A 115,343-nucleotide genomic window follows, 5' to 3' on the forward strand; every position below is an offset into this window, starting at 1 on the left:
ACATACCATGGGGACTCAAGTCCCAAGGCCATCTGAAAAAGGGTAAGGTCGTTCATGAGCGTACTGGTTACTGGCTTAGTTGGTTACACCACAATATACGCTTCTGATATCATCACCCACTTGAAACAGCGAGGAGCCTTAATACTATTACAGAAAAATCAATCAATCCTTCAGGCACCGAACGGAAAACCCGATACTTTTATTGACGCTGACCCGCCGAACGGCGTCGTTCCGGCCGGTGAATTCGCGGTTCCACGCCTCGAAATCGCCGGAAGGAGTAGCCGACCAGAAAAAGGCGTCGCGACCGAGAGCGAAAAAGCCCCCCAGGCAGTTCCGGCTGCCCGCAGGCAGGGCACGGAAGCCGCTGCTCCCCTCGTCGCCCGCCGGACTCCCCCACCCCTTCGGGCTCTTCAATGCGCGGCCAGCCGCCGGGTCCTTGCCCAGAAAATCGACAAGCTCCTGCCACTCCCGGTCCGAAGGAATGTGCCACCCCTTGGGAGCAAGCCCTCGCGGATCGGCCAGTGCGTACCAGTTGTAGAGCCTGCCGTACACCCTCCCGTTTTCGCGTTCACCCCCATACCAGCACCAGGCACCCTCCTCTTTCGAGGCCGCATCGTGCCACTCCGCCTCGCTCGCCGCGTGACGCACCGGATCACCATTGCGGTACCGGTCGGTATCGAGATTCCGGCTCATCCAGACCTGCCGCCCGACGGCGACCCTTTCGCTATCAAGACGGGAGGAACAGCCAGAAACACACATTGCAAGGAGCAGCGTAAAAAGAAGTGGCAGGGCGCTGCCTGAACGTATCTGATACATGGCGGTCGGTCTTTGGTTTTACATTACGGCGAAGGAAACGCGGCATTGGTTTTTCAGCCGCCGGACTTTACCTTTACAGTTACAGAACACCTCTCCACAACACCATCCTCGAAAACCAATGAAAAAAATCGGCGTCATCCTCTCGGGCTGCGGGTTCCTCGACGGAGCCGAAATACAGGAAGCCGTGCTGACCCTCCTTGCCATCGAACGGGCCGGAGCCGAAGCGGTCTGCCTGGCCCCCGACATCGTGCAGCACCATGTCGTCAACCATCTTACCGGCGAAATCGCGGCCGGCGAAACCCGCAACGTACTTGTCGAATCGGCCCGCATAGCCCGCGGAACCATTACCGACCTCAAGCTGGCGTGCATCGACGAGCTCGACGCCCTTGTGCTTCCCGGAGGATACGGGGCGGCAAAAAACCTCAGCGATTTCGCCTTCAGGGGCGCCGACTGCAAAGTCAACCCCGACGTCAAGGCCGCCGTGCAGGCCTGCTTCGTAGCCGGCAAACCGCTCGGCTTCATCTGCATCGCGCCGGTTATAGCCGCAAGGGTGCTGGGCAGCAAAGCCGGCGAGCTCACCATCGGCAACGACCCAGAAACCGCCCGAACGCTCGAAGCGATGGGCGCGCACCACATCGACTGTCCGGTATGGAACACCGTCGTCAGTTCAGAGGGTGCCATAGTCAGCACCCCGGCCTGGATGCTCGGCCCCTCGGTTGGCGAAGTCTCCAGAGGTATCGAGAAGCTTGTCGGCGATATCGTCGCCCTACTCTGAGCGGAGCCCCTTGTCGTAAGGCACTCCGAGATCGCGCGGTGCGACGGCCTTGCCCACAAAGCCGGCGAGCACCAGAAGCGTAATCACATAGGGCAGCGACTGCACCAGCTGAGTCGGCAGAAATCCGCTCTGCAGCCACATCTCGGCAGCCTCGGCGGAAGCGAACATCAGGCTTGCCAGGGCTGCGCCCGCCGGGGTCCATTTGCCGATGATCATGGCTGCCAGGGCGATATAACCGCGACCGGCCGACATCCCTTCGGTAAACGAGTGCTGCTGAAAAACGAGAAATGCACCGGCAAGCGCGGCAAGCGCTCCTGAAACCAAAACGCCGCTGTAGCGCATCCCGCTCACCCCGATGCCCGCGGAATCAGCGGTTTCGGCGCTCTCGCCGACCGCGCGCAATCGCAGACCATAAGGGGTACTGAACAGCACGAACTGCCCGGCGACCACCGAAAACACCGCCGCGAGAAAGAGCGGATCCAGAAACACCGATACCGGCTCGACGCCATGGATTCTCGGCGAATTCATGGCACTACCGAAAAAAACACTCAGACCGAAACGGGTCGCGCCCATAACCAGAATGTTGATAGCGATGCCGGAGACGATCTGGTCGGCTCTCATGCTGACGGTCACAAACGCATGCAGAAGAGCCACCACAAGACCCGAAGCGAGAGCACAAAGAACACCCGCCACAGCCGAACCGGTATAGTACTCCCCCATGGCAGCGCCGAACGCACCGGCAAGCATCATCCCTTCAAGCGCAAGGTTCACCACCCCGCCCCGTTCCGAAAACGATGCACCAACCGAGGTCAGCACATAGGGTACGGCAATGCGCACGATCTGCTGAAGCATCACAGGAAACTCTATACCCATTGGCAGGAAACCTTCCGACATATCGAAAATTTATTTGTCGTTTTTTTATATTAACGATTAATTATTTTTTTACGGACAGCTTCGGTCTTGTCAGTAAGTGCTTACTTGCGGTCTGTTGTAATCTCTCTTTTAATAAAACAAATTCACAACCAGAAATCCATGTCCGAATCAGACAATGCCAAAGCGGCAGGCGGCGCAAAAAAATACCTCTACAGCTTTGCCGGCGGCTCCGCCGAAGGGGATGCATCCATGAAGAACCTGCTCGGGGGCAAGGGAGCCAATCTGGCGGAAATGGCCAACATCGGCCTCCCGGTTCCTCCCGGCTTCACCATCTCGACCGAAGTCTGTACCTGGTATTACGATCACCAGAAAACCTATCCCGAAAATCTCTTCGAACAGGGCATTCCCGATTCGCTCCGCAAGGTTGAAGGGGAGCTCGGCAAAAAATTCGGCGATCCGGAAAATCCCCTGCTTGTTTCGGTGCGATCGGGCTCCAGAGCCTCGATGCCCGGCATGATGGACACCATTCTGAACCTCGGCCTCAACTCCGCAACCGTGGAGGGTCTGGCACGCAAATCGGGCAACCCTCGTTTCGCCTGGGACTGCTACCGCCGCTTCGTGCAGATGTACGGCGACGTGGTGCTTGAACTGAAGCCGACCGACAAAAAACAGATCGACCCCTTCGAAGCCATTCTCGAAGCCAAAAAGCACGAGCTCGGCATCCAGCTCGACACGGAGTTCTCCGTGGAGGACCTGAAGGATATCGTCGCGAAATACAAGGCGGCAATCCTTGAAAAAACCGGAAAAACCTTCCCCGAAGATCCCTACGAGCAGCTCAGGGGCGCCATCGGGGCGGTATTCAACAGCTGGAACAACGAACGCGCGGTCATCTACCGCAAGCTGAACCACATCCCCGGCTACTGGGGCACCGCCTGCAACGTGCAGGCCATGGTGTTCGGCAACATGGGTCTCGACTGCGGCACCGGCGTCGCCTTCACCCGCGACGCGGCCACCGGCGACGACATTTTCTACGGCGAGTTCCTCATGAACGCCCAGGGCGAAGATGTGGTGGCCGGCACCAGAACTCCGCTGAAAATCGAACAGCTCAAGGCCGAAAACCCCGATATCTACCAGCAGCTCGAAGATATCCGCTCGATTCTCGAAAAGCACTACCGCGACATGATGGACATCGAGTTCACCATCGAGAGCAACAAGCTCTTCATGCTGCAGTGCCGTGTAGGCAAACGCACGGGAGTGGCGGCCATAAAAATCGCCGTCGACATGTTCAACGAAGGGCTCATCAGCGAAAAGGAAGCGATTCTGCGCATCGAACCCGAACAGCTCAACCAGCTGCTCCGCCCGGTCTTCGACCTCAAGGAAAAACAGCGGGCCATCGGGGAGGGACGCCTTCTGGCAACCGGCCTCAATGCAGGCCCCGGAGCCGCGACAGGCAAAATCTACTTCAACGCCTCCGACGCAGCAGACGCCAGCAAACGCAACGAGCCGGTCATTCTGGTGCGTATCGAAACCTCCCCCGAAGACATCAAGGGCATGGCGGTCTCCGAAGGCATTCTTACCGAACGCGGCGGCATGACCTCGCACGCGGCCCTGGTCGCCCGCCAGATGGGCAAGGTGTGCGTGGCCGGCTGCGGCGCGCTCGCCATCGACTACCAGAAAGGTGAAATGCGCGTCAACGGCAGCGACACGGTGCTGCGCGAAGGCGACTATCTCTCCATCGACGGCAGTACCGGAGAGGTTATCGCAGGAAAGGTCTCCACCAAAAACTCGGAGATCATCGAGGTGCTGATCGACAAGACCCTCAAACCCGAAGAGGCTCCGACCTGGGCAATCTACAACCAGCTCATGGAGTGGGCCGACCGCTACCGCAAACTCAACATCCGCACCAACGCCGACCAGCCCGACCAGGCCGAAACCGCCATTACCTTCGGAGCCGAAGGCATCGGGCTCTGCCGCACCGAACACATGTTCTTCGGCGGCGAACGGATCGACGCCATGCGCGAGATGATTCTGGCCGACAGCATCGAAGGACGCAAAACCGCGCTCGACAAACTGCTCCCCTACCAGCGCGACGACTTTTACGGCCTCTTCAGGGCCATGGGCTCACGGCCGGTCACCATCAGGCTCCTCGATCCGCCGCTCCACGAGTTCCTGCCGCACACCGAGAGCGAAATAAGCGAGCTCGCCGGAAAAATCGGCAAGAGCGTCGAAACCGTCAGGGAGCGCATTTCCGATCTGCACGAGTTCAACCCAATGCTTGGTCTGCGCGGCTGCCGTCTTGGCATCCTGCACCCGGAAATCCCCGTCATGCAGGTGAGAGCGATCATAGAAGCCGCCTGCCGGCTGAAAAAAGAGGGGCACGAAGTGGTGCCCGAAATCATGGTGCCGCTGGTCTCGACGGTCAAGGAGCTTGAAATCACCGCCGAAATTATCCACAAGACCGCAAGAAGCGTCATTGCCGAACAGGGTACCGGCGTCAGATACCTGGTCGGCACCATGATCGAGGTGCCCCGCGCGGCGGTAACCTCCGCAGAGATCGCCACGGCTGCGGACTTCTTCAGCTATGGCACCAACGACCTCACCCAGATGGGTCTCGGCATGAGCCGCGACGACTCCGGCCAGTTCCTGCCGGCCTACCAGCAACAGGACATCTTCGCTCGCAACCCGTTTGAATCCATCGACGTCGACGGTGTCGGGCGCCTCATGAGCATGTCGGCAAAGGAAGGTCGCTCGGTAAAATCTGACCTCAAGCTCGGCATCTGCGGCGAACACGGCGGCGATCCGGAAACCGTGGAGTTCTGCCACAAGACCGGACTGAACTACGTCTCCTGCAGCCCATACCGCGTGCCCATCGCAAGGCTTGCCGCAGCAAGAGCCGCGCTGCAGCACTGAATGATACCTGCAGCGTGCAGATAAAACAGAGAAGGCGGCCTTTCGAGCCCTCCTTCTCTGTTACCGGATGAAACCTGCGGGGGGTGCCCCCGGCATCCTTACTACCGTCAGTCCTTCTTCTTGAAAAACATGCAGCCGCCCCGGCAAGCACCTCCTTGCCGTTGCAATGTCCTTCGGCCGCGTTGTCAGGTTTCACCACATAGCTCTGGCACTCCCGGCACTGCTTGCCTTTTTCCGCCTGGTTCTGATATATGAAGTCCATGGTTATTCATGTTTTCAGGTAATATGTTCATAGCTATTGGATTGTTAACGCCGGTTAACACCGGCTGCCGGGAATGTAGATATCAAGACGGGTTTTCGAAAATTCTTACCGTCGGAGAAACATTGCTTTCAGAGGCTGCGACCGGTGAAACTTGGGCTTCCCGAACAGGGAATTAGCCGCCAAATCACTATAATGAGGTACACTCATTTTTTTTTTGTTAGAAGCGCCTTACACCATGCAATTCAGCCATATCAGCATCAGAGGAGCACGTGTCCACAACCTGAAGAATATTTCTCTCGATATCCCGCGCAACCGTTTTGTCGTCATTACCGGCATATCCGGATCTGGAAAATCGAGCCTTGCCTTCGATACCATCTTCGCGGAAGGCCAGAGACGTTTCATGGAAACGCTCTCTCCCTATGCACGACAGTATATCGGCAACATCGAACGGCCCGACGTAGATTTCATCGAAGGGCTCTCTCCGGTCATCGCCATTGACCAGAAAAGCACCAGCCGCTCGCCCCGTTCGACGGTGGGCACCATTACGGAAATCCACGACTTCATCCGCCTGCTCTATGCGAAAGCTGGCCGCCGCTACGATCCCGTAACGGGTCGGATGCTGCAGAAGCAGTCGCCCGAAGGTATCGTCGAGACCATTCTGGGACTTCCCGAAGGCACAAAAGTACAGATACTCTCACCGCTCGTCACCGGACGCAAGGGACACTACCGAGAGCTCTTCGAGCGGCTGCTGCTCAAGGGATTTCTGCGCGTGCGCATCGACGGCCGCGAACAGGAGATGGAAAAAAACATGCAGATCGAACGCTACAGAAACCACGACATCGAGCTGGTGGTCGACCGTCTCGCTATCGGCCCCGAAAGCGCCGACCGGTTAAAACATGCTGTGGAACTCGCCATTGGCATGTCGGAACACCGCTCTTCGGTCATCTGCGCTCCGCTTGGTGACGAGCTGAAGGAGATGTTTTTCAGCACGCACTACGCCTACTCCGACGGTTCCGTGCCGCTCGATACCCTCGCCCCGAACCAGTTCAGCTTCAACTCGCCTTACGGGGCCTGTCCGGAGTGCAACGGCCTTGGCGAGCTCATGCAGCTCTCCGGAGAGCTCATGATTCCCGACCATTCGCTATCGCTCAACCAGGGGGGCATCGAACCATTTGGCAAACCCGGCAAGCGCAACCTCTGGCAAATCATCAAGGCCATAGCAAAACACTACCGTTTCACGCTCGACACGCCCCTTGGCGACATCCCCCGCGAAGCGATCGACACTCTGCTTCTCGGATCCGGCAGCCGGACCTTCGAGGTCACCTATGCATACGCCGGCAAGGAGCACAGCTATCCGCAGATCTTCCAGGGTGCCCTGCCCTACGTCGAGGAGCTGCGCCGGAACAGCAGCTCCTCGAGAATGCGTGAATGGGCCGAAAGCTTCATGGTGCACCAGCCCTGCCCGGTCTGCAAAGGCGCCCGTCTGCGCAAGGAAAGCCTCGGAGTGAAGGTCAACGGCCTCAACATCGCTGAAGCCGAATCGCTTCCGCTTCCCGATGCGCTCGAATTTTTCAGGGAGCTTCCGTCCGTCCTCACCGACCGCGAGCGGCTTGTAGCCACACCGGTGCTGCACGAAATCACCAAACGGCTCGAATTTCTGCTCGACGTAGGTCTCAGCTATCTCACACTTGCACGCAACGCACGCACACTCTCGGGCGGCGAAGCGCAGCGCATCCGCCTTGCCTCGCAACTCGGCTCGCGCCTCAGCGGAGTACTCTACGTGCTCGATGAGCCGAGCATCGGTCTGCACCAGCGCGACAACCACAAACTCATCGCCTCGTTGCAGCAGCTCCGAGACATCGGCAACACGGTGCTCGTTGTCGAACACGACAAGGACACCATGCTCATGGCCGACGAGATCATCGACCTTGGTCCCGGAGCCGGAGAGTATGGCGGAGAGATCGTGGCCAAAGGCACAGCCTCACAACTCGGCGAGGACTCGCTTACCGCAGCATACCTCACCGGCAGGAAAACCGTTTTCTTCGAACCTGAAACGAAAGAGAAAACAGGGGTGCAGCAGTACATAACCATCAGGGGGTGCCAAGGCAACAACCTCAGGAACATAGACGTCCGCCTGCCGCTCGGCTCGCTTATCAGCATTACCGGAGTGAGCGGCTCCGGCAAATCGACGCTCGTCAACGAAACCCTTTACCCGGTGCTCGCCCGTCACTTCTACCGCTCCAAGCTCATCAGCCAGCCCTGCTCGGGAGTCGAAGGCATAGAGCTGATCGACAAGGTGGTCAACGTCGACCAGACATCGATCGGCCGCACACCGCGCTCCAATCCCGCAACCTACACCGGAGCCTTCACCTTCATCCGCGACTTCTTCACCCGGCTGCCCGAAGCGCAGATCCGCGGCTACAAGGCGGGACGCTTCAGCTTCAACGTCAAGGGGGGGAGGTGCGAGGCATGCCAGGGCGCTGGCACCATGAAAATCGAAATGAACTTCCTGCCGGACGTTTATGTCCCTTGCGAAAACTGCAAGGGACAGCGCTACAACCGCGAGACCCTCCAGGTGAAATACAAGGGGAAATCCATCGCCGATGTGCTTGAAATGCCTATCGAGGAGGCATCCGGATTTTTCGAGGACTTCCCGCGCATCCGCCGCATCCTCTCAACAATGGAAAGCGTCGGGCTCGGCTATCTCAAGCTTGGCCAGTCCTCCCCGCTGCTCTCGGGCGGCGAAGCGCAGCGCATCAAGCTATCGGCCGAACTGGCCAAAATCCAGACCGGCAAAACCCTCTACATTCTCGATGAACCCACCACCGGCCTGCACTTCCAGGACATCCAGCACCTGCTTGAAGTGCTGCGCAAACTGGTCGACAAGGGCAACACGGTCATCATCATCGAGCACAACCTCGACATCATCAAAAACAGCGACTGGGTCATCGACCTCGGCCCCGAAGGGGGCAGCGGCGGCGGCCGGCTCATCGCCGAAGGAACCCCCGCAGAGATCGCAGGAATGGAGCACTCCCATACCGGACGCTTCCTGAAAATCGAGATGCAAAGCCATGAAAACAGCAGCCTCTGAACCCACACGTCCGGCACACCCCGCGTCATGCCAGATATGCGGAACCATGCACCACCCGAAGCTTCGCCGGGCCTTCGCCGTGAGACCGGCAATCTCCGAACTGATCCGTCAGGAAACCGGTTCGTGGGATGAAAACGGGTGGATATGCCTCGACGACCTGCAGATGTACCAGCACCGCTACATCCAGAAGCTGCTCGAGGCAGAAAAGGGCGAGCTCTCGCAGCTCGACCACGACGTGCTCAAGGCAATGAAGGAGCAGGAGGTGCTCTCCAAAAATCCCGATATCGATTTCGATGCCGAACTCACCTTCGGCCAGAGGTTGGCCGACAGAATCGCCACGTTCGGCGGAAGCTGGCACTTCATCATCATCTTCGGGCTCTTCCTTTTCATCTGGATGGGCCTTAATTCATGGCTGCTCATCGCCCGGCCGTTCGATCCCTATCCCTTCATTCTGCTCAACCTCGTGCTCTCCTCGCTGGCCGCCATCCAGGCGCCGCTCATCATGATGAGCCAGAACCGGCAGGAAGCACGCGACCGCGCCAGGGAAATCCATGACTATCAGGTAAACCTCAAGGCCGAGCTTGAAATCCGTCAGCTCCACCAGAAAATAGACCATCTTCTCTCCCGCCAGTGGGAACGGCTCGTCGAAATTCAGGAGATCCAGATGGAGCTTATCAACGACATCCGGAACCGGAAATAGCCTAAGACTCCCTGGTTACAGCTTGACCATGGGCAGCGGGCTTAAGGGATGCGACCTGAGGCGCTCAAGGGCAAGCACAAGCAGCTTTTTATGGAATCCGGCATTCGGATAAGCGTCAAGAACCTCCGCAACGAAATCGTCCGGCAGCCGGAATTTGATCAATCCTGCCGACATATCGATCCAGTCAGCCTTTCTGAACGGTTCCACCAGCCATGAAGTGTTCTGAGGGTTCTGCTTGACCTTGGTGAGCTTGTGATGCTCGGCGATCATGGCAGCGATCTCCTCCTGCCATTCGTTTTTGCCGATACGTTCAAGATAATCCAGGGCAAGCTTTCCGGAAGGTACCAGGTAATCAAAGGTGTGGGCGGTCCAGATACCGAGATCGTGAAAAACCGCAGCAACAGCGATCTTTTGCTCCAGTTCCGGCCGGCTCCCGGCAAGCGCGAAACAGAAGTTGAACACACGGAGGCAGTGGTTGCGATAGGCCTCATAATCCTCACCGAGAGCATCCCGCCATAATGCCATCAATTCGTCGGGCATCCGCGATTCAAGAATGAATGCCGGGGCGATCTTGCCGGACCCGGGATGTTTTTTTCTCACGACCTTTCAATTACTGTGGTGGACACCCAGGCAGCTCAAATATTGAGCATCTTCTGTATTTCGAGCAACTCGCCGTCGATACTGTGATTCAGCTTCACGGCCTTGTTGAACGGCACCTGTACTATTTTCCCATTGTCGAGCCCGATCATGATGCTTTTCTGGTCGTCGAGCAGGGCGTCTACAGCCGCAACGCCCATCCTCGTGGCATTGACCCTGTCGTTGGCCGTTGGACTCCCCCCGCGCTGGATATGACCCAGAATGGAAACACGCACATCCAGATCGGGATGCTCCCTACGCACTTTTTCGGCAATTTTCAGCGCCCCTCCGGGTTCATCCCCTTCGGCAACCATAATGATCCCGCTCCTCTCCTTGTCTTTATAGCCCTTGTCGAGAAACCGCTTCAACTCTTCATGCTGTTCTTTCGATTCGGGAATCAGAATCACCTCGGCGCCGCAGGCAATACCGCTGTTCAGGGCAAGCAGTCCCGCTTCGCGGCCCATAACTTCGATAATGAAAATCCTCCCGTGAGATACCGCCGTATCCCTGATTTTATCGACAGCGCACACCACGGAGTTCAATGCCGTTTCATAACCGATGGTATAATCCGTTCCGTACATGTCATTGTCGATGGTACCCGGAATGCCCACAAACGAAATGTTGTACTCCTGAGACATCGTCAGTGCACCGGTAAAGGAACCATCGCCCCCTATTACCACTACCGCATCGATGCCGGCCTTCTGCAACTGCAACCAGGCTTTTCCGCGGCCTTCTGCAGTTCTGAATTCATTGCTGCGGGCGGTTCTGAGAATCGTTCCCCCCAACTGGATAATACCGCTGACATCGGCCGACCTTAGCGGTATGAAATCGCCCTCTATCATCCCCTGATAGCCACGGCGAATACCCACCACCTTCAGTTTGTTTGCAATTGCCGCTCGGGTCACCGCCCGTATGGCGGCATTCATGCCCGGTGCGTCGCCCCCCGAGGTGAACACGCCGATCTTCCGCAATCCTGACTTCTTTGGCGAATCTTCCCTTATGTTATGTTTATCTTTCATTTGAATCGGTATCGTTGCTGATATGGGCAGCTGCCGCAGTGCCCCCTTTATTCCGGCAGAACCATGTTACGAAAATATTGACCACCCGCAAATCTGTAGGCAATAGGCAAAATATCCAATCCGGAATGCAAAATCACTCCTCCCCCCTTATCCAACAGGCAGAAGGAGTTCGGGAAAAATGCTGATTTCAACGCCCTGCATGATGGTATCGAAAAACACCACCACCCTTGCTTCACGTCCATGCTTAACCACCGTGCCTTCAAGATCCTTGAAAGGACCGGCCAGAACCCTGACCTTCTGGCCGGAAGGAATTGCAGCTACCGTCCTGCCTATATGATCGGGCTCTCTCACCAGCATCCGAAGCCACTCGATATCCTTTTCGCCAATAACCGAAGGAGTTTTGCCGACCCCCACAAATTTCACGACACCCTCTGTGTCAAGCACCTTGAGGTGCTCTTTGCGCATATCAATACGCACAAAAACATACCCTCTGAACAAAGGCTCCTGCACCTTCTTCTTGCGATCTTTCCACTGCTTAAGCGTTTCAAGCAGAGGCAGAAAACTGGTCAATCCGTTCTCGAGAAACAACCGGTGCACCTTCTTTTCATGCCGCGAACACACATAAACCGCATACCAATTCTGACAGTGAGCTTCAGCCATACGAATAAAAAATCTTTGGTTATAACGGGAAGAGATCATACGGAGCATCAAACTCGTAAAGTATATTACAAAAAAAACATCAACGACACTCCCGCCACTCATCTGTAAAGCACTGTCGCAGGAAAAATCAGGCATTGTTACCAATGGATAATTTCCCATCGGGTTTAACAGCTCACCGGGTATGCTGCATATGGTTCAGACAGCAACGGTATTCTTATGCTCCTTGATGAAGTTTTAATGAACTCGGCAGAGAGCGTTTTTCAGGGATCTCGCTCCACAGTGAAAAGTCTCAGTTCACGCTGATGCTTTCGGATTCTTCCAGCTTCAGAGTCCTTGTGAGATTTCCTGTACAGGGAAACGCATCCTCTCGGTCGGTGAAATAATCATATCTCGAACGATAGAGCAGATCAGCATAGAGTCTGCGATCTCTTTGGTTGTTTTATCGCCTTTCAGTTCATTTCAACGGTATCCGGCTTGTATTATTTGCCTGACTGACGGCTTGGTTGGCTGATGTCACATAATTCATCCCTCCTTTTTGCCGTAAGCTATGACTTCTCGATATGCCCAGGAAAAGATTGCAGATTCAAAACCTGTATCGGCGGGAAATATAAATTCGAGATGCCTGAGGAGGCTCAACGGATCTTTGCCCGGTTTATGAACTGCGTCAATCGGAAAAAAAACATGAATGAACAGGCAAGATAAGTCTGAAAAGGTTTCTTTGCGGCTTGGGAGCCAAACAACAAACCAAGCTATTCCCCGGCCCAAACGTTGACGCTGATAAATGCCTATGATTTAAACAAATCACCCCATGAGTTCCTTTACTGACAATAGAGAATCAGAGCAGAATCACACATTCATGTAAAGAAAAACACACGTCAAAGAAGGTATATCGGTATTTACGGGTACTAAAACCTGTATCCGGTAAAGGTCAGCGCGATGAGATAGTTGCGGGCGAAACCCGCTATGAGATTGGCTTTGTCGAGGTGGTTGACGATGCGACGGGCGTTGATCCAGTCGGTTTTTTCCGTATTGAAGTAGTCGGCAAATCCTTTGCCTGTGAAGGTACCGAGGCGCATGCCTTCGAAAAGGATCGTTGCTGCAATGGAACCTTCGAGCGCAAGATCGGGGTTGCCGGCAAGGTCGATATCGAGCCTGGCAGACCAATCCTCGTAGTTGCGCCGCCCGGTGAGCTGCACGAAACCGCGCCCGCAGAATCGCGCTCCGTCACCGGGGTGGATGTTACCGAGCAGGCGTGCTTTGCGGGGGTTGTCGCCCTCGATATCGTACATCTTTCTGAAATAGGCCTCCGAACCGTGCTCCCTGATGGGCTGCATGGTGCGGTCAACCTCATAGTGCACGGTTGCCAGGGCGTAGGCAAGCCAGCGCATGTCGTCCTGCGGAAAATACCGATCCCAGTAATCGAGCAACAGGTTCAAGCCGTCGACCTGACGTTGCCGGAATTTTCCGTCGAACAGAACACGCCTTGCGTAATCGAAAAAGAAATTGCGCTCAAGTGCCATTGTTATTGTCACAAACAGTTCTTCATGAGTTGCGGAGGAGTCGGCATACCGTATACAACACACTTCATGGGACCTCTGTTATTGTCACGAGAGGCTCTTTCATGCGATCCGGAGGAACCGGTATTCCGGTAGCACACGACAACAGCCCTTTACTTGGCCTTCCATTCCGACGGGTCTATCCCCATAAGCCAGTCGAGCGTACGCCGGAACCCGTCGTCGAGCGAAACCTTCGGCTGCCAGCCAAGAAGATTGCGGGCTTTCGATGAGTCGATCAGCGCACGTGAGGAGAGAAGGTTGACGGCCTGGGAGGTCAAAAGCGGACGTTTTTCGCTGCCGGAGATGTGGGCATACCCTTCCATCATCGCAGCGATCAGAAGAGTCAGGCCATAGGGAAGATAGATGAAAGGCGGCGGCGAACCGATTCCGGACGCCAGGCGCCTGCAAAACCCTTCGAAGGTCAGGTCGTAGCCGTCGCAGCCAAGGAAAGCCTCACCAGCGGCAGCAGGGTGCGTTGCGGCAAGCATGAGAAGATCGACGAGGTTGTCGATGTAGACCAGGCTCATGCGGGCGTGAAATGCCCAGTAGAAAAGCTGCCCCTTGCGAATTCCGTCGGCAAGCAGGGGAAACAGGGTGCGATCATCGGGGCCGTAGACCCATACAGGATAGACCACGGACGCTGAAAGCCCTTTGGCAGCGAACTCGCGCACCACTTTGGTAGCCCTGATTTTCGTATCGGGGTAGAGCTGGCCGCGAAGGGAAAAGGGCATCGACTCGTCGAGGCGTTCGAGTCCGACATGGTCAAATACTTCGAAGCTGCTTACATAGACAAGCCGCTTCACTCCGCTTTCAAGTGAAGCTATGGCAACGTTGCGCGTACCGCCGACGTTGATGTCGGCGAAATCCTGAGGGGTCCCCCAGTCGGAGGTGAGCGCCGCGGCATGAAATACCAGATCGCACCCTTTTACCGCACGAGCGACGGCCCGTGGATCGCGGATATCGCCTTCGACGATTTCTGCCCCCAGCTGCTGCAGCATCCAGTTCCGGGCATTGCCTTTACGAACAAGCGCCCTGACCTGGTATCCATCGCCGAGAGAGCGACGGACGAGATGCGAACCGATAAATCCCGATGCTCCGGTAACGAGAACTACCTTTGACATTGTCTTTCCTTTTTTTCTGCCTCCGTTGCTGTACTTCCCTTCCAATACGCATTCGCATTCTGCCGATACTGCGTTGCTACTCCTGATCGCCGATCCTGTGCATGCAGTCTCTTGAAATATTCACGACACTCCACACTACCGACTGTTCGAAATCCTCCTGACGTACCGTGCAGGAGTGCTTCATGCAGATGCAGCAGGAAAAACGGAGACAGGCATCAGTGTGCACAAAAAGCTCCACGCTCTCCGCGAAGTTCTGCCTTATAAGATGCTGAAGCTTGTTGATCTCCTTCTGGGCCTCTCGAACCGTGAGGTACCATGGAATGGTGAGATGACAATCAAGATGCAACACACTGCCGTATTTGATGATGCGGAGGTTGTGCAGATCAATCCAGTTTTCGCGACGATTCAGCTGCAGAAGTGCCACGATTTTCTCGAGCATTTCGGTGTCGGCCTCATCCATGATGCCGCCGAGCGAACTGCGCAGTATGCGGTAACCCGTAAACAGAATGACTCCGGCAAAGATAAGCGCCACAGCGCTGTCGAGCCAGGCCATGCCCGTCAGTGCCAGCAGACCGAGACCGGCTATGATGCCTATGGTAGACCAGGTGTCGGACTGGAGGTGTCGGCCGCTTGCAATAAGGGCAAGCGAGCTGTTCTTCCTGCCGTTATGCACGGCAAGCGAACCGACAAGCCAGTTGACGGCCGCAGTTATGCCGACCAGCAGAATGCCGGAGTCGAGCCTGCCGACAATCCTTGGATGAAGCAGATTGCCCACCGCTTCGTTGATGATGAGCAGCCCCGCCACAGAGATGAGGGTTCCTTCGATCGCTGCCGAAATGAACTCCACCTTGCCATGCCCGTAAGGATGACTGCTGTCTCGGGGCTTTGCTGAAATGTAGAGGCTGTAGAGGCCAATGAAGCCGCTGGTGACATTGACGATACTTTCAAGGGCATCGGTAAGAACGGCTACCGAATGGGTCAGATACCAGGCAATGAATTTGACTACCAGCAGAAGAACTCCCGTAACGGCGATGATCTTCTGAAAATTATAGCTTTCGCTGGCTGTTGACATGATGCACAAAAGTAGATCGCTGAAAAAAAAACGAGATCATGAACGAAGGCGGAAGTGCGCCTGCTTCGGCATGCTCAGAGAAACTCCTCATAGTAATCGAGGTCCTTGTGGAAGGTCTCCTCAAGGGCAGCAAGCGAAAGAAAAGCTGCGATGCTGCAGATTGCGCCGACAAGAAGCGCCCCGTAACGAAGCCCGAGAAAACCTCTGCTGAACTGGAAGAGCATGGTGATGGGCACTACCATACCTCGCACGAGGTTGGGAACTGTGGTAGCGACCGTCGCACGAAGGTTGGTGCCGAACTGCTCGGCGGCAACGGTAATGAAAATAGCCCAGTAGCCACCTGCAAAGCCCAGGAACATACAGACACCGTAAAAGAACGATGCGGAACTGTTGCCCTGCAGGAAATAGAGGGCGACGGCGGCAACGGTGAGCACCATAAAAAGCAGAACGGCTTTTTTCCGGCTCTGAAAGAGTTGGCTCAAAAGACCGCTCGACAGGTCGCCAAACACCAGGCCAAGATAGCAGAACATCACGGCATTGCCGGCCGAAACAGGGTCCTCGATACCAAGATCGAGGGCAAATTCGGGTGAAAAGGTGATCAGCACGCCGACGATGAACCAGATGGGTACCCCGATAAGAATGGAGTTCAGGTAGCGGAAAAACCGGCTGCGGTCGGTAAAAAGCGCCAGCATGTTGCCGCGGCTGACGGCAGCCTTCTGTTCCATGGTCTTGAACATGCCGGATTCGGCGACCCTGAATCGGGCCAGGAGCAGCAGCAGGCCGAGCCCACCCCCGATAAAGAAGGCCGTGCGCCAGTTATAGCTGTTGGCAACGATATTGGCGAGAATTGCCCCGGAAACGCCTATGGAGGCTACAAGCATGGTGCCATAACCCCGTATGCGGGTATGAAGCACCTCGGAGACCAGTGTGATGCCGGCGCCGAGTTCGCCTGCGAGCCCCACTCCGGCAATCAGGCGAAGGATACCATAGGCTGGAAGCGTGGTGACGAACCCGTTGGCGATATTGGCAAGCGAGTACATGATGATGGAGGCGAACATGATTTTCAGGCGACCTTTTTTGTCACCGAGCCACCCCCAGAGGATACCCCCCAGCAGCATGCCGATCATCTGCATGTTCAGGAGATAGACCCCGTTGTCAATGAGCGCATGCCCTTCGACGCCGAGTTCCTTGAGACTGGGAACCCTCACAATACTGAAAAGCACAAGATCGTAGATATCGACAAAGTAACCGAGCGCGGCCACGATGACCGGCATACTGAAAACGGCACGAATCGACGGATGCTCTGAACTTGCCACAAAAACCTCCGGATAGACGATTTCCGCACAAAGGGCGGAAAACTTTTTTCGTTGATGCAACTGATTGAAAACAGAAGAGATAAACTATAATATGCAAAAAAATGAATAAATGAATATTTAAACCCGGCGATAAAAACTTCCACTCACGGCATTGATGCTGCGTGTATAATGCGGTACTCATCGAGCACCGGAAGGTCGGCTTCGGGAAAGTCGTAGGCATCGATCGCTGCTGGCGAGATCCAGGCAAGCGCACGATGTTCATAAAGCACAGGCTCACCCGAAAGGAGGGTGCAGAGAAAGGGAATGAGACGAAGCGAAAAATCCTCGTAGGCATGAATCACCGGCGTAAGCTGCCGGGTGATGGCGACCTTCACACCGAGCTCTTCGCGAAGCTCCCGGTGCAGGGCTTCGGCATGGCTCTCTCCCTTTTCAACCTTGCCGCCGGGAAATTCCCACTTGAGGGCGAGCCGGCGACCCTCGGCACGCTGCGTTATGAGAAAAGCGCCATCGCGCTCGATGATGGCGCAGACCACGTCGCCGATATGGGGAAGCGGATTCATGGGGCGAATATGCGTACAAAAGGGTTGCGGAACCGGGTGCGTTTCGTGTACAAAAACGGATTCCGGAAAAAAGCCTGTTTTTTTTACCTTGTTCTGACGAATATAACTAAATAACCGGCGCTCCGGCTCCGGAACATCTTTTCCCTGCAGGCGCCACTGGACAAATATGGACGAACACTCGACAACCGAGGCAACCGCATTCGCCCTGAAACTGCTCTCCTTGCGGAACCACAGCCGGTTCGAGCTTGCCGGAAAGCTGCGGAAAAAAGGGTACAGCCACGAGACCGGCGAAGCAGCGCTGGACTACCTGAGCAAAAAAAAACTGATAGACGACGAGGCTTTCGCTCGCGAGCTGATCGAGAGCCGACAGAGACGCAAGCCGAGCGGACGCGGCAAACTGCGCTGCGATCTGCTGAAGAAGGGGGTTCCGGAAAGCGTGGCTTCGGAGCTGCTGAAGGATTACGACAGTCTTGAGGTGGCCCTGCGGGCTGGCCGCAAAAAACTTGCCGCGCTGAAAGGGCGCGACAAGAATGAAAAGAAAAAAAAGATCGAGGTATTTTTGCGAAACAGGGGATTCGAATGGCCGGTCATAAAGGAGACTCTTGAAAGCCTTTTCAAGACCGGCCAGGAATACGAAGTGGATCAGACCCCGTCGGCATGAACAAGCGAGCCCACCTCTTCACCGCGAAGCAGGCGGGTGAAGTTCCCCTCTTCGTTAATATTCATCACCACGATCGGCAGGACGTTTTCCCTGCACAGGGTTATGGCCGTCATGTCCATGACCCGAAGGTTCTTGCGGATGACGTCGAGGTAGGAGATTTTCGGGAAGAATTCGGCATGCGGATTCTTTTCGGGATCGGAGTCGTAAACCCCCTCTACCCTGGTGCCTTTGACGATGACGTCAGCCTGGATTTCGATAGCCCTGAGCGAAGCCGCCGTATCTGTGGTAAAATAGGGATTGCCGGTACCCGCACCGAAAATCACCACACGACCTTTTTCAAGGTGGCGGATCGCCCGGCGACGGATGAAGGGCTCGGCCATCTGCTCCATTTTAATGGCGGTCTGAAGGCGTGTAAAAATCCCCTTACGTTCCAGCGCATCCTGAAAGGCAATGGAATTGATGACCGTGGCCAGCATGCCCATGTAGTCGGCCTGAACACGATCCATTTTGGCCGCAGCCTCCGAAACACCCCTGAAAATATTGCCGCCACCGATTACCAGAGCGATCTCGGCCCCCATCTCGCGCGCTTTGCGGATCTCTTCTGCATAGCGGTCGAGCATGGCGGCATTGATACCGTAACCCTCATCACCGGCAAGCGATTCACCGCTTAGTTTCAGCAGGATGCGCTTGTATTTCAGCATTGTCTCCCCTCCGTGGCAATGGTTTTGATGGAACTCTACCCTCTTGAATATGGTCAAAAAAAAAGCCTCGTACAACGAGGCTTTTTTTCTTTTCTACTGACCTAACTGATAACGTACAAATGCCTTAACATCAACCTGAGCCTGATGCTTCTTTCTGAAGTCGGCAAGCACTTCCGATACCCTGGCATTGGCGTCCTTGATGAAGGACTGCTCGGTAAGCACAACCTCCTGGTAGTACTTCTCGAGCCTTCCGGTAACGATCTTGTCGACAAACTGTTCAGGCTTGCCCTGTCCAAGAGCCTGCTGTCGATAGATATCCATCTCCTTTTCAATGTAGTCGGCCGGAACCGCGGAACGATCGGTGACGATAGGAGATGAAGCCGCTACCTGCATGGCAAGGTCTTTGGCAAGCGCCTTAGCCTCCTCAGGCTTGTCAGTGGACAGCTGGACGAGGGCTCCGAGCTGTGAGCCGGGATGAACATACGATTCGACGACACCGTCAGGAGCCGTAAGAAACGCAAGACGTTTCAATTCGAGTTTTTCGCCGAGCCGTCCTGTCATGGTTTTCATGGCATCGTCAACCGACTCTCCGCCGTATGCTTCATCAAGCGTGAGAGCAAGCAGCGCTTCGGGCGAAGCTGCACCTTTTTCAAGGGCGAGCGAAGCAAGCGCACCGGCAAAACCGGAGAACACGTCGCCCCGAGCCACGAAGTCGGTTTCGCAGTTGAGTTCGAGAATGACGCCGGCCTTGCGGTCGTCGGCAATCTTGATTATAACCATACCCTCACGTGCTTCCTTGTCGGCTCTTTTGGCCGCAAGGGCTGCACCTTTCTTGCGCAGGTATTCTATGGCTTTCTGCATGTCGCCGCCGGTCTCTTCGAGGGCTTTCTTGCAGTCCATCATACCTACACCGGTAGTATCTCTGAGGTCTTTGACGTCTTTAGCTGAAATCTGGCTCATTGGATTAAATTCGATCCTGTTATTTATATGATGCTGATGCAATAGTTGACTGACCTTCGCCCTTATTCGGCGATCTCTTCGGTCTCGATTTCAGGCCCCGCATCTTCTTCGTCCATGCCGGCAAGCACTTCCTGCTCGACCTTCAGCGCCCGTGCGTTGACGACGGTTTCGGCTGCGGCCTTGACCATCAGCTGAATCGAACGGATGGCATCGTCGTTGGCCGGAATCACGTAATCGACGGTTTCGGGATCGCAGTTGGTATCGACCATTGCGAAAATCGGGATGCCGAGCGAACGGGCTTCCTTGATGGCGATATGCTCCTTGCGGATATCTACGACAAAGAGCGCTGCGGGCAATCTGGTCATGTTGGCGATGCCGCCGAGAATCCTCATCAGCTTTTCGCGCTCGCGGGCCAGCATGAGGCGCTCTTTCTTGGTGATCATGTCGAAAGTGCCGTCGGTTTCCATTCGGTCAATGGCGTTCATGCGGCGGATGCTCTGGCGGATGGTCGAGAAGTTGGTCAGCATGCCACCGAGCCAGCGCTCGCAGACGTAGGGCATGCCTGCACGCTCGGCCTCTTCGGAGATGATGTGCTTGGCCTGTTTTTTGGTACCGACGAACATGATCTCCCTTCCTGTGGAGGCGATGGCCTCGAGGGCCTTGAGTGCGTCGTTGGCCAGTACGAGGGTCTTCTGCAGATCGATGATGTGAACACCGTTCTTCTCCATGAAGATGTACGGCTTCATTTTCGGACACCAGCGGCGTGCGAGGTGCCCGAAGTGTACTCCTGCGCGGAGCATCTCTTCAAGCTGGAACTCTTGTGACATTGGAACTTTTCCTGTTGTGTTTAGTTGGAACCTCTACCGTGCTGCTGCTTTTCGGGATCCGGCGCCCCAGGGCGCCGGACACTTCCGTCAGGCTTCATCCGGAACTGCTCCGGAATGGCACGATATGCGGGATGTTTGCTGAAAAAGAAAAATGGAACCCACGACAATCAACGTTTGGAGAACTGGAAACGTTTGCGGGCTTTTTTGCGGCCGAATTTTTTGCGCTCGACCATACGGGGATCCCTGGTCAGGAGCTTTTCGGTTTTCAGTACCGGGCGTACCGTTTCGTCGAATTCGGTGAGTGCGCGGGCAATGCCGAGGCTGACTGCCCCGATCTGGCCGCTGACGCCTCCACCCTGAACGTTGACCTTGATATCGAACTCTTCGGTTCTTTCGGTGAGAGCAAGCGGCCTGAGCGCCTTGCTGCGTTTGACTTCGTCCTTGAAATACTCTTCGATCGGAAGTTTGTTGATGATGACCCGGCCCTTGCCCGGAGTCATGAACACTCTTGCAACCGAGGTTTTACGGCGTCCTACGGTATCGATAACCTCTTTCATTCCCTCTTTGCTTATGGTTTATTTAACTTTCATTTCAACGGGGCACTGCGCTGCATGCGGATGCTCCGTGCCGGCGTAGACCTTGAGTTTCCTGAACAGCTGGCGTCCGAGATTGTTGTGCGGAAGCATTCCCCACACCGCATGTTCGATGACCTTTTCGGGTTTTTTCTTCAGGACGTCCTTGACGTGGTCGAACTTGCCGCCACCAGGATAGTTCGAGTGGTGGAAGTAGGTTTTGTACTCGATCTTCTTGCCGCTCAAGGCAACCTTCTCGGCGTTGGTGACCACGATGAAGTCGCCGGTGTCGATGTGAGGAGTGAACTGCGCCTTGTGCTTGCCTCTGAGCACCCTGGCGATCTCTGCCGCCATTCTCCCCAAAATCTGGCCTTCGGCATCAACGATATACCACTTACGCTCGACTTCCGCAGGCTTTGCCGAATATGTCTTGAAACTTAACGTCTTGCTCATGCTGTACAATAGGATTAACTGGACTTTTCCGAAAAATAAAGTTTAGCAATGTAAATTATTTCATTTAATTCTACAAATTATACCTGTACTCTCTTCCTGAATTTGAGGCGGCCGCAGGTGCCGCCATGCCTTATAATACCCTATTGCCTTATGAAGCCTTTAATTGCTCTGGTGGGCCGACCGAATGTCGGCAAATCGACCCTGTTCAACAGAATCCTCCGCCAGAAAAGCGCCATCGTCGACAGCATGCCGGGCGTTACGCGCGACCGTCACATCATGCCGGGCGAGTGGCAGGGAAAACAGTTCCTTCTGATGGATACCGGCGGCTACTGTTCGGCCAACGACGTCATCAGCTCCTCGATGATCGAGCAGACGCTGACGGCCATCAGGGAGGCCGACTGCGTGATCTTTCTGACCGACGTGCGCTCCGGCCTGACCTACGACGACCTGGAGATCGGCAAGCTCCTGCAGCGCACCTGCCAGGACAAGCTGATATTCTTTGCCGTCAACAAGGTGGAGAGCCCTCAGCTGGCCATCGACGCGGAATCGTTTGTCAGTACCGGCTTCACCCGCCCCTATTTCCTTTCGGCCAAGGACGGCAGCGGCGTGGCCGACATGCTCGACGACATTCTGGACTCCCTGCCCTCGTCGGAAGGCGCTCACGAAGAGGAGGATGACACCGTCAAGCTCGCCGTGGTTGGAAGGCCGAACGTCGGCAAGTCGAGCTTCGTCAACGCCCTGCTCGGCGTGAACCGCCACATCGTTTCGGACATTCCGGGCACCACGCGGGACGCCATCGACAGCCGCTTCACGCGCAAGAAGCAGGAGTTCCTGCTGATCGACACGGCGGGGCTGAGAAAACGCACGAAAATCGACGCCGGCGTGGAGTTCTACAGCTCGCTGCGCACCGAGCGGGCCATCGAGCGCTGCCAGGTGGCCATGGTGCTGCTCGACGCGAGGGCGGGACTCGAAAAGCAGGATCTTAAGATCATCAACATGGCCGAGGAGCGCAAGAAAGGAGTGCTGCTTCTGGTCAACAAGTGGGATCTCATCGAGAAGGATTCGAAAACCAGCAAGCTCTACGAGGACAACCTCCGCTCCCATATGGGAAACCTCTCGTGGATACCGGTGGTGTTCATTTCGGCCCTGACGAAAAAGAACCTCTACCGTGCTGTAGACACCGCCGAGGAGATCAGCCGGAACCGGTCGCGCAAGATCACCACCAGCGCCCTGAACCGCTTTCTCGAAGAGGCGCTCGCAGCAAAGCACCCCTCGACGAAATCGGGCCGGGAGCTGAAAATCAAGTATATGACGCAGATCGATTCGCACTGGCCGGTATTTGCTTTTTTCTGCAATAATCCTGAGCTTGTGCAGAACAATTTCAGGAAGTTCCTCGAAAAGAAGCTCCGCGAAGAGTTCAGTCTCGACGGCGTGCCGATTTCGCTCCGCTTCATGGAGAAGTAGCACCGCTTTCCGACGACCGACGGCAACCAGGTAAATCTCACGATCACTCAAAGACAATCCATTCCATGCACCACGTACAAGAAGCACAGATTTTAGCCGCCCTGCAGACCGTTATGGAGCCGGACCTGAAAAAGGATCTGGTGACGCTCGGCATGATCGAGGATATCCGCATCGACGAAAGGAACCGGGTATCGTTCAGCGTAGTGCTGACCACGCCGGCCTGCCCGATGAAAAACCAGATACGCCAGGCATGCATCGACGCCGTAAGAACCTGTGTGCCGCTTGCCGACGAGATCGAGGTGAACATGACCTCGAAAGTGACCTCCGGCTGCAGCCACCACCAGGGTGAGGAGGAGCGTCCGCTGAAAGGGGTGAAGAACATCATCGCCGTGGCCTCCGGCAAGGGCGGGGTCGGCAAGTCCACCGTGGCCGTCAACCTGGCCGTGAGCCTGGCTGCTACCGGCGCGAAAGTTGGCCTGATCGACGCCGACCTCTACGGCCCGAGCATACCGACCATGTTCGGCATGAACGACGCGAAACCGGAGGTGGTCGACAAAAACCTCGTGCCGGTCGAAAAATACGGTATCAAGCTGATGTCGATAGGTTTTCTCATCGAAACCGACACCGCCATCATCTGGCGCGGGCCTATGGCTTCGAGCGCCATCAAGCAGTTCATCTCCGAGGTTGCGTGGGGAGAGCTCGACTACCTGATTTTCGACCTGCCTCCGGGAACCGGCGACATTCAGCTCACCCTGGTGCAGACCATCCCGCTTACCGGAGCGGTTATCGTCACCACGCCGCAGGATCTCGCGCTGGCCGACGTATCGAAAGCGGTGAGCATGTTCCGCAAGGTGCATGTGCCGATTCTCGGACTTGTGGAAAACATGTGCTACTACGAACTGCCCGACGGCACGAAAGACTACATTTTCGGCAAAGCCGGCGGAGAGCGGTTCGCCAAAGCGCAGGGCATCGCCTTTCTTGGGGCCATACCGATCGGACGCGAGGTTCGCGAGGGGGGCGACAGCGGCATCCCCTTCGTGATGGCCGAAAAGGCTTCGGCCACCGCAACGGCGATGACCCGAGCGGCGCAGGAGGTCGCCCGTCAGATATCCATCACCAACGCCTGCAACGGCCGGGAACCATCATGATTTTTGTATTGTTTTTTTGGGTCGGGAAGTGATATTATATCACCTTGTATTTCCAGAGAAAACATCAGTATTTCAATCATCATAACAGCATTCCATCATGAGCACCAGCAAGGATTATCTGCCGAACAGCGACGGACTTTACGACCGGGTTATCGCCGCACTTGAAACCGTGCGCCCCTATCTGCAGGTTGACGGCGGCGACTGCCAGCTTGTCGGCATCACCAAGGATATGGTTGTGGACGTGAAACTTCTCGGCGCTTGCGGCTCATGCCCGATGAGCACCCTCACGCTCCGTGCAGGCGTTGAACAGGCTATCAAGAAAGCCATTCCCGAAATCGCCCGCGTCGAATCCGTATAAATCACCCCAGATTTCTCAGCAACAGCTCCAGGGAGTCCTCGTTATTGACGAGGACCTCTCTCGGCTTGCTGCCGTCGGCTTCACTGACGATCCCGTTGTATTCGAGCTGATCCATCACCCTTGCCGCACGGCTGAATCCGAGACGCAGACGCCTCTGCAGGAGCGATACGCTTGCCTGCTGGTGCATGACCACAAGCCGGGCCGCATCCTCGAACATGCTGTCGCGCCCATCGCGATCCTGCATGCCGCCGATTGCCGAGCCGTTGCCTTTCTGCTGCTGGTCGGGCACGGGGAGCACGAACATGTTTTTAAGGGCGTGCTGCGCACCGATGAAGGTGGTTATCGCCTCGACTTCGCCCGAGGAGACGAAAGGGCCCTGGATACGCAGGGCTTTGGGCTGGTCGGAGGGCTGGAAAAGCATATCGCCGTTTCCCAGAAGCTGTTCGGCTCCCGATCCGTCGAGAATGGTACGCGAATCGACCCGGCTTGCCACCTGGAAAGCGATCCGCGAGGGGAAGTTTGCCTTGATGATGCCGGTGATGACATCGACCGAGGGGCGCTGGGTGGCGACGATGAGGTGAATGCCGACGGCACGGGCGAGCTGGGCGATCCTTATGATGGGCTCTTCGACCTCCCTGCCGGCAGTAATCATGAGATCGGCGAGTTCATCGATCACCACGACGAGATAGGGCATGGCCTCCTCCGGCAGACGGCGGTTGTAGTCGCCGATATTGCGCACACCGGCCTTTTCGAGACATTCGTAGCGAAGCTCCATCTCCTTGACGACGCATTTGAGTGCATAGACCGCTTTCTGCGGGTCGGTGATGATCTGCTCGTCGATACCGGGAAAACGCACGAGGAAGTGGTTCCTGAGCTGCTGGTAGTGGAATAGCTCGACGCGTTTCGGGTCGATCATGACGAATTTGACCTTGTCGGGGCTGCAGGCGTAGAGCAGGCTGGAGATGATGACGTTGATGCAGACCGATTTGCCCGCTCCGGTCGCTCCGGCGATCAGCAGGTGGGGCATGGTGGCCAGATCGGCGATGAAGACCTCGTTGGCGATGGTTTTGCCTAGCACGATAGGCAGCGTCAGGGTGCTGTTCTTGAACTTCTCGACCTGCAGCACCGAGCGGAGCCAGACGGTTTTGGGTTTGCCGTTGGGAATTTCGACGCCGACGGCGTTCTTGCCGGGAATGGGGGCGATGATGCGGATGCCCCTTGCGGCAAGCGCCATGGCAAGATCGTTCTCGAGCGATTTGACCCGGCTGACCTTCACATCGGGAGCAAGCTCCATTTCAAAGAGGGTCACGCGGGGACCGACCGTGGTTGAAATCCTCACCACGTCGATCTTGTAGATGTTGAGCTTTTCAAGCAACTTGCGCTTGCTTTCAGTAAGGTGGTGTTCGTCGATGCGATTGTCGTCGTCGGGAACCCGCTCAAGCAGATCGATCGAAGGAAAGCGGTAGGGCTCGCGATCCTTGGTCTTCACTTTCAGACGACGCTCGTCGAGGTCGGCCTCTTTTTCGTGAATACCCGCGCTGATGGTCATTTCCGGTTCACCGGCAACACCCTCCTGCCTCACCGAAGCAGCAGAGGGTAGCGGAGTGCTCTCCCCCGGGAAAGGCTCGTCCAACCGTACGGCTTCGTCCCGGAATGCCGGATAGGGGTCGGAATAGAAGGGAGCACTCCCTTCAGGATCGGAGCTTTGGGAAGGAGCGACCTGGGGATCGCGCTTCAGCCGTTTTTTTTCCTCCCGCTGCAGCCGGCGATCCTCTTTCAGCCGGGCGCTTTCGGATCTCTTTTTACGCCTCGCCTCCCTCCACGCGCTCAGGACGCCCAGTGGTTTGCGAAGCTCCTCCAATACAGAGCGGGAGGTATCGGAAAACATGGCGCCGAGCCCCCGGCTCATGTAAAAACTGGTGATGACTCCGGCTGCAGCGAGCAGCACCCAGGCGCCGGTGTAGCCAATGAGGGTGGAAAGCATTGCTGCAAGCATCCGCCCTATGGTACCCGCCATGTAATCGCTGAACTCCATAGAGGTCAAACCGAACATGGCAGCGACATCGACAGCCATGAAGAGCATGTAGAGAAAGAAAAGCAGCGCCGGCTTGAGGCTTTTCTGACGGAAAAGCGACCAGCCCCAGAAAAGCAGGGCGATGCCGGGCAGAATTGCCGGATAGCCGAAAAACGATCTGATGAAAAAGGCCGAAAGCCTTGCGCCAAGCAGGCCGAAAGGATTGCCGATACTGCCGGCAGCATCCTTTGCTGCGGAACTGGAAATGTCGTTCCATGCCAGATGGGCGAGCAAGGACTCGTCTTCGGAGTGAAAACTCAGCAGCGCCCCGATAAAGAAAAGGGCCGCAAGCATCAGCACAATACCGGCTATCTCCCTTTTCTGCTCCTCATTGCCGGCTGTTGTAACGGTCCGTCCGTTTTTTGTATTTTTTTTCAATGCCACGCAGATCTTTCTCCCTGAACATGATTCCTTGTATCCATAGCTTAAAGCGCAGGACGCTGCACGAAGGGAAGCGCCCGGACGACTCCCGGCTGGAGTGACCCGCGGATTTCAACGAAAAGAGGAGTTCCCGGCCGGCTGTACTCCCTTAGAATCGAACAGGTTCCTATGGGTTCCTGCAGCGTTGGCGAAAGCGTACCACTGCACACCGTGCCGATCTCCTGCCTGTCCGAGTTGAAAATCCTGAAATGCTGGCGCGCAAGCGCCCGCCCCTCGAGACTGAATCCGACAACGGCGCGCCTGGGAGCCAACTCCGCCTGCTGACATGCCTCCCTGCCGATGAAATGCCCCTTGCCGGATTTAACCACCCATTTGAGACGGGCTTCGAGAGGGTTGACGGTACTGTCGATCTCATGCCCGTAAAGAGAATAACCCATTTCAAGGCGAAGGGTGTCGCGCGCGCCGAGACCGACAGGCAGAATACCGTACTCATTCCCTGCCGCCATAAGCGCACTCCAGAGATCCAGTGCTGCTTCATTGGGGATGCAAATCTCCACGCCCTCTTCTCCGGTATAGCCTGTACGGGCTATCATGATCTCTCTGCCCTTCCAGGAAATCTTCAGGAACCGGAAGGGGCGGAGCGAGGCGAGGTCGTGATCGGGAAATACCTTCCGAAGCACCTCCCGGGAGCGGGGCCCCTGAAGGGCCACAAGGGAGAGCGTTCCGGTAAGGTCTTCGAGTCCGACACCCTCGAAGGCACCGATATGCTGACCAATCCATGCAAGGTCTTTCTCAGCATTGCTGGCGTTGACGATCAGAAAAAAGCTTCCGGCATCGATGCGGTAGATGATAAGATCGTCGACGATGCCTCCATCGGGGTAGAGCATGAGGTTGTACTGCGCCTCGCCATCGGAAACCTTCGATAGATCGTTGGTGGTGAGATACTGCAGAAACTCCCCGGCCCGGGCTCCCGTGATGGCAAAATTCCCCATGTGGGATACGTCGAACAGTCCTGCAGCTTCACGTACCGCCTTGTGTTCGGCGATGATGCCGCTGTACTGTACCGGCATGAGATAGCCGCCGAAATCGATAATTTTTGCCCCGGCCTTCTCGTGCCAGGAGTAAAGTGCTGTTTTTTTCATAACCACCTGTTACTGAATAGTATTGACGTGAATGGCAATTGACTGTAAAAAAGCATTTTACAGGGAAGTTCAAAGCATTTTCCCCGATACGCTTCCGTTTTTTCAGGCATCCGGAGAACAAGCCCCTCTTTCCGAACAGAAATATAAGCATCCGGAGGATAAGAACGTACATTGAGCGAATTGCGCCTGCAGGAGCCGGATGGATGATGCTGGGGGCCACCGGTTCGGGAATCATGTATGATTCCGCCGATTTTTCACGCGAATTTTCAGGGGCTTGCAGAGGCGGCCTCGCTTTCGGGAAGCGCGACCGCATGCCGTACAGACATATTTGGGCATTCGGCCTTCGCCGGCAAGGAGCATGGTATGATCAAGCAGCTCCTGGCGGTCGAGTTTGCAAAGCTTTTTCACAAACGATCCCCTCGTCCCAAGACGATTGCGTCCGAAAGTTCGTTCCGGTCACCGGACTGGCGCGGAAAGTAACGGGCAAGAATCACCCCGCAGCGTTTTACGGCTTCGGCTATCGCCCGTCCCTGTTCTTTGCCGCGGATTCCGGCAATGATGGTATCGACGATCTCCTGCCAGAGCTGCTGCTCGACTCTGGAGCTGATACCCTGATCGGCAATAACACGCACCCGGTGCTCGAACATCGATATGTAGATGAGGATGCCTGTACGATCGCGGGTTTCGTATATTGCACGGCGGAAAAAGGCGCCTGCCGCTGCCTCCGCGACCTCTTCCTGCATGTCCCGGGCGGAAACAAAGGGGCGTTTCAGAGTGGGGATCCTCCTGAAAAGCTCGTTGAGCAGAATGAAGCATGCCGCGAAAATACCAAGAAAGGACCACATGTCCCGGTTTCCGGCAGCAACCATGACGAGCAGGGCGCCAAAAAGCGAAAGCATGGAACTGCCGAGCAGTCCCGCCGCCGCATAGCTGTCGCTGGAGGAGACGACCTTGACGACGATTTCGCCGGAAGTGGTGCGCTCCGCCTCACGGATACGTTCCTCGATGAGCTGTTTGTCCTGTTCCGTCAGGAACCTGTTGACCGGATCTTTCATGGCAGTAGGCCCTGTGGCCGTATATTGTTTTTCTTACCAGTTGCCCGACGCGCCGCCGCCGCCGAAACCGCCCCCGCCACCGCTGAAACCTCCGCCTCCGCCGCCGAAGCTGCCCCCGCCGAACGAACCGCCGCCGTAATAGCCGCCGCCGGGTCCGCCACCGAAGATCATCGGGCCGCCTCCCCCGCTGCCTCGTGTAATCTGGATGAAAAAGTAGATGAAAAGGATGATGAGCAGAATGAGGCCAAGCGAGGGAGTGCCTCCTTTTTCTTTTGCCGGGGCCGCCTTGTACTCACCACGAACCGCGAGCATAATAGACTCGACGCCCCGCTGAAAACCGGCGTCGAACTTACCGTCCCTGAAAGCGGGAGTCACCTCGTTCTGGACGATCCGTCCCGCGAGCAGATCGGTCAAACGGCCTTCGAGACCGTAACCCACCTCGATACGTACCTTCCGGTCATCGCGGGAGACCAGAAAAAGCACGCCGTTGTCTACCCCTTTCTGGCCAATCTTCCAGGCTTCGGCTACCTTGATGGAGAAATCCTCAACAGGTTCCCCTTCGAGTGAGGGAACCGTAAGAATGACGATCTGCGTGGATTCGTTCTTTTCAAGATCTGCGAGTTTCGCTTCGAGAACCACCTCCATCCCGGGGGAAATCATTGCCGCGCCGTCGTTCACCCGGCTCCGGAGCGGAGGTACGTCGAGAGCCTGTGCGATCGCAACAGGAATCATCTGCAACATGAGGATACAGATGAGGAAATGCGCTTTGAACTGTTTTTGCATGAATCGAGTCACTCGTCAGAACTTCACTTCCGGTACGGTTTTCGCAGCGGCATCGGCCTTGAAGTACTCCTTGGCCTTCAGCTTGAGCAGCAGGCTGTTAGTCATGGAGTTGGGGAACTGCCGTATCGAGAAATTGAAGGTTTCCACTGTGGCGTTGTAACGCTGGCGGGCAACGCTGATGCGGTTTTCGGTACCTTCAAGCTGGTTCTGCAGATCCCTGAAATTCTGATTGGCCTTGAGATCGGGATAGCGCTCGACAGCTACAAGGAGACGCGAAAGGCTCGATGAGAGTGATCCCTGGGCACTCTGAAACTTGTTCATCGCTTCCGGGTCACTGAGCATTTCGGGTGTGAGTTGCACGGCGGTGGCCTTCGCTCTGGCTTCGACGACCGCAGTAAGGGTCTCCTGTTCGAAGTTCGCCGCTCCCTTGACGGTGGCCACCAGGTTTGGCACGAGGTCAGCCCTGCGCTGGAGTTGCGATTCGAGATCGCCCCAGGCCTTGTTGACGGCCTCGTCGTTCTGCTGGATGGAGTTGTAGCCGCAGCCGGAGAGCGAGCCGAGCAGCAGCAGAAAAGCGAAGAGTCTCGACAGTATCGGTTTCATGGCGTTCATGTTCTGGTTAATGGACATTGTCTGGTTGTATTGCATAATATACGCTCTGTTTCAAGTTACAGAAATTCACTGAAGTCCGGACGCCGGGTTCCGCCCTCTTTTTCCGTCAGCTTATGAGACGTTCGACGGTAAAGATGCCCTGAACCTTCTTGAGCTTCTCCATAAGGGTGCCGAGTTTTTCGATGTTGCGGACATAGACCATCAGCGTACCGACGAACATGCCATCCCTTGCGTGCAGGGAGATGCTCCGGATATTGGTATCGAATTTGGAGATGACGGTGGTAATCTGGTTGGTGATGCCAAGCCGGTCCTCGCCGACGATTTTTATGCCGGCAAGGAAATCTGTTTCAACCTTCCTGTTCCAGGAAACCGATACAATCCGCTCGCTTTTCAGGAAGTTTTCGTTGCTGACGTTCAGACAGTTCTTCCGGTGGATCTTCACCACGCCGTCGGCCGTGACGAAACCGATAACGTCGTCGCCGGGAACCGGCTGGCAGCATTTGGCATAGGCGTAGGCGATGTTGCTCATTCCGGCGATGATCACATCATCCTTTTTCGATACAGGCGCATCCTGGTCCTGGCGAGCCTGCTCGAGAAAGGTTTCAACCTGGCGGGCCTGACTCGACGGCTGTTTGACCGCTGATTCGGGCGGCTCTTTGTGCGCGCTGCTGACGCGTTCGAAAATCTCCTCGCCGTTGATCTGCTGACTGGCCAGAGCGCTGAAAAAGTCGGCAGGCGTCTTGATGCCATACTTTTTGGCGTGCCGGATAATGTCGTTGTCGGAAAAGAGCTTTTTTCCTCCTGAAAGCAGTTTGTCCCACATGCTGCGGCCTTTTTCGATCTGCATGCGGCGCTCTTCGTTGATGGCCGAGCGGATTTTGAGGCGTGCTCGGTGGGTAACGACGAACTTGAGCCAGTCGGCCTTGGGCTTCTGGTTTTTCGAGGTAATGATCTCCACCCGATCGCCCGATTTGAGCTGCGCGTTGAGCCGAACGATCTTGCCGTTCACCTTGGCTCCGATGCAGCCGTTGCCGATTTCGGAGTGAATGGCGTAGGCAAAGTCGATGGGAGTGGCGTCGGCCGGCATGGTTTTCATGTCGCCCTTGGGAGTGAAAACGTAGATCTCGTCGTGGTAGAGATTGAGCTTGAACCCCTCCATGAACGAAGCGGCGGAGTCGGCATCCTTGATGAGCTCCCTGGCCCATTTCAGGAAGGAGTCAATCGTGGCGTCGTCCCTGGATATCTTCTCCTTGTAGCGCCAGTGAGCGGCCACGCCAAGTTCGGCAAATTCGTGCATGCGCTTGGTGCGGATCTGCAGTTCCACAACATACCCTTTGGGGCCGATGATGGCCGAGTGCAGCGACTGATAGCCGTTGTGCTTGGGAATGGAGATGTAGTCCTTGAAGTGCTGCGGTATGGGCGGATACTTCTGGGTGATGAAGCCGTAGACCGCGAAACAGTCGGCAACCCGTTCGGTATCGACGATAACCCGAATGCCGTAAAGATCGTGGATATCCTCGAAGTTCTTGTTCTTGTTTCGCATCTTGTTGTAGATGGAGAAGAGGTGTTTTGCCCTGCCCTGAACCTCGATACTGAAGCCCTGTTTTTCAAGATCGTCCCTGATGGGGTCGATCATGCGGTTGAGGTAATTGATACGCTCAGCCCGGCTCAGACGTACCTTCTGCTGCAGAAAATCGTACATCTCGGGATCGATGTATTTCAGCGCGAGGTTTTCGAACTCGACCTTCATCTTGCCGAGACCGAAACGGTGCGCCAGGGGGGCGTAGATATCCCTCGTTTCAAGGGCAATCTTCAGGCGACGGTGTTCGGGCAGCGATTCGAGCGTCCTCATGTTGTGCAGGCGGTCGCAAAACTTGATGAGAATGACCCTGATATCCTTGACCATCGAGAGCAGCATCTTGCGAAAACCTTCGGCCTGGGTGGTTTCGCGATTGATCGTGATGCCGGATATCTTGGTCAGCCCTTCAACAATATCGGCAACCTCGACGCCGAGTTCGGCGACAAGATCGTCGTAGGTGTAGCCGCTGTCTTCGATCACGTCATGCAGAAGCGCCGCGGCGACGGAAACATCGTCGAGAGGCAGCTCTTCGAGCATGATTGTGGCAACTTCTACCGGATGGTAAAAGTAGGGTTCTCCGGAGGCTCGTTTTTCGCCTTCGTGAGCCCGGTAGGACATGAAGAACGCGCGCTGAACCAGCGATTCGTCGCATTGCTTGAGATTGTCGCGGCAGAGCCGGAGAATTTCGTGCAATTTCGCATAATGCTTTTTATCGATCTGTGCCAGCATAGAACCCGGTGCTCCCTCCTTGTGCTCCCTGAAAAAGGCTTTAAACGGTAACCATCCTGCTTGCGGGGGAAAGGCGCTCCTTATCGCCAGTGCGTTCCGGAGAGACCCTCGCCCCGTATATATTATTCTTATATGATTTTATTTTCCTATAACAAAGCGCTGCGGCAAGAAAAACCGCTACCCGCCCTTCACACTCCCCCTTGCCCGCTGCTCGAATTTCGATATTTCGTCGCGCAGGTATGCTGCTTTTTCGTACTCCATGTGCTCTGCGGCCTCCTCCATTTCAAGACGAAGTTCTGCGGCCATGGAGTAACATTCGTCGGCCGAGAGCGTTTCGACAAGCGAGCTGAACAGCCTCTCCGGCTTGGGCTCGAGCCCGAAACGCTTTCGGCGGTATCGTTCCTCGGAATCGGCGACGCTGGTGGTATTGAGCACCTGCTCCATCGACTTGACGATCGAGTGCGGCTCGATACCGTGCTCCTCGTTGTAGCGCTGCTGTATTGCCCGCCGGCGTGCGGTTTCGTCGAGTACCTCACGGATGGAACGGGTTATCACATCGGCGTAGAGTACCACAAACCCTTCGAGGTTGCGAGCCGCCCGTCCGGCGATCTGCATGAGTGACCGTGTATTACGCAGGAATCCCTCTTTATCGGCATCAAGGATGGCGACCAGCGATACTTCGGGAAGATCGAGACCTTCGCGGAGCAGATTGACACCGACCAGCACGTCGATGTCGCCGGTTCTGAGCTCCCGGAGAATCTGGATGCGTTCGAGGCTCTTTATCTCCGAATGCAGATAGCGCGAGCGAATTGCCGCCTTGCGAAAATAACCGTCGAGGTCTTCGGCCATGCGCTTGGTGAGCGTCATGACCAGCACCTTGAACCCTTTTTCGGTGTGGCGGCGGATCTCTTCGAGCAGATCGTCGATCTGCCCCTTGACGGGCCGCACCTCCACCGGGGGATCAAGCAAACCGGTCGGACGGACAAGCTGCTCGACGATAACTCCTCCGGAAAACTCGAGTTCGAGATCGCCGGGGGTGGCGCTGACGCAGATCACCTGCGGCACAAGTTCCGTATATTCCTCGAAACGGAGTGGACGGTTGTCGAGCGCGGAAGGAAGACGGAAGCCGTGTTCGACCAGTATGGTCTTGCGCGAACGGTCTCCGCCGTACATGCCCCTGATCTGCGGCAGCGTTACATGTGATTCGTCGACCACGACGAGGTAGTCTTCGGGAAAATAGTCGAGCAGGCAGTGCGGCCTCTGACCGGGCTCTCTTCCGGAGAGGTGGCGGGAGTAGTTTTCGATGCCCGAGCAGTACCCCAGCTCTTTCATCATTTCAAGGTCGTATCGGGTGCGCTCTTCGAGTCGGCGCGCCTCGATGAGACGGTTGTCGCCACGGAGCTGGTTGAGCCTTCCGGCCAGTTCGTTTTCGATTTCCAGCATGGAGCGGCGCATCTGTTCCTCCCCGGCCACGAACTGGCGCGCGGGATAGATGAAGGCGTAGTCGTCCCTTCCAAGCACCTCGCCGCTCTGCATGTCGAAGGTCTGTAGGCTTTCGATCTCCGGCCCGAAAAACTCCACCCGTACGGCAAGCTCTTCGTGTGCAGGCACCAGATCGATGATATCTCCGCGGACCCGGAACTTGCCGGGGCCGGTAGCGATATCGTCCCTGACGTAGTGCAGCGAAACGAGCTCCTGGAGAAACTGGTCTCGGTCTTTTTCCATGCCGGGCCGCAGCTCGAGGATCTGGGCCTTCCACTCTTCGGGAGATCCGAGGCCATAGATGCAGCTTACCGAACTCACCACAATAACGTCACGTCGTCCGCTGAGCAGCGAACTGGTGGCCCTGAGCCGGAGCCGCTCGATTTCGTCGTTGATACGCAGGTCCTTTGCTATATATTTATCGAGCGCGGGAAGATAGGCTTCGGGCTGATAGAAATCGTAATAACTGATGAAGTATTCGACAGCGTTGTCGGGAAAAAACTGCCGGAGCTCACCGTAAAGCTGTGCGGCAAGCGTCTTGTTGTGACTCATCACCAGCACCGGCTTGCCGACCTGGGCGATGACATTCGAAATGGTGAAGGTTTTGCCGGAGCCGGTGACGCCGAGCAGCGTCTGCCACCGGTCGCCGCGCTGTACCCCTTCGACAAGCTGTTCGATGGCTTTCGGCTGATCGCCTTTCGGTACGTACGGGCTGACAAGCCGGTACTCGTTTCCTGTTATGCCGTACATTGCGTGATGCATCCCGCTCTTGATTGTTTCTGGTAACTGCAGCAGAAAGAACTATTAATGCCGCCTGTTCGTTCTCGAACCCTGAGAAAGGATTTGCCAGGGAACCGGCAGAGTTATGTTTTTTTGTCAGTTATCCCCGAGCAGTTGCAATAGTTCGCCGGAAATCCCATTATTATGTTTTTTGTGATGACCGTTTTTCCATATTCAACACCGGGAAAGTGCCGTATCCTGGCGGGTATTGCCATTTTCCTTCTTTTGCATGTACTATCATCCTGCAGTCCAATGATAAATGAAGTCAAAACCTATCCGTATACCACCATACCCGGCGACTCCCTCCATACGCGCATCTATACGCTTGGCAACGGGCTGACCGTTTTCATGAGCCCCTACCACGACGAACCGAGAATATACACCTCGATCGCCGTTCGTGCCGGAAGCAAGAACGATCCGGCCGAAACTACCGGACTTGCTCACTACCTTGAACACATGCTCTTCAAGGGAACCGACTCCATCGGCTCGCTCAACTATGAAAAAGAGCATGCCGAACTGGAAAAAATCATCACGCTCTATGAAGAGTACCGTTCGACGGCCGATCCCGACAGGCGGGCGGCAATATACCGGGATATCGACAGCATTTCGAACGTCGCCGCGCAGTTCACAGTGCCGAACGAGTACGACAAGCTGCTGAACTCTATCGGCGCACAGGGAACCAACGCCTACACCTGGGTCGAACAGACCGTCTATATCAACGACATTCCCTCCAACAAGCTCGACCAGTGGCTCTCGATAGAGGCGGAACGGTTCCGTAATCCGGTCATGCGGCTCTTCCACACCGAGCTGGAAACCGTCTATGAAGAAAAAAACATGACCATGGACAGCGACAGCCGGAAAATATGGGAAAACCTTTTTTCCGGGCTTTTCAGCCTGCACACCTACGGCACCCAGACCACCATCGGCAAGGCGGAACACCTGAAGAACCCGTCGATCAGAAACGTGATCAACTACTATCGCTCCTACTACGTACCGAACAACATGGCACTCTGCCTTGCCGGAGATTTCGATCCGGAGGAGACCATCAGGATGATCGACAGGAAATTCTCGGTGTTGCAGCAGAAGGAGATCCCGCCGTTTACTCCCGCCGTCGAGGAGCCACTGAAGAAACCGGTCGTCAAAAAGGTGAAGGGTCCTGAAGCCGAAGAGCTGGTTATCGGGTTCCGCTTCAGCGGCGTCAACACCAGGGAAGCCGACTACCTCACGCTGATCGACAAGGTGCTTTACAACCAGACCGCCGGACTGATAGACCTGAACCTCAACCAGCAGCAAAAAACGCTTGATGCTGGTTCGATGCTGGTGCTGATGAAGGACTACTCGGCACACCTGCTGAGTGCCAAGCCGCGTGAAGGCCAGAGCCTTGAAGAGGTGAGAGATCTGCTGCTCGAACAGCTCCGGCAGCTCAAGGAGGGGAACTTCCCCGACTGGCTGCTCGAAGCTGCCATCAACGACCTGAAAATTGAACAGCTGAAACTCTACGAGAGCAATCGGGGACGGGTAGAGGCCTATGTGGACGCTTTCGTCTGGGGAATGGACTGGAAGGAGTACATCCATCAGACCGAACGCCTCGAAAAGATCACCAAGGAGGATCTGGTGGCTTTCGCAAAGAAGCACTACGGATCAAACTATGTTGCCGTCTTCAAGGAGCACGGCAGCGAGAAGAGCAGCCCGAAAATCCAGAAGCCGCCGATCACGCCGATCAAGGTCAACCGCGACAGCTCGTCGAAGTTCGCCGGCGATATCCTTGCCAAACCTTCAGACGAAATCGAGCCATCCTTTCTCGATTACCGGAAGGATATCGGCTTTTACGCGGTAACCCCCGAGATCGACCTGCACTACCTGCACAACAACGAAAACGAACTGTTTTCTATATACTACGTGTTCGATATCGGCAAAAACCACAGCCGGAAAGTCGATCTCGCGCTCGACTACCTCTCCTATCTGGGAACTTCGGCCCTGACTCCCGCACAGTTCAGCCAGGAACTGTACAGGAACGGAGCGAGCTTCTCTGCGTTCACATCGGAGGACTATGTCTATCTGAAGCTTTCAGGGCTGCAGAAGAACTTTCCAGCCTCAATACGCCTGCTCGAACAGCTCCTGACCGATGCCAGGCCAGACGATGCGGCCCTGGAAAAGCTCAAGGCCGGCACCATGAAGGAAAGAGCCGACGACAAACTCTCGAAAAGAAAAATCCTGTTCGAGGCCATGTCGAGCTACGGCAAATACGGCCCCTCCTCGCCCTTTACCAACGTGCTTTCCAATGCGAAGCTCGAAAGCATATCCTCCGGGGAGCTGCTCGAGGAGATCGGAAACCTCCTGCAGTACCGCCACCGTGTGCTCTATTACGGACCAACCTCCGCCGAAAACCTGCTCGCCGAACTCCATGCCGTGCGCAGCTACCCCGACACGCTGCGTGAACCGCCATCGGCGAGCCTCTACCCGGAGCTGGAACAGAAAAACAACCTTGTCTATGTGGTCGATTACGACATGACCCAGGCCGAGGTGATCATGCTCACCAGAGACGAACTGTACAATGCGGCAATAAGTCCGATGGTGACACTCTTCAACGAATATTACGGAGGCGGCATGTCTTCAGTAGTCTTTCAGGAGCTTCGCGAAGCCAAGGCACTGGCCTACTCGGTTTTTTCGGTTTACAGAACCCCGAAACTGCGCGACCGGTACAACTATATTTTCAGTTATATCGGCACGCAGGCCGACAAACTGCCTGAAGCGCTGGAAGGAATCCGAAGCCTGATGCAGGAGCTGCCGGAATCACCGGAGCTGTTCGCTTCGGCAAAAAACGGTATCATGCAGAAAATAGCCTCTGAAAGGCTCACAAGAACCGAGGTGCTCTTCAATTACGAAGACGCCCGCCGGCTCGGCCTTGATGAGGATGTCAGAAAGGAGATTTTCAGGAGGGTGCCAGCAATGGGGCTCAACGATATCCAGGACTTTCACCGGAAACATTTCCGCAACAGAAACCATGTGATGCTCGTTCTCGGAGACACTGCAAGACTCGACATGCAGACACTCCGCAAATACGGAGAGGTACGTGAACTGAAGCTGGAAGAACTTTTCGGATACTGAACAACCAGAGAGCCATAACGATAACGAATGCCGCAGACATGCAAAGGAGAGAAAAACATCCATGAAACTCCTGGACCGCTATATTTTCAGGCAGTTTGCCGTCTCGTTTCTCTTTGCATCCCTGACTTTCGCCGCGCTCTTCACCCTGATCGACATGGTGGAGAACCTCGACGGGTTTTTTGACCGCAAGGCAGGGCCTGCGGGCATAGCCTGGTACTATCTGGTCTCTCTGCCGGGAATCTTTCAGGTTACCGCTCCGGTATCGGCCCTTCTTGCCTCGATTCTCACTGCCGGCAGGCTTTCGGCATCGAGTGAGCTTGCCGCGATCCGCTCGTCGGGCATAAGCCTGGATCAGCTTATGCGCCCATTTCTGCTCGGAGGCATCATCATCGCACTCGCCAATCTCACCAATGCCTCGCTCTTCGAGCCGGTCGCCGCTTCGGCGAAAATCGCCTTTCAGCGAGATGCGCTCAACAAAACACGGCCAGGCCTGCACGAGGGCACGAATATCCATATCCTCGAACCGGACAGCAGGGTGGTTACCATCGGCTCTTTCGATCCGGAAGGCTCCAGAGCCCTGAACGTCACCATCGAGAGGTTCGACGGGCCTCACCTCCTTTCGAGAACAGACGGACCGGTAATGGTTTTCGACGGCGGGTTGAAAAAATGGGTCATGCCAAAGGCTGCGGTGCGCATCTTCGGTGGCGCTGACGGCCGGATCGCCTTCAGAGCGGAACGGGACACCCTTGATCTGGCCCTGACAGTTGAATCCCTGAAGGAGTTGAACGTGCTTCCCGAAGAGATGAACCTGGTGCAGCACTACCGGTACATAAAAGAGAAAATGCAGGCTGGCTTTCCAGGACTGGAACGTGCGCAGGTGAAGCTGCACGCAAAGCTGGCCATGCCGCTGTCTTCGCTTATCGTAATTCTGATCGGCGTGCCGCTCTCGGCCGTGAAAAAACGCAGCGGACTTGCTGGGGAAATAGCCTTGGCGCTTTTTATCGGCTTTCTGTTTCTTGGCATGCAGAGAACGGTTGCAACCATGGGATACAACGCCGTAATCGAACCATGGGTGGCCGCATGGCTTCCGCTGCTGCTCTTTCTCGGAGCAGGCGTGTTCCTGTACCGGAAGGCATTGGCGTGAAGAGCTTCGGCGAAAACCCTGACCCGGTGGTGGTGCTGATGACGGATTTCGGCGTCAAGGACACCTATGTGGGACAGATGAAGGCGGTTATCCTCTCGATCTGCCCGAAGGTACACATCGTCGATCTCACACATGCCGTCACTCCGCAGCATGTCGTACTTGGGGCTTTTTTCCTCGAACGCTCACTCCCCTTCCTGCCACCACATTCGATTGTGGTCTGTGTAGTCGATCCCGGAGTGGGCACAGCCAGAAAACCTCTCGCCCTTTCAACCGGATGCCATACCTTTCTTGGCCCGGACAACGGCCTCTTGACCCCGGTACTTGAGATGACCGGCCTCAGGGGGTGCGTGAGCATCACCAATCCTGACATCATGCTTCCGGAGCGTAGCTCCACCTTTCACGGACGGGATATTTTTTCACCCGCAGCAGCGCATCTGGCAGGCGGGTTTCCATTCTGGAAGCTGGGAGAACCGGAGGATCCATCATCATGTGTGAGGCTTCCCTCCCGAGGGTGCCGGGTGAAGGCTGATGGCACGATAGAGGGCAACGTGCTCTTCACCGACCATTTCGGAAACCTTGTCACCACCATCGACACATCCCTCTGCCTGAACCACCGGGAGTGGTTCACAGAAGCCGAAGGAATCCCTCCCCTGCCGCTCGTGGAAACATACGGAAACGCGCAGGAGGGAGAGCTGCTGGCTTATGGAGGAAGTTTCGGAACCGTAGAGATCGCAGTGCGCAACGGCAGTGCCGCTGATCGTACCGGAATACAGAATGGCTCGCAGGTCCGTCTCGTCAGAAGATCCAAAACTGTAACCGGCAATGGAGAAACAAAAGCCTGACGGGACTTTTCAGCTACCGATATACTCCTTGAGAATCTTGCTGTAGGCCGACTGACGAAGCCTTCTGATGGCTTTTTCCTTGATCTGGCGAACCCGTTCACGGGTAAGCTTGAACTTCTCGCCGATCTCTTCGAGGGTAAGCGGATTGTCCATGCCAATACCGAAGTAGGAGCGGATGACATCGGCTTCGCGCGGCGCCAGCACCGAGAGTGAACGTTCAACCTCGAGGGTGAGAGAGTCTCGGTTCAGGCCGTGATCGGGCAGGTGTCCGTCGTTCTGCAGCACGTCGAGCAGGCGGTTGTCGTCTCCCTGGGCGAACGGGGCGTCAACCGATACATGACGTCCGGCGATTTTCAGGGTGTCGGCGACATCCTGAGAGTCCATATCGAGCAGGTTTGCCAGCTCCCGCGTATTGGGGTCGCGCTCGAACTCCTGTTCGAGCTGACTGTATGCCTTGCTGATCTTGTTGAGCGTGCCGACCCGGTTGAGCGGCAGACGTACGATGCGGGACTGTTCAGCCAGAGCCTGGAGAATGGACTGGCGAATCCACCAGACCGCGTATGAGATGAACTTGAACCCTCTGGTTTCGTCAAAGCGCTTTGCCGCCTTGATGAGACCGAGGTTGCCTTCGTTGATGAGATCGCCGAGCGTCAGTCCCTGGTTCTGGTACTGTTTGGCTACGGAAACCACAAAACGCAGGTTGCCTTTGATGAGCTTGTCAAGTGCACGCTTGGCGCGTTTGTACTCCACGGTATCGACAGGCATGTCGTAACCTTCCTTGATAGCCATGGTCAATTTGACCTCGTCGTCGGCTGTAAGAAGATCGTACTTGCCGATCTCCTGAAGATAGCGGTCGAGCGAAAGGCTCTCCCTGTTGGTGATTTGCTTGCTGATTTTCAACTGCCTCATTGTCTAATAAACTCCTTGCGAACTCATAGGTATATCTCCTGACCTGATGGTTCGGATTAACCTGAACCGGTAAAATATCATTTCAGGACAAAATGAAAAAATCCGTTTTAATGCCATGACATCCGGCGCTCTCCGGAAACCGTCCGACCCGGTGCGTTCCCGGCGCCTGAAAAGTCTCAACCTGCAAGCACATCAAGGTTGCAGGACAGTTTTTCAAGGTTGCGCCGGGCCTCGGAAAGTTTCGAACGCTCTTTTTCGATAACATCTTCAGGCGCATTGGCAACGAATCCCTGATTGGACAGCTTTTTCTCAAGCGAAACAACGTATGATGAGATGGTGGCGATCTCTTTCTGCAGGCGCGCACGCTCTTTTTCGAAGGAAATCAAACCCTCGAGCTGTACAAAAAGTTCATTGCCTTCGACCACCGAGGCCGCGGCATGCGGCGGACGGACGGCGACGACCGATACCGTTACGCTGCACCTGGTGGCTGCAGCGATAATGTGCGTATTTTCGGAAAGCACCCTGAAGGCGGCTTCATCCGCCGGCTTGAGAGTGAGGGGAGCGGTGCCGGAAGCGGGCACGGCGAAAAGCGAGCGCAGGCTGCGAACTTCGGAGATGACGGCACGGGGGAGCACATGGATTGCCGCGTCCACGCCCGTCCACTCCGCCGAAGCCTCGGGCATCGGGGAGAGCGCGACGGTACGTCCGTGCGGACGCTTGAGGATACAGTGCCATATCTCGTCGGTGATGAAGGGCATGACCGGGTGCAGCGACTTGACGATGCCTTCGAGCACATGCACGGAGAGCAGCACGGCCCTGCGGGCCGCTTCGGTGTCGGAAGAGCCGGAAAGGCTCGTCTTGAGAGCTTCGAGATACCAGTCGCAGTAATCGCCCCAGAAAAAGTCGTAGAGGTTCCTGACGATGTCGTTCACCCTGAACTGGTCGAATGCCGTGTGGTAGCGTTCGATCATGGCGTGGTATCTGGCCATGAGCAGATGCTCTTCGGCAAAGGTGAAATCGTTCCGGTCGGGCAGGAAGGCTCCGTAGGCCGCCTCGAAATCCTCCGGTGAATCGAAATATTTTTCGCGCTGCATGAAAACCAGCCTGGAGGCGTTCCAGAGCTTGGTGGCGAAGTTCCTGCCGAGCTCGCACTTCTCTTCGCCGAACAGCACGTCCTGGCCGAGAGGCGCGATGTAGATGATGGTGAAGCGCAGGGCGTCGGTGCCGTAGGTGTCGATAACCTTGAGCGGATCGGGAGAGTTGCCGAGCGACTTGGAGAGCTTGCGCCCTTTCATGTCCCTGATGATGCTGGTGAAGTAGACGTCGCGGAACGGCACCCCGCCCCTGAAGTAGAGGCCGGCCATGATCATGCGCGCCACCCAGAAGAAGATGATATCGGGGCCTGTGACCAGCGTATCGGTGGGATAGAAGGCCCTGAGATCGTCGTTGTCGCTCTGCGGTCCGGTCCAGCCGAGTGTGGTGAGCGGCCAGAGCCACGACGAGAACCAGGTATCGAGCACGTCCTCGTCCTGCACCAGTTTGTCGGTTCCGGCCAGATGGCAGGCTTCCTCATACGACGAAGCGACCCATATGCGGCCGTCGGAATCGTACCAGGCGGGAATGCGGTGCCCCCACCAGAGCTGGCGTGAAATGCACCAGTCCTGGATGTTCTCCATCCAGTGGCGGTAGGTGTTGACCCAGTGAGGCGGATGAAAACGGATTTCGTTGTCGTTGACCACCTGCAGGGCTTTTTCGGCCAGCGGTTTCATGCGCACGAACCACTGTTCGGAAAGATAGGGCTCGACGACCACGTCGGCGCGTTCGGAGTAGCCGACATTGTGCTCGTACTCCTCTACCCGTTCGAGATTTCCGAGCTCCTCGAGATCGAGGAGAATTTTCTCGCGGGCGTCGAACCGGTCCATGCCGCCGTAACCGTAGGTGTCGGTCATTTTTCCGTCGCGGCCGACAACCGAGAGAACCGGGAGATTGTGACGGCGCGCGACCTCGTAGTCGTTGGGATCGTGTGCGGGCGTGATTTTCAGTGCGCCGGTACCGAACTCGATATCGACGTAGTCGTCGGCGATAACCGGTATATGGCGTCCCGCCACCGGAACAGCCACCAGTTGACCGACAAGGTCGTGGTAGCGGGGATCGTCCGGATTGACGGCGATGGCCACATCGGCAAGAATGGTTTCGGGACGGACCGTGGCTATGGTGATATGGTGGCCCGGACGCCCGACCAGCGGGTAGCGGACGTAAACAAGCTTGTCGCGCCGGGGTTTCATGATCACCTCTTCGTCGGAGAGGGCGGTCTGCGATACCGGGCACCAGTTGATGATGCGCGTTCCCCGGTAGATGAGGCCGTCGCGGTAGAGCGCGATGAAGGCGTTGACGACCGCTTCGGAAGCGCGGTCGTCCATGGTGAAGAGGTTGCGCCGCCAGTCGCAGGATATGCCGAGCCTGCGAAGCTGGCGGAGAATAAGACCGCCGTACTCTTCACGCCACTCCCACACCTGGTCGAGAAAGGCCTTGCGCCCGAGATCGTGGCGGGTCACCCCCTCTTTTTTCAGCTTCTTTTCGACCACCGTCTGGGTCGCGATGCCTGCATGATCGGTACCGGGAAGCCAGAGGGCCTCCTTGCCGCGCATGCGGCTGTAGCGGATGAAGATATCCTGCAGGGTGTGGTTGAGCACATGGCCGAGCGTGAGGCTTCCGGTAACGTTCGGAGGCGGCATCAGCACGCTGTAGGGGGTTCTGCCTTCGGAGAGCACGCGGCCGCTTTCGGCGTGAAAACTGCCGAGAGCCTCCCAGTGGGCGCTTCTCCAGCGGTCTTCGACCTCCTGATGATTATAGGTTTTATCGAGATTGAACGGCGTTATCTCTTCACTCATGGCGACCTGGGTTACAACTGTGGGAATTAGGAAATCTGACTGTTCACTCGGCCTTTTCAGGTGCCGGACGCTTCTCGAAAACCTGGTCGATAATGCCGTATTCGAGGGCCTCCTGGGCGTTCATCCAGCGGTCGCGCTCGGAATCCTCCCTGATCTGCTGAACGTCACGGCCGGTATGTTTGGCAAGAAGCTCTTCGAGCAGCTTGCGGATCTTCTCTATCTCGCGGGCCTGGATGATGATGTCGGTCTCCTGTCCCTGGGCGCCGCCGGAGGGCTGGTGGATCATGATGCGGGAGTGAGGCAGCGATGCCCTTTTGCCTTTGGTGCCGCTGGCCAGAAGAAAGGCACCCATGCTTGCCGCCATGCCTACGCAGACCGTGGCGATATCGGGCCGGATGTACTGCATGGTGTCGTATATGCCCAGACCGGCCGAAACGCTCCCGCCGGGGGAGTTGATGTAGATGTAGATATCCCGTTCGGGATCTTCGGATTCAAGAAAAATCAGCTGGGCCATGACAAGGCCGGCCACATGCTCGTCTATGCCGCTGCCGAGAAAGATGATGCGCTCACGCAGAAGGCGCGAAAAAATATCGAATGCACGCTCTCCCCTGCCGGAGGTTTCGATAACCATGGGAACGAGCGTATTCCGAATACCCTCTTCTATAGCGCCCGAGTAAAGTTTACGGGCATGGTGGTCGAAACCGAAATTGATATTTGCCATAACTGGATCGATGGGTTGAGTGGGTGTAAGAGAAACACGTAAAATACATAGAGCTAACAACAATTCAATCGTTCCGGTTCCAATAAGTAAAAAAGAAGACGATAAAACAAGCCGGGCGCTGCAGGATAAACCTCGACGGATGCTTATATTTAAAGCCATTAGAACCAAACCACAGATGACTATGCAGGTCCGTCTCATATCGGTAACCACTCCGTGTTTCGCCATTGAAGACCGGCCCCTCACCGCTGAAGGCCTCATGGCTTACTGCGCAAGGGTTTCGAGCCCCCATCAGGAAAACCTCGATTTCGGGAAACTGCTGGCTTACTGTATCGCCAACCGGCACTGGAGCATTTTCGAAATGGCCGACATGACCGTCGAAATCGTTACGTCGAGAGCCATCGCCCCGCAGATTCTGCGCCACAGAAGCTTCCAGTTCCAGGAGTTCAGCCAGCGTTACGCCAAAGCGCAGGCCATCGAGAAATACCGTCCGCGAAGGCAGGACAGCAAGAACCGGCAGAACTCGCTGGACGATCTCGACGAGGGGACTGCGGCCTGGTTCGACGAGGCTCAGGAGAACATTTCCCGCATATCGATGGAGGTGTACAACGAGGCCCTCGAAAAGGGCATCGCCAAGGAGTGCGCAAGGGTGCTGCTGCCTCTGGGCACCCGGACAAAGCTGTATATGAAGGGGTCGGTGCGGAGCTGGATTCACTACATCGAGGTGCGCACAGACATCAGTACGCAGAAAGAGCACCGCGATATCGCCGAAGAGATCAAAACCATTTTCTCCGCCCAGTTTCCGGTTACGGCCGAAGCGCTTGGATGGAGCGTACCTGAGACCTCAGGCGGAGAGCATGCCTGAAAGGCGCACGATCTGATTTTTCAGCTCCTTGCGGTGAACGATGGCGTCGAGGAAACCGTGATCGAGAAGAAACTCTGCGCGCTGGAAGCCTTCAGGCAGATCCCTTTTGATGGTGTCCCTGATGACCCTCGGCCCGGCAAAGCCGATCAGCGCCTTGGGCTCACTCAGGTTGATATCGCCGAGCATGGCGAAGGATGCCGTAATGCCGCCCATGGTTGGGTCGGTCATCAGCGAAATGTAGGGCAACCTTTTTTCGCCGAGCAGGGTCAGGCGTGCAGCAGTCTTGGCCATCTGCATGAGACTGAAGGCGCCCTCCATCATGCGCGCCCCTCCCGATTGTGAAATCACCAGCAGCGGAGCCTTCAGCTCGATGGCCTTGTCGACGGCACGGGCAATCTTCTCGCCCACAACCGAGCCCATCGAACCCCCGATGAATCCGAAGTCCATGGCCGATATCACCAGTGGCTTCCCTCCGGAATCCCCCCAGGCGTTCCGGCAAGCTTCGGTCTTGCCGGTCTTTTCAATGATGTCGTGAACCCGGTCTGTGTATTTCTTGGTATCGGTAAAACCAAGAGGATCGGCCGAGCGCAGGCCATCACCGAACTCCTGATAGTTCTCATTGTCGAAAAGAATGGAAAAATAGCGGTATGGCGAAATCCTGAAATGGTATCCGCATTCCGAACAGGTGTAGACATGGTCTTCGAGCTGTTTTTTATGAATCATCGCACCGCAATCCTCGCACTTCCACCAGAGCCCCTCGGGCATGTCGAGTTTGTCGGTCGTACGTATCGAAGGCTTTACCCGTTTGAACCAGACCATCTTTCTTAATTAGTACTAAAGGTTATACATTAGACCTAAAGATATGAAGTCACTGGCAGAACTCAAAAATAACCCGGAAAGAGTGACCGGGAACCGCGCCATGAAGAGGAAGAAACGACCATCGCTCTTATCCGGAGTATGCAGGGCCGCAGGAATTTTGCTGGCGGGACTCATGCTGCTTCCACTCCAGTATGCCCCACTGGCAGCGGTTCCGACCTCCGTAGTCTACCCTGATACGCTCTCCATGCCTTTAAGGCGCTACGCCATCATGCCGTTTATGAGACCGGCACGCAAAACCGTGGGCATAGCCTTTTCAGGCGGTGGCGCAAACGGCATAGCTCAAATCGGCATACTCAAGGCCCTCGAAGAGGAGGACGTTCCGGTGGATTATATTGCGGGAACGAGCATGGGCGCCATTATCGGCGGCCTCTACAGCTGCGGCTACAGTCCTGACGAGCTCGAAGAAATTGCCGGCACCCTGCCCTGGCAGTCCATTCTTGCCATCAGGGAGGAGTCGCCGCGCTCCGGATCCTTTCTCGAACAGCAGAGAATTCGCGACCGTTCGACCATAGCAATCCGGTTCGAGAAGCTGAAACTGCTGGTGCCGAAATCGCTGAGTTCCGCGCAGGCGCTCACAGGAACACTCGACCTGCTGGTACTCAACGCCCTATATCATGGCTGGGAGGATTTCAGCACCCTGCCCGTGCAGTTCAGGGCCGTCTCCACCGATCTGCTTTCGGGAAAACGTATTTCACTGGTTTCAGGCTCCCTCTCGGAAGCCATGAGAGCAAGCAGCACAGTACCTGTGCTTTTCGAACCGATTGAACGCGACGGCTATCAGCTTGTCGACGGGGGACTTGTGGCCAACCTGCCTGTCGATGAACTTGATTATTTCAACGCATCCTATAAAATCGCTGTAGATACCCACGGTAGTATGTATTCGAAAAGTGGCGACCTGGATATGCCATGGAAAGCAGCAGATCAGGCCATAACCATTCTGACAGGGCTACAGTACCCCGCACAGCTCGAAAAGGCCGATATCGTCATCGCTCCGGATCTGAGCGAGCACAGCGCCACCGATTTTTCCGATATCTCTGAACTTGTCCGTACCGGTTACTCCAAAGGCAAGGTGCTGGCCGGAACGATCCGAAGAGGCATCGAAACCACTCCGAAGCGGGAGATCCGAATCGGCGGTTTCTCGAAATCGTTCAGAATCGATACAAACAGAGCAATGAGCCCGGAACACCGAGGAATCGTATCCGGAATCGTGCGCAACGGGCAGTCGCTGCCGCGAACACTCCGGGAACTGCTTGAAACCGATCTGTTCACCTCGGTATATGCAACCATCGACGCCGGCAGGAAAACCGTGGTCTTTCATCTCTCTCCGCTTCCCCGGATAGGGCATTTGGTGGTATCGGGCGGCCCTGATGAAAAGCTCCAGTCAGGAGAGATCGAAAGCTGTTTCAGACCAGTCATCAACAGCCTGTACACCAACAGCGCGGGAACGGCGGCTATCGAGGATCTGGTTCGCCTCTACCGGAGCAGAGGGTACAGCCTGGTGGAACCGGAAACCATCGCCGTTTCCGGAGATACCCTCTTCATCGGTATGTCTTCCGGCAAAGTAAAAAACATCGAAATCGTCCAGAACAGGAACGTGACGGGCCTGACCCCCATCAGAAGGGAGATCAAAATCGATACGACAAAAACCGTACGGCTTGAAAAAGCCGAAGAATCAGCCGAAAATCTCTATGAAACCGGCATTTTCAACCGGGTGTCTGTGGCTGCCGAAAAACCCTCCTCTCTGGAAAACAACCGGGAAAAAACCCTGACCTTCTCGCTTGTCGAAAAGCCATCGTCGGTACTCAGGCTCGGAGTCCGCTACGACGAAACCAGCAATGCCCAGTTTCTGCTCGACTTCAGAAACGAAAATCTCGGAGGAACCACGGCTTCTCTCGGAGGGTGGATCAAAGCCGGCCAGAACAACAGCGTAGCGAATATCGAGTACACCATACCCCGCATCGGTTCGTCGCACTTCACCCTTTTCTCGAAACTCTTTTTCGACCAGCACGAATTCGATGCAAGGGAGCTGCTTTTTTCAAAAGAACTCAGCGGTTACTCTTATGAAAATGTCTCGACGTATGGCATCCAGCGATACGGCATTACTGGGGCGTTCGGCACAAGAATCAGAAAAAACGGACGATTCTCGCTGGACGTCACCCTGCAGAATGCGCAGTCTTATCACGAAACCGGACCGGAACAGGCTGCGCTTGCCACCGATAACAGAAACCTCCTCTCCGTGGGAACGTCGCTGACCATCGACTCACGCAACAGCGCGCAGATCCCCACTTCAGGCCGCTATTCCCATCTCAGCTACATGGCAACTCCGGCTGTGCTCGACAACGATGCACTTTTCTGGCAAATTACCGGACTGCATGAAGAGAACATACCGCTTGGAAAACATACGACCCTGCAGCTCTCGGCTGCTGCAGGCATAAGCAGCAACTACCTGCCCCTTTCCGAGCAGTTCTTTCTGGGCGGCACAGGGAACAGCTACAGCAGAAGATTCGTCGGCCTGAAAGAGAACGATCTTATCGGCAGCAATATGGCGCTGGCTGGTGTGCAGTTCAGCTACAAGCCTCCATTCGAGGTAATCTTTCCCGCGTCATTCCTGCTCTTCTACAATACCGGCAATGCATGGAGGCAGAGAAGCGACATGTCGCTTGCAAGACTCATTCACGGCATCGGGACAGGACTGGTCTGGGATACGCCCGTCGGACCAGCCAGACTGATCGTATCGAAAGCGTTTGCTTTTCTCCAGGAGGAGGAGGACACTGAACCATCCTCGCTGAGATTTTTGGACACCGTGTGGTATTTCAGTCTTGGACATGATTTTTAGGCGAACTTTCTTAATTTTACGCCAGCCCTGCGAAAGGGGCTTTTGTGAACAAACCGGATCAGTTTTGTGAATGAGCTGAAAAAACCGCATATCCTGGTCTGCAATGACGACGGCATTGAAGGCGAAGGCCTTCATGTGCTGGCTGCTTCGATGAAAAAAATAGGGCGGGTCACGGTCGTTGCACCCGCCGAACCACACAGCGGCAAGAGTCACGCCATGACTCTGGGCATCCCGCTCCGGATAAAAAAGTATGCGAAAAACAACCGGTTTTTCGGTTATACGGTATCGGGAACCCCGGTGGACTGCATCAAGGTCGCTCTCAGCCACATTCTCGACGGAAAACCCGATCTGATCGTTTCGGGCATCAACTACGGCAGCAACACGGCAACCAACACGCTCTATTCGGGAACCGTCGCCGCCGCGCGCGAAGGTGCCATACAGGGCATCGCCTCGCTGGCGTTTTCGCTGACCACCTACGAGCATGCCGATTTCACCTATGCTGGAAAGTTCGCCCGGAAACTTGCCCGAAAAGTGCTGCAGGAGGGGCTGCCTCCGGATACCATTCTGTCGGTCAACATTCCCAACCTTCCCGAAGCCGACATAGCGGGAATTCTGGTCACCCGGCAGGGCAGCTCCCGCTGGGAAGAGGACGCCATAGAACGCAACGACATGTACGGCAACCCCTACTACTGGCTTAACGGCACCCTGAAGCTGCTCGACACCTCCCTGCTCCACGACGAGTACGCCGTCCGCCGGAACTATGTATCGGTGACACCGCTCTCCTGCGACCTGACCAATACGTCTTTTCTTGACAGCCTGAACCAATGGAACCTGCAAAAATAAACGGGTGAACACTTTTCTACTTGACTACCGGACAATCCTGACCCCGAAAAAGGGGTTCCCTCCGCTTTTCAAAGACTATACCACCGAGGGTGAGGAACGAAACCGCCTGATCGCCTCGTGCTTCCACCTCGACTATCTCAAAGAGGCCGACTACTACCGCCAGCTCAATCTGCTCGAATCGAGAAGCTTCGACCGGAGCCTGCTGGTGGAGATACTCCGCCGACAGAATATCCGGTATGGATGCACCGAGCTGCACCTGAAGGAGATCGAAAAGCTGCGCTCGCCGCGCTGCATGGCCGTGGTTACGGGACAGCAGCCAGGCTTGTTCACTGGGCCAGCCTACACCGTCTACAAGGCACTGACCGCCGTGGTATTTGCCGAACAGCAGAAATCGCTCTTTCCCGAGTATGACTTTGTGCCGGTATTCTGGATCGAAGGGGAGGATCACGACTATGAAGAGTCTGCCCATGCGGCGGCATACCTGCAGGGCGGCGTCAGGCATTTCAGGCCTGAACCCTTTAAACGGCTGCCCGACCAGATGGTGGCCGCATCGTGTTTCGGCGAGGATATCCGCCAGATCGTCGAAAACTTTCTTGAAGGCCTCCCGGACTCTCCTTCAAAACCGGCTATCGCCGGCATTCTCCGGGAAAACTGTTTTCCGGGCAATACGCTCGAGATGAGTTTTGCCCAGATCATGATGCAACTCTTCAGGAACCAGCCGCTCCTTCTGCTGTCGAGCCAGGACGCCGATTTCAAGAAGCTTTCCCTACCGGTGTTCCAGCGGGAGCTTGCAACCTGTCCCGCATCGTCCTACAATGTTATCGCACAAAGCTCGACGCTGGAAAATCTCGGCTACAGTGCCCAATCGAAACCGAGATCGGTAAACCTCTTCCATATCAACCACCTCGGCCAGCGACAGAAAATCGAGTATCCGGAAGAGAACCTCTTCGTCATCACTCCGGACAACATACGGCTTTCGCGCCACCAGATGCTCGAACTCTCGGAGGATCATCCGGAACGATTCAGCCCGAATGTTGTACTGCGCCCTGTTGTACAGGACACGGTACTGCCGGCATTCGCATCCATCGCCGGACCTGGAGAGATCAGCTATCTGGCTCAGTTCCGCAGGAACTACGAACACTTCGGCATAAGCATGCCGTTTATCATACCGAGAGGAAGTTTTACGCTGGTAGAACCCAAATTCAGCCGGATCATGGACAAGCTGTTGCGGGTTTCCGGGCGACCTGGCTTTTCGAGAAAACAGATATATCACGCCGTCTTCAACGACCTGCAGGCACTGAAACACAACGCGGAAGGTGTGGGAGAAAATTCCGAAATCAACGGGTTATTCGCCAGAAGCAGAACTGATATGGAAAAAGCGCTTCAGGTTCTAGGCCCTGCTCTTGCGAAAATCGACCCGACGCTTGAACCGGTCCTTGCCGCATCGATCCAGCAGGCCGTCAAAATTGTTGAAGTGATCGAGCAGAAAACCCGTAAGGCAGGACGGAGAAAAAACGAGGCACTGCTCGAGCAGATACTGAAAACCGAAACCGCTTTTTTCCCGGAGGGCATACCCCAGGAGCGGCTGATCAACATCTTCTATTATCTCGACAAATATGGCATGGAGCTGATCGATACCCTGAAAAACCTGCTTGCGGGACATTCGACAGAAGCCCATCTTATCGTTGAGCTGTAGGCTTCAGGCTCGCGCCGGAACCGTTAATTCGGCTGATAACTGTGTACACTGTTCTGCGCCGAAGGCATGTAGTTCACGCCGAACCAGCAGACCAGCAGCACGAGAAAAGAGATAGCCAGATACCACTGCAGCTTCCCTGGGCCGGTCTTGTTGGCTGAAAGGTGCAGATAGCCAAGATATGCCAGCCACGATATGAAAGCCCAGGTCTCTTTCGGATCCCAGGTCCAGTAGTGCCCCCAGGCCTCTTTGGCCCAGAGCGCACCGAACACGAGGCCAAAGGTAAGCAGGACAAAACCCAGCAAGGCAAGATAGTGCGACAGCGAGAAGCCCTGACGGTCGGTTTGCGATCGGAACCCGGTGAAAATGTTGTGCCATGCGGCGGCCGAGGAGGCCGCAAGCAGCACGTAGCCGACAAGATAGACAACCACATGGGGAACAAACCATACGCTCTGCAGAGCAGGCATAAGAGCCTTGTCGAATACGTCGGGCGAGGCAAGGTTGATAACGAGAAAAAATGCGGCAAGCGTCATGCAGTAGTATTTCAGCCAGCCGACTTTCCAGCGGTATTCCACAAGAAATCCCACGACAGGAATAAGAGCGGCATACCACAGCCTTGTCTCGCCAAGGGTCCGGAGGGGCGGGCGCTCCAGGGCAATCCAGTAAGCGGCAATAAACCATCCAAGCAGCAACGTTCCGGCAATCATGATGAGATAGGAAGAAATGCGCAGTACCGGAAAACGACGCGTCGGAAAGCGAAGGAGGGAACCGCCCGCCCAGCAAGCCATTGCAGCCATGGCAACCAGAGGAAAATCGACAAGTGTCATACAACCCCCCCGCGTTTCATTCCCTTCCAGAAAAACATGGCGTTGCCTGCCATGATCATGAAAAATCCGCAGTAAACGACAGGAAGCCAGGGGTCTCTTACCGCTTCAATGAGGCTGAGCTGCGACCACCGTCCCGCCTTTTCGTCATAACCCATCTGGTAAAGTTTCCATCCATCGTACTCCACCGGCTTGTTGACCTCGAGTACTGCCGGTTTATTGCCCCGGCTGCCGCTGAGCACCACTCCCGAACGGAATACTTTCGGCGTACCGGGAAACATGACCAGAAAATAGCGGTCGAGCTGCACCACTCCCGGCCGGATGGAGGGACTTCCGGTGTTCAGCCACCGATCGACGCTTTTTCCATCAGCGCTGATCCTGACCCTGGCGTAAGGAATGCCGTTTTCAGGGTCCGCCGCACGGGGATTGCCTCTGCTGTCCGGAAGGGCATGCTGCAGGTAGTCGAGCACCCTCACTTCGAAGCCAGGCCATACGGCCCTGTACCCTTTACCAACCTCGACCCCGCTTGCTGGCTTTCCGGGTATGACCCTGTCGGACTGCGGATCGTAGAGCACCAGCTGGGGGCTGTACTCTTCAATGGAAAAATCGTCGAGATAGACGGAAAAGGGGAGCTGCACCATGCGGTTCTCCTGAGGAATATAGGCCCGGCTGTTCTGGCGCCCTTCATAAACGGGAATGATCAGGCGCTGCAGGTCGGGCGCTCCGGCAAGTCCGGAAGCCAGAGCGATCCAGAACCCTCCGTGAAAAAGCATGAACTGCAGGTTCGAAAGCCTGAATGGAATGGTTTTCCAGACAACCGCCAGGCCGAGATTGGAGAGAAACAGAAACACCGTCAGAAGAAAAGGCCATCCGGAAAAAATCCGGTTTACGCCCAACCTGCCAGACAGCATATCGCCACTGACACCTCCCTGGGGAATCACGCCACCGAGCAGGGAAAGAAAGGCAATCCCGAAAATAAGTGAGAGGCCAAGCGGAATGCCACCAAGCCAGACAACAAAGGGATTGTTCCTGAAAGCGACACCCAAAAGAAAAAGCAGTACGAAAAATACAGCAATAAACACAGCATTCAGCGGCCAGGAGAGCACAGGCACTCCCTCTCCCCCTGCAAGGTACTGGATTATGAATCCAGCAGCTATAACCAGAAGCGTAACGATCGACGACAAACGGAAACTCCCGAAATCCTCAAACCATCCACAGGAAACTTTACTCATAACTTATTCTTTATGAACACTGACGTTCTTCAGATGCAGCTGCGGTTTCACCCTCCTTTTTCAGAAGCTGGCAGCACTTGCAGACAATGAAATGGAGCTCATCGACCGATGCGTCGTCACATATCTTCTTGACAGCGGCCTTGATTTCCTGACGGTAGAGCTTGGTTCTGGGCAATTGCAGACCACGCTTTTTATGAATATACTGCGAAACGGCTGCCGGAGTCACTCCGAGTTTTTTTGCTGCCTGAGACTGCGTCATGCCGGTTTTGACCAGTTCTATGGCCAAATCGGCACGGATCTGCGGAAGATAATACCAAACCGCTTTTTCACAGGGAAATATCACTATAGTTACCGGTTAAACGATTAAGGAAAAAAAAATTCCTGAAAACACTTCTACTCGATGTCTTCGTATCCCTTTAAAAAAGCTGCAAGCCGGCTGGTAATCGGCCTCATGATCGTTCAGTTCATTCCGCTCAACCGGGTCAACCCTCCGGAAAAAGTGCCGGTAAGAGCGCCGGAAGAGATTGCTGACATTCTCAAAAAGTCCTGTTTTGACTGCCATTCTTTCCGGACAGAATGGAGCCTTCCGGCATATATTGCTCCTTTATCATGGGCGGCTGCCGCAAGGGTTTCCTGGGGACGCAATGCGCTGAATTTTTCAGAGTGGGACCACGCCGATCCTACGGCTTCAGCTCACCGGATGCGTGCTATCAGAAGAACCGTTATTGAAGGCATAGGTCATCAACGACTCTACTATACGCTGCACCCGCAATCAAGAATGAGTGCCGCTGAAAGTACCATGCTGTTGAACTGGATTGACACGTACGACAGAGAAACAGCGCAAGGGATTTAAAAATTCAGGGAGTACCCTTCGGGATAAAAACTTCTGATTATCGGCACCACCCGGTCAAGGTCGTCTTCAAGATAAATAAAATCAAGATCGGATGCGTCGATATAACCATGCTCACCGCACATGGTTTCGCGTACCCACCCGTAAAACCCGTTCCAGTAGGCTCTGCCTATGAGGATTACCGGAAAACGGGCGCTTTTTCCGGTCTGGATCAGGGTTATCGCCTCGGAAACTTCGTCAAGCGTGCCGAAACCTCCCGGAAGAGCGACGAATGCCTGGGAGTATTTGAGAAACATGACCTTCCGGACAAAAAAATACTGAAAAGTGACCAGCCGCCCGTTGTCGATATACCGGTTGGGCTCCTGCTGGTTGGGCAGGCGTATATTGAACCCTATCGAAATCCCTCCGGCTTCCTGGGCTCCCCTGTTGGCGGCCTCCATTACTCCCGGCCCTCCTCCGGTAATCACGGAAAACCCTTCGCGAGCAAGCAGGGCGCCGGCCTTCCTGGCGAGTGCATATCCGCTGCTGCCTGGCTCCACCCTTGTCGAACCGAAAACCGTAACAGCAGGTCCGGTTTCGGACATGGTTTCAAAACCGCTGACAAATTCCGCCATAATTTTGAATACCCGCCAGCCGTCGACCATGAAATCGGTATCCCGGCCGGAAACCGCCTTAACCGGCAGTGGATCACCGGATATTTTATCGCGCCAGGGGGGGCCTGATGAAATCGGCTTCTTCATGGACTTCCGCTTATAAATGTAGGCTAAGAGTGCAGTTCCAGAAAGTTTTTTATAATCTTCTTTCCCTCGCCGGTCATGATCGATTCGGGATGAAACTGCACCCCGTAAAGACACAGCTCAACGGAATCCATACCCATAATGGTGCCGTCGTCCGTCCAGGCTCTCACCCTGAGCGCCGCGGGAAGTGTTTCCCGTTCAACGATGAGTGAATGATACCTTGTAGCTATAAAAGGATTCAGAACCCCTCTGAATATACCGGTATCGTCATGATGAACCATCGAGGTTTTACCGTGCATGATTCGGGCTGCCCTGATGACCCTGCCGCCGAGTGCAGCTCCGATGGACTGATGACCGAGACAAACCCCGAGAAGAGGAATTCTTCCCTGAAGCTCCCGGATAAGCGGAACCGATACCCCTGCGTCGTCGGGAGTCCCCGGTCCGGGAGAAATGACAATTTTATCGGGGGCACGTCTTATGATCTCCTCGACGCTTATCTCGTCGTTTCTGAATACTTCAACATCGGCACCGGATTCCCCAATGTACTGGACCAGATTATAGGTGAACGAATCATAATTATCTATGACGAGAATCATGCGGAAGCAAACGTTATTCGGTTATAGAAAAATTTTCCGGCCCTGTTCACTGCCGGCGATAAAACGAAACATCTCTTCATAAGCGGAGCTCATAACGACCTGGCGACGCTCCATAACCTTACGGGCTGTTTCAACCGCCTTGTCGATCATATAGGGTTCAAATCCTCCGGCAGCGCTCCCCCAGGTAAATGGATACACCTCTTTGGGCGGAAATCCCCCGCCGAAAACATTCGCCGCAGTGCCTACAATGGTACCGGTGTTGAACATCGAGTTGATCGAACATTTCGCATGATCTCCCATCAGAAGACCGAGAAACTGCAGCCCGGTAGAAACTTCCCGTCCTTCCATAAGCAGCTTGACGCTGCTATAGTTATTTTTCAGGTCGGAAGTATTGGTGCCCGCACCAAGATTGCACCAGGAAGAAATATAGGAATGGCCAAGAAAACCGTCATGCTGCTTGTTCGCAAACGGTTCGACAAGAGAGTCTTCAACCTCGCCACCAACTTTCGAGGCCGTGCCGACAAACACATTGCTGTATACTCTGGCCGCAGCCTTGACCTTTGCCCAGGGAGCCAGAAAAACGTTGTTCATCAGGAGCGCGTGTGATTCGACGACCGCCCCGCTTCCGATGCCGATGAAGCCGTCATCCGCATCGAGTACTGCGCCGGCTTTCACTACAGCTCCCGGTGCGACGTAAATATTCGAACGGTTCACGATAACCGCAGACGGATGGATGTCACCTGCCAAGACGCCTGTTTCAAGAGTTCTGCCATCCTGCACCATCTCATCGGCATGAAAAGCAATGACATCCCAGAGATTGTCAACAACCCGAAACCCCTCTACCTGCTGTACCGAGAGACACTCCGCGAGCAGGTCCGTATCGAGCAGGTCAGTCAATTGGTCTCTGCATAATCCCGGAAACCGGGTGGGGTGCAGGCGGGCGAAAAGGAGATTGTCGCCCTGCATAAGAGCACAACCGGGATCAAGAGCTGCATCGATGATGATTTCAGCGGCAGCTTCGTCACAGACCAGGCGGCCGTTGATGAGAAAAAGCTCCTCTCCGTCGATTCTGTTAAGGATTCTTTCCGGGTGCTGTTCACCGTAAAAGGCCGTGAGGTAGGCTCGCAGGTGCCATGTCAGCCGCACCGCGCCGGCGGTTGCGTCTTCAAGTTTATCGGCAAGGGAACGAAACCCGGTGTAGAGCCCGTAAACGGGTTTGAGATTAACCAGAGGTTTCATGCGTGAAACCTTCTCATCTTCAAAAACCAGGTACTGCATCGTTTTATCGTGACTATCGGATTATTCGCTTAAGAAGAGACAACCGTGAGTGCGGCGGGAACTACCGATATGGTGATACGTCCCGGCCGGCTCTCGAAAACCTCTCCATCCATGTGCATAATCTCAGGTTCCGCCATGATTATTTCTATTGAACTCGCCTTGCAGTATACCACCTTCGGGTCCCGAATCTGGCTGCCGCGAAGATACATTATCACATACCTGAAAAACGCAAGTTTCGGAATGGATTTCAGAATACAGACATCAAGCAGCCCGTCTGCCGGATCCGCATCGGGAGCGATACGGAACCTGCCTCCCTCGATTTTGCCGTTCGAGACGGAAAATGCGAAAACAGGCTCATGCATTTCAAAAACGGCATCGGGAGCAGTAATTTTAATATGCATTTTTAGCGGCGCATAACCTACAAGGACGCTGAAAAGCGCATGGACATAGCTGAGCTCGCCTTTCAGCCAGGTCGTGCGCTTGACGGTTCCGGCAATTCTTCCGGTCAGCCCCAGTCCGAGAGAGTTTACAAAAAAACGCCGGTCGTCGCAGTTGAAAACAACATGGCCGAGATCTACTTTTCGCTGCCTGCCTGCAAGGCAATCCTGCAGGGCGGCCCGGGTATTTCCGCTGCTGCCGAGCGTCTTGGCGAAATCGTTCGCCGAACCGATAGGCAATACCGCGACAGCAATATCGCTGCATGCAACGGCATTGACCACTTCATGTAACGTTCCATCACCTCCGCAGGCAACGAGACAGTCGCTTTCAAGGCTTGCATCGCGGGCGATTTCGCCGGCATGGCCGGCGTAGGCTGTTGTCATAAGAGATGCGCCCTTAAGGCAGGAAACCCTGCTTCGAAGCCACGGTTCATGTCGCACGGCCCGGCCTTTGTCGGCCTCGGGATTGAAAATGAAGGTGTAACGGTATCGCTCAGGCATCGGCGGCCTCCGGAAAACGGTGAAGCTCCGCAAGAGCAGGAAGAATATGGGATGAGGCCAGAAACAGATCGTCCATTACCCTCCTGAAATCCCGTTCGGTTCCGTAGTAGGGGTCCGCAATCTCCTCGTTATGGCGACCGGGCACGAACGACATGACGAGACGCACTTGCGGTCTTCCGGCAAATCCCGTTATCAGGCCGACATCCTCGTAATTCTCATGGTCCATCACGAATATCCAGTCGAACTGGCCGAGATCGAGTTCATCAATACAGCGAGCCCTGATCGGTGAAATATCTATCCCGAAACCAGATGCCGCAGCTACGGCACGTTCATCTGGAAATGATCCCCGCTGATAGGAGCGGGTGCCGGCGGAAGCCACCGTAATACAGTGCGCAAGCCCTTCGGTGAGGGCATACCAGCGAAACACCCCTTCCGCCATGGGAGAACGGCAGATATTTTCATAGCATACAAAAAGAATGTTCAACACCATATTTACCATGCCATTCAACTTCTTAGAAAAATATTCACTGCATAATACTGCCTCTGCGTAAAAAAATAACTATTTTTACTGCAAGGGAAGCCGGCGACCGGATAAACACATCACAGTGTGCACATTAATGCATCAGATAATACGGCCAAGGCTGCATACACGAGAAATAAAGGATATATTTAATCCGGATAATTCAAACAAAAACCTTTATGAAACGTTGTCCCGTATCACGTCTGCCGGTGAGGGAAAAACCTGAGTGGGTAGCGCCACATCCCGAAAACGATTACATAACCGTGTTCAACCTTATAGGCGACGACATCATCCATTTTGTACACCGCTCCTCAAAACCGGAAATCTCGCTGGCAGGAATAGACTCTCGCCGGTTTATGACTATTCTCAAAGATCTCAAACTGACAGAAATTCCGCTCTACCTTATCGTCAATTTCGAAAAAGTAACGAACATAGGATACCTCTACAGCAAGAATTTCCTGAATTTCGTATTCAACTGGGGAAGAAACATCCGGGTGATCGTCCTGTACAATGTACGCAATGAAATACGAAACGGTCTTGACCGCTTCTGTCTGATAGCTCCTGAAAACGTATGCATGACCAGCACAGGAAGTTACCGGGAAGCTGTAGAAAAAATCATGGACATGAAGAAATGGACATGAAGAAAAGAAAAAGCTGGATCACGGCAGAGGAAAATCCGTCATCCGGATCGACTGAACTGAAAAAAGAACTGCTTGCATCCATGACCAGGATCTCCCTGCTCCATATCCTCAACCAGCAGGTTCATCCCCCTGCCGCCGATCATGAGTTCTACCCGTATTTTCTTGCCGTCGAAGAGTTCCGCAAAGACATGGTCGCAAAGGAGGCTGTCTTCAGAAAAAAGAAAAAAAAGCTGCAGGAGGAGTGCGAGCGGAGACGAAGTGACACCCTCAGCAGGCTGCAGCGCCAGATATCCCTGCATACGGGAAACGCAAAGGAGCATGAACGGCGGGTGATGAGGCTCAATACCGAAATACAGCTTCGTGGCGAAGAACTGCAACGACTGAAAAGCGTTGAGGAGAAAAAAAACCTTACCTCCCGGGAGCTCTGCTGCCGGTTATCTGCACTAGGCCGGGACGACCTTCTTGAGAATTTTTGCCACAGTCCGGCAGGCAGAGAAAAGATTGCTACCATTGCGGACATTAAACTTACCGCTGAAGACTCGCGCTTTGTCAAACTGCTGCGACGCCTGCACCCGGCTCTCACCGAAAATGAAATGAAAATCTGTCTGCTTGTGCGAAAAAATCACACCACAAAATCCATTGCCCGGCTCTACGCCACCTCAACAAGAGGGATGGAAAGCATACGGTACCGCCTGCATACGAAACTCGGCCTTGGAAAAAACCAGTCAATCAAGGCCTACCTGACCGGCCTCCAATAAAAATTACAATTGGCAGTGTATTTTTTAAAATAAACGCGATAAACAATTGAATACTTCAAAATAATTCACGATATTACTTGCGTTATCACGTCATAACACACTTAAGCCGTGAAGAAGTTACACTTTATGAGTAAAGAGATTATTGCAGTTCTACCGGATTCCGAGCAAAAACACTGGAAAAGCGACCATTTACAGGCGGGTTTTACAAAACATATCAAGCTCATCGGCCGAAATATCATTCAAAGCTCTATCGAAGCACGTCATGATATTACGCTCGACTCCATGGACATAGAGCTTTTCGATACCGCGCTGCAGGAGTCAGGCCTGACCGACGAACCGGTTTACTGTCTCTGGGATTTCGCTCACGTAAACGATGTATCGTATACCTACAAGAAGTCCATCACCAAACTCCTCTACAACCGGAACCCACAGTTCAAGCTGATTGTTTTTTACCATGTACAGCAGTCTGTAAGTATTCTTGTGGAATCCTTCGCCGCCGTCGTTCCCGACGGGCTCCGTGTACTTGTTACCGAAAACCGCCAGCAGGCACTGGATGCGATTATGGAGTACGAGAAGGGTAATCTTCCGGAACCTCCTGCCGAAAGTCATGCCGCAATAATGAAAAGGAACTTTCTTGCCTATCTGGTTAGAATGTCCTGGTTTGATATGTTCGACGAGCATATCTCAGTGCCCCCTTTTGACGATAACTACTACACGTTTTTTAAAGCAATAGAAGCTATGCAGACCGATCTCCGGGAAAAAGAAAAAGAAAAAGAAATGGAACTCGAACAACTGAAACAGGATTACGAGCAGAAAATAACCGATGCGGTTATAAAGCTTAACGCTCAGATTGAACTCAACAAAAAACAGGCAAGGGAGAGCGAAAAAGAGATAGGCGAGCTGAAATCGCGGATCGCCAACCAGGATATGGAACTTACACGGGTATCAACGGCTATCGCAGAAAAAACAACAGCATTACGCAATCTTCTCGACCAGATTTACGCCCTCGATATCGATCAGGACCAGAAAAGGCAGATGACCGATTCCTGCCTGAGCCTTATCGAAACGGAAACCATAGAGAAACGGCTCAATATCGAGCTTACTGAATCGGATTCTGTTTTCCTTTCCAAGCTGCAGAAAAAGCACCCGCATCTCAACCAGCGGGAACTTCGCATCAGCCTTCTGGTAAAACTCAATTACGATACCAGGGAAATTGCCCGTTCTGTTGGAATTTCAACCAGGGGCATGGAAAGCATCCGTTACCGCATGCATAAAAAACTGGGACTTGGAAAGCACCAGTCGATCAAGACCTACCTTTCGGACCTGGCTGCCACCTTTTAATACCGGAAACCCTGCCGGCAGGATAAAAGCGCAGGTGAGCCTGTAATTCAACCGAAGTACAGGCTCCTGATATTGGTAAATTCCCTGATTCCATAGCTGGAAAGCTCACGACCGTAGCCGGAGTGCTTGACCCCCCCGAAAGGCAGGCGAGGATCGGATTTAACCATCGCGTTGATAAAGCAGTTTCCGGTTTCGAGCCTTGAAGCGACCGCAAGGGCGCGGGCTGGATCAGCCGAGAATACCGCTGAACCGAGACCGTACTCGCTGTCGTTGGCTATGGCGACTGCTTCATCGTCGGTTGCGGCTTCAATAACCGTCGCTACCGGCCCGAAGGTCTCTTCCCCGTAAGCCGCCATACCTTTTATGACGTCGCTGAGAATGGTGGGCGGATAAAAATATCCTTTCCCTTCCGGCAGAGTGCCGCCACAGAGCAGCGTGGCTCCCTGCGTGACGCTCCGGGAGACCTGACGGTGGAGCTCCATGCGGAGATCGGCTCTTGCAATGGGTCCCACTTCGGTTACGGGATCGAAGGGGTCCCCGGTTCTGGCGCCGAGCATCCTCACAAGAAGAAGCTCCTCGAAGCGTCGCCTGACCGAACGGTGCACGATAAAGCGCTTTGCGGCAATGCAGCTCTGGCCGCTGTTCAGAAGACGGGCGGCGGCACAGGCCGTAACGGCTTTTTCAAGATCAGCGTCTTCAAGCACGATGTAGGGATCGTTTCCACCAAGCTCCATCACGCTGCGCTTCAGCTCCCGGCCGGCCCTTGTGGCCACCGCCCGGCCTGCGGCAGTGCTTCCCGTTACCGAAACCGCCTGTACGGACGGGTGAGCGATAACGGCGCCGGTCAGCGTATCCACATCCTGCAGTGCGATGTGCAGGGTACGATAGATGTTTTCGGGAAAACCGGCGTCACGGAAAACGCTCTCGATGGCGATTGCGCAACCGGTAACATTGGGAGCGTGCTTGACGATGGCTCCGTTGCCGGCCATCAGGGCAGGTACGGCAAACCGGAAAACCTGCCAGAAGGGAAAGTTCCAGGGCATTACCCCCAGCACCAGGCCGAGAGGCTCGAAAACCACCATGCCTTTTGCACCGTCCATATCGATTTCTTCGGACTTCAGATACCCTTCGGCATTCGCGGCGTAAAAGTCGCATACCCATGCGGATTTCTCGATTTCCGCCACCGCCTGAGCCAGGGGCTTTCCCATTTCGCGGGCCACAAGGGCTCCATACTCCGCCTTCCGCTCGCGCAGCAGGGCGGCGGCACGCAGCATGAAGCGCGAGCGCTCGTGCATTGCGATGCGGCGCCAGTCGGCGAAATCGCGGTATGCCTCGTCAAGAACCCCTTCGATGTCGCTCTGCGACATTGCCGGATATTCGGCAAGCACCTCTTCGGTTGCCGGATTGATGGTTACAATCATAAATTTCTGTAGCGTATTTATATGATAAGGTTAAAATGCCGGTACTCAGATACCGTCGTCAAGAGCATCGAAAAGCGCCAGGTAACTTTCGTACCTTCCTGCGTCGATCGAGCCCTCCTCGACCGCCCTCCTGACCGCACAGTCCGGTTCGACGGTATGAGAACACGACGTAAAGGCACACTCCTGCATCACCTTGAGAAACTCCCTGAAGTAAAACCTGAGATTGCTCCTCGTAATATCTGCCAGACTGAACTCCCTGATACCAGGAGTGTCGATGACATAGCCGCCTCCAGGAAGAGGAAGCATTGTAGCATTGCTTGTCGTATGCACGCCCTTGCCGCTCTTCCAGCTGGTTCTGGAGGTTTTCAGCCGTACGCCGGTCAACAGGTTGATAATGGTTGACTTCCCTACTCCGGAATGGCCGCTGAATGCTGAAATTCTGCCTTCAAGTGCCTCGACAAGCTCCCCGATACCGGTTTTGTCGTAAACGCTGACGTAGCAGACCGGGTAGCCGAGAGCCTGGTAGACCTCCATCATCCTGAGTACCCCGGCGTCCCTGTCGAGATCCATTTTGTTGACCACCAGCAGCACCGGAAGCTGTTCGGATTCGGCAAACACCAGATACCGATCGATAAGACGGGTCGAGAGCGGTGGTTCGTAGGCCGAAACGACCGGCACCAGCAGCTCGATATTGGCCGCTATCACCTGCTGTTTTTCACGGCTCCGGTTGCGGCGGGGATCCCTTCTGCGTATGAGGGCGCTTTTTCTCGGCTGCACCTGCATGATAATGCCCTCCAGGGCTTCGGTTCCGCTCAGGGTAAGCTGTACTTCCACCTCATCGCCGACGGCAGCCAGCGAGGAATCGGGGTTGGCGCTCTGCGTTCCCGGAAAGGTTCTGCATCGCAATACCCTGCCCTCCGGAGTCGTCACCATATATGCCGCACCGGACGTTCCCGTTACCCTGCCAGTGCAATATAGCTCATTTGTTTTTTTTTCTTTCATGCCTGAATAACGTGTTAACCTTCTCCGTGTTGTCGCTCATCCGATGTCGGCAAGCGTGGAACGGTCATGATAATGACGCAAATAACAGCTTCTGATCATAACGTGTTCGCGCTTTTCCAGTTCGGGATCTTCGGATGCAAGCGCAAAAGCCGCCTTGCGTGCCGACTGCATGAGCAATGCGTCAAGAAGCGGATCGGCTATCTTCAGACCGCTCACCATACCGGCCTGCTCCCTGCCGAGCACGTTGCCGGCACCCCTGATTCCGGCATCGATTTCCGAAATCCGGAATCCGTCGGATGTCGCGGCCATGGCGCCGAGCCGCTCGGAGGCTTCACCGGAAAGCGGCGCATGAACCAGAAAACAGCCCGAAGCATGCCTGCCGCGCCCGACCCTTCCGCGGAGCTGATGGAGCTGCGCAAGACCGAACCGTTCGGCATGCTCGATCACCATCACTGTGGCGTTGGGCACATCGACGCCCACCTCGATCACCGTCGTGCCGACCAGCACATCGAGATCGCCGGCTCTGAACCGGTCCATGACCGACTCCTTGAGCTCGGGCGACATCTGGCCGTGAATGAGGCCGAGGCGCAGACCGGCGAGCACGGTGGCCGAGAGCTCCTCGTAGCTTTCCACGGCGGAGCGCAGATCGATTTTTTCCGACTCCTCGACAAGCGGATAGACAATATAGGCCTGCCGTCCCGATTCCACCTCGCGCCGAAGCGCTTCGTAGACCCGTTTTTTGGCGTTTTCGGGAACAAGCGACGTTTTCACGGGCACTCTCCCTTCCGGCATGGTATCGATAACGGAGAGATCGAGATCGCCGAACCCCGCCATGGTGAGGGTTCTCGGAATCGGGGTAGCCGTCATGAGCAGCACGTGCGGACTCGCAGCCTTTTCCTGCAGGGCTTTGCGCTGCAGGACGCCGAACCGGTGCTGCTCGTCGATGATCACCAGACCGAGGCGTGAAAACGAAACGGCTTTTTCGATCATGGCGTGCGTACCCACCGCAACCGTCACCGAACCGCTTTCAAGGCCGGCCAGCACGGTCTCCCTTGCCCGCTTCGGCTGACGGCCGGCAAGCAGCGCGACATCGATGCCGAGCGGAGAGAGCCAGCGCTTCAGCGACAGATAGTGCTGGACGGCAAGAATTTCCGTCGGCGCCATGAATGCCGACTGCAGGCCGTTATCGGCGGCCAGCGCCATGGAAAACATGGCCACCAGCGTTTTGCCCGACCCCACATCGCCCTGCAGCAGCCGGTTCATGGGGCGGGCGCTTCTCAGGTCACGGTAGATCTCCCTGATCACCTCCTTCTGGGCTCCGGTCAGGGTAAAGGGAAGACCGGCATAAAACCGTCGGGTAATCTCTCCCGAATGGGTAAGCGCGGGGGCGCTGCGGTTCTTTTCAAGCTCTTTGCGGCGAAGCGCGAACAGCAGCTGGGTGTAGAACAGCTCGGTCCATTTCATGCGCGTTCGCGCTGCCTCGAGCCGTTCATGCGAAGAGGGAAAATGCATCTCACGGTAGGCTTCGGAAAGCGGCAGCAGGTCGTGCATACGGACGATATCGGGCGTGAGATTCTCCTCACTGCCGAGCGTGAAGCGCTCGAAAGCTGCGGCAACGATGGTGCGCAGCTGACGTGAGTTCAGGCCCCCCTGCTTCATGGCCGCGCTGGTGGAATAGAGAGGTATGATCCTTCCGGTATGGAACAGTTCATAATCGGTATGCCCCTGGAGCAACCCTTCGGCGGCAGTTACGCCGAGGTGCTCGAAATCAGGATGCTGCATCTGGCGCCGGCCTCCGAAAAACCCCGCTTTTCCGTGTACGGCAAGCGCGTCGCCGGGAGCGATACCCGAAGCGAAGTACCGCACCCCCCTGAACCATGTCAGCTCCACGGAGCCGGTGCCGTCATCGAGCACCGCCCTGAAGCGGCTCCTGCCGGACCCGCTGCCTTCAATACGCGCCTGCAGAACCGTACCGGCAACCGTCACCGATTCGCCGTCGCGGAGTTCACCGATTTTTCTGATGGTGCTGCGGTCAAGATAGCGGCGGGGAAAATAGTCGAACAGATCCTGGGGCGTCTGGATACCTTCCGCTTCGAGGATTGCCGCGCGCTTCGGTCCGACCCCCTTCAGGCTGGTTAATGGTGAGAAGACGGCCATAGGAAAGCTGTTGTATCTCGATGGGATTTCTTGTATATTAGCAGCCTTATTATTTTTTATCAGCAGGCCACATCAATTTTCTGCACGAGAAAGCACAGAAATCACATGAAAAAGGATATTCACCCAAAGTATACGAAAGTTACAGCCAACTGCGCCAACTGCGGCAACGCTTTTGAAACCCGTTCAACCCGCAATACCATCAAGGTTGACATCTGCAACAACTGCCATCCGTTCTACACCGGCAAGCAGATGCTCGTCGATACGGCCGGCCGCGTCGAACGCTTCAACAAACGGTTCGCAAAATCAACTGCAGCACAGGCCAAGGCTCAATAAGGGTATCAGCTCTTCCAAGCAATCTGTATAAACCTATCGGAAACCGCCATGAAAGTAAAAGAGGTCGCACAGAAGATTGAGCCGAAAATGAAGAAAACCATCGAGGCGTTTCAGCATGAAATCGCTTCGATCCGTACAGGAAAAGCCACGACGACGCTGCTCGACCGGGTAAAGGTTGAAGCTTACGGCCAGCTGATGCCTCTCAAACAGGTCGGCAACATCGGCGTTATGGATGTACACACCCTTATCGTGCAGGTCTGGGACAAGTCGATGGTATCGGCCACCGAGCGGGCTATCCGCGACGCCAACCTGGGCCTGAACCCTTCGGCCGACGGCCAGAACATCAGGGTATCCATTCCCCCGCTTACCGAAGAGAGAAGAAAGGAGTTCGTGAAGCTCACCAAGAAATTCGGAGAGGATTCGAAGGTGTCGCTCCGGAACCTGCGCCGCGACATGATTCACGAGATCGAGAAGCTGGAGAAGGATAAAGCCATCAGCGAGGACGACAAAAACCGCGGCAAAAAAGAGGCCGACGACCTCCTGCACAAATTCGAAAAACAGCTCTCCGACCTGATCGCGCAGAAAGAGAAGGAGATCATGGAGGTCTGAGAAGATCGATCCACGTCATTGCAGGAAAAAGCCGGAACCCCCGGCTTTTTCTGTTTTCGGGAAAACCTTCCGGAGCCTACACCGCCAGCCCGTTCACCCACTCCCGAAGCTTCTCCTGCAGTTCGTCGCGCACGCTGCGGAACAGGGCAAGCTGTTCGTCAGCGCTACCCTGCAGTGCAGCCGGATCGTCGAGCGGCCAGTAATGCCGGTTGCCCTCCATAAGGCCGGGCCAGATGCGGGGACAGGTCGCCTGTGCCCTGTTGCATACGACGATGAGGTAGTGCACGGGCACCTTGCCGAGATAGGCGTCAACGGCTTTTGGTTTCTGGCCGCCGATATCGATCCCGATTTCCCGCATGACCTCGACGGCAATGGGATGCACTTCATCTTTCGGCTCGAGTCCGGCGCTCATCGCCTCGAAACGGTCGCCGGCAATATGGCGGAGCAACCCTTCGGCCATCTGGCTTCGAGCCGAATTGCCGGTGCAGAGAAAAAGCACGTTTTTTTTCTTTTCCATTGATGGTAATAATGATTTGGATGACGAATGGCCGCAAAGAAACCGTTCAATTCCTGAGCGAATCCAGCAGCTTTTCATAGGAGTTGTCCTTTTGACGCGCACTCTCTCCTGTTACCAGATACACAACCTCGCGGGCTATTTTCACGGCGTGGTCGGCTATGCGCTCCAGATAACGGGATATGCTCAGAACGGCAATAAGCTGATCGATATCCGCAGCGGGCTCCTTCATCGAGGCCATGGCTTTTTTGAAAATCACCCGGTGCATGAGGTCAATCTCCTCTTCAAGTTCGTCGATCTGCATGGCCAACCCATGATCTCTGAGCGCAAAGGCGTCGACGGCTTTTTTCACCATCTCGCCGGCCTTCATGCCCATGGAGCCGAAATCGAAGGCGCGCTCCAGAACGGAACCGATATCCGGCAGTCTCTCTGCGACATGTACCGACAGATCGCCTATTCGTTCGAGGTTGTCGTTGATTTTCATGATGGCTACAATCGTTCTGAGATCTTTGGCCACAGGCTGCTGAAGGGCAAGAAAGGAGAGACACTGCGATTCAAGCTGAATTTCGGAATCGTCGATTTCCCCGTCGGCACTCTTGACCTGCAGGGCCTTATCCTTGTCGAGCGATTGCAGAGCCTCGATGGCGAGCTTGAAATTCCGGAGTACGCTTCCGGATAACGCCACAAGAGAATCCGACAGATCCCTGATGTGTTCGTGAACAGGTCGTTCAGCCATGATTGCAGTCGTTAAAATGTTTGCTGAAAGGAAAAAGCTGCGTTTTCGCGAGAGCAGGAACAACCTTGCGGAGCACCGGTACCTGCATAATTACACCTGCATTGCAAGATATGCAGCGGAATATTGAGGAATCGTTACGCCCGGGTTAAGGAATTGTTAAATGCGCCACTGGAAAGCACTGCCCCGGCCAAAGCCGTCAGGCTGGAGAAGCGGAGCTGAGGAGGCCGGCCGGAGAGTGGGAATTTCCGGTTCCAGCCTCTATTCGTTATATTGTCTTTTCTATAACGGGAACAACCGCCGCACAACGCTGATTCGGATAACGGGGTCAAAAGCTTTTCAACATATATGTAAGATAACGTCGTTCATACGAACCAGTAAATCTTAATTTATTAGGCTTAATGATTGATTTAACTAAAAAAACACTATATTATACCCACCAATAACATAATTAAATCGACCTAACAAAAAAAACAAACCGATAGCTGAACCAGAGAGCATCCCGTATGCCACCGGAAGTAAAAACCGTCATCTTTCGCCTTCCGACAAGAAAATCCTCTCTTTTTTTGCTGATCGGAATAGCGGCGATGCTATAACGAATAAAGAGAACCATGATACTGTACCAACTGCCGGATCCGGATATCGAACGCTTTATCGAGGAGGATGTGCCGTACGGCGACCTCACAACCACCCTGCTCGGCATCGGCGGAGGGCCGGGAACCATTACCTTTGCGAGCCGGCATCACACCGTGCTCTCGTGTACCGAGGAGGCCGCAAGGGTACTGGAGATGTGCGGCGCCACGGTGCTGTCGATTCTGCCGAGCGGAACGGCAGTGGAAACCGGGACGACTTTTCTGGCCGCATCGGGCAGTGCGGCGAGCCTGCACGCGGGATGGAAGGTAGCCCTGAACCTCCTGGAGTACGCTTCGGGCATTGCAACGCGCACCAAAAAAGTGGTACAGGCCGCACGCTCCGCCAATCCCGGCATTTCGGTGGTCACCACCCGGAAGTCGTTCCCCGGGACGAAAAAGGTGGCCATCAAGGCCATCATGGCCGGAGGCGCGCTTCCCCACCGTCTGGGACTTTCGGAAACCATCCTCGTGTTCCGTCAGCATACGGCCTTCCTCGGGGGATTGGAAAGGTTTCTCGACCAGCTTGCTCCCCTGAAAGCGCGCGCACCGGAAAACAAGGTCATCGTAGAAGCCGATACTGCCGAAGAGGCGCTGAAAATCGCAGCGGCCGGAGCCGACGTGGTACAGGTGGACAAGATGGCTGTCGAGGAACTCGCAATACTGGCAGACGAAATACACCGGAAGTTCCCCGGCGTGAAGCTTTCGGCGGCGGGTGGCATCGATGCCGGGAATGCCGCGCCTTACGCCGGTACCGGCGTGGATATCCTCGTGCTCTCGTCGGTCTATTTCGGCAAGCCTGCCGACATTTCCGTTATTATCGAACCATAACCTTCAATCCCGATGAACTCCGTCATGAAAAAACCGACTCGAATCCTCACTGTTTTTTGTGTGATGCTCATTTTTGCATCCTCTCCGCTGCAGGCAGGTCAGGTACGCATTACCGCGGCTTCGGATCTGCAGTACGCAATGAAGGAGATCATCAGCGCATACAAAAAGAAAAACCCTGAAGACAAGGTGTCGGCAGTTTTTGGTTCATCCGGAAAAGCGTTCTCACAGATCGAGAATGGGGCACCTTACGACATGTTCTTCTCGGCGGATATCAGCTACCCTGAAAAGCTCAAAACTTCCGGCTCGGCTATTTCCGAACCGAAACCTTATGCGATCGGGAGAATGACCGTATGGGTCACCAAATCAAGCGGACTCGATGCAAAAAAAGGCATCAGACTGCTCTCCGATCCCAAAGTCAGAAAAATCGCCATGGCTAACCCTGAACATGCTCCATACGGAAGGATCGCCAGGGAGGTAATGGAGCATTACAAGGTGTACGACAACATAAAAAACCGGATTGTCCTTGGTGAAAACATCCAGCAGACCGCACAGTTCGTACAGACCGGTGCTGCAGATGTCGGCATGATTGCCTATTCGCTCGCCCTCGCACCCGTACTTGCAAAAGAGGGTAATTACTATCTCATTCCTGAAAATATCCATAAACCTATCCTGCAGGGTTATGTGCTGCTCAAGCCAGCCTCGGGAAACAGGACTGCCAAAAAATTCGAACTCTTTATCGGCTCGGCGGAAGCAAGGAGTATTTTCAAGCGCTACGGATTCACCCTGCCCAATGAATAAGCTTGCCGCAGTAATAGAAAAGGTGGAACGGCACGAATCGCTCTGCTTCCTCGAACTCGACGCTTCGGGCACCAGCCTTTCAATGCTGCTCTTCGACCTGAAACCAGAGTTCAGCGAAGGTAGCCGGGTGCAAGCGCTCTTCAAGGAGACCGAAGTGGTTCTGGCAAAGCGGCTCAGCGGTGAAATCAGCTTCAGCAACCGCTTCCAGGCAGTAATCAGGAAAATCGGCACCGGGAGCATTCTTGCCGATGTCTCCCTCTCCTGCCCTGCCGGAGAGTTCAGCAGCATCATTACCATGAAGGCTCTTCGACGGCTGGCGCTCGAACCGGGCGACGAGGTGACCGTAATGGTCAAGGCAAGCCAGATCTCTCTGGAGGCTGCTCATGACGCTTGATATTGCACCGCTCCTGCTTACAATGAAACTCGCTGGGGTAACGACCGTGATTCTCTACCTGCTCGGCCTGCCTGTGGCATGGTTCCTGTCGCAGACACGCGTGCGCCTGAAACCGGTGCTCGAAGCGCTTTTCGCCCTGCCGCTCGTACTGCCGCCTTCGGTGCTCGGCTTTTACTTCCTGCTTGCATTCAGCCGCCAGGGGTGGCTCGGCTGCTTGTGGGAAGAGCTGTTCGGCCACCAGCTCGCATTCAGTTTTGATGGCCTCGTGCTGGGATCGGTGATTTTCAGCCTGCCGTTCATGGTGCATCCTTTGCAGGCCGGATTCAATGCCGTTCCTCACAATCTCATCGAGGCAAGCTACAGTCTCGGGAAATCGAAAACCCTGACCATGCTTAAGGTGATACTGCCATCCATGAAAAGCTCCCTGCTCACCGGAGGCGTGCTGGCTTTCGCGCATACGGTCGGTGAGTTCGGGGTGGTGCTGATGATCGGCGGAAGTATCGACAATGAAACGAAAGTCGCATCCATAGCCATTTACGATCTGGTGGAGTCGCTCGATTACCAGTCGGCCCACATCTATGCTGCAATCCTCTTCGTTTTTTCCTTTGCGATTCTCATGGCGGTCTATCTCGTCAACAAGAAACTCGATCTGCGATGATCCGGATTACCGTCGAGAAAAGACTTTCAGGGGCAAACGGACCCTTCACGCTTTCGGCAGACCTGCAAATGCAGCCCGAGTCGATTCTGACGCTCTACGGCAAGTCCGGCACCGGCAAAACCACGCTGCTCCGCATGCTGGCCGGACTGGAAAAACCCGACAGCGGGCGTATCGAGGTAAATGGCGTAACATGGTTCGACAGCGAATCCGGCATCAACCTGCCCCCGCAGAAGCGCAGGGTCGGTATGGTCTTCCAGGATTACGCCCTCTTTCCTACCATGACGGTACGGGAAAACCTGCTCTTCGCACAGGAGAAAAAAGATCCTCGCAAGGTGAACGAGATGCTCGAACTTACCGGTCTTCTCGCACTGTGCGACCGCTACCCCGAGACGCTCTCCGGAGGACAGCGGCAGCGTGTGGCGCTGGCTCGGGCAATCCTGCGCACTCCCGACATCCTGCTACTCGACGAACCGCTTTCGGCGCTCGATCAGAAAACCCGGGGGCAATTGCAGGACGAAATCCTCAAGGTTCACCGCCGCTTCAAACTCTCGACGCTCCTTGTTTCACACGACAAGCAGGAGGTGTTCAAGCTGTCGGACAGCGTCGCCGTCATCAAAAACGGACGCATCACCAGAAAAGGCTCTCCTCACGAAGTTTTTCTCGACCGGCTCACCTCGAACAAGTTTTCGTTCATCAGTACCATCCTCAGCATCCGCAGGGTTGACTGCATCTATCTGGCCGTTATCGGAACGGGCAACGAACTGGTGGAAGTGGTGCTGAGCGAACGGGACATGGCAGACCTGAAGCCGGGCGACGAGGTGCTGGTGGCATCGAAAGCGTTCAACCCTATCGTGATGAAACTGTAAATAACGAGATAAGGAAATCAAATGACAAAACATATGCCAGGAGACAATCCATGAACATCAGTGCAAGAAACGTATTCAAGGGAACCATTACATCGGTCATCAGGGGAGCGGTCAATGCGGAGATCGACCTTGCCCTTGCCGACGGCACTTCGATCTGCTCGGTCATCACCATGGGAGCTGTCGAAAATCTCGGGCTGAAGGAGGGGATGGAAGCCTTCGCCATCATAAAAGCGAATTCCGTCATTGTCGGCACGAACCTGCACAAAGCGGCCATCAGCGCACGCAACCTCATATGCGGCACGGTGCAGAGCGTGATCGACGGGCCGGTCAGTGCCGAAATCGATATCGAAATCGGCCCGGGAACCGTACTTTCGGCGGTAATCACGCATGAAAGCGCACGCAAGCTTGCACTGCAGGAGGGTTCGCATGCATGCGCCATCTTCAAGGCGTCGAGCGTGCTGATAGGCGTCGAATGAACGTCAGCAGGACGCACCAGGACAGCCCCTGACATAACGGCGGGCAGTCCGGGGCGCACCTCGAACCTCCGAACGCCAGGCACCCTTCCTTCAACTTTTTACCGACCTGTGCTGTTAAGTGTTTGAAACGATTGAACGTAACCGGTAAAAACCATGACAACATCCGGCAGAAAGGTCTGTTTTATGACCGGCGCCTCGGGAAAACTCGGCAGCGAGATCGCGCTTTCCGTTGCCGGACAGGGTTACACGGTATTTTTCACCTACCACCACTCGGAAGAGAAAGCCGCCGAAACGCTCGAACGTCTGCGATGGGTGAGCCCTGAATCGGACATGGTGCAGTGCGACATTGCAAAACCGGCGGAAATCGCCGAGGCGTTCAGCCTCTTCAGGGAACTCTACGACCGCCTCGACCTCCTGATCGCCAGCGCATCGAACTTCTATCCGACCCGGTTGCCGGAGGTGACGGAAACGGAGTGGGACGATCTTGTCGACACCAACCTGAAGGGCACCTTTTTCACCATGCAGGAGGCCGCGAGGATCATGCGGAAACAGCCTTTCGTATCCCGCATCATCACCATGACCGATATTTCGGCCGGGCTTGTATGGAAAAGTTACGCCCCCTACACGGTTTCGAAAGCCGGCATCCAGCACCTCACGAAAATCTTCGCCCGCGAGTTCGCCCCGGACATTCTGGTCAATTCGGTAGCTCCCGGCACCATCAGCACCTACCCCGACCGTGAGAACGAACCCGAAGACAGACTGGTCGAAAAGATTCCGCTCGGCAGGTCCGGCGATCCGCTCGACATCGTCCGGACGATCCTCTTTCTCATGGAGAGCGAGTATATCACCGGAGAGGTTATCAATGTGGACGGGGGAAGGCTATTGTTTTAGCATAATGTCGTTATATTCCGTAGTACGAATTCAGATCAACATCAAGCCGAACGTTTATGGAACAGGAAGTCCCGGTTATTATACACCGCAGCGATGAAAAAGAACCGGAAACACCGGGTGCTTCGCCGATACCCGAACAGGTGAGGGATATGGGCAGCACGCTTTCCGATGCGGTTTCCGCTTTCATGGAAAGCGAACAGTATGAACAATTGAAGCAGAAGGCGGCCGCGCTTAAAACATACATCAGGGAAAACCCCGTGCCTGCCATGCTCTATACGCTCGGCGCCGGTACAGTGCTTGGTTTTCTCCTGAAACGGAGACGCTGAGCCGCACTCTCCATTTTTTCGATACCAACATGAACCGTCAGACCCCGCCACACAGCCGGACAGAACAGCCCAAGCAGAAACATGCAGGCCTGCCGAAGCTGCTTGACGATACCGTTACCTCCACCTTTGAGGATGTGATGGCCATTATCGAAGCCAAAACCGAGCTGGTCAAGATAGATATCACCAAAAAAATCTCCATTGCCGCAGCCCTGCTCATTCTTGTGGTGGTACTGCTCATCGGCGTCGCCTACCTGATTACCACGATGGCGCTGCTGCTTGGCGAACTGACCGGTCATCCGTTCGTGGGCTATCTCCTGATAAGCCTTGCGTTCCTTTCGTGTTTTTTCTTTTTCATCAAGATCAGGCCGGACGTGCTGCCGAACCTGATACAAAAAATTCTTCTTTCCTCACATGACTACAAATGAACATCTGGACGGCATTCAGGCCCGTATAGAGGATCTGCAGAATACCATCGCAGAAAAGGAAGAGCAGATCAGACAACGGGCCCGTCATTTGAAGGAAGACCTGCAGGCTGAGCTCTCCCCCCTGGAGGTAATAAAAAAACATCCGCTTGGAGCCGCCGGTACAGTACTTGCTTTCGGCTTCCTTCTCGGCAGGGCGCTCAAACCCTCCCTGAAACCCTCCAGCATCACGGCCAGCGATATTCCTTCCGAGCCTTCTGTACATCATCCCTCAACGGTTAAAAGCGCCATGGGCACCATCGGTGTCGATATCCTGCGCTCCGCAAAGGATCTCGGATTCACCTACCTGCAGCGTTATCTCGACCGGAAAATCCGGTAGGTGCAGACACCCCATCCCTCTGCCAGACAAAGTTTTCCCCGGTTTTCAGGCAGCGGCATGCAGCACCGTTCCCGATACCGGACAGATGGCTGCAGGCCTCCGGACTCCGATGACGGAACGCAAAAGCCCGAGCACCTGAACCGGATGTTTTATCGAGAATTTCCGTACCTTGACAGGAGCATTAAATATCCCCGTTTACGGGGAGATACGTATTCCATACACTGAACCAATAATGACCACAAGCAACCCGCAGAACCCGGTCTCCGGCATTAAAGAGCATTTTTATGTCAACCGGCCTACAAGAGCGCTGTTTCATCTCAGTGACCCGGACTTTCTCCGCCTCACGGCAGACATGCATGAGAGTCAGAAAAAAGCCGAAGAACAATCAAGGATTCTGAACGCCCACCTCTCGGAACGTCAGTCCGAAACGGCCGAAGCCATTCTTCCGGCGCAGTTTCATGGCATGAAGCTGCTTCACGAAGTGCTGCACTACGTGCTCTCGAAAACGACAGCAGTACGCAATCCTGCACTTTTTGCAACCATCCGGAAAAGTTTCGAGGAGACTCTTCCGGAACACGACACCCTCCGCTATCTCAACCGGTTCCTCGATTCGTTTCCGACTCAGGGCATCTACATCGGCGTGGAGCACCCGGAAAATTTTCTGAAGAACCCAGAAAACCGGGAAGAGGTGATCGAGGAGTCGCTGCTTGTGTGGCTGAACAACCAGAACCCGGCTTTCGATCGGTTTTCCACATTTATTTCCGATCGTGATCTCCGCAGCGAAACCGCTTATCCGAAACTTATCCGAACAATGCTGGGCGCCATGAAGGCCATGGGACCAGCCGGGCCCGACAACACCGACCTGGCGGAACTGATCACCATGCCTATCCGGCATGCACCCAACTCGATTCTTGACCAGCTGCGTTATATCCGTCTCAACTGGGCGGAGCTGCTTGAGGGATCGCCATTCTGGCCGCTGCTCGACGAAGCCATTTCCTACATTCAGGATGAAGACCGTTATCTGTTTTTTGAAAGCCAGGCCGCGGCTGGAGAGATTGGCCGCAGAGAGGGCGGATGGTTTGAAAAGGGTGCCGAGGCCCCTGATTTCAGTTCGCTCGACAACGCTCCGGCAAACTACTCTCCGGATTCGTCGTGGATGCCGGAAGTGGTGATGATCGCCAAAAGCACCTACGTCTGGCTCGACCAGCTCAGCAAACAGTACCGGCGGCACATCTCCAGGCTTCAGGATATTCCCGACGAGGAGCTCGACCTGCTGGCCGAAAGGGGATTCACCTCTCTCTGGCTGATCGGGCTCTGGCAGCGGAGCCCCGCATCGCAGAAGGTCAAGCAGATCCAGGGCAATCCCGAAGCGAAAGCTTCGGCTTACGCGCTCGACCGATACGACATTGCCGACGATCTCGGCGGCTACGACGGGTACCTCAACCTGCGGCACCGTACCATGCAACGGGGCATGCGCCTTGCCAGCGACATGGTTCCGAACCACACAGGCATCGATTCGGAACTTGTGAAAAACCAGCCCGACTGGTTTCTCTCCTCCCCCTGGCCGCCCTACGCGAACTACACCTATAACGGTCCTAATCTCAGTGACGACCACCGCTACGGCATCTATATCGAGGACGGTTACTGGAACCGCACCGATGCCGCGGTCACCTTCAAGCGGGTCGATCATTCGAACGGCGATACCCGCTATATCTACCACGGCAACGACGGCACCAACATGCCCTGGAACGATACCGCACAGCTGAACTTCCTCAGCGCCGAAGTCCGCGAAGGGGTGATCCAGCAGATTCTGCATGTGGCCCGCATGTTCCCGGTCATCCGCTTCGATGCAGCCATGGTGCTCGCAAAACGGCATATCCAGCGCCTCTGGTTCCCGCTGCCCGGCCATGCGGCGGCAATACCTTCGCGCTCCGCTCATGCGCTGAGCATGGTTGATTTCGACGCAGCCATACCGGTGGAGTTCTGGCGTGAGGTGGTGGACAGGGTACAGAGTGAAGTTCCCGACACCCTGCTGCTTGCCGAAGCATTCTGGATGCTCGAAGGATACTTCGTGCGCACTCTCGGCATGCACCGCGTTTACAACAGCGCATTCATGCACATGCTGAAAAAGGAGGACAATGCCGGTTACCGCTACCTGATCAAGAATACGCTCGAATTCGACGCGGAAATCCTCAAGAGGTACGTGAACTTCATGAACAATCCCGACGAGGATACCGCGATATCGCAGTTCGGAAACGGCGACAAGTATTTCGGCATCTGCATGATGATGATCACCTTGCCGGGCCTTCCGATGTTCGGCCATGGCCAGGTTGAGGGGTTCCATGAAAAATACGGTATGGAATACGCCAAAGCCTATTACGACGAGCAACCCGACGACCATCTGGTTTCGCGGCACTATCGGGAAATCTTCCCGATCATGAAGAAACGCCCGCTCTTTGCCGAAGTATGCAACTTCTTCCTCTACGATGTCTACAGTCCTGAAGGAACGGTAAACGAAAACATCTTCGCTTATTCAAATCGGCTTGGCGATGACAGGGCTCTTTTCATCTTCAACAATACCATCAACCAGGCTTCAGGCTGGATCAGGATCTCTTCCGGGTACAAGTTCGAGGGCGCCATCCGGCAGTCGTCACTTTTCGAGGGCCTCGGACTCGGAACGGACGAAAACGTGTACGTCGTCTTCAGGGATCATGCCTGCGGGCTCGAATTCATTCGTCCTGCAGCGCAGCTTGCCTCTGAAGGCCTGTTCCTGTCGCTTGACGGATACCGTTACAATCTCCTGCTCGACTTCCGGGAGGTCCGTCCATCGAAGCTTCGCCCCTACGATATGCTCTGCCGCGAACTCGACGGACAAGGGATCGCTTCGATAGAACACGCCGTGCTTTCCATGAGCCTCGCTCCTCTTCACCGGGTAATTACCGGATTCTTCGAAACCCCAGGAATTCCCGTGCCCGGCGAAACCCCTGCCGGTAAAAAAGAGCTGGATGCGTTCGGTGGGGATCTCGGAAAACTGCTCGGGGAAATAGCCTCCCTTTTCGGAGATCTTGTTGAACAGGAGATCAGGGTTCCAGAGAACCTTCCGGATGCAGCCCTCGCCCTTTATGGAGCCTCGGAGGAGCTGCTGGCAGAGGAAAAGCTGCAGGCGAAGGGCCTTCTGGAGCTCCCCGATCCGACACTTGTGGTGCACTGGATCATTATGGACTCGATTCAGAAGATGCTTGCTGCCAACAGCCTCCTGGGCACCAATCTCATCGACCAGTGGCTGATGCATGACAGCCTTGGGGCATACTACAGGGATAAAGGCTTCAGCGGCATTGCCGGTGGCACGATTGCCGATCTCCTCTGCTGTCTGCTTTCGGCTCCCGATACCCTGGAAACAGGCGATACGGAAAGCGTCGTGCTCGAAAGCCTGAAAACCCTGCATCAAACCTGCCAGGGCTCGCTGGAGCGGCTGCTGCAGATCGCATACCGGCATCAGAAAACATGGTTCCGCGAGCAGGGATTCAGTGTGCTCGCCTCATGGCTTATCCTGACGGATTCACTGAAGCGGAGGACGGCTCATGAGGAACAGAGGCCCGGAACGGATGCGGGAACGCCGGGTTCCGATGCCCTGAAAGATCTCGACATACGGGCATTTCTTTCGGGATATGAACTGGGCGCCCTTCTGCAAAGGGCTCCGGAACATGCCCCGGCCCGTAACAGCGAACTGCTTCCGGAAAAGGCCTGAAAGCGCCTGCATCCTCTCCCGGAATGCCGGGAAAATAGCGGTCGACTGCGCCGGAAAAGCGGAGAAGGGCTGCCTGAAAAGGCGGCCCTTCGGCATTGCAGGCAGTCGCGGGCGGCAAAAAAAAAGCCGCCTCATCCGTTGAAGATGAGGCGGCTTTTTTAGATATCGCTGAGCGACTAGGGCCTACAGCTGGCTGTATTCAGCATAAACCCTGTAGGTATTGATCAGAAGGAAAGCAAGCACAAGAAGACCGAGAATGGTGAAAACCGGGCTTCTCTGCTCTCTGGAGGCCTGACGGTCGAGGAAAGGGACAAGAATCCAGAGAATGGCGCCGACCGTGAAGAGCACGATGGCAAGCAGTTCGCCACCTTCAAAGGTGAAATCCTTGAGAAGCTGGAACTGTGCCCAGAAGTACCATTCCGGCTTGATGCCTACCGGAGCCGATCCGAGCGGGTCGGCCTGTACGCCGATCTCCCAGGGGAACATGACGGCCAGATAGATAAGCAGACCGAAACCGATCAGCCAGCCTATAGCATCCTTGGCAAGGAAGGTCGGGAAGAACTTCTCGTAGCCTTTGACGAGACCGGCCTCTTTGTACCCTATAGGAGCCGAGGTCCCGAGCACCTGAACAAGCAGGAGGTGAGCGGAGAGCACAAGCAGAAGAAGACCGGGAAGCAGAACCACGTGCAGCGAGAACATGCGTGTAAGGGTTTCAGGGCTGACGTCCGTTCCACCGCGAAGGATATCGACAAGCAGGGCTCCGCCGGGCATGACCTTGGGAACTTCGGTACCTACCTGCGTTGCGAAGAACGCAAGCTCATTCCAGGGCAGAAGGTAACCGGTAAAGCCGAATCCGAGAGAGAGCACGAGCAGCACAAAACCGCTTACCCACATGAGCTCACGGGGCTTGCGATAGGACTTCATGAAGAAGGTGCTGAACATGTGGATAAAGGCCATGCCGATCATGAGGTTGGCCGACCATGCGTGAACCTGACGGATCAGCCAGCCGAAAGGAATCTCTTTCTGGATGAACACGAAGGAGGTGAAGGCTTCCGCGCCGGTCGGCTTGTAGTACTGCAGCAGAAGAAGACCGGTAAGAACCTGGATGATAAAAAAGAAAAGAGTGAGGCCGCCGAAGTAGTACCAGAAGGAGAGACGGTGCTGGGGCACCTCTTTTTTCTTCAGGTAGTCGATGACGGGAATCATCACATAAAACCGCTCCTGAAACCATGAAGCCAGAGCGCTTTGCTTGCTGTCCTTGTATGGATTCGGGTCGGGACGATCTACCGGAGGTTTGTAAACGCCGCCGGAAGCAGCGGGTTTGGCAGCAGCGGGAGCGGCCGGTTTTGCCGTTCCTGCAGCAGGCTTTGCAGAACCCGGAGCGGCCGGCTTGGCGGCACCCGGGGCAGCGGGTTTCGGCTTGGCAGGAGCATTTCCTGCCGGAGCATTCTGATTGTTCTCAGCCATATTTTCTGACTCCATTGGTTTTCAACAACGTTAAAATTAAGCTTTGGATATAACAAGATCGTCGCCTTCGACCCGCACGGCATAAGGGGCAAGAGGCAACGGCTGCGGACCGGAAATGATTTCGCCGGTCTGCTGGTACTTCGCTCCGTGGCAGGGGCAGAAAATGAGGTTATCCTTGTCTTCCCAGCGGACAAGACAGCCGAGGTGCGTACAGACGGCGCTGCAGGCCGTGAGTTTTCCGTTGTCGTTGATAACGATGACCTTGTCCGCGTTGAACGGGTAGATCTTTCCGGTGTTTTCCGGTACTTCCGAAGCTTTGCCTACAACCATTTCGTTCACGTTTGTCACTTCCTTGACGGGAGGAATAATGTACTTGACAACCGGATAGAGCGTCGATACCGCTACTGCGGCACCTACACCTCCTACCACCTTGCCCAGAAAACTGCGACGTTCGAAATTAACTCCCTTCAGACCGTCTTCCCTTGGTTTTCCGCCGGAAACCGCTCCGGAGGAAGAGGCTGAAGCACTCTCTCCAAGTCCGCCCATTCGGGCCGGGCTCTTGAAATTACCTTGTTGTGCCATTACAATCTATCTCCTTTTTAAAGATATTGTTAAGAAATCAATGCCTTGCCGGCCGCCCCGTCCTTCCTGCCGTTTCAGCGGCCCGCACAGTTCTCTTACACGGTAGTACAAACAAACTTTGAAGTTATAATTTTTTACCGTTTAAACCAATCGGAACAGCTTTTAAAAAAATTATAATAGTCATACATAAAGGATCTCTCTCCATCCCTCCATATCCTGCTGCGGGTGAAGAACCGCATGAAGTGCGACTGGAGCCTGACCGGATTGAGATACTCCGAAATCCCGTTGATTCCGTTGAGATGCTGACCGTCGATACAGAGCGAAATGTTCGATGCGAACCTGAGATAAAACGGCCCGGCATCGAGCACTTTTTTCTGCAAAACGGTTACCGAAACATCTCCCCCTTTGAGTTCGAGAGTCCTGCCGTGAAGTGGCGCGAAAAAGCCTGTCGAAAAATCACGCTCCCTGAACCGGAGAGAATCCGTAACCGAAACCTTCCCCAGGACATTGTCATGCAGCATCAGCAGGCTCACCGGCTGATAGGCGGTGTTCCTGAAGAAAATCATATAGTAAATCAGGTCGTAGCGCTCCGAAAACGCCCTTCCCCAGTACCAGCGGGAGATATACTCCTGCATGGGCATGGTTCCAAGGTTGTGGTCGTGATAGCCGTGAGCCCTGAGTTCGATGCGTCGCAGGCCTCCGCCGTTTTCTCCGGAAATTTCGATATGCCCTTCGACCTCGGCCCTCGGAACGCTCAGAAGCCACTGATGACGGGAATGCAGCGCTGCGTTGTTGCTGTCTTTTTTTGAGTATTGCGCCCTTCGGCTGACCTTGAACAGGAGTTCCGCACTGACCTTGCGGTTACGGGCGGGAAAATCGAAATCGACGACAAGACGGTATTCGTCCCTGAAGGCATCATAAAAAAACCGGTTGTTTTCAAACCGGAGACCGATCCCCTCCCGGCTGCTTTCGAAAAGGCCGTTACCGCCCTCCCTGATGAAATTGAGCGTTTCCCTGCCCTGCTCATAAAGCTGAAAACTGAAGCCCGCGTAGTCGGATGACAATGGAAGCGTTGAAACAGCCTTGCGTTTCCAGTCGTCATAGTGCTGCATGTAGTAAGGGGAGAAGGGAAAGCCGGAAAACCAGATAAGTACGACGGAGACTCCGCTTGACTTGTCTTCCGCATCGAAATACCACCATTCATAGGCGCCCGGCTCCTGCATGTCGTGCCAGACTTCCTGATGAGGTTCTGTGGTGATATTCATACCGGAAATTATGCGATTCTGTCATGAAAAGCCGCTCTGCTGAATACAGGCTTTTTCTGGAAAATCAAAAGGAAAAAAGCAGGAAGTGAAGGAAGAAATGTGTTCGGTTTTTTCCGGAGCAGCGAGGAAATCCGGAAAAACCCGGTGGACAGAGAGGGAATCGAACCCCCGACACAAGGATTTTCAGTCCTTTGCTCTACCAACTGAGCTATCTGTCCATGTTTTTCTGTTTGTGAGGCACATAATAACAAACGCACTCGAAAAATCAAAAGAAAAAAACACCGCAAAAAAGGATTCCCGCTGCAGGCCGGAACGGAATCTTCCGCTCCGGCTTTCGGCAGCTAAAGCTTTGCGGATATCTGCCCGATCCCTTTCGAAATCCTGCGCAGCACGGCCTCCCGGCCCAGCACTTCAAGCATGTGATAGAGGCTCGGCCCGAAGCTTACCCCCGAAGCGACAATTCTGAGCGGATGAATCAGAACGGCGGGCTTCAGCCCTCTGGGTGCGACAAAATCTTTAAGCGCAGCCTCGATCGTTTCGGCACTGAAGGGATCGAGTGTCTCGAGCACCGAAGAGAACTCCCGGAGAAGACCGTTGGTTTCGGGTGTCCAGCGCTTCTGCACCGCCTCCTCCTCATAGGCCTCCGGCTCGAAGAAAAAGTAGGAGGAGAAAGTCACGAATTCATGTTCGAATCCCACCCTCTCGCGCATCAGTTCGATAACAGCTTCAAGATAGCTGTCGCTGGTGATCACCTCGACGGAAAGAGGGGTCTCTTTCCTCGATAGTTCCGCCGCAAGCAGCGGTTTGATCGTCCTGATGATATCTGCCGCCGGCCGACTCTTGATATACTGCTTTTCAAGCCAGTTGAGCTTTTCGACGTTGAAAACGGCACCGGCCTTGCCGACGCGTTCGAGCGAAAATTTCTCGATAAGCTCCTGCAGACTGTAGACCTCCTGCTCGGTTCCCTCACCTTCATTCCAGCCAAGCATGGCAACAAAGTTCACGATGGTGTCGCAGCTGTACCCCTTGCGGATATAATCCTCGACCGCCACATCCCCCTGTCGTTTGCTGAGTTTCGAACGATCCGGGTTGAGCAGAAGGGGAAGATGGGCGAATTTGGGCGGCTCCCACCCGAAAAACTCGTAGAGCAGCAGATGTTTCGGCATGGAGGGGAGCCACTCTTCACCACGGATGATGTGCGTGAACTCCATGAGATGATCGTCGATAACGCTGGCAAAATGATAGGTCGGAAATCCGTCGGATTTCATGAGCACCTGATCGTCGATGGTAGAGGAGTCGAATTCTACAGGGCCCCTGATCATATCCTCGAACCATACGGAAATATAATCGGGGACTTTCATGCGGATCACATACCGGACGCCTTCCGCCATTTTCTTTCTGATCTCGCCCGAAGGCATTGACCCGCCCATCTCTTCGGGCAGCCATTTCCGGTTGTATTTCGGCTGGAGTCCCTGTTTCAGCTGCAGCTCCCGGTTCTCTTCAAGCTCTTCGGAGGTCGAAAAACAGTAGTATGCATTTTTGTCTTCAAGCAGACGGTCACAGTACTGTCGGTAGATATGCAGTCTTTCCGACTGGACGTAAGGGCCGTAGTTTCCTCCGTGCTCGGGGCTTTCGTCAGCCACAATCCCCGCCCACTCGAGCGTCTTGATGAGATTGTGCTGCGCATCCTCGACTTTCCTGCTCTGATCGGTGTCTTCGATTCTGATAATGAAGTCCCCTTTCATTTTTTTTGCGAACAGGTAGTTGTAGAGCGCTGTCCGAAGACCGCCTACATGCAGATAACCTGTCGGAGAGGGAGCAAACCTGGTTCTGACCCTTTGAGCAACCATAATGTGACGTAAAACTGTTTATTGAATTTTATTGACAGGAGATTAAATACCGGTGTCGGGAGCAATGAATTTATAAAAATCCCGCTGTTTTTTGAAGGGACAAAATCTCTCGGAGCCAGAAGGCAATATAAAACCCGGTTCTCCACCCTCAAAAGCATGTTCTCGGAAGCATTTAACAATAAACTTTTTGCATTCGATTGCAGTTTACTTTTAATTACTTTTAAAGGCGTAAGTTAACCTTGACTGCGCTTTTTCCTTCAATCACGGAACATTTTTATGCCCGAACCCAGGAAAAAAAATACAACAAAAGAGAGCGGCCGAAATATTTTCAGACCGGTAAGAGATAGCGGGCAACGGCCGGAGCGCGATCCGGAAAACAGCGGCGGCAGTCCGGCAAGGTTCCCTGGTTTTCTTGTTATCATGATGCTGGGGCTTCTGTCGCTTTTCGTGTTCCAGCGTTTCTTTTCGGCTCCCGCAAATCCGGAAATCACCTACAACCAATACCGCAAGGTGGTTGACGGCGGCATTGTGGCTGATGCCACAATAGAAACCTATGCCGACAGATCTGCGAAGCTGAACGGAAAACTGAAAACACCCTCACCGCTCGAACTGAAAAACGGAACCTTTCTTAAAACAGACCGATTCAGCGTCACTATTCCCTCGTTCACCACGGAACAGGCCGACCTGCTGGCGGCAAAAGGGATTCAGGTAACCGTTGAGGAAGGCGCCGACAGCCTCAATACCTTCCTGATGCTCTTCGCACCATGGATAATCTTCGGTCTGATCTATTTCTTCATGTTCCGGCGTATGGCTCAACAGAACGGAGGAGCAGCAAAAAACATGTTCAGCTTCGGCAAGAGTCGCGCCAAGATGATCAGTGAATTCGACGTGAAAGTGAGCTTCAGGGATGTTGCCGGAGTTGATGAAGCTGTCGAGGAGCTGAAGGAAACCGTTGAATTTCTCACCAATCCCGAAAGGTTCCAGAAAATAGGCGGAAAAATCCCCAAGGGGGTTCTCCTGCTCGGCCCTCCGGGAACAGGCAAGACCCTTCTGGCAAAAGCCATTGCCGGCGAAGCCAAGGTTCCTTTCTTTTCGATCTCTGGCGCCGATTTCGTTGAAATGTTTGTCGGTGTAGGAGCCGCCCGTGTGAGGGATCTGTTCGAACAGGCAAAGAAAAACTCCCCGTGCATTGTGTTCATCGATGAAATCGATGCTGTCGGCAGAAGCCGGGGTGCCGGTCTCGGCGGAGGTCACGACGAACGGGAACAGACCCTTAACCAGTTACTGGTGGAAATGGACGGGTTCACCACCACCGACAATGTCATCCTGATCGCTGCGACAAACCGTCCGGATGTACTCGATACCGCACTGCTCAGACCGGGAAGATTCGATCGTCAGATCACCATCGACAAACCCGATATCCGGGGCAGGGAGGCCATTCTTGCCATTCACACGCGAAAAACCCCTCTTGCAGGTGATGTGAGCATCTCCATTCTCGCAAAAAGCACGCCCGGCTTTTCCGGTGCCGATCTGGCGAATCTGGTGAATGAAGCCGCACTCATCGCTTCCAGAAGCGACAAGGAGAGCATCGATGCTTCCGATTTCGAACAGGCCCGCGACAAGGTGCTGATGGGCCCGGAACGAAAAAGCATGTACCTTTCCGAGGAACAGAAAAAGCTTACCGCCTATCACGAGGCTGGTCATGTACTGGTAGCCGCCAATACCGAGGGTTCGGATCCCATCCACAAGGTAACCATCATCCCGAGAGGCCGAAGCCTCGGGCTCACCGCCTATCTGCCCATCGAGGACCGCTACACCCAGAACCGGCAGTATCTTCTGGCCATCATTACTTATGCGCTCGGTGGCAGGGCTGCCGAAGAGCTGGTGTTCAACGAAATCACCACCGGAGCAGCCAACGACATCGAACGGGCTACTGACCTGGCCCGCAGAATGGTAAGACAATGGGGCATGAGCGACAAGCTCGGGCCCATCAATTACGGCGACAGCCATAAAGAGGTGTTTCTCGGCAAGGATTACTCGCACATTCGCGAGTATAGTGAAGAAACCGCCCTGCAAATCGACAATGAAGTCAGCAAAATCATTATCGAGTGTATGGACAATGCAAAAAAGATTCTCAGCGAAAAAAAGGAGCTGCTCCACCGGCTTGCCGAAAACCTTATCGAGAAAGAAACCCTGAATGCGGAAGAGATAGCCGCAATCATCGGAACCACATAGTGTTCCCTGTTTTCCGGAGCAACTGAAATGTCAACGTTCATGCAGACGGTTTTGATGCTCATCACAGGCCTCGCGGCAGGCACGCTGTCGGGAATGTTCGGCGTCGGCGGCGGAATCATTATCGTTCCGGCACTGGTGCTGCTTTTCGGAATGAGCCAGCACAGCGCCAACGCAACCTCCCTTGTGGCTCTCCTGCTGCCTGTCGGTCTTCTCGGCATTATGGAGTATTACCGCTCCGGCAAGATCACCACGGACAACATCTGGATGGGGCTGATTATTGCAGCCGGACTGTTCGCAGGAGCTTTTTTCGGCGCAAGAATAGCGACTGCGCTTTCCGGCGACCTGCTCCGTAAAGCTTTTGCCATTTTCACAGGAATTGTTGCCCTTCGTTTATGGTTTAAATAACTACATACACTACAATAACCTAAGTCATTGTCACCATGGGAAACACAACCACAAAAGCTGATCTGGTCAATGTGATCGCTCACAAGACAGGCATGACAAAAAACGAAACCGAATCCGTGGTTGACTGCCTGTTCGAAAGCATCATCGAGTCACTGAAAGCCGGCAAAAGAATCGAGATCAGGGGATTCGGATCATTCAATATCCGGCACAAGAACCTGCGTCAGGCAAGAAACCCGAGAACAGGAGAGAAGGTAACGGTCGATCCCAAGAACGTCCCTACCTTCAAAATCTCCAAGGAGTTCAAGCATGCGGTCAGCGAGAGCCTGAAAAACGGTACGGTATAAGGGCACACCGGGGGATTCAACCGGATGAAACGACAGGCGTCCTTCTCATAGGGCGCACAAATTCAATTCAGAGGTAGAACGGATTGTCAATCTGCTCGAAGGTAACAAGCCGGTGTGTCTCGACGTCACGAAAGCATACCTTGATGTAGTGAATGTTTTCAGACAAAAAAATGTCGGTTCCTTTTTCTGCGGCATGCAGAATGATATGGCCTTTGTGGTGACCGAGTTCTCTGCCGAGATCTCCCCATTTTCTGAAAACAAGATTGGTATAGCCCTCCCCTTCCCGTATGAAAAGAAGTTCGGGGTCGGCAATATCCGTAATGAGTTCCGGAGATGAAAGCAGTGACATCTCCTTGCCAAGCCAGATGCTCAGCAGTTCCAGATGAAACGGTATAAACAGGGAATTACGGATATAGAACCCCTTTTCCCCATTCCTGATCGCATCGGTGAAGCGTTTCCTCATGCCATAGAGATCGTTAGTAGTTGAAAAAAAGGAACCATAGCACCGCAAAAACAGGTATCAGCAACGGCAGTGAATATTTATAGACATACTCGAGAAAATCCGGCACATCGGCTCCGGTCTGGGCGGCGATGTTTTTCACCATGAAATTCGGAGCATTGCCGATATAGGTCATAGCACCGAAAAACACCGATGCAACGGAAATGGCCATCAGATAAATTCCCGAGGAGACATCTCCTTCGATCGGAGAAGCCATTCCGGAGGCAAAGGCCCGGATGTCACCGGGGTCGGCCAGATCGAGACCGAACTTTCCGAGAGCCCCCGCCAGGAAGTTAAGGTATGTCGGCGCGTTGTCGAGCACTCCCGAGAGCGCTCCGGTCATCCAGTAAAAGGTTGTTACAGAAAACTCCGCCGCATGCGTTGCGGCATACGCACCGATCAGCTCGAGTGCCGGAATCATGGTTGCAAAGATGCCGATAAACAGGAAGGAGACCTCCCTTATCGGTTCGAAGTTGAATTCATTGCCGCCAAGGGCATCGGGATCGGCTGTCCTGTATGCGACAAATGCCACGCCAAACATGATCAGCTCCCGGATGCCAAACGGCAGACGGAAAATCTCCTGCAGGCTCGGAAAGCCGCTGATGACAGCCGGATCGAGAAACACCGAGACAATGATGACGCCGAGCCAGATGAAGTTTTTCCCTCCGGTAATGGATATCCCCCCTTTTGCATCCCTGCCTGTCGCGCCTCCCTTCCCTGCCCGAAAATCGAGAAGCATGAAGATGCTGACCAGAACGGCAATGGTAAGGCTCCAGGGAAGCCAGACCTTCGATATCACCCAGAAAAACGGCACCCCCTTGAGAAATCCGAGAAAAAGCGGAGGGTCCCCTATCGGCGTAAGTCCGCCTCCGATATTGCTGACAATGAAGATGAAAAACACAATATGGAAAGCCTTGAGACGGCCTTCGTTAATGCGCATGAACGGTCTGATAAGCAGCATAGAGGCTCCTGTGGTGCCGATCAGGTTGGAGAGCGCAGCACCGAACAGCAGCAACATACCGTTGACGAGCGGCGCCCCCCTCCGTTCGATCCTGATGAGAATGCCTCCGGAGACCACAAAGAGTGAAGAAATCAGCGCAATGAACGAAAGATACTCTTCGAGTGTGTGCTCGAGGATGTGCAGCCCGTGTTCTATCATGAAACCGTAATAGGCGACCACGATTGCAGCCAGACCTGTAGCGACACCGGGATAGTGACGCTCCCAGAAACGGTGGTAGAAAAGCGGACCGGTTGCTATCATGAGCAGCAGGATCACGAAAGGCATAACAAGCCATACCGGGGGCAGGTGCCCTGCGGCAGATGGCGCTTCACCGGCAGCAAACAGCGGACTGCTGCCGGCAATAAAAAAGAACGTAAGAAACAGAAAGAAAAGGCCTGTTTTAATAATCCTGTTCATGAGAAAACCGGAAAAGGAATGACTTGCAATTTTTTCAATCTCCCTCAAAGTCGGTCAGTGAATAAATGGCGTAGCCTTTTTCGCTGATCTTCCGCTCACCACCCACATCGGGAAGGTTGACGATAAAGGCCATCTCGGCAACAACACCCCCTACCTTTTCCACCAGTGCCGCGGCAGCAAGCGCAGTACCCCCGGTTGCAAGAAGATCATCGACAAGCAGCACCCTTGTACCTTTTTCCAGCGCATCCATGTGAATCTCGATCTTGTCGCTGCCGTATTCGAGTTCATATTCCTGGGAAACCACATCCGCCGGCAGTTTTCCGGGTTTTCTGACCGGAACGAATCCCTTGCCAAGCGTATAGGAAAGCGCACCGCCGATAATGAATCCGCGAGCTTCAATGCCAACAATCACATCAAAATCAACCCCGTTCTGCAGATAGTGCTGGGTAAAACTGTCGATCACAAGACGGAACCCCACCGGGTCCTTGATCAGGGTAGTAATGTCGCGAAACATGATCCCTTTTTTAGGATAATCGGGAATCGAACGGATTCGGGATTTAATAGGCATGGAATAAACGGGTTTAAGGGTTGCGAGCGTAGAGCCACAGGAGAAACCAAGCACTTAAAATAACAGTCTGCCCTCTAAATTCAAATCATGGCCCATCTCCCGGATTGCTACCGGCAACAGCATGCCTTTCAGTCTCTGCGCATCGCCAGCGAAATTTTCCGCTCTCGCAGTAACATGCAGATAATTTGCGGTATACCCGCTGCAGCATACCCCTCCTCTGCCGTCCTGCGTGGAGGTTTCAACAAGAACCTTTCGCTCTTTTCCCAGAAAGCCTGCGGTATAGGCGGATTTTTTGCGCCGCCCGAGTTCGATAAGCAAATCGCTGCGCCCCTCGATCTCCCGAGAGGAAAGAAGCTTCCTCTCACCGGAGGCCGTCTGTGAAGCGAGCCGCGTCCCGGGGCGGATCGAACAGGAAAAAACATGCAGATAAGCTGCCGGCAGCTCGTCGATAAAACGGTACATATCCTGAAAATCCTCTTCGCTCTCTCCTGGATATCCGGCAATGACATCGATACCGATGGCGCAATCCTGAATGCTCTCCACCGCCCTCATAATGCGCTCCCGGTAGCCTTCGGTCGTGTATCTGCGTCCCATTGCCTGCAGCATACGGTCCGAACCGCTTTGCAGCGGCACATGAAAATGAGGGGCGATTTTTCGCGAGCAGGCAACGACATCCAGAAGCCTGTCGTCGATGATATCCGGCTCAAGGGAACTCACCCTGATACGATCCAGAGCGACCTGTTCAAGCATCCGGAGCAGTCCGGCAAAACCGGTTCCTTCCGAACGGTAATCGCCGATATTGACACCTGTCAGAACAATTTCGCGATATCCTGAGGATGCAAGAGCATGCGCGCGCTCAATGAGCATTGCTGCCGGAAGGGAGCGCGAACGGCCCCGTGCCATTGGAATAGTGCAGTAGGCGCATCCGTAATCACACCCGTCCTGAATTTTCAGAAAAGCCCGTGTCCGGGCGACTCCGGAATCTTCCGGGAGGGAGTATCCCGCATGAATCTCATCCGCTGCGCCGGGATCCGAGACCTGAACAAGAGGAGTTTCCGGTTTCGTGTCTAAAATTTCCCGATAGATCTCTGTTCTGAATTTATCGTTGCTGCCGAGAACACCATGAACACCTTCGAAAGCCGATAGCAGGAACGGCTGCAGCTGGGCATAACAACCGATAACGACAATGGCACAGCCCGGATTGCGCCTTACAAGCTGCCGTATTTTCTGGCGGCATTTCTGTTCAGCCTGTTTTGTAACCGCGCAGGTGTGAATAATGATCATATCCGCACCTTTCTCTACAGAAGAAATCTGCCATCCTTCTGCAGAAAGCCGGTCGAGTATCGCCGATGTTTCGGAATAATTCAGTTTACATCCCAGTGTTACTGCTGCAACACTCGGTAAACTTATTTTACGCATAGTATTTTTCTTTTATACCCTTTTCGATAAACACAGGAATAACACAATACAATAACCGATAAAATCACCATTTTGCCGGTATGCAGACACAAAAGTATTCTTTTATATTTGCCGTTGTTGCCGCTTTATATCATTTCAAACGGACAAATATGATCTTTTCATTCAGAAGATTGATCATTTTCAATCTCTTGTAAAAGAGAAAAAAATCTTCAGGAAAAAATCACACTCATGCAGCTGGAGTTCCAGGAAAAAATCAAACCACTTGAAGATGAGCTTTCCGCAATACTGAAAAAGCTTGAACTCAACCTTCCCAAACTCGATGGCACCGCCGCGGCTAAACCCGGGTTTTCAAAATTCGGACGCGGACAGCTTGGTACCCCGATCAAGGAACTGCTCCGTTCAAATCCGGACAGTGCATTCAAACCGAAAGAAATTGCTGATGCGCTCAATACCAAAAGCACGATCGTAAGCCTCTGGATGAACAAATACGGCATGGCTGATGAAGAAATCGAACGTATTCCTTCAGGGTCGGGCAGCAAACGGTTTGTTTATACAATAAGGTAAACCGACAAAAAAAGTTATCTCTCCTGACAGGAAAAGCGCAATAATTGCGCTTTTCCTGATTCAGGCATTTCACCATTTTTCGTTGGCAAGCAATAAAACGGAATACTTTTTCAGTAACCGATACTTCGCCGGTTTCTTACAAAATTCAGGCCGAGCGCCACCATAATCATGTTGCCGAGCAATGATGAGCCCCCATAGGAAACAAACGGCAGAGGCACGCCGATAACCGGAATAAGCCCGAGGGTCATACCGACATTGATGACTACATGAACCGTAAGAAGCGACGCGTAACCCGCAAAGGTCAACTCGACAAAGCGGTTCTTGATGGAAAAGACAATGCGGATAAAGCGGAGAATCAGAACAAGGAAAAAGCCAAGCAAGAGAACCGATCCTATAAAACCAAGCTCCTCGGCAATAACACAGAAAATAAAATCGGTCCACTGGGCAGGAATAAAACGAAGCTGCGTCTGCGTTCCTTCAAGAAAGCCCTTGCCGAAAAAACCCCCGGAACTGATAGCTATTTTTGCCTGCAGGGCATTATAGCCCGCCCCCTGGGGATCCGACATGGGATCGAGAAAGGTCTGGATCCTTTTCATCTGATGAGGCTTGAGAATCTCTGCCGCAAAACGGTGCGTAAAAAGTGCGGCAAGCAGGCCTGCTGAGGTAACTGCAAACTGATGCATATAAAATTTCTTTTTGAGAAACACCAGCCCGAAAAACATAAGCAGGGCAAGACCAAAAATGAAATAAATATTGAAAAAACCGCTGAGCATGAGCACAACGGGTATGACGAGCAGAAGAAGAAGATAGAAATCAAACCCCGCCATGATGATCATCGGCGCTATAAATGAAAGACAGGTGAGAGTTGTTCCCATATCGGGCTGCAACATGATCAGCAGTGCAGGAAAAAGGGGAATGCCTAGCGCAATAAAAAGATGAGGCATGGAACGGATATCGGTTTCATCTTCGGAAAGAAAACGGGCAAGCGCAAGAATCGTTGTCATCTTGGCTATTTCCGAAGGCTGAAAACTGAAAAAACCTATACGTACCCAGCTTGTCTGACCTGCAATTTTTTTACCGAAAACAAGTACCGCTACAAGCAGAACCACCCCGACTATATAAAAGATATATGAATTATCGCGTATAAAGCGATAATCGTTGAAATAGACGAACAGCATGACAAAAGCACCGATGCATCCCCATGCAAGCTGCCGATAAAACAGAACCGTCTCTCCCGCTCCATTGGTTGCGCTGTATATTGCAAGGAGTCCGAGAATAATAAGACCAGCCGTCGAAGCAAGAAGCCAGATGTCAAGTTTCCCTTGTTGTTCCATTGTCACGCTTTTCTACATCTTTTTCTTCCCCATCCGCGGAGAATTCTGTATCGTACACAGAGATTTACCGTTCGCTGCGTCACTGTTACAACTCTACCTTTCTATGGATACTCCATCGTTCTCCTGCGGCTTCGCTGTTATCGCCGGGCCGCCGAATGCAGGCAAGTCAACTCTGCTGAACAAACTTCTTGATTATAAACTTTCTATTGTAACACCTAAACCGCAAACTACAAGAAAAAAAATAACCGGCATCTACCATGACAAGCGGTGCCAGATCATTTTTCTCGATACTCCGGGCATCATGCAGCCGCAGCAGAAGCTCCATGAATCGATGCTTTCAATTACCCGCAAGACACTCGAAGAAGCCGATGTGGTTATCGCACTGATTCCCTACACGAAAGGCGCCGAACCTTTTGATATCGATTTCGCCTCGGAACTGTTCAATTCATGGCTGAAATCCTCCGGGAAACCGGTAATCGCCGTGCTGAACAAATCTGATCTCGCAAGCCGTGCAGTACAGGAACAAGCCGAATCGGTTATGGCAGGACTCTTCTCTCCGGCTGCCGTCATCTCCGTTTCGGCACTTGAAGGAACCGGGCTGGAGAGACTTGTAGAGGCCCTTGTTCCGTTTCTTCCGATGGACGAACCTCTCTACCCCGAAGATATGCTGAGCACCGCTCCGGAACGGTTTTTCGTATCGGAAATCATCCGGGAAAAAATCTTTCTCCTTTACGGCAAGGAGGTGCCCTATGCGACGGAGGTTGTGGTCGATGAATTCAGGGAACAGCATGAAAACGACCCTTCGAGAAAAGACCTTATCCGCTGTTCGATTGTTGTCGAACGCGACACCCAGAAACAGATCCTGATAGGCAGCGGAGGCAACGCACTCAAAAAACTCGGAAAGGCTGCCCGTACCGATATCGAGGAACTGCTGGGCAGGCCGGTTTTTCTCGAGCTCTTCATAAAAGTCAGACCCGACTGGAGGAAAAAACAGAATCTTCTGAAAAGCTACGGGTATTGACGGACAACAAAAAACCCTTCCTCGACGGAAGGGTTTTTTGCTGGATTTATGTAACCCTGTGAGGCTCTTACTTGCCGCCTTTAGGCTGGGGCTCCAGCTCGGCGGTCGCATCCTCGATCTCTTTCTTTTCGTTTGGATGGGCCTGGAGATATGCTTCGATCTCCTCCTTGCTCTTGTCCTTGAAATATTCGAGCGCCGAAAGAATGATCCGTTTGTTCTCCTTGTCGAACTCGATCACGCGGAGAGGAAGTTCATTGCCGACAGCGAACGAAGAGTGAATGTCCTTCACACCGCCCTGAAGCAGATGCGATACGGGCACGAAACCGTCGACATCACCGGGAAGAATGACGATAACGCCCTTCTCGATGATCTGGGAAATATTTCCTGGGGTTTCAGCACCTACGGCATATTTCTGCTCGAACTCGTCCCATGGATCAGGGTTGATCTGCTTGTGGCCGAGCGCAATACGGCGGGCGTTGACGTCGAATTTAAGCACCTTGACTTCGAGTTCCTGGTTTTTCTTGACCAGTTCACTTGGATGGCGAATTTTCTTTGTCCATGAGAGATCTGAAATATGCACCAGTCCGTCCACTCCGGCCTCAAGTTCTACAAATACACCAAAATCGGTGATGTTGCTGACGGTTCCCTTGTGGAGCGATCCTTCGATGTACTTTTCGGAGAGTGCGATCCATGGATCCTCGTTGACCCGTTTCATGGAGAGAGAAAGCTTGGTGTGCTCTTTATCGATATTGAGAATCACGCACTCAACCTCCTGACCGAGGGTAACGAACTGACCGGGATGCTTGATATGCTGCGTCCAGCTCATTTCGGAAATGTGGACAAGACCCTCGATGCCTTTTTCGATTTCCACGAATGCACCGTAATCGGTAATGGAAACCACGCGACCGTTCGCCTTGGAACCAACAGGATACTTGATCTCGATATTTTCCCAGGGATGGGCCTCGAGCTGCTTCATGCCGAGAGAGACTCGTTTGGTGTTCTCGTCGAAACCGACGACAACAACCTTGATCGGCTGGTCAAGCTCGACAACCTCCGAAGGATGGTTGATTCTGCCCCAGGTGATGTCGGTGATATGCACAAGACCGTCGAGACCGCCGAGATCGACAAAGATACCGAAATCGGTGATATTCTTGACCGTGCCCTCGAGCACCATGCCCACCTTGATGTTGGCAAGCATCTCTTCGCGGCGTGCGGCATACTCCTCTTCGAGGATGACCTTGTGGCTGACGACGATATTCTGAGTAACGGGATTGATCTTGACGACCCTGAAGTCCATGGTCTGGCCAACGAGAGCATCGAAATCGCGAACCGGTTTGACATCGATCTGAGAACCGGGAAGGAAGGCTTCAACGCCGGACAGGGAAACCGTCATGCCACCCTTGACGCGGTTGATGATCCTGCCGTTGATGATAGTGTCATTCTCAATTGAATCGTAAATCTTGTCCCAGATTCTCAGGACATCGGCTTTCTTTTTGGAAAGAATGAGCTGACCCATCTTGTCTTCGATGTTTTCGAGGTAAACCTCGACTTCATCGCCGACCTTGACCTCACCCTCTTCCTCGTCTCGGAATTCGAGCAGAGAGACGATACCCTCCGACTTGTAACCGACATCGATGGTGACGTCCTTGTTGGAAATGGAGACAATACGGCCTTTGACGATCTCGTCTTCCCTGATTTCACTCAGCGTGCTCGTATAAAGCTTTTCCATCTCGGCAAGTGCCGCGGAATCGTAGTGAGCAAAAACCTTGACCTTTTTCCTTGCGGGCCGTTCCTGGACTTTCTTCTCCAGCGTTAGTGTTTCTGGCATTAAATGTTTTCCTTCCTCTCTTGTGATTTACCCTCGGTGCCGCGAGAGATTTCAGCACCCGGTTTTTAGGTTAATGAAACAACAAAACCCTGTTCAGGCAGGTACCCGCTATCCTTCACGCCGCAGCAATGCCAGCGCCAGATCGCGAACCATAGTCACCTGCTCGTCAATGCTCAACTCCGAAGTATCGATTTCAATGGCATCGGGATGCTTTTTCAGGGGAGCAAGAGCACGCTCTGCATCAGCCCTGTCCCTTTCGACGATCTCCCTCTCGAGCATGCCGACATCCGGCAGCTCGCTTCCTGACGCACCTTTCGCGGCAAGTTCGGCATAACGCCTCGCTGCCCGTTCACGGGCATCGGCAATCAGAAAAATTTTCAGTTCGGCATCGGGAAACACAACCGTACCGATATCACGGCCATCCATGACAACGCCTTTCAAACGCCCCATATCCTGCTGCATCAGGCGAAGCCTCTGGCGAACAGGCCCCAGAGAACTGATAAAGCTGACCTCGCGGCTGACACGGTTTTCCCTGATAGCCGAGGTGACATCCCTGCCATCGAGAAAAACCCGGTCATCACAAAAGGTGATGGACAGGTCCTGCAATAACGCTTCAATGGAATCGGGAAAGGACCGGACGGTGTCGATCATGCCCAGATCGAGAACCTTCAGGGTAACGGAACGGAACATTGCGCCAGTATCGATATAGGTATAACCCAGCATTCCCGCGACTTTGCGGGCGGTAGTGCTCTTGCCGGAAGCTGCCGGCCCATCGATGGCGATAATGATGCGTCTGTTCCCTGTCGTGTGTTTCACAAGCATTTTGACTTAGCCTGCAATTTTATAAAATAAATTTGCTTTTTCCAAACTTAATGATTACATGTTAACAACCTGTGCCCCCAGAGGGCACGCTTTTACCGTAAACACCTCTTCCTTGTATCGATATGTCTCTCCGTTGCGGGATTGTCGGATTGCCGAATGTCGGAAAATCGACACTGTTCAATGCCATTACCGCCAAGCAGGCTGAAGCGGCAAATTACCCGTTCTGTACCATAGAGCCCAACGTCGGCACCGTTCTGGTACCCGATGAGCGGATGCAGATGATTGCCGATGTGGTAAAAACACCGACACTGGTTCCGGCCACACTTGAAATCGTCGATATCGCAGGCCTCGTCAAGGGTGCCAGCAAAGGCGAAGGCCTGGGAAACCAGTTCCTTTCACATATCCGGGAGGTCGATGCCATCGTGCATGTCGTCCGGTGTTTCGACGACAGCAATATTATTCATGTCGAGGGGAAAATCGATCCTGCAGACGACATTACGACCATCGAAACGGAACTGATGCTTGCAGACCTCGACAGCATGGAACGGAGAATCGAAAAACTCCGGAAAAACGCCCGGAAGGAAAAAGATCTGCTGTTGCAGGTCGATCTGGCCGAGCGGATCATTGCCGGACTTTCCGGGGGAGTTCCCGCAAGAGCCATCATTCAGGGTGCCGAAGAAAAAGAGCTCTCCCGCCAGTTTTTCCTTCTGACCACAAAACCTATTCTTTACGCGGCCAACGTTGCCGAAACCGATCTGCCCGGAGGTAATGCCTATACTGAGCGGGTAGCGGAAATCGCCGCGGAGTCGGGTTCCAAAATGCTGATCATCAGCGCAAAGAGCGAAGCGGATATCGCAGAACTTCCCGAAGAGGAACGCCCGGAATTTCTTGAAAGCCTCGGCCTTGAGATGTCCGGGCTTGACCGGGTCATCAAAACAGCATATGACCTGCTCGGCCTGCAAACCTACTTTACCGCGGGTGAAAAAGAGGTGCACGCATGGACTATCCGCAAGGGAGCATCCGCTCCGGAAGCCGCAGGCGCCATCCATTCCGATTTCGAAAAAGGGTTCATCCGGGCTGAAGTCATGTCATACCGGGATCTCATCGAACTCGGCTCGGAACAGAAGGTAAAGGAGGCTGGAAAATTGCGATCCGAAGGACGCGATTATATTGTCAGGGACGGAGATGTCATTGTGTTCAGGTTCAACGTGTAACCTTTAACGATCCTCTTCAGCTGGTGCACCATCATAAAACGACTCCTGAAAGCCCGATCGGTATTTTCGACTCGGGTGTCGGCGGCCTGACCGTCGTGAGGGCGATGCAGACATTGCTGCCCGCCGAAAGAATAATCTATTTCGGCGACACCGCCAGAGTACCCTACGGCTCGAAATCACAGGTCACCATCCGCAAGTACGCCCAGGATGACACCACCATTCTGATGCGGTACCAGCCTAAAATGATCATCGTCGCCTGCAACACCGTTTCGGCCCTGGCGCTTGATGTCGTGGAGAAAGCCAGCGGAAGCATTCCCGTGATCGGGGTACTCGATGCCGGCGCCGAACTTGCAGTCAGCATGAGCAAGGGAAAACATATCGGTGTGATCGGCACACAGGCTACCGTATGCTCGAATGCCTATGCATACGCCATCAACACCCTCGATCCCGATATCGAGGTCTATTCGAAGGCATGCCCGCTCTTCGTTCCTCTGGCCGAAGAGGGGTTCACCGATCATCCCGCAACCCGCCTTATCGCAAAAGAGTACCTCAGTGCGTTCGACGAAGAGCATATCGATACCCTGGTGCTCGGATGCACCCACTACCCGATCCTGCGTAACATGATCGCAGAAACCGTAGGGCCGGACATCCGCATCATCGATTCTGCGGAAGCCGTCGCACAGAGAGCAAAAGCACTACTCGAAGAAACCAGTATGCTGAATACATCCGGCGAACCGGCAAATCCCCATCTGCTTGTCAGCGACCTTCCCCAGAAGTTCAGCACGCTGTACCGTCTCTTCATGGGCGCCGACATGCCCGACGTCGAGCTTGTCGACGTCTGAACCGGAACATCCTCCGGAAACGTCCATCGGCTCATTGATTTCCCATGATTTTTTGTCTTGAAGGCCGGGGATGTTACTTTTGTCTTTTTGACTTGTTACTTTTGATTCTGTTACCGTTATCAATGTGAAAATAAACCTCGACAGAACATCATCCGGGTTCTGCATCGGCGTGCAGGGCACCATCCACGTGGCGGAAGAAAAACTCGCCGCAAAAGAGCGGCTGTTCTCGCTTGGCGATGTTGTCCACAACGAAGTGGAGGTAAAGCGACTTGAGGAACTCGGCCTTACCACCATCGATGAAGCCGCCTTCGAGGCGCTCAGGGATTCGAGCGTGCTTGTCAGGGCACACGGTGAACCGCCGGAAACCTACAGTAAAGCAAAGCGGAACAACCTCGATATTACCGACACCACCTGCCCGGTGGTGTCGAAACTGCAGCGCACCGCTCGCCTTCTCGACCGGCTGGGTTATCAGATTGTCATTTACGGCAAACGTGCTCATCCGGAAGTCGTCGGCATCAACGGGCATTGCGGCAACCGCGGGGTTATCATCAAACATGCCGATCTGTCGGAACCGGAAGAACTGGAAAGGCTCGATACCCGAAAAAAAACCGCGCTGATCTCGCAGACCACCATGGATGTGCCCGGTTTTTATGAACTGAAAGCAAATCTCGAGGCCCGTTTCGCTTCGGCTGCTGGCGAGCAGGGAAAGCCCTGGACGGAGATCAGGGACATCGATATCACCGCGGCGATGACCGGTCAGCGCCCTATGCCCCGCACCGTTTTCAAGGATACCATCTGCCGGCAGGTTTCGAGCCGGAACCGGAAACTCCATGAATTCGCACTGGCAAACAGCTGCATCATTTTTGTAGCCGGAAAGAAAAGCTCCAACGGCCAGGTACTTTACGGCATCTGCCGCGCGGCCAATCCGAGGAGTTATTTCATCGAGGATGTCGAAGACCTCCAGGACTTCTGGTTTGAAGACACTGAGGGTGGCTCCGTCGAGAGCGTCGGTATTTGCGGTGCGACTTCGACGCCGATGTGGCTGCTTGAAAAGGTTGCTGGATTCATCGACAAGCGTTTTAACCATTGAGCTGCACCCCAGGCGCTCCTGAACCGATCAACCGACCATGAATGATCTGAGCCTCACCATAAACGGCAGAACCGTTTCCGCATCTCCAGGCATGTCGATTCTTCAGGCCGCCCTGTCGGCGGGAATTGTCATACCGACCCTCTGTTTCGACAAGACGCTTGAATCGACCGGATCCTGCTGGATGTGCATCGTGGAGCTCAAGGGAAAAAACCGGTTCGTTCCGGCATGCAGCACTCCGGCATCGGAAGGTATGGTTGTAGAAACCGAAAATCCTGAACTGCACAACATGCGGCGTCAGAGTCTGGAGCGCATGATCGACCTCCACTGCGGCGACTGCATGGGGCCATGCGAACTCTCCTGCCCGGCAGGCTGCAACATTCCGGGTTTCATAGAGGAAATCAGGCGGCACGACGACGGCGAAGCGATCAGAATCATCAAGGAAACCATCCCCCTGCCGGGCATTCTCGGCCGGGTATGTCCGGCTCCCTGCGAAGACGAGTGCCGGCGCCACGGTGTTGACGAACCGGTTTCGATCTGCGCCCTGAAACGGTATGCCGCAGACCAGGACATGGAACGAGCCGATCGCTATATTCCGGAAGTTCCGGAAAAAACCGGCAGAACCGCAGCGGTGGTCGGGGCCGGCCCGGCAGGACTGAGTGCCGCATATTACCTGCTCGCTCTCGGTCATGACGTCACCATATTCGACGCCAACGAAGCGCCGGGAGGCATGATGCGTTACGGCATTCCCCGCTTCAGGCTTCCGGAAAGCGTGATCGAAAAGGAGATCGAGCCGCTGCGAAAGATGGGCGCCCGGTTCCGCATGAACACCGTGCTCGGACGGGATATCACCACCGCATCGCTCCGGGAAAATTTCGATGCAATCTTTCTCGGCATCGGCGCTTCAAAAGCCTCTCTGATGGGCATTCCCGGCGAAGATGAACCGGCCGTTGCCAGCGGCATCGCATTTCTGCGCGAAGCGGCCTGCGGCAAAGCCGTCCATCCCGGAAAAAGCGTCCTGGTGGTGGGGGGAGGCAATACGGCAATCGACGCCTCCCGCACGGCGCTGAGGCTTGGCGCGGAAAGGGTGACTATACTCTACCGCAGAACACGCAGCGAAATGCCCGCCAATCAGGCTGAAATCGAAGAGGCGCTTGCAGAAGGCGTCAGGCTGCATCTGCTTGCTGCACCGGTTTCCGTCACAACAACCGGGGGAAGAGTCTCGGTTACGGCCGTGGCAATGCAGCAGGGCGAACCGGACGAAAGCGGAAGAAGAAGGCCCGTGCCGATTGCAGGTTCGGAATTCACCATCCATGCCGACACCGTGATTTCCGCTACCGGACAGCATGTACACTGCCCGGCGGAAGCCGTCCCGGGCGTAACACTGAACCCGGACGGTACACTCGAGGTCAATCCGCGAACCCTCGAATGCTCCGCAACCGGAATATTTGCTGGCGGAGACTGCGTTACCGGCGCCGATATCGCTATCCGCGCCGTTGAACAGGGAAAACGGGCGGCTTATTTCATCGACCGTTACCTGCTGGGCCTTACAACTGAGGAGAAAACGGTTGCGCCGTTCAACTCATCCTACGGACCGAGAGACAAGGCTCCTGCAGCGTTCTATCTGCGCACTCCTTCCGCGCCACGGGTTCCGGTACCGGAACTTGAACCGGAAGTCAGAACCGGAGGGTTCATGGAAGCCGTTACCGGGTTCGAGAGTGCCGATGCCCTTACGGAAGCTGAAAGGTGCCTGCAGTGCCGATGCAAGGCCATCGAGACCTGCCGCCTCCGCTATCTTGCCGCACAATACCTGCCGGACTATACCTGCAGGCAGCTGGAACACCCGGAATTCAGTATTTCGGAAACACCGGACATCCTTCTGGAACGTGAAAAATGCGTGGACTGCGGCATCTGCGTCAGAACGCTCGAAGCGTGCATATCGCCGGAGCATCCGGATTATCACAAGCTTGCAGCATCATGTCCAACGGGAGCGCTGAGCGAACCGCCGGTGACCCGTTAGGCAAGATATCGCGAAACCTGTTTTATTTCCAGGATTTCAGCAGTTCGACCAGCGGTTTCAGCATGGCGCCGAGACGACCGAACGACAGGGTGAGGGTCTCCTGCACCTGGCGGAACAATTCAGGGACGTCACCGCCGCTCACCTGAAGCCACGCGGCGTAGAGCAGGCCGACTGCGGCGGCGACAACAAGAAGCTGCAGCGCCTTTCTGAAAAACGAAAGCGCCATGAAAACGGCAGCGATAAACACAATGGCAAGCAGCAGCGGATTTCCGGAGAGGAGTTCAAAAAACTTTTCCATGTTCCTGTTATAAGTATTCCTCGATAACCATCGAAACGGCTCTTGACGGCGAAGCGCTGGCAAGCCTTGCCCTCGCTTCAAGCAGTTCCGCACGCATCTTGCCTGCACGGACAGGATCATCGAGCAGAAGCCCGACCTCCCTTGCCATCCCTGCGGCATTTGCCTCATGCTGAATAAGCTCCGGCACAACCCGTTCGGTCGAACCGAGCCCTTTCGATACAATGTTGGCAAGAGAGATGCTTTTGAGTTTCACAAGCCGTTTTCCGATCTGGTAATTCAGCCACCCCGTACGGTAAACCACAACCATTGGCATCCCGAAACAGAGCGCTTCGAGTGTAGCCGTTCCGGAGGTGACAATCGCCGCGGCACTGTACTTCATCACGTCGTATCCGGGACATTCGACAACCCGGATACGGCTACCTGCAGGAGCATGATCCTGCCAGCGGTAGTCGAGGTGCGGTGCCCGGCCGAGAAGGAACACCGCATTACGGTTCCCGGCAAGCATCTCCGCAGCCCTGAGCATCTCAGGCAGCATCATCGATATCTCCTGGCGCCTGCTTCCCGGAAGCAGGCCTATCAACACTGCCCCTTCTTCTACATCGTGCTCCTTCCGAAAGTCGGAGACTGAGTGCTGTGGCTCCTCATGAAGCTCTTCGATAACCGGATTACCGACAAATTCGGCCGTCACGCCGTGACGACTGTAGAATGCGACCTCAAAATCAAAAATCACCAGCAGACGATCTACAGTTTCTCGTATTTTCCTTACCCTGCCCTCTTTCCAGGCCCATACCTGGGGGGCAATGTAGTAGATGACCGGAATACCGAGATCGTGAAGAAAGCGGGCAATCAAGAGGTTCATGCCGGGATAGTCGACCAGAAGTGCCACATCGGGCATCTCCTCCCGTATCCGCGCTTTCATTTCCCGTATCACCTTTTTGAGAAAACCTGCGTGACGGAGCACATCGACAAACCCCATGATGCTCATCTGACGGGTATCGTAGGCGAGTTCGGCTCCAAGCTCCCGAAGCCGTTCACCTCCGATGCCGAATACCCTGACATCGGGCCTCCGGCCGAGCAGCCCGGCAACCACTCCGGCTGCGTGCATGTCGCCCGAAACCTCTCCGGCCAAAACAAAAAGCTTCTTCGGCATCAAAAACGGCTGATAATTGGATGAACGAAGGGGAAACTGTATTTTAACAATCTGAAAAAAAAACGCCGTACGGCTTTTCAAATCCCATTATATCAAAAACAGAAAAGAATGCAAGTCAAATTCGGTACTGACGGATGGCGTGCGATTATCGCAAAGGAATATACATTCGACAACCTCAAGCTTGCCGCACTGGCAACGGCCCGATATATCCACACCCGCCCGGAAAAGGCAAAGGGGATATGTATCGGATATGATACCCGGTTCATGTCGAAAGAGTTTGCGGAATTCACCGCCGGAGTGATCTCCTCGCAGGGCATAAAGGTATATCTCGCGGACAGTTTTGTTTCAACTCCCGCGGTCTCGCTTTTCACAAAAGCCCGGCAGCTTGCCGGAGGCATCGTCATTACCGCATCCCATAACCCTCCGGTCTATAACGGATTCAAGGTCAAGGCCGCCTACGGAGGTCCTGCCCATCCTGAAGCAATAGCTGAAATAGAACGCTACCTTGACGAAATCGACCCCGATACGGATGTCACACCCGACAACAAGCTGATAGAAACGGCCGATCTCAAAACGTTCTACCTGAACCACCTCAAGACGAACATCGATCTGCAGCTTATTCGCAACTCGCGCATCAAAATAGCTCACAACGCCATGTACGGGGCCGGGCAGGATATCATCAACAGGCTTTTCGACGAGTCCATGGTGAACTGCTATCACTGCACCCTCAATCCCGGATTCGGAGGTATCAACCCCGAACCGATGCCGCAATACATCGGAGAATTCGTGGAGTTTTTCCGGGAAGTCGAAACCGATGTAGCCATCATCAACGACGGAGATGCCGACAGGGTCGGCATGCTCGACGAACACGCAAACTTTGTGGATTCCCACAAGCTTTTCGCCCTTATTCTCAAATACCTTGTCGAAGACCGCCAGCAGAGCGGCGAAGTGGCCAAAACGTTCGCACTGACCGACATTATCGACAGGATCTGCCGGAAGCACGCACTGACCATGCATGAACTGCCTGTAGGCTTCAAGTATGTAAGTCAGCTCATGACGACCAACGATATCCTCATCGGAGGTGAAGAGTCCGGCGGCATTGGTATTACAGCATTTCTTCCGGAACGCGACGGGGTCTACATCGGGCTCCTGATTCTTGAAATCATGACCAGAAAGGAAAAAACCCTTTCTGAACTTGTTCAGGAACTTTACGACGAGTACGGCTTCTTCTGTTACAAGCGTAACGACCTGCATGTCAGCGAGGTAAAAAAACACGCAATCATCACCCGTGCCGCTACCGGCGATCTCCCTTCCATTGCCGGATACCCGGTACTGAAGTTCAGCAATCTCGACGGATGCAAGTATCACTTCGAAGGCGGCTGGCTGCTCATCCGTGCATCGGGCACCGAACCGGTTCTGCGTCTCTACTGTGAAGCCGACTCTGAGGAAAAGGTCGATAAAGTACTGGCGTTTGCTGCTGAACTTGCCTGAAAAAGCGGTTTTTTCCATAAACACCTGCAGGAACAGCCGAAATATGACGTCCAACCTGCAGGGTTTTGCTCCCGACAGGGAAAAAACCTCCAAAAACGCTTGCGGGTGGTTCATGGTAAAACGGATATCTGCATGCCCAACCATACCTGCAGATCAGTCGACATACGTTCATGGAAGAAGCTGGAGAAATGGCATTAACGGCAGAGGCAAAGAGCAGAAGCTTGGGCAATAAAGCTGTAACATCGAGTAATGAGCTTTTCAGGGCTCTGGTTGCCGAACACCAGGATATGGTGCTCAATACCTGTTTTCGTTTTGTCATGAACCGGGAAGATGCGGAGGATCTCGCACAGGAGGTTTTTGTCGAAGTTCACCGGTCTATTGAAAGCTTCAGGGAAGAGTCAAAACTCTCTACCTGGATATACCGGATAGCAGTAACCAAATCCCTCGATCATCTGAGAAGAATGAAAAGAAAAAAACGCTTTTCATCCCTCAAAAGAATCATAGGCATAAACGATCCGGCCGAAGAGTTGCCATCACCTTCAGGTGATAATCCGGAACAGGCGCTTGCAGGCAAAGAGCGTGCCGGAATCCTGCAGGACGCCCTCAACACGCTCCCGGATAACCAGAAAACCGCTTTTCTGCTCAGCAAGCAGGACGGATACACCAACAGCGAGATTGCCGACATCCTTCAGACCTCGGTCTCTGCAGTTGAATCGCTGATTCACCGTGCAAAGAAAAATCTGCACGACAAGCTCTCCGGATACTATGCAAACAACTGAGAAAACAACAACCGGAAAGGTGGCGTGCAAGGTTTTCAGGCGGCTGTCGTCAAAAAAGATGAAAACAGGAAAACATCATGAAAAGACCCGATGAACACATAGAGGCGGAGATCCGCAGAACCCTCGATCTCCTTGACGACCTTCCGGTTCTTCATGCCTCCCCGCTTTTCAGGGTACACCTGATGCAGAGGATAGAGGCATCGCAAAGCAAGGGATTCGGATACGGAGCATTCCGGCAGGCGGAAGGGTTCAGAATCAAGTTCGCCGTCGCCGCACTTCTTCTGGTTGTCAACATCAGCTCGGCACTCCTGTTTTTCAGCTCTCCAGAGCCGTTGTCCATGGCTGATGCCGGTGAAACCATTGAACAGCTCAGCGACGATTATTCCGGAGAAGTACTCGCTTACTATGTTGAAACCGATGATACCAGCAGCAACAGGCAGAATGGGAAACAGGCTGCAAAGGAAAATATCAAGCCATAACCGCAACCGCAGAAGTACCTGATCAAGTTGATGATGTACAGTAACCCATAATGATATAACACGATAGAGCGATGAAAAAGAACACGAAAATGATGTTGACGGTTGCCGTGATGCTTGCGGCTGGAGGATCGGCTTACGCCACCGACTACAGCCGCTACTCCAACGATGAGCTGGCCCGAATGCGGGGAAGCATGCGCAATGCCTCACAGGAGGAACGCTCCGATTACCGCAGCGAGTGGCAGAAAAGAACGGGAGGTATAGGAAAGGACTCCCGCAGGTGCCGACCCGCAGTGGCTATGAAAGAAGCTCTCGGTCTGAACGACACACAGCAGAAAAAGCTACAGGAGCTGCAAAAAAAACAGTTTGTGGCGGCTTCAGGAGAGAGGACTCAGCTCAGTTCCCTGCAGCAGGAAATCAGGAATGAATCATTGAAGAAAAATCCGGACAACCGCAGGATCGCCATGCTTTCGAAAAAAATCGGCGATACCCATGCCAAACTGGCTATCAAGCGCAGTTCACATCTCCGGGAGATGGCCTCCCTGCTGACTCCTGATCAGATGGAAAAAATGAAAACCCTCATGCAGAACAGGCCGGGGGGAAAACATGGGAGCATGAGGCTCTGACAGCTTGCGGCAACCTGCCGAGGTGATGAAAACTCCTTTTTTATCACCTCGGCAGGATAATAACTCATATATACCATCAACCAACACCGGCGGCTGCCGTATGGACTCTTAAGTAATTATGGATTTTCTTACATCTAAACGCTTCATTACCACAACACTTGCGATACTTGTTGTGCTCAATGTTACGCTGCTCGGCTTTCTGTGGTGGCAGAATTCCCATAAATCCGGACTCGGTCCGGTTAAAATAACCCGTCAGTACAGCAGGCATATCTACTTCACAGGGCCGCTTTCGCTCACGGAGGAGCAGAGCCTCAGGTTCAGGGAGATCCGGAAAAAACATTTCAGAAAGGTAACTCCCGATATTCAGGCTATCGCTGGACTTAAAAAAGAGCTGATCAGGGAATCGGTAACGGAAAAACCCGATATGGAGAAAATCACCGCCCTTGCAGAATCGATCGGCACAAAGCAGGCTGTAATAGAAAAAGAACTGGCCCTGCATTTCCACGAACTGGCGCTGGTTTGTACCCCTGAGCAACGTGATTCCCTCCGGAAAGTACTGGAGCACATTGCGACACGTAAAATAAAAGTTCGAAAGGACCGGTTTCCGGCTCCAACAGGTGAGGTAAGGGAAATAAACATCATCCAGGAAGAACGGTAGAGGGCCCCCCCCCCTGTCCCCTGGAAAAGAAACCGTTCCGCAATCAGCCCCTGCCGTTGAAGCATCGGATGACACGCTTCAGGGTACCCTCTTCGGGTAAAGTTTGCGAATCAGAAGTACGCACTCCTCGCGAAACAGCAGCGCTGCTGTTCCTGCATAGGCAAAGAGCAGAACAACTCGCGATACAACACTCCATACCCTGTCAATGCGCATGGCGAACTGCTCCTGAAGCAGGACAGAGAAAATTCCGACCACAAGCAGCAGCAGGAGTTTTGTCCATTCATAGCGATTCCGGAAAACTTTCAGTGAATAATACGCCATCACCAGGCACATCACAACGGTTCCGGCAACAATGGCATAAGCCGCTCCGTCCATCCCCCCGAGAGGGATCAGCAGCCAGCACCCGAGGGCTGTTACCGCTGCACCGGCAAAGGTTACAACCGGAAGATACCGGGTGTTGCCGGTCACAAGTATTCCTGAAGACAGGTTTGTTGAAACCATGTCGAACACATAGCTGAGAAATATCCAGGGAAGTACTGAAAGACCTATCCAGTATTTCGGCGGCAGAATGTAAAAACTCCCCCAGTAGTGATGCCTGACAAGATCCGGCACGAAAAAGGTAGCCGCAAGCGCCGCAAACATCGTAATCAGCGTTGAAATACTCATCACATAGCTGAACAGCCTTTTTGCGTCGGGATCATTGGAATGCTGAAGAAAAAACGGCTGCCACGCAAACCGGAAAACCTGGATCACCAGCTGCAAAATAATACCAAAAGCGGCAACGCGCCCATAAATGCCGACAATGTCCGACGCCATCAACCCTTTTCCGTAGATTCTGCCGATATCGGAAGAGGAGATTCTGATGAGCAGGTTGCGATCGATAAGGTGAATCAGCAAGCCTGCTATACCGGTAGGAACATACGGCAAGCCGATACGCAGCATTTCACGAAGATAGGCAAACGAAAAAAACGGCCTCAGGTCCCGGAAAAGTGGAAGCACGACTGCAAGGCTCACCAGCGAACCGATGATATTTGCAAAAAACGCGCCGGGGAGGCCCACGTCGAAGGTGATCAAAAGTACCAGAGCACTAAGCACCACGGCAACTACACCGATAATACGAGCCGCAGCAAACTGCAATGCCTTGCGTTTCAGACGAAGCTCTGCAAAGGGAATGACCAGCAGGGTATCGATCCAGAGAATGACTGCCGCATAGTTGATGAACTCCCCTTCTCTGGCGCTGAACCCTATAAAACCGGCGATATCTGCTGAAAAAAACACCATAACCGCCGCGAAAAGGGTAGAGGTAACAAGCAGGCTGAAAAAAGCGGTCGAAAAATAGCCTTTTGCGTCACCCGAGCGATGCAGGGTATCGGATGCAGATTTCAGGTAAGAGGTTTCCAGACCGTAGGAAAAGAGAACGTTGGCAATTGCAATATTGGCATATACCAGGGTCTGGATACCGTTATCGAATGTGGAAAGCCTGTTGGCGTAAAGCGGAACAAGCAGATAGTTGAGGCTGCGGGCTATAATGGTGCTGGAACCGTAGATCACGGTATCCTTGGCAAGCAGCTTTAACTTATCGAACATGAAACTGCAGGGTATGACTTACTTGACATCGTTACCGGCCGCTCCATAACTCCCGTTTCTCTGCTCCTCAGCCTTTCTTCTCTGAACCTCTTCCTGATCGATCTGAAAACGGCCATCTTTCTGCACAACGGGAATCTTGGCAATGACCTCCCTGAGATGACGCTGAGCCTCGGCCTGCTGCTGTTTAAGTTTATCAAGCTCCTCTCCTCTGAGACCGACAGGATTGTCCTTGTCGATAAGCGTATCCTTCAGCGATTCGATTTCCATGTTCTGCTCTTTCTTCATGTACCCGACAAACCGGGACAGCAGAAACAGAAGCACAAAGAAAAAAACCAGCGAAAAGATAAAAAGGCCAACCCAGCTCATAACCAAGGTATTAAACGTGGATAAAGATGCCAACAACGTTACAGGTACATCGATACATTGTCGCAAGCGACTCGATATCTTGTCTGACGAAACCGAGAAACCGGAGTGTACATCGAGGTACATGAGAATTTCAAGCACCGCCCGATGAGGCAATCAGGACGCTGAACAAATCAATAGCGGCGCCATATTCCTCTGCCACATAATTTAGCTGATAATACGTACTATAAAAATACTATTATTCGTTGATTTCAAACAGGAACCGTTCGACCAGCCGATACCCATGGACAGTAACAATGAATTACGAATACTGACCGCCAGCGGAAAAGCCATTCTCCGGCAGGAAGCTGAGGCCGTGCGACAGATGGCAGAAAGGCTCGATGACGCTTTTGCCAGAGCGGTAAGTGTCATGCACTCATGCAGTGGAAAAATCATCATTTCCGGTATGGGCAAATCGGGAATCATCGGGCAGAAAATAGCTGCCACCATGGCTTCGACCGGAACAACCGCGCTGTTCATGCATCCGGCGGATGCGGCTCACGGCGATCTCGGCATTGTTTCCGAAGGCGATGTCGTCATCTGCCTTTCGAAAAGCGGCACAACCGAAGAACTCAATTTCATCGTGCCCGCCCTGCAGCGGATTGGTGTAGCCATTATCGCCATGACCGGCAACCCGCGATCATATCTGGCCCGGCATGCCGATATCGTACTCGACACCGGTATCGAACAGGAAGCATGTCCTTTCGACCTTGCACCAACAACTTCGACAACGGCCATGCTGGCCATGGGAGACGCCCTTGCCGTCACCCTCATGCAGGAAAAACGGTTCACTCACCGTGATTTTGCCCTGACCCACCCCAAGGGGGCACTGGGCAGGCGTCTGATCATGAAAGCTTCCGACATCATGGCAACGGGCGAGGCCGTTCCGGTCGTCGGGGAGGAGGTGGTTCTGGGCAAACTCATTCTTGAAATGACCTCAAAACGCTTCGGAGTAAGCGCTATCGTTGACTCCGAAGGGAGGCTTTCCGGCATCTTCACCGACGGCGACCTGAGAAGGATTATCCAGAAAGGAGGCGATTTTCTCCAGCTTCCGGCAAACTCCGTCATGACCGGAAACCCGAAAAGCGTCACACCCGACACCCTTGCAAAGGAGTGTCTCGACATTCTTGAAACATACCGGATCACCCAGCTCATGGTATGCGACCGGAGCGACCGTCCCGTCGGCATCGTGCATATCCACGATCTGGTATCGCTGGGATTGTAGAAACAGAAAAGGCGCACTTGCGATGCACCTTTTCTGTTTCTGCCTTTAAACCTGTCGTTAAAGGATTACTTTCCGAGGGCTTTCATCATGGCTTCACCGATATCCCCCGGGTTGTCCACCACGTGGATACCAGCAGCTTCCATGGCGCGGATTTTATCTTCTGCCGTTCCTTTTCCGCCGGATACGATAGCGCCGGCATGGCCCATCCTGCGGCCCGGAGGCGCCGTCCTGCCGGCAATAAAGCCAACCACAGGCTTTTTGAAATACTTTTTAATGTACTCTGCCGCTTCCTCCTCGGCACTGCCGCCGATTTCGCCGATCATAACCAGCCCTTCGGTCTCGTCGTCCTTTGCAAACATCTTGACGGCATCGATAAACCGTGTACCGATGATGGGATCGCCGCCGATACCGATGCAGGTGGACTGACCGAGCCCGACAGCAGTCAGCTGATGAACCGCTTCATAGGTCAGGGTTCCGCTGCGCGAAACCACTCCGATTGAACCTTTCTTGTGAATGAAACCGGGCATGATACCGATTTTGGCTTCTCCAGGAGTGATCACACCAGGACAGTTCGGCCCGACAAGCACAGCGCCTTTTTCCTGCACGAAAGCGTACGCCCTCATCATGTCGTTGACCGGCACGCCCTCGGTAATGCAGATAATAACCTTCAGGCCGGCATCGGCGGCTTCCATGACGGCATCGCCGGCAAAAGGAGCCGGAACGAAAATAACCGATGTGTTGGCTTCGGTTTTTTCAACAGCCTCCTTGACGGTATTGAACACGGGAACAGGACGACAGAAACGATCTTTCTCGTTACCATTGTATAACAAGCCGCCTTTGCCCGGAGTTACGCCGGCAACAACATTGGTTCCGTATTCGAGGATCTGGGAGGTATGAAAGGTACCTTCCCCACCGGTTATCCCCTGCACGAGCAGACGAGTATCCTTATTGACTAAAACACTCATGGCACTGGTAGAATTTAAGAGTTATGAAACAACTGCAGAGGAACACTGCCTGCGCTGCATATGCCGGGCAATACCCATCAGCTTTCCTTCCTCGAAGAAATCGCAAATAAGATGCATCCCTACCGGAAGTTTCCGGCTGTCAAGGCCGACCGGAACACTGACGGCCGGCATCCCGACGATACTGGCCGGCACGGTGAACACATCGGCAAGATACATTTCAAGCGGATCGGCCATTTTCTCTCCGATACCGAACGGCGGAAACGGAGAGGTCGGACCGGCTATGACGTCCACCTTCTCGAGCGCTTCACGATACCTGTCCTGAAAAACACGCCTCACCTGCTGCGCTTTCTTGTAGTAGGTATCGTAATATCCGGCAGAAAGCACGTAGGTACCGAGCATGATACGACGCTTCACCTCTTTGCCGAACCCTTCGGTCCTCGAGTTCACGTACATCGCCTGCACATCGGCTGATTCAGTTGAGCGGTATCCGTAGCGGGCACCATCGAACCTGGCAAGGTTGGATGAGGCTTCCGCAGTAACCAGAATATAGTATGCGGCGATGGCATAATCGCTTTCCGGAAGGGTAATGTCAACGAGTTCCGCACCTCGTTCCTGCAACTCGTTGAGCTTTGCCCTGACAATTTCCGAAACTTCCGGGTTGAGGCTTTCATGAAAATACTCTTTCGGTACACCTATTTTCAATCCCTCAATTTGCACATCCGCCATTGCGGCATCATAATCGGGCACCTCATGAGAGGAAGACGTAGCGTCATGCCTGTCCTTTCCGGCCATGACCCCGAGCACCAGCGCAGCATCGTCGCAGTTACGGGCAAGCACGCCGATCTGGTCGAAAGACGAGGCGAAAGCCACGAGACCGTAACGGGAAATCCTGCCATAGGTAGGCTTCAGACCAACAATATCGCAGAATCCTGCAGGCTGACGTACCGATCCTCCCGTATCGGAGCCAAGCGCCACCAGCGCAAGACCCGCTGCAACTGCCGCCGCCGAACCCCCTGAACTGCCGCCGGGCACCCTGGTTTTATCGAACGGATTTGGCACGGCACCGAATGCGGAATTTTCGTTGGAGCTGCCCATGGCAAACTCGTCCATATTGGTCTTGCCGAGAAAAACAGCGTCCTCGGCCTCCAGCCGCTTGACTGCCGTAGCATCATAAACGCTTTCATAATTTTCGAGAATCCTCGATGCACAGGTAAGTCCAGCCCCTTTCATGGAAATATTATCCTTGATAGCCATCGGCATCCCGAAAAGACGACCCGGTGTCCCTCCGTTGCGAAGCTTTCCGTCAAGCTCACTCGCTCTCCGGAGGGCTTTTTCATGAAAAACCGTTATATAGGTATTATCATCACGATGCCGGTCTATACGTTCGAGATAACCGGCCACAACCTCCTTGCAGGTTATCGAGCGCGCGATCAGCGCTGTGCGCAGATCCTGGTAACTACTGAATTGCACGTCTGTTCTGAATTATTTTAATAGAAGGATAACACAAGCAGGGACAAGCAACCGCCCCTCACTGGTCATGAAACATCGCCACGCGGAGTCATCCTCTCCATGTAAGGTTTGTATAATAAGAAATAACTGCATATTATTCAATTTGAAGTGTTTTCAAATTACCGAAGGCTGACCGCAGGATATTACCGCAGAGATAACTGCCATCACGGAGCTGCAACAAGAGGAAATACCACCATATGGCCCGAATAGCAACGATTGATCTCTCATCAGCCTTCAAGCCGCACTGGTTTTCATCGCACGTAGACCCCGGCGATGCGAAAGCACAGGAAGAGCTTAAGGCAACCTGCGATCTTCCCCGCCATATCGCTGTCATCATGGACGGCAACGGCCGGTGGGCACGTCAGAAAGGAAAAACAAGAATCGAAGGACACGCAGCAGGCGTCGACTCCGTCAGGGACTTGGTCGAAGCCTGCACGCAGCTCGGTGTGGGATATCTGACCCTGTTTACCTTTTCCACTGAAAACTGGAAAAGACCGGAAAAAGAGGTGTCCGCCCTCATGCAGCTGCTCATCAGGGTACTGCGCAAGGAGTCGAGAGAACTCCATGACAACAATATCCGGCTGAACGTAATCGGCAACATGGGTATGCTGCCCGAAAATGTTCGCCACGTCCTTAGGGAAACCATGGAGCTCACCAAAAACAACAGCCGCCTGGTGCTGAGTATCGCCCTCAGTTACAGCGGGAAATGGGATATCCTGCATGCCTGCCGCTCCATTGCCTTCGATGTAAAAACCGGAAAACTCGATCCCGGGATAATTGATGAACAGCTTTTCGAATCGTACCTCTCGACGGTCACGATTCCCGACCCTGAACTCCTCATCCGCACCAGCGGAGAGTTCAGAATCAGCAATTTCATGCTCTGGCAGAGCGCCTATACCGAAATCTATTTCACCAATACTTACTGGCCCGATTTCCGCAGGGCCCAGCTCTATGATGCCATCAGGGATTTTCAGAGCAGGGAACGGCGCTTCGGCCAGACAAGCGAACAGATCAAGACAAAACAAACAGCTAACAAGTAAGATTTAACCCTGACCGATACGAAAGTTCCATGAAAAAAATGCGCAAACTGATAGCCTTGGTACTTGTTGCTCTCGCTCTCGACGCAGCAGGCACTCCTGTTGAAGCAAAAACACGAACGGCACCAAAAGCCCCGGCAACGCAGCAGCAGAAAAATACCGCAGTCAAAAAAAATCTCTATACCGTTTCCGCAATCTCCTTCAGCGGCATTGAAACGATCAATGCCGGCGAACTTGCGGCAAGCCTTCCGGTCAAAATCAACGACCGGATAGCCGTCCCCGGTCCCGAGCTCTCCGGAGCCCTTCAATACCTCTGGCAGCTCCAGATGTTCTCCGATATCAGCGTTGAAAAAACCGAACAGACAGATCGGTCGATCGCCCTGAAATTCATTGTCCGGGAACTGCCACAGCTTGAATCGGTTGCATTTGAAGGGAACGATAAATTCGACGCCGAGGAGCTGCAGCGAACTGCAGACCTTCGTACCGGCAAAAGAGTAAGCGAACAGGACCTGCTCACCGCAGTCAATAAAATCGAAAAGCTTTATGCCGGCAAAGGATACCTGACGGCCGGCGCCGAATACCGGCTGCAGGAAAGCAGCCCGAACAAGGTTAAGGCGCTCATCACCGTCCGGGAAGGCAGCAAGGTCGCTATCGAAAAAATCCGCTTTCACGGCAACAACGCTTTCAGCCAGGGAAAGCTAAGGGGTGTCTTCAAGGAAACCTCCCAGAACTCCTGGTGGAGAAAGATATTCGGTGCACCAAAACTTGACAAGGACAAGTTCGACGAAGACAAAAACCTGCTGGTCGATTTCTACAGGGAAAACGGCTACCGCGATGCAAGGGTACTCAGCGACTCCATATCCTACACCCCCGACAACAAAGGCCTCTATCTCGACATCTACCTTGAAGAGGGCCCGGTTTACTCTATCGGCAACGTTGCATTTACCGGCAACACCAAGGAATTCGCCACTACCGATATTCTCGAAAAAACGTTCCGGGTCAAAAGCGGCGACAGGTACAACGCAAAACTCATCCAGGAGCGCCTGAATTTCTCTCAGGACAACGCCGACGTCAGTTCACTCTACCTTGACCGCGGCTACCTCGGATTCCGTGCCAAGCTCGAGGAACAGGTTACGGAACCGGGCAAGGTTGACCTCATGATCTATATTCGTGAAGGCGAGCAGTTCCAGCTGAATGCTGTCAACATCAAAGGCAATACCAAAACCAAAGACCACGTCATCCGCCGCGAACTCTACACCGTTCCGGGAGACATGTTCAGCCGGAAAAACGTCGTCAGAAGCATCAGGGAAATCAACATGCTCGGCTATTTCGATCCGGAATCGCTCAAACCGGATATCCAGCCGAACGAAGAAAACAATACCGTCGACATCACCTACGGCGTTACCGAAAAACAGAGCGATACCTTCAACGCTTCGGTCGGCTACAGCGGTTCCAGCGGGTTTACCGGAGCGCTCGGCGTCACGTTCAACAACTTCTCGCTCCAGGATCTCTTCAATCCCGAAGCCTACCGTCCGCTGCCTCACGGAGATGGCCAGAAGCTCTCCCTGCAGTGGCAGTTCGGCAACGACAACTACAGCA

Annotated in this window: 105 protein-coding genes and 1 tRNA gene (1 of these 106 running past the window's edge); 49 read left to right on the forward strand and 57 right to left on the reverse strand. The window is 54.3% G+C overall.

Translation table 11 applies throughout. The features are described from left to right. Positions 1–162 precede the first annotated feature (162 nt). On the reverse strand, positions 163–816 hold the full coding sequence (locus K9G39_RS02585) for a fibrobacter succinogenes major paralogous domain-containing protein (protein WP_292003372.1): 654 nt from the start codon (positions 814–816) through the stop codon (positions 163–165). A 118-nt stretch (positions 817–934) separates the two neighbouring features. Here K9G39_RS02585 and elbB point away from each other — a divergent pair, with 118 nt between their 5' ends. Next, on the forward strand, positions 935–1,591 hold the full coding sequence (gene elbB, locus K9G39_RS02590; RefSeq protein WP_292003373.1) for an isoprenoid biosynthesis glyoxalase ElbB: 657 nt from the start codon (positions 935–937) through the stop codon (positions 1,589–1,591). Here elbB and K9G39_RS02595 read toward each other — a convergent pair. After that, on the reverse strand, positions 1,583–2,464 hold the full coding sequence (locus tag K9G39_RS02595) for an ABC transporter permease (RefSeq protein ID WP_292003504.1): 882 nt from the start codon (positions 2,462–2,464) through the stop codon (positions 1,583–1,585). The genes elbB and K9G39_RS02595 overlap by 9 nt on opposite strands. Before the next feature lie 159 nt (positions 2,465–2,623). On the opposite strand from K9G39_RS02595, the gene ppdK reads away from it, so the two are divergent. From ppdK to K9G39_RS02610, 3 genes are all read left to right on the forward strand, one after another. Then, entirely contained in the window at positions 2,624–5,374 is a 2,751-nt protein-coding gene (gene ppdK, locus K9G39_RS02600; RefSeq protein ID WP_292003374.1) for a pyruvate, phosphate dikinase, read from the forward strand. A gap of 497 nt (positions 5,375–5,871) precedes the next feature. Further along, on the forward strand, positions 5,872–8,727 hold the full coding sequence (gene uvrA / locus K9G39_RS02605; RefSeq protein WP_292003375.1) for an excinuclease ABC subunit UvrA: 2,856 nt from the start codon (positions 5,872–5,874) through the stop codon (positions 8,725–8,727). Continuing rightward, positions 8,708–9,427 carry a DUF1003 domain-containing protein gene (locus K9G39_RS02610; RefSeq protein ID WP_292003376.1) on the forward strand — a complete coding sequence of 240 codons (720 nt, stop codon included), beginning with the start codon at positions 8,708–8,710 and terminating at the stop codon, positions 9,425–9,427. Before uvrA ends, K9G39_RS02610 begins: the two co-directional genes overlap by 20 nt. 15 nt (positions 9,428–9,442) lie before the next feature. Here the strand turns inward: K9G39_RS02610 and K9G39_RS02615 are convergent, their stop codons facing one another. The 8 genes from K9G39_RS02615 to K9G39_RS02650 all read right to left on the reverse strand — a co-directional run bounded on the left by K9G39_RS02615 (position 9,443) and on the right by K9G39_RS02650 (position 17,367). Next, a complete protein-coding gene (locus tag K9G39_RS02615) occupies positions 9,443–10,027 on the reverse strand; it encodes an HD domain-containing protein (RefSeq protein WP_292003377.1) in 585 nt (194 codons plus the stop codon). A 35-nt stretch (positions 10,028–10,062) separates the two neighbouring features. After that, entirely contained in the window at positions 10,063–11,082 is a 1,020-nt protein-coding gene (gene pfkA / locus K9G39_RS02620) for a 6-phosphofructokinase (protein ID WP_292003378.1), read from the reverse strand. Positions 11,083–11,229: 147 nt separating this feature from the next. Beyond that, on the reverse strand, positions 11,230–11,742 hold the full coding sequence (locus K9G39_RS02625; protein WP_292003379.1) for a UpxY family transcription antiterminator: 513 nt from the start codon (positions 11,740–11,742) through the stop codon (positions 11,230–11,232). A 905-nt stretch (positions 11,743–12,647) separates the two neighbouring features. Further along, positions 12,648–13,274 (reverse strand): hypothetical protein, encoded by a 627-nt coding sequence (locus K9G39_RS02630; RefSeq protein ID WP_292003380.1) that lies wholly within the window; start codon positions 13,272–13,274, stop codon positions 12,648–12,650. A 137-nt stretch (positions 13,275–13,411) separates the two neighbouring features. Further along, positions 13,412–14,419, reverse strand: a complete 1,008-nt coding sequence (locus K9G39_RS02635; RefSeq protein ID WP_292003381.1) for an SDR family NAD(P)-dependent oxidoreductase — start codon at positions 14,417–14,419, stop codon at positions 13,412–13,414. Between the two features lie 76 nt (positions 14,420–14,495). Further along, positions 14,496–15,491, reverse strand: a complete 996-nt coding sequence (locus K9G39_RS02640) for a cation diffusion facilitator family transporter (RefSeq protein ID WP_292003382.1) — start codon at positions 15,489–15,491, stop codon at positions 14,496–14,498. Positions 15,492–15,565: 74 nt separating this feature from the next. Further along, positions 15,566–16,807 carry an MFS transporter gene (locus K9G39_RS02645; RefSeq protein WP_292003383.1) on the reverse strand — a complete coding sequence of 414 codons (1,242 nt, stop codon included), beginning with the start codon at positions 16,805–16,807 and terminating at the stop codon, positions 15,566–15,568. 143 nt (positions 16,808–16,950) lie between these two features. Then, complete coding sequence (locus K9G39_RS02650) at positions 16,951–17,367, reverse strand: (deoxy)nucleoside triphosphate pyrophosphohydrolase (protein WP_292003384.1); 417 nt, start codon at positions 17,365–17,367, stop codon at positions 16,951–16,953. Between the two features lie 166 nt (positions 17,368–17,533). Between K9G39_RS02650 and recX the strand changes: the two genes are divergently transcribed. Next, on the forward strand, positions 17,534–18,028 hold the full coding sequence (recX, locus tag K9G39_RS02655; RefSeq protein WP_292003385.1) for a recombination regulator RecX: 495 nt from the start codon (positions 17,534–17,536) through the stop codon (positions 18,026–18,028). Here recX and pyrH read toward each other — a convergent pair. From pyrH to rplM, 5 genes are all read right to left on the reverse strand, one after another. Then, positions 18,010–18,729 (reverse strand): UMP kinase, encoded by a 720-nt coding sequence (pyrH, locus tag K9G39_RS02660; protein WP_292003386.1) that lies wholly within the window; start codon positions 18,727–18,729, stop codon positions 18,010–18,012. The genes recX and pyrH overlap by 19 nt on opposite strands. Before the next feature lie 93 nt (positions 18,730–18,822). Beyond that, on the reverse strand, positions 18,823–19,689 hold the full coding sequence (tsf, locus tag K9G39_RS02665; RefSeq protein WP_292003387.1) for a translation elongation factor Ts: 867 nt from the start codon (positions 19,687–19,689) through the stop codon (positions 18,823–18,825). 62 nt (positions 19,690–19,751) lie between these two features. Then, positions 19,752–20,516 (reverse strand): 30S ribosomal protein S2, encoded by a 765-nt coding sequence (gene rpsB / locus K9G39_RS02670; protein WP_292003388.1) that lies wholly within the window; start codon positions 20,514–20,516, stop codon positions 19,752–19,754. 167 nt (positions 20,517–20,683) lie between these two features. Further along, complete coding sequence (rpsI, locus tag K9G39_RS02675) at positions 20,684–21,073, reverse strand: 30S ribosomal protein S9 (RefSeq protein ID WP_292003389.1); 390 nt, start codon at positions 21,071–21,073, stop codon at positions 20,684–20,686. A gap of 18 nt (positions 21,074–21,091) precedes the next feature. Further along, complete coding sequence (gene rplM / locus K9G39_RS02680; RefSeq protein ID WP_292003390.1) at positions 21,092–21,541, reverse strand: 50S ribosomal protein L13; 450 nt, start codon at positions 21,539–21,541, stop codon at positions 21,092–21,094. A gap of 150 nt (positions 21,542–21,691) precedes the next feature. Here rplM and der point away from each other — a divergent pair, with 150 nt between their 5' ends. From der to K9G39_RS02695, 3 genes are all read left to right on the forward strand, one after another. Next, positions 21,692–23,005: a ribosome biogenesis GTPase Der gene (der, locus tag K9G39_RS02685; RefSeq protein WP_292003391.1), complete on the forward strand. Its 1,314-nt coding sequence runs from the start codon at positions 21,692–21,694 to the stop codon at positions 23,003–23,005. A gap of 65 nt (positions 23,006–23,070) precedes the next feature. After that, complete coding sequence (locus tag K9G39_RS02690; protein WP_292003392.1) at positions 23,071–24,153, forward strand: Mrp/NBP35 family ATP-binding protein; 1,083 nt, start codon at positions 23,071–23,073, stop codon at positions 24,151–24,153. Positions 24,154–24,250: 97 nt separating this feature from the next. After that, the gene (locus K9G39_RS02695; RefSeq protein ID WP_292003393.1) at positions 24,251–24,511 is read left to right on the forward strand and encodes a NifU family protein; all 261 of its coding nucleotides are present in this window, start codon (positions 24,251–24,253) and stop codon (positions 24,509–24,511) included. Position 24,512: 1 nt separating this feature from the next. Here the strand turns inward: K9G39_RS02695 and K9G39_RS02700 are convergent, their stop codons facing one another. From K9G39_RS02700 to uvrB, 7 genes are all read right to left on the reverse strand, one after another. Beyond that, entirely contained in the window at positions 24,513–26,963 is a 2,451-nt protein-coding gene (locus K9G39_RS02700; protein WP_292003394.1) for a DNA translocase FtsK, read from the reverse strand. A 47-nt stretch (positions 26,964–27,010) separates the two neighbouring features. Then, positions 27,011–28,108, reverse strand: coding sequence for a glycine cleavage system aminomethyltransferase GcvT (gene gcvT, locus K9G39_RS02705; protein ID WP_292003395.1), 1,098 nt, complete (start codon positions 28,106–28,108; stop codon positions 27,011–27,013). A gap of 404 nt (positions 28,109–28,512) precedes the next feature. After that, positions 28,513–29,163, reverse strand: coding sequence for a TPM domain-containing protein (locus K9G39_RS02710; RefSeq protein WP_292003396.1), 651 nt, complete (start codon positions 29,161–29,163; stop codon positions 28,513–28,515). Between the two features lie 33 nt (positions 29,164–29,196). After that, positions 29,197–29,946, reverse strand: a complete 750-nt coding sequence (locus K9G39_RS02715; protein WP_292003397.1) for a TPM domain-containing protein — start codon at positions 29,944–29,946, stop codon at positions 29,197–29,199. A 15-nt stretch (positions 29,947–29,961) separates the two neighbouring features. After that, positions 29,962–30,549, reverse strand: coding sequence for a LemA family protein (locus tag K9G39_RS02720; RefSeq protein WP_292003505.1), 588 nt, complete (start codon positions 30,547–30,549; stop codon positions 29,962–29,964). A 115-nt stretch (positions 30,550–30,664) separates the two neighbouring features. Next, positions 30,665–32,866, reverse strand: coding sequence for a bifunctional (p)ppGpp synthetase/guanosine-3',5'-bis(diphosphate) 3'-pyrophosphohydrolase (locus K9G39_RS02725; RefSeq protein WP_292003398.1), 2,202 nt, complete (start codon positions 32,864–32,866; stop codon positions 30,665–30,667). Positions 32,867–33,043: 177 nt separating this feature from the next. Further along, positions 33,044–35,098 (reverse strand): excinuclease ABC subunit UvrB, encoded by a 2,055-nt coding sequence (gene uvrB / locus K9G39_RS02730; RefSeq protein WP_292003506.1) that lies wholly within the window; start codon positions 35,096–35,098, stop codon positions 33,044–33,046. A 282-nt stretch (positions 35,099–35,380) separates the two neighbouring features. Here uvrB and K9G39_RS02735 point away from each other — a divergent pair, with 282 nt between their 5' ends. The 3 genes from K9G39_RS02735 to K9G39_RS02745 all read left to right on the forward strand — a co-directional run bounded on the left by K9G39_RS02735 (position 35,381) and on the right by K9G39_RS02745 (position 40,222). Continuing rightward, positions 35,381–38,236: a M16 family metallopeptidase gene (locus K9G39_RS02735; protein WP_292003399.1), complete on the forward strand. Its 2,856-nt coding sequence runs from the start codon at positions 35,381–35,383 to the stop codon at positions 38,234–38,236. A gap of 61 nt (positions 38,237–38,297) precedes the next feature. After that, positions 38,298–39,380 (forward strand): LptF/LptG family permease, encoded by a 1,083-nt coding sequence (locus K9G39_RS02740; protein ID WP_292003400.1) that lies wholly within the window; start codon positions 38,298–38,300, stop codon positions 39,378–39,380. Then, positions 39,377–40,222, forward strand: a complete 846-nt coding sequence (locus K9G39_RS02745) for an SAM-dependent chlorinase/fluorinase (protein ID WP_292003401.1) — start codon at positions 39,377–39,379, stop codon at positions 40,220–40,222. The genes K9G39_RS02740 and K9G39_RS02745 overlap by 4 nt, the downstream gene beginning before the upstream one ends. Before the next feature lie 9 nt (positions 40,223–40,231). Here the strand turns inward: K9G39_RS02745 and K9G39_RS02750 are convergent, their stop codons facing one another. The 3 genes from K9G39_RS02750 to clpP all read right to left on the reverse strand — a co-directional run bounded on the left by K9G39_RS02750 (position 40,232) and on the right by clpP (position 44,743). Beyond that, entirely contained in the window at positions 40,232–41,131 is a 900-nt protein-coding gene (locus K9G39_RS02750) for an RNA polymerase sigma factor RpoD/SigA (RefSeq protein ID WP_292003402.1), read from the reverse strand. A gap of 176 nt (positions 41,132–41,307) precedes the next feature. Beyond that, complete coding sequence (locus K9G39_RS02755) at positions 41,308–44,022, reverse strand: valine--tRNA ligase (protein ID WP_292003403.1); 2,715 nt, start codon at positions 44,020–44,022, stop codon at positions 41,308–41,310. A gap of 43 nt (positions 44,023–44,065) precedes the next feature. Further along, a complete protein-coding gene (gene clpP / locus K9G39_RS02760; protein WP_292003404.1) occupies positions 44,066–44,743 on the reverse strand; it encodes an ATP-dependent Clp endopeptidase proteolytic subunit ClpP in 678 nt (225 codons plus the stop codon). A gap of 181 nt (positions 44,744–44,924) precedes the next feature. Between clpP and thyX the strand changes: the two genes are divergently transcribed. Then, complete coding sequence (gene thyX / locus K9G39_RS02765) at positions 44,925–45,605, forward strand: FAD-dependent thymidylate synthase (RefSeq protein ID WP_292003507.1); 681 nt, start codon at positions 44,925–44,927, stop codon at positions 45,603–45,605. Here thyX and accD read toward each other — a convergent pair. Continuing rightward, a complete protein-coding gene (gene accD / locus K9G39_RS02770) occupies positions 45,585–46,424 on the reverse strand; it encodes an acetyl-CoA carboxylase, carboxyltransferase subunit beta (RefSeq protein ID WP_292003405.1) in 840 nt (279 codons plus the stop codon). The genes thyX and accD overlap by 21 nt on opposite strands. Before the next feature lie 100 nt (positions 46,425–46,524). Between accD and K9G39_RS02775 the strand changes: the two genes are divergently transcribed. From K9G39_RS02775 to bshC, 3 genes are all read left to right on the forward strand, one after another. After that, a complete protein-coding gene (locus K9G39_RS02775; protein WP_292003406.1) occupies positions 46,525–49,320 on the forward strand; it encodes a BamA/TamA family outer membrane protein in 2,796 nt (931 codons plus the stop codon). A gap of 66 nt (positions 49,321–49,386) precedes the next feature. Next, the gene (surE, locus tag K9G39_RS02780) at positions 49,387–50,163 is read left to right on the forward strand and encodes a 5'/3'-nucleotidase SurE (protein ID WP_292003407.1); all 777 of its coding nucleotides are present in this window, start codon (positions 49,387–49,389) and stop codon (positions 50,161–50,163) included. 4 nt (positions 50,164–50,167) lie between these two features. Beyond that, positions 50,168–51,859 carry a bacillithiol biosynthesis cysteine-adding enzyme BshC gene (bshC, locus tag K9G39_RS02785; protein WP_292003408.1) on the forward strand — a complete coding sequence of 564 codons (1,692 nt, stop codon included), beginning with the start codon at positions 50,168–50,170 and terminating at the stop codon, positions 51,857–51,859. 23 nt (positions 51,860–51,882) lie between these two features. On the opposite strand, the gene ccsA is transcribed toward bshC, so the two are convergent. The 3 genes from ccsA to K9G39_RS02800 are packed head-to-tail and all read right to left on the reverse strand — an operon-like array spanning position 51,883 to position 54,255. Then, entirely contained in the window at positions 51,883–52,683 is an 801-nt protein-coding gene (ccsA, locus tag K9G39_RS02790) for a cytochrome c biogenesis protein CcsA (protein WP_292003409.1), read from the reverse strand. After that, positions 52,680–53,912, reverse strand: a complete 1,233-nt coding sequence (locus K9G39_RS02795) for a cytochrome c biogenesis protein ResB (RefSeq protein WP_292003410.1) — start codon at positions 53,910–53,912, stop codon at positions 52,680–52,682. Before K9G39_RS02795 ends, ccsA begins: the two co-directional genes overlap by 4 nt. 10 nt (positions 53,913–53,922) lie before the next feature. Further along, positions 53,923–54,255, reverse strand: coding sequence for a helix-turn-helix domain-containing protein (locus tag K9G39_RS02800; protein WP_292003411.1), 333 nt, complete (start codon positions 54,253–54,255; stop codon positions 53,923–53,925). Between the two features lie 57 nt (positions 54,256–54,312). On the opposite strand from K9G39_RS02800, the gene K9G39_RS02805 reads away from it, so the two are divergent. Beyond that, positions 54,313–54,765, forward strand: coding sequence for a heme-binding domain-containing protein (locus K9G39_RS02805; RefSeq protein WP_292003412.1), 453 nt, complete (start codon positions 54,313–54,315; stop codon positions 54,763–54,765). Here K9G39_RS02805 and K9G39_RS02810 read toward each other — a convergent pair. From K9G39_RS02810 to K9G39_RS02830, 5 genes are read right to left on the reverse strand one after another with little or no spacing between them, the layout of a single operon-like run. Beyond that, positions 54,762–55,502, reverse strand: a complete 741-nt coding sequence (locus tag K9G39_RS02810) for a TIGR00730 family Rossman fold protein (RefSeq protein ID WP_292003413.1) — start codon at positions 55,500–55,502, stop codon at positions 54,762–54,764. The genes K9G39_RS02805 and K9G39_RS02810 overlap by 4 nt on opposite strands. A gap of 23 nt (positions 55,503–55,525) precedes the next feature. After that, positions 55,526–56,095 (reverse strand): aminodeoxychorismate/anthranilate synthase component II, encoded by a 570-nt coding sequence (locus K9G39_RS02815; RefSeq protein WP_292003414.1) that lies wholly within the window; start codon positions 56,093–56,095, stop codon positions 55,526–55,528. 21 nt (positions 56,096–56,116) lie between these two features. Further along, positions 56,117–57,373 carry a GlmU family protein gene (locus K9G39_RS02820; protein ID WP_292003415.1) on the reverse strand — a complete coding sequence of 419 codons (1,257 nt, stop codon included), beginning with the start codon at positions 57,371–57,373 and terminating at the stop codon, positions 56,117–56,119. 29 nt (positions 57,374–57,402) lie between these two features. Then, positions 57,403–58,311, reverse strand: coding sequence for a diacylglycerol kinase family protein (locus K9G39_RS02825; protein WP_292003416.1), 909 nt, complete (start codon positions 58,309–58,311; stop codon positions 57,403–57,405). After that, positions 58,304–58,810, reverse strand: coding sequence for a low molecular weight protein-tyrosine-phosphatase (locus K9G39_RS02830; RefSeq protein ID WP_292003417.1), 507 nt, complete (start codon positions 58,808–58,810; stop codon positions 58,304–58,306). The genes K9G39_RS02825 and K9G39_RS02830 overlap by 8 nt, the downstream gene beginning before the upstream one ends. Before the next feature lie 200 nt (positions 58,811–59,010). Here K9G39_RS02830 and K9G39_RS02835 point away from each other — a divergent pair, with 200 nt between their 5' ends. From K9G39_RS02835 to K9G39_RS02845, 3 genes are all read left to right on the forward strand, one after another. Next, complete coding sequence (locus K9G39_RS02835; RefSeq protein ID WP_292003418.1) at positions 59,011–59,472, forward strand: hypothetical protein; 462 nt, start codon at positions 59,011–59,013, stop codon at positions 59,470–59,472. After that, positions 59,469–60,230 (forward strand): hypothetical protein, encoded by a 762-nt coding sequence (locus tag K9G39_RS02840; protein WP_292003419.1) that lies wholly within the window; start codon positions 59,469–59,471, stop codon positions 60,228–60,230. The genes K9G39_RS02835 and K9G39_RS02840 overlap by 4 nt, the downstream gene beginning before the upstream one ends. 126 nt (positions 60,231–60,356) lie before the next feature. Then, positions 60,357–61,571, forward strand: coding sequence for a transcriptional regulator (locus tag K9G39_RS02845; protein ID WP_292003420.1), 1,215 nt, complete (start codon positions 60,357–60,359; stop codon positions 61,569–61,571). Between the two features lie 47 nt (positions 61,572–61,618). Here the strand turns inward: K9G39_RS02845 and K9G39_RS02850 are convergent, their stop codons facing one another. The 3 genes from K9G39_RS02850 to recG are packed head-to-tail and all read right to left on the reverse strand — an operon-like array spanning position 61,619 to position 66,151. Then, the gene (locus K9G39_RS02850; protein ID WP_292003421.1) at positions 61,619–62,992 is read right to left on the reverse strand and encodes an NAD-dependent succinate-semialdehyde dehydrogenase; all 1,374 of its coding nucleotides are present in this window, start codon (positions 62,990–62,992) and stop codon (positions 61,619–61,621) included. A 45-nt stretch (positions 62,993–63,037) separates the two neighbouring features. Further along, positions 63,038–63,994: a ribosome small subunit-dependent GTPase A gene (rsgA, locus tag K9G39_RS02855; RefSeq protein WP_292003422.1), complete on the reverse strand. Its 957-nt coding sequence runs from the start codon at positions 63,992–63,994 to the stop codon at positions 63,038–63,040. A gap of 36 nt (positions 63,995–64,030) precedes the next feature. Then, on the reverse strand, positions 64,031–66,151 hold the full coding sequence (gene recG, locus K9G39_RS02860; RefSeq protein ID WP_292003423.1) for an ATP-dependent DNA helicase RecG: 2,121 nt from the start codon (positions 66,149–66,151) through the stop codon (positions 64,031–64,033). Positions 66,152–66,256: 105 nt separating this feature from the next. Here recG and rpmE point away from each other — a divergent pair, with 105 nt between their 5' ends. Together rpmE and frr are read left to right on the forward strand one after the other, a co-directional pair. Then, on the forward strand, positions 66,257–66,484 hold the full coding sequence (rpmE, locus tag K9G39_RS02865; protein ID WP_292003424.1) for a 50S ribosomal protein L31: 228 nt from the start codon (positions 66,257–66,259) through the stop codon (positions 66,482–66,484). Between the two features lie 48 nt (positions 66,485–66,532). Beyond that, a complete protein-coding gene (frr, locus tag K9G39_RS02870; RefSeq protein WP_292003425.1) occupies positions 66,533–67,093 on the forward strand; it encodes a ribosome recycling factor in 561 nt (186 codons plus the stop codon). 76 nt (positions 67,094–67,169) lie between these two features. On the opposite strand, the gene K9G39_RS02875 is transcribed toward frr, so the two are convergent. Both K9G39_RS02875 and phoU read right to left on the reverse strand, forming a co-directional pair. Further along, the gene (locus K9G39_RS02875; protein ID WP_292003426.1) at positions 67,170–67,610 is read right to left on the reverse strand and encodes an arsenate reductase ArsC; all 441 of its coding nucleotides are present in this window, start codon (positions 67,608–67,610) and stop codon (positions 67,170–67,172) included. Positions 67,611–67,656: 46 nt separating this feature from the next. Next, a complete protein-coding gene (phoU, locus tag K9G39_RS02880; protein ID WP_292003427.1) occupies positions 67,657–68,343 on the reverse strand; it encodes a phosphate signaling complex protein PhoU in 687 nt (228 codons plus the stop codon). Between the two features lie 608 nt (positions 68,344–68,951). Here phoU and modD point away from each other — a divergent pair. The 11 genes from modD to K9G39_RS02935 all read left to right on the forward strand — a co-directional run bounded on the left by modD (position 68,952) and on the right by K9G39_RS02935 (position 78,758). Continuing rightward, positions 68,952–69,800: a ModD protein gene (gene modD / locus K9G39_RS02885; RefSeq protein ID WP_292003428.1), complete on the forward strand. Its 849-nt coding sequence runs from the start codon at positions 68,952–68,954 to the stop codon at positions 69,798–69,800. A gap of 63 nt (positions 69,801–69,863) precedes the next feature. Continuing rightward, the gene (gene modA / locus K9G39_RS02890; RefSeq protein ID WP_292003508.1) at positions 69,864–70,598 is read left to right on the forward strand and encodes a molybdate ABC transporter substrate-binding protein; all 735 of its coding nucleotides are present in this window, start codon (positions 69,864–69,866) and stop codon (positions 70,596–70,598) included. Beyond that, on the forward strand, positions 70,591–70,992 hold the full coding sequence (locus K9G39_RS02895) for a TOBE domain-containing protein (RefSeq protein WP_292003429.1): 402 nt from the start codon (positions 70,591–70,593) through the stop codon (positions 70,990–70,992). Before modA ends, K9G39_RS02895 begins: the two co-directional genes overlap by 8 nt. A 22-nt stretch (positions 70,993–71,014) precedes the next feature. Further along, positions 71,015–71,650: a molybdate ABC transporter permease subunit gene (modB, locus tag K9G39_RS02900; protein ID WP_292003430.1), complete on the forward strand. Its 636-nt coding sequence runs from the start codon at positions 71,015–71,017 to the stop codon at positions 71,648–71,650. Then, positions 71,647–72,516, forward strand: a complete 870-nt coding sequence (locus tag K9G39_RS02905; protein WP_292003431.1) for an ABC transporter ATP-binding protein — start codon at positions 71,647–71,649, stop codon at positions 72,514–72,516. Before modB ends, K9G39_RS02905 begins: the two co-directional genes overlap by 4 nt. Positions 72,517–72,566: 50 nt before the next feature. Continuing rightward, entirely contained in the window at positions 72,567–72,992 is a 426-nt protein-coding gene (locus tag K9G39_RS02910) for a TOBE domain-containing protein (RefSeq protein WP_292003432.1), read from the forward strand. 153 nt (positions 72,993–73,145) lie between these two features. After that, positions 73,146–73,883 carry an SDR family oxidoreductase gene (locus K9G39_RS02915; protein ID WP_292003433.1) on the forward strand — a complete coding sequence of 246 codons (738 nt, stop codon included), beginning with the start codon at positions 73,146–73,148 and terminating at the stop codon, positions 73,881–73,883. A 56-nt stretch (positions 73,884–73,939) separates the two neighbouring features. Then, on the forward strand, positions 73,940–74,209 hold the full coding sequence (locus K9G39_RS02920; RefSeq protein ID WP_292003434.1) for a hypothetical protein: 270 nt from the start codon (positions 73,940–73,942) through the stop codon (positions 74,207–74,209). Positions 74,210–74,238: 29 nt separating this feature from the next. Further along, on the forward strand, positions 74,239–74,634 hold the full coding sequence (locus K9G39_RS02925; protein ID WP_292003435.1) for a phage holin family protein: 396 nt from the start codon (positions 74,239–74,241) through the stop codon (positions 74,632–74,634). Next, entirely contained in the window at positions 74,621–75,010 is a 390-nt protein-coding gene (locus K9G39_RS02930; RefSeq protein ID WP_292003436.1) for a hypothetical protein, read from the forward strand. Before K9G39_RS02925 ends, K9G39_RS02930 begins: the two co-directional genes overlap by 14 nt. 232 nt (positions 75,011–75,242) lie before the next feature. Further along, the gene (locus tag K9G39_RS02935; RefSeq protein WP_292003437.1) at positions 75,243–78,758 is read left to right on the forward strand and encodes an alpha-amylase family glycosyl hydrolase; all 3,516 of its coding nucleotides are present in this window, start codon (positions 75,243–75,245) and stop codon (positions 78,756–78,758) included. Between the two features lie 183 nt (positions 78,759–78,941). Here the strand turns inward: K9G39_RS02935 and K9G39_RS02940 are convergent, their stop codons facing one another. The 5 genes from K9G39_RS02940 to gltX all read right to left on the reverse strand — a co-directional run bounded on the left by K9G39_RS02940 (position 78,942) and on the right by gltX (position 83,922). After that, positions 78,942–80,225 carry a cytochrome b N-terminal domain-containing protein gene (locus K9G39_RS02940; RefSeq protein ID WP_292003438.1) on the reverse strand — a complete coding sequence of 428 codons (1,284 nt, stop codon included), beginning with the start codon at positions 80,223–80,225 and terminating at the stop codon, positions 78,942–78,944. Between the two features lie 36 nt (positions 80,226–80,261). Beyond that, on the reverse strand, positions 80,262–80,807 hold the full coding sequence (locus K9G39_RS02945; RefSeq protein ID WP_292003439.1) for a Rieske (2Fe-2S) protein: 546 nt from the start codon (positions 80,805–80,807) through the stop codon (positions 80,262–80,264). Between the two features lie 134 nt (positions 80,808–80,941). Further along, positions 80,942–82,072 (reverse strand): carotenoid 1,2-hydratase, encoded by a 1,131-nt coding sequence (locus tag K9G39_RS02950; protein ID WP_292003440.1) that lies wholly within the window; start codon positions 82,070–82,072, stop codon positions 80,942–80,944. Between the two features lie 145 nt (positions 82,073–82,217). Then, positions 82,218–82,290: transfer RNA gene (locus K9G39_RS02955), tRNA-Phe, on the reverse strand. Positions 82,291–82,413: 123 nt separating this feature from the next. Further along, on the reverse strand, positions 82,414–83,922 hold the full coding sequence (gltX, locus tag K9G39_RS02960) for a glutamate--tRNA ligase (RefSeq protein WP_292003441.1): 1,509 nt from the start codon (positions 83,920–83,922) through the stop codon (positions 82,414–82,416). A 276-nt stretch (positions 83,923–84,198) separates the two neighbouring features. On the opposite strand from gltX, the gene ftsH reads away from it, so the two are divergent. From ftsH to K9G39_RS02975, 3 genes are read left to right on the forward strand one after another with little or no spacing between them, the layout of a single operon-like run. Continuing rightward, positions 84,199–86,157, forward strand: a complete 1,959-nt coding sequence (ftsH, locus tag K9G39_RS02965; protein ID WP_292003442.1) for an ATP-dependent zinc metalloprotease FtsH — start codon at positions 84,199–84,201, stop codon at positions 86,155–86,157. A gap of 39 nt (positions 86,158–86,196) precedes the next feature. Beyond that, the gene (locus tag K9G39_RS02970) at positions 86,197–86,562 is read left to right on the forward strand and encodes a sulfite exporter TauE/SafE family protein (protein WP_292003509.1); all 366 of its coding nucleotides are present in this window, start codon (positions 86,197–86,199) and stop codon (positions 86,560–86,562) included. Between the two features lie 35 nt (positions 86,563–86,597). Further along, on the forward strand, positions 86,598–86,906 hold the full coding sequence (locus K9G39_RS02975; protein WP_292003443.1) for an HU family DNA-binding protein: 309 nt from the start codon (positions 86,598–86,600) through the stop codon (positions 86,904–86,906). 67 nt (positions 86,907–86,973) lie between these two features. On the opposite strand, the gene K9G39_RS02980 is transcribed toward K9G39_RS02975, so the two are convergent. The 4 genes from K9G39_RS02980 to K9G39_RS02995 are packed head-to-tail and all read right to left on the reverse strand — an operon-like array spanning position 86,974 to position 90,809. Further along, positions 86,974–87,369 carry a hypothetical protein gene (locus K9G39_RS02980; RefSeq protein WP_292003444.1) on the reverse strand — a complete coding sequence of 132 codons (396 nt, stop codon included), beginning with the start codon at positions 87,367–87,369 and terminating at the stop codon, positions 86,974–86,976. 13 nt (positions 87,370–87,382) lie between these two features. Further along, on the reverse strand, positions 87,383–88,822 hold the full coding sequence (locus K9G39_RS02985; RefSeq protein ID WP_292003445.1) for a sodium:proton antiporter: 1,440 nt from the start codon (positions 88,820–88,822) through the stop codon (positions 87,383–87,385). Between the two features lie 34 nt (positions 88,823–88,856). After that, positions 88,857–89,390: an adenine phosphoribosyltransferase gene (locus tag K9G39_RS02990; RefSeq protein WP_292003446.1), complete on the reverse strand. Its 534-nt coding sequence runs from the start codon at positions 89,388–89,390 to the stop codon at positions 88,857–88,859. Between the two features lie 54 nt (positions 89,391–89,444). Next, complete coding sequence (locus K9G39_RS02995) at positions 89,445–90,809, reverse strand: MiaB/RimO family radical SAM methylthiotransferase (RefSeq protein ID WP_292003447.1); 1,365 nt, start codon at positions 90,807–90,809, stop codon at positions 89,445–89,447. Between the two features lie 228 nt (positions 90,810–91,037). Between K9G39_RS02995 and K9G39_RS03000 the strand changes: the two genes are divergently transcribed. Then, on the forward strand, positions 91,038–91,373 hold the full coding sequence (locus K9G39_RS03000) for a hypothetical protein (protein ID WP_363319354.1): 336 nt from the start codon (positions 91,038–91,040) through the stop codon (positions 91,371–91,373). A gap of 110 nt (positions 91,374–91,483) precedes the next feature. Here the strand turns inward: K9G39_RS03000 and rodA are convergent, their stop codons facing one another. Beyond that, positions 91,484–92,707: a rod shape-determining protein RodA gene (rodA, locus tag K9G39_RS03005; protein ID WP_292003448.1), complete on the reverse strand. Its 1,224-nt coding sequence runs from the start codon at positions 92,705–92,707 to the stop codon at positions 91,484–91,486. Positions 92,708–92,810: 103 nt separating this feature from the next. Between rodA and era the strand changes: the two genes are divergently transcribed. Then, positions 92,811–93,728, forward strand: coding sequence for a GTPase Era (gene era / locus K9G39_RS03010; protein WP_292003449.1), 918 nt, complete (start codon positions 92,811–92,813; stop codon positions 93,726–93,728). A 67-nt stretch (positions 93,729–93,795) separates the two neighbouring features. Here era and rpsA read toward each other — a convergent pair whose 3' ends face one another. Continuing rightward, positions 93,796–95,556, reverse strand: coding sequence for a 30S ribosomal protein S1 (gene rpsA / locus K9G39_RS03015; protein ID WP_292003450.1), 1,761 nt, complete (start codon positions 95,554–95,556; stop codon positions 93,796–93,798). Positions 95,557–95,664: 108 nt separating this feature from the next. Continuing rightward, positions 95,665–96,378 carry a (d)CMP kinase gene (gene cmk, locus K9G39_RS03020; RefSeq protein ID WP_292003451.1) on the reverse strand — a complete coding sequence of 238 codons (714 nt, stop codon included), beginning with the start codon at positions 96,376–96,378 and terminating at the stop codon, positions 95,665–95,667. Between the two features lie 122 nt (positions 96,379–96,500). On the opposite strand from cmk, the gene ychF reads away from it, so the two are divergent. The 4 genes from ychF to K9G39_RS03040 all read left to right on the forward strand — a co-directional run bounded on the left by ychF (position 96,501) and on the right by K9G39_RS03040 (position 101,541). Continuing rightward, positions 96,501–97,592 (forward strand): redox-regulated ATPase YchF, encoded by a 1,092-nt coding sequence (gene ychF / locus K9G39_RS03025; protein WP_292003452.1) that lies wholly within the window; start codon positions 96,501–96,503, stop codon positions 97,590–97,592. Between the two features lie 23 nt (positions 97,593–97,615). Further along, the gene (gene murI / locus K9G39_RS03030) at positions 97,616–98,434 is read left to right on the forward strand and encodes a glutamate racemase (protein ID WP_292003453.1); all 819 of its coding nucleotides are present in this window, start codon (positions 97,616–97,618) and stop codon (positions 98,432–98,434) included. 124 nt (positions 98,435–98,558) lie between these two features. After that, positions 98,559–99,524: a 4-hydroxy-3-methylbut-2-enyl diphosphate reductase gene (locus K9G39_RS03035; RefSeq protein WP_292003454.1), complete on the forward strand. Its 966-nt coding sequence runs from the start codon at positions 98,559–98,561 to the stop codon at positions 99,522–99,524. Between the two features lie 37 nt (positions 99,525–99,561). Further along, a complete protein-coding gene (locus K9G39_RS03040) occupies positions 99,562–101,541 on the forward strand; it encodes an FAD-dependent oxidoreductase (protein WP_292003455.1) in 1,980 nt (659 codons plus the stop codon). Positions 101,542–101,563: 22 nt separating this feature from the next. Here K9G39_RS03040 and K9G39_RS03045 read toward each other — a convergent pair whose 3' ends face one another. Beyond that, entirely contained in the window at positions 101,564–101,839 is a 276-nt protein-coding gene (locus K9G39_RS03045; protein WP_292003456.1) for a hypothetical protein, read from the reverse strand. A 7-nt stretch (positions 101,840–101,846) separates the two neighbouring features. Then, positions 101,847–102,989 carry a lipid-A-disaccharide synthase gene (lpxB, locus tag K9G39_RS03050; protein ID WP_292003457.1) on the reverse strand — a complete coding sequence of 381 codons (1,143 nt, stop codon included), beginning with the start codon at positions 102,987–102,989 and terminating at the stop codon, positions 101,847–101,849. A 108-nt stretch (positions 102,990–103,097) separates the two neighbouring features. Between lpxB and K9G39_RS03055 the strand changes: the two genes are divergently transcribed. The 5 genes from K9G39_RS03055 to K9G39_RS03075 all read left to right on the forward strand — a co-directional run bounded on the left by K9G39_RS03055 (position 103,098) and on the right by K9G39_RS03075 (position 107,019). After that, a complete protein-coding gene (locus tag K9G39_RS03055; RefSeq protein WP_292003458.1) occupies positions 103,098–104,480 on the forward strand; it encodes a phosphoglucomutase/phosphomannomutase family protein in 1,383 nt (460 codons plus the stop codon). Between the two features lie 170 nt (positions 104,481–104,650). Further along, a complete protein-coding gene (locus K9G39_RS03060; RefSeq protein ID WP_292003459.1) occupies positions 104,651–105,259 on the forward strand; it encodes a sigma-70 family RNA polymerase sigma factor in 609 nt (202 codons plus the stop codon). A gap of 77 nt (positions 105,260–105,336) precedes the next feature. Beyond that, positions 105,337–105,738 (forward strand): hypothetical protein, encoded by a 402-nt coding sequence (locus K9G39_RS03065; RefSeq protein ID WP_292003460.1) that lies wholly within the window; start codon positions 105,337–105,339, stop codon positions 105,736–105,738. 71 nt (positions 105,739–105,809) lie between these two features. Then, positions 105,810–106,361 carry a periplasmic heavy metal sensor gene (locus K9G39_RS03070; RefSeq protein ID WP_292003461.1) on the forward strand — a complete coding sequence of 184 codons (552 nt, stop codon included), beginning with the start codon at positions 105,810–105,812 and terminating at the stop codon, positions 106,359–106,361. Positions 106,362–106,479: 118 nt separating this feature from the next. After that, positions 106,480–107,019, forward strand: coding sequence for a periplasmic heavy metal sensor (locus tag K9G39_RS03075; protein ID WP_292003462.1), 540 nt, complete (start codon positions 106,480–106,482; stop codon positions 107,017–107,019). A gap of 78 nt (positions 107,020–107,097) precedes the next feature. On the opposite strand, the gene K9G39_RS03080 is transcribed toward K9G39_RS03075, so the two are convergent. Together K9G39_RS03080 and K9G39_RS03085 are read right to left on the reverse strand one after the other, a co-directional pair. Then, on the reverse strand, positions 107,098–108,606 hold the full coding sequence (locus tag K9G39_RS03080) for an oligosaccharide flippase family protein (RefSeq protein WP_292003463.1): 1,509 nt from the start codon (positions 108,604–108,606) through the stop codon (positions 107,098–107,100). A gap of 18 nt (positions 108,607–108,624) precedes the next feature. After that, positions 108,625–108,972, reverse strand: coding sequence for a hypothetical protein (locus tag K9G39_RS03085; protein WP_292003464.1), 348 nt, complete (start codon positions 108,970–108,972; stop codon positions 108,625–108,627). Between the two features lie 280 nt (positions 108,973–109,252). Between K9G39_RS03085 and K9G39_RS03090 the strand changes: the two genes are divergently transcribed. After that, positions 109,253–110,233, forward strand: coding sequence for a KpsF/GutQ family sugar-phosphate isomerase (locus K9G39_RS03090; RefSeq protein ID WP_292003465.1), 981 nt, complete (start codon positions 109,253–109,255; stop codon positions 110,231–110,233). A gap of 65 nt (positions 110,234–110,298) precedes the next feature. On the opposite strand, the gene sucD is transcribed toward K9G39_RS03090, so the two are convergent. After that, complete coding sequence (sucD, locus tag K9G39_RS03095; RefSeq protein ID WP_292003466.1) at positions 110,299–111,198, reverse strand: succinate--CoA ligase subunit alpha; 900 nt, start codon at positions 111,196–111,198, stop codon at positions 110,299–110,301. Between the two features lie 21 nt (positions 111,199–111,219). Continuing rightward, complete coding sequence (gatA, locus tag K9G39_RS03100) at positions 111,220–112,668, reverse strand: Asp-tRNA(Asn)/Glu-tRNA(Gln) amidotransferase subunit GatA (RefSeq protein ID WP_292003467.1); 1,449 nt, start codon at positions 112,666–112,668, stop codon at positions 111,220–111,222. A 236-nt stretch (positions 112,669–112,904) separates the two neighbouring features. Between gatA and K9G39_RS03105 the strand changes: the two genes are divergently transcribed. Together K9G39_RS03105 and bamA are read left to right on the forward strand one after the other, a co-directional pair. Continuing rightward, entirely contained in the window at positions 112,905–113,747 is an 843-nt protein-coding gene (locus tag K9G39_RS03105) for an isoprenyl transferase (RefSeq protein ID WP_292003468.1), read from the forward strand. Positions 113,748–113,776: 29 nt separating this feature from the next. Further along, on the forward strand, positions 113,777–115,343 hold the 5' portion of the coding sequence (bamA, locus tag K9G39_RS03110; RefSeq protein WP_292003469.1) for an outer membrane protein assembly factor BamA. The gene runs 929 nt beyond the window's last position; only the first 1,567 of its 2,496 coding nucleotides appear in the window; it begins with the start codon at positions 113,777–113,779; the stop codon falls past the right edge of the window.

This window comes from Chlorobium sp. (genome assembly GCF_021740465.1).
In the GTDB taxonomy this organism is placed as follows: domain Bacteria; phylum Bacteroidota; class Chlorobiia; order Chlorobiales; family Chlorobiaceae; genus Chlorobium.

Excerpts from the sequence above, each read along its gene's own strand:
- K9G39_RS02585 (WP_292003372.1), bottom strand. The coding sequence starts at position 816 with ATGTATCAGATACGTTCAGGCAGCGCCCTGCCACTTCTTTTTACGCTG.
- elbB (WP_292003373.1), top strand. The coding sequence starts at position 935 with ATGAAAAAAATCGGCGTCATCCTCTCGGGCTGCGGGTTCCTCGACGGA.
- K9G39_RS02595 (WP_292003504.1), bottom strand. The coding sequence starts at position 2,464 with ATGGGTATAGAGTTTCCTGTGATGCTTCAGCAGATCGTGCGCATTGCC.
- ppdK (WP_292003374.1), top strand. The coding sequence starts at position 2,624 with ATGTCCGAATCAGACAATGCCAAAGCGGCAGGCGGCGCAAAAAAATAC.
- uvrA (WP_292003375.1), top strand. The coding sequence starts at position 5,872 with ATGCAATTCAGCCATATCAGCATCAGAGGAGCACGTGTCCACAACCTG.
- K9G39_RS02610 (WP_292003376.1), top strand. The coding sequence starts at position 8,708 with ATGAAAACAGCAGCCTCTGAACCCACACGTCCGGCACACCCCGCGTCA.
- pfkA (WP_292003378.1), bottom strand. The coding sequence starts at position 11,082 with ATGAAAGATAAACATAACATAAGGGAAGATTCGCCAAAGAAGTCAGGA.
- K9G39_RS02625 (WP_292003379.1), bottom strand. The coding sequence starts at position 11,742 with ATGGCTGAAGCTCACTGTCAGAATTGGTATGCGGTTTATGTGTGTTCG.
- K9G39_RS02635 (WP_292003381.1), bottom strand. The coding sequence starts at position 14,419 with ATGTCAAAGGTAGTTCTCGTTACCGGAGCATCGGGATTTATCGGTTCG.
- K9G39_RS02640 (WP_292003382.1), bottom strand. The coding sequence starts at position 15,491 with ATGTCAACAGCCAGCGAAAGCTATAATTTTCAGAAGATCATCGCCGTT.
- K9G39_RS02650 (WP_292003384.1), bottom strand. The coding sequence starts at position 17,367 with ATGAATCCGCTTCCCCATATCGGCGACGTGGTCTGCGCCATCATCGAG.
- recX (WP_292003385.1), top strand. The coding sequence starts at position 17,534 with ATGGACGAACACTCGACAACCGAGGCAACCGCATTCGCCCTGAAACTG.
- pyrH (WP_292003386.1), bottom strand. The coding sequence starts at position 18,729 with ATGCTGAAATACAAGCGCATCCTGCTGAAACTAAGCGGTGAATCGCTT.
- tsf (WP_292003387.1), bottom strand. The coding sequence starts at position 19,689 with ATGAGCCAGATTTCAGCTAAAGACGTCAAAGACCTCAGAGATACTACC.
- rpsB (WP_292003388.1), bottom strand. The coding sequence starts at position 20,516 with ATGTCACAAGAGTTCCAGCTTGAAGAGATGCTCCGCGCAGGAGTACAC.
- rpsI (WP_292003389.1), bottom strand. The coding sequence starts at position 21,073 with ATGAAAGAGGTTATCGATACCGTAGGACGCCGTAAAACCTCGGTTGCA.
- rplM (WP_292003390.1), bottom strand. The coding sequence starts at position 21,541 with ATGAGCAAGACGTTAAGTTTCAAGACATATTCGGCAAAGCCTGCGGAA.
- der (WP_292003391.1), top strand. The coding sequence starts at position 21,692 with ATGAAGCCTTTAATTGCTCTGGTGGGCCGACCGAATGTCGGCAAATCG.
- K9G39_RS02690 (WP_292003392.1), top strand. The coding sequence starts at position 23,071 with ATGCACCACGTACAAGAAGCACAGATTTTAGCCGCCCTGCAGACCGTT.
- K9G39_RS02695 (WP_292003393.1), top strand. The coding sequence starts at position 24,251 with ATGAGCACCAGCAAGGATTATCTGCCGAACAGCGACGGACTTTACGAC.
- gcvT (WP_292003395.1), bottom strand. The coding sequence starts at position 28,108 with ATGAAAAAAACAGCACTTTACTCCTGGCACGAGAAGGCCGGGGCAAAA.
- K9G39_RS02710 (WP_292003396.1), bottom strand. The coding sequence starts at position 29,163 with ATGAAAGATCCGGTCAACAGGTTCCTGACGGAACAGGACAAACAGCTC.
- K9G39_RS02715 (WP_292003397.1), bottom strand. The coding sequence starts at position 29,946 with ATGCAAAAACAGTTCAAAGCGCATTTCCTCATCTGTATCCTCATGTTG.
- K9G39_RS02720 (WP_292003505.1), bottom strand. The coding sequence starts at position 30,549 with ATGAAACCGATACTGTCGAGACTCTTCGCTTTTCTGCTGCTGCTCGGC.
- K9G39_RS02725 (WP_292003398.1), bottom strand. The coding sequence starts at position 32,866 with ATGCTGGCACAGATCGATAAAAAGCATTATGCGAAATTGCACGAAATT.
- uvrB (WP_292003506.1), bottom strand. The coding sequence starts at position 35,098 with ATGTACGGCATAACAGGAAACGAGTACCGGCTTGTCAGCCCGTACGTA.
- K9G39_RS02735 (WP_292003399.1), top strand. The coding sequence starts at position 35,381 with ATGATAAATGAAGTCAAAACCTATCCGTATACCACCATACCCGGCGAC.
- K9G39_RS02740 (WP_292003400.1), top strand. The coding sequence starts at position 38,298 with ATGAAACTCCTGGACCGCTATATTTTCAGGCAGTTTGCCGTCTCGTTT.
- K9G39_RS02750 (WP_292003402.1), bottom strand. The coding sequence starts at position 41,131 with ATGAGGCAGTTGAAAATCAGCAAGCAAATCACCAACAGGGAGAGCCTT.
- K9G39_RS02755 (WP_292003403.1), bottom strand. The coding sequence starts at position 44,022 with ATGAGTGAAGAGATAACGCCGTTCAATCTCGATAAAACCTATAATCAT.
- clpP (WP_292003404.1), bottom strand. The coding sequence starts at position 44,743 with ATGGCAAATATCAATTTCGGTTTCGACCACCATGCCCGTAAACTTTAC.
- thyX (WP_292003507.1), top strand. The coding sequence starts at position 44,925 with ATGCAGGTCCGTCTCATATCGGTAACCACTCCGTGTTTCGCCATTGAA.
- accD (WP_292003405.1), bottom strand. The coding sequence starts at position 46,424 with ATGGTCTGGTTCAAACGGGTAAAGCCTTCGATACGTACGACCGACAAA.
- K9G39_RS02775 (WP_292003406.1), top strand. The coding sequence starts at position 46,525 with ATGAAGAGGAAGAAACGACCATCGCTCTTATCCGGAGTATGCAGGGCC.
- ccsA (WP_292003409.1), bottom strand. The coding sequence starts at position 52,683 with ATGACACTTGTCGATTTTCCTCTGGTTGCCATGGCTGCAATGGCTTGC.
- K9G39_RS02795 (WP_292003410.1), bottom strand. The coding sequence starts at position 53,912 with ATGAGTAAAGTTTCCTGTGGATGGTTTGAGGATTTCGGGAGTTTCCGT.
- K9G39_RS02805 (WP_292003412.1), top strand. The coding sequence starts at position 54,313 with ATGTCTTCGTATCCCTTTAAAAAAGCTGCAAGCCGGCTGGTAATCGGC.
- K9G39_RS02810 (WP_292003413.1), bottom strand. The coding sequence starts at position 55,502 with ATGAAGAAGCCGATTTCATCAGGCCCCCCCTGGCGCGATAAAATATCC.
- K9G39_RS02815 (WP_292003414.1), bottom strand. The coding sequence starts at position 56,095 with ATGATTCTCGTCATAGATAATTATGATTCGTTCACCTATAATCTGGTC.
- K9G39_RS02820 (WP_292003415.1), bottom strand. The coding sequence starts at position 57,373 with ATGCAGTACCTGGTTTTTGAAGATGAGAAGGTTTCACGCATGAAACCT.
- K9G39_RS02825 (WP_292003416.1), bottom strand. The coding sequence starts at position 58,311 with ATGCCTGAGCGATACCGTTACACCTTCATTTTCAATCCCGAGGCCGAC.
- K9G39_RS02830 (WP_292003417.1), bottom strand. The coding sequence starts at position 58,810 with ATGGTAAATATGGTGTTGAACATTCTTTTTGTATGCTATGAAAATATC.
- K9G39_RS02835 (WP_292003418.1), top strand. The coding sequence starts at position 59,011 with ATGAAACGTTGTCCCGTATCACGTCTGCCGGTGAGGGAAAAACCTGAG.
- K9G39_RS02840 (WP_292003419.1), top strand. The coding sequence starts at position 59,469 with ATGAAGAAAAGAAAAAGCTGGATCACGGCAGAGGAAAATCCGTCATCC.
- K9G39_RS02845 (WP_292003420.1), top strand. The coding sequence starts at position 60,357 with ATGAGTAAAGAGATTATTGCAGTTCTACCGGATTCCGAGCAAAAACAC.
- K9G39_RS02850 (WP_292003421.1), bottom strand. The coding sequence starts at position 62,992 with ATGATTGTAACCATCAATCCGGCAACCGAAGAGGTGCTTGCCGAATAT.
- rsgA (WP_292003422.1), bottom strand. The coding sequence starts at position 63,994 with ATGAAAGAAAAAAAAACAAATGAGCTATATTGCACTGGCAGGGTAACG.
- recG (WP_292003423.1), bottom strand. The coding sequence starts at position 66,151 with ATGGCCGTCTTCTCACCATTAACCAGCCTGAAGGGGGTCGGACCGAAG.
- rpmE (WP_292003424.1), top strand. The coding sequence starts at position 66,257 with ATGAAAAAGGATATTCACCCAAAGTATACGAAAGTTACAGCCAACTGC.
- frr (WP_292003425.1), top strand. The coding sequence starts at position 66,533 with ATGAAAGTAAAAGAGGTCGCACAGAAGATTGAGCCGAAAATGAAGAAA.
- K9G39_RS02875 (WP_292003426.1), bottom strand. The coding sequence starts at position 67,610 with ATGGAAAAGAAAAAAAACGTGCTTTTTCTCTGCACCGGCAATTCGGCT.
- phoU (WP_292003427.1), bottom strand. The coding sequence starts at position 68,343 with ATGGCTGAACGACCTGTTCACGAACACATCAGGGATCTGTCGGATTCT.
- modD (WP_292003428.1), top strand. The coding sequence starts at position 68,952 with ATGATACTGTACCAACTGCCGGATCCGGATATCGAACGCTTTATCGAG.
- modA (WP_292003508.1), top strand. The coding sequence starts at position 69,864 with ATGCTCATTTTTGCATCCTCTCCGCTGCAGGCAGGTCAGGTACGCATT.
- K9G39_RS02895 (WP_292003429.1), top strand. The coding sequence starts at position 70,591 with ATGAATAAGCTTGCCGCAGTAATAGAAAAGGTGGAACGGCACGAATCG.
- modB (WP_292003430.1), top strand. The coding sequence starts at position 71,015 with ATGAAACTCGCTGGGGTAACGACCGTGATTCTCTACCTGCTCGGCCTG.
- K9G39_RS02905 (WP_292003431.1), top strand. The coding sequence starts at position 71,647 with ATGATCCGGATTACCGTCGAGAAAAGACTTTCAGGGGCAAACGGACCC.
- K9G39_RS02910 (WP_292003432.1), top strand. The coding sequence starts at position 72,567 with ATGAACATCAGTGCAAGAAACGTATTCAAGGGAACCATTACATCGGTC.
- K9G39_RS02915 (WP_292003433.1), top strand. The coding sequence starts at position 73,146 with ATGACAACATCCGGCAGAAAGGTCTGTTTTATGACCGGCGCCTCGGGA.
- K9G39_RS02920 (WP_292003434.1), top strand. The coding sequence starts at position 73,940 with ATGGAACAGGAAGTCCCGGTTATTATACACCGCAGCGATGAAAAAGAA.
- K9G39_RS02925 (WP_292003435.1), top strand. The coding sequence starts at position 74,239 with ATGAACCGTCAGACCCCGCCACACAGCCGGACAGAACAGCCCAAGCAG.
- K9G39_RS02930 (WP_292003436.1), top strand. The coding sequence starts at position 74,621 with ATGACTACAAATGAACATCTGGACGGCATTCAGGCCCGTATAGAGGAT.
- K9G39_RS02935 (WP_292003437.1), top strand. The coding sequence starts at position 75,243 with ATGACCACAAGCAACCCGCAGAACCCGGTCTCCGGCATTAAAGAGCAT.
- K9G39_RS02940 (WP_292003438.1), bottom strand. The coding sequence starts at position 80,225 with ATGGCTGAGAACAATCAGAATGCTCCGGCAGGAAATGCTCCTGCCAAG.
- K9G39_RS02945 (WP_292003439.1), bottom strand. The coding sequence starts at position 80,807 with ATGGCACAACAAGGTAATTTCAAGAGCCCGGCCCGAATGGGCGGACTT.
- K9G39_RS02950 (WP_292003440.1), bottom strand. The coding sequence starts at position 82,072 with ATGAATATCACCACAGAACCTCATCAGGAAGTCTGGCACGACATGCAG.
- gltX (WP_292003441.1), bottom strand. The coding sequence starts at position 83,922 with ATGGTTGCTCAAAGGGTCAGAACCAGGTTTGCTCCCTCTCCGACAGGT.
- ftsH (WP_292003442.1), top strand. The coding sequence starts at position 84,199 with ATGCCCGAACCCAGGAAAAAAAATACAACAAAAGAGAGCGGCCGAAAT.
- K9G39_RS02970 (WP_292003509.1), top strand. The coding sequence starts at position 86,197 with ATGCAGACGGTTTTGATGCTCATCACAGGCCTCGCGGCAGGCACGCTG.
- K9G39_RS02975 (WP_292003443.1), top strand. The coding sequence starts at position 86,598 with ATGGGAAACACAACCACAAAAGCTGATCTGGTCAATGTGATCGCTCAC.
- K9G39_RS02980 (WP_292003444.1), bottom strand. The coding sequence starts at position 87,369 with ATGAGGAAACGCTTCACCGATGCGATCAGGAATGGGGAAAAGGGGTTC.
- K9G39_RS02985 (WP_292003445.1), bottom strand. The coding sequence starts at position 88,822 with ATGAACAGGATTATTAAAACAGGCCTTTTCTTTCTGTTTCTTACGTTC.
- K9G39_RS02990 (WP_292003446.1), bottom strand. The coding sequence starts at position 89,390 with ATGCCTATTAAATCCCGAATCCGTTCGATTCCCGATTATCCTAAAAAA.
- K9G39_RS02995 (WP_292003447.1), bottom strand. The coding sequence starts at position 90,809 with ATGCGTAAAATAAGTTTACCGAGTGTTGCAGCAGTAACACTGGGATGT.
- K9G39_RS03000 (WP_363319354.1), top strand. The coding sequence starts at position 91,038 with ATGCAGCTGGAGTTCCAGGAAAAAATCAAACCACTTGAAGATGAGCTT.
- rodA (WP_292003448.1), bottom strand. The coding sequence starts at position 92,707 with ATGGAACAACAAGGGAAACTTGACATCTGGCTTCTTGCTTCGACGGCT.
- era (WP_292003449.1), top strand. The coding sequence starts at position 92,811 with ATGGATACTCCATCGTTCTCCTGCGGCTTCGCTGTTATCGCCGGGCCG.
- rpsA (WP_292003450.1), bottom strand. The coding sequence starts at position 95,556 with ATGCCAGAAACACTAACGCTGGAGAAGAAAGTCCAGGAACGGCCCGCA.
- cmk (WP_292003451.1), bottom strand. The coding sequence starts at position 96,378 with ATGCTTGTGAAACACACGACAGGGAACAGACGCATCATTATCGCCATC.
- ychF (WP_292003452.1), top strand. The coding sequence starts at position 96,501 with ATGTCTCTCCGTTGCGGGATTGTCGGATTGCCGAATGTCGGAAAATCG.
- K9G39_RS03040 (WP_292003455.1), top strand. The coding sequence starts at position 99,562 with ATGAATGATCTGAGCCTCACCATAAACGGCAGAACCGTTTCCGCATCT.
- K9G39_RS03045 (WP_292003456.1), bottom strand. The coding sequence starts at position 101,839 with ATGGAAAAGTTTTTTGAACTCCTCTCCGGAAATCCGCTGCTGCTTGCC.
- lpxB (WP_292003457.1), bottom strand. The coding sequence starts at position 102,989 with ATGCCGAAGAAGCTTTTTGTTTTGGCCGGAGAGGTTTCGGGCGACATG.
- K9G39_RS03055 (WP_292003458.1), top strand. The coding sequence starts at position 103,098 with ATGCAAGTCAAATTCGGTACTGACGGATGGCGTGCGATTATCGCAAAG.
- K9G39_RS03060 (WP_292003459.1), top strand. The coding sequence starts at position 104,651 with ATGGAAGAAGCTGGAGAAATGGCATTAACGGCAGAGGCAAAGAGCAGA.
- K9G39_RS03065 (WP_292003460.1), top strand. The coding sequence starts at position 105,337 with ATGAAAAGACCCGATGAACACATAGAGGCGGAGATCCGCAGAACCCTC.
- K9G39_RS03070 (WP_292003461.1), top strand. The coding sequence starts at position 105,810 with ATGAAAAAGAACACGAAAATGATGTTGACGGTTGCCGTGATGCTTGCG.
- K9G39_RS03075 (WP_292003462.1), top strand. The coding sequence starts at position 106,480 with ATGGATTTTCTTACATCTAAACGCTTCATTACCACAACACTTGCGATA.
- K9G39_RS03080 (WP_292003463.1), bottom strand. The coding sequence starts at position 108,606 with ATGTTCGATAAGTTAAAGCTGCTTGCCAAGGATACCGTGATCTACGGT.
- K9G39_RS03085 (WP_292003464.1), bottom strand. The coding sequence starts at position 108,972 with ATGAGCTGGGTTGGCCTTTTTATCTTTTCGCTGGTTTTTTTCTTTGTG.
- K9G39_RS03090 (WP_292003465.1), top strand. The coding sequence starts at position 109,253 with ATGGACAGTAACAATGAATTACGAATACTGACCGCCAGCGGAAAAGCC.
- sucD (WP_292003466.1), bottom strand. The coding sequence starts at position 111,198 with ATGAGTGTTTTAGTCAATAAGGATACTCGTCTGCTCGTGCAGGGGATA.
- K9G39_RS03105 (WP_292003468.1), top strand. The coding sequence starts at position 112,905 with ATGGCCCGAATAGCAACGATTGATCTCTCATCAGCCTTCAAGCCGCAC.